This is a genomic window from Nitrospira sp. (assembly GCA_029194675.1).
Classification (GTDB): domain Bacteria; phylum Nitrospirota; class Nitrospiria; order Nitrospirales; family Nitrospiraceae; genus Nitrospira_D.
In genome coordinates this window covers 115,343-230,685 of record JARFXP010000004.1, presented here as the reverse complement: position 1 = coordinate 230,685, position 115,343 = coordinate 115,343, and the positions used below count along the sequence as shown (strand labels likewise).

The following is a 115,343-nucleotide window of genomic DNA, read 5'->3' as shown; positions in this document are numbered from 1 at the left end:
CCACGCAAGGAGATAAGGAACCGGTTCTTGGAACACGCGAACCGCACCGGCATGAATGTGGAGAGGATGCGAACACGGAGACGTCACGGTATTCGCGTCGATCATGGGATGACAGGCTCAAAAGGACAGACCCATCCGTGAGAATTGTAGAACACCCGGCACTGGTCAGTTCCCATGTTTACGGTGCTGGAGGGAAGGATCCGCATGGCAAGAATATTGTTGCACAACTCACCATGCAGAGGAAAGTTGGATTGCGAAGGTACCAGGGCTACCCTCGCAACCCGTGAAACAAAAAGTTACTTGATGGCTGCGAAGAGCTCCTTGATCCCAGGAGTCTTCAGCTTCTTGAGCGCCTTTGCCTCGATCTGACGGATACGCTCGCGCGTGACGGACAAGCTTTGGCCGACTTGCTCCAAGGTGCTGGCTTCGTCGTAGCCGATCCCGAAGCGAAGTCTGATGACGGTTTGCTCGCGAGGCGTGAGGGTGCTTAAGATACGGTCCAGTTGTGCGGTCAGTTCGCTTCGATGGACGTGAGCGTCGGGTGGAACTGCTTGCTGGTCTGGAATCATGTCCCCGAACTGCGTATCTCCATCACCGATCGGAGTTTCCAAGGCCACCGGTTCCTGAAAGGCCAGTACAGTCTCGCGGAGCCGCTCCGGTCTCATGCGCAGCACATGAGCAATCTCTTCCAAGCGAGCGGGCCGCCCAAACTGTTGCCCAAGCCTCCGCATCACACGGAGAATTCGATGCGAGGCCTCGGTTTGGTGTACCGGGATGCGTATCGTTCGTGATTGATCCGCAAGCGCCCGCGTGATGCCCTGCCTGATCCACCACGTTGCGTAAGTGCTGAATTTAAATCCCTTTCGATACTGATATCGTTCGGCGGCTTTCATCAGGCCGATGTTGCCTTCTTGTGCGAGATCCAGCAAGCTCAATCCTCGCCCAGTGTAATGTTTGGCAACGTCCACCACCAAACGAAGATTACACCGCACGAGCTCATCTTTGCCTTGCTCCAAGATCACTCTCGCGACGTGGATCTCTTCAAGCACCGTTTTCAGTGTCTTTGCTGTGGCTACCGACGGTTTGAGGTCCGAGTCCGACGGATTAAGAGCGGTGCGTAAGGCCTTCTCAGCACTGTCCAATGCAGTAGCGGACAGCCCGCTCAATCGTCTGACCGTTTGGAGCACGGTCACACTGCCTGCAAGAGCTGATGCCCGGTCGGATTTGAGCAAAGCTTGTACAGCTTGACGCAGAGCAGTCCGAATGCGCCTGGTCCCATGATCCACCCGCTTGGCAATCGCTGTCTCTTCTTCTCGAGTCAATAGACCCCGTTCACCGAACGACCGGAAGTACAAAGCCTCCAAAAGAAATGGGCTGGCACCGCGGCTTGTACGCATGGCTGGCTGGGTCTTCTCATCCGAGCCGGACTCCTCTGCCTCACGGCTGATCATTCCCAGCATGCCGCTCGCCTTGGCGTCATCGGCATCGACATCCAGGACGAATGTTTTCTGTATCTCCATCTCGTCAGAGACGCGCAATTCTTCTTCTTTCATCGTGTCACCTTTGCTCTGATTATAAGGTTGGTGTACCCCTTAACCTGTTAGAGTCGTATTCAGCGGAAAAGATTCACCGAGTCGTGACCTGTATTGCTGATACGAAGCAAAAGGGATGCTGGATTGAAGATGAGAAAAGGCTGGTGTGATCAGCTGGAAAAAGTATAAAGATTAGACCGAGCTAATGAGAAAACGGAGGATGAACTGTCTCACTTATGCGGCATCTATGTAGAAACGGCATCATCCATCGGGCTGAAATGCCACACTACTTCGGTAGTAGTCCCTTGATGAAGGGTGCAATGGTATCGATTGGAATCGGAAAGATGGTCGTCGAGTTCTTCTCAGCCGCGATCTCGACGAGTGTTTGGAGATAGCGCAGTTGAAGGGCGGCTGGATTTCGGCTGATGACATCGGCGGCTTCAGCGAGTTTCTGCGCTGCTTGAAATTCACCCTCAGCATGAATGATTTTTGCACGCCGTTCCCGCTCGGCCTCAGCTTGTCGGGCGATCGCGCGTTGCATGTCTTGAGGGATATCCACGTTCTTCACTTCCACGGCAGCAACTTTAACTCCCCATGGCTCGGTCTGTTGATCGATAATCCGCTGCAGCTCGGCATTGATGTCATCGCGCTTCGATAACAGGTCATCGAGCTGACTCTGGCCAAGCACGCTGCGCAGGGTGGTTTGGGCGACTTGCGACGTGGAATACAGATAATCTTGGACTGCCAGCACGGCTCGTTGAGGGTCAACCACCCTGAGGAAGATGACGGCATTCACTTTCACGGAAATATTGTCCCGCGTGATGACATCCTGGGATGGGACTTCCATCGTCACAGTTTGGAGATTGACACGCACCATCTGTTGAAGGACCGGGACGACCAACCGAATGCCGGGTCCTTTCACCGTCTGAAACTTGCCCAGCACAAACACCACGAGCCGTTCGTATTCCATGACGCGCTTAAAACTGGCATAGAGCACGAGGACCAGTAAGACTAACGGCATGAGCAATGACATAACGGCTCCTTGTCTTCGGTCGGTTCATCTGTGAGCAGGGGCCACCTTCACGGTCAGTCCCTCGACCGACATCACCTCCGCAGCCTCCCCTTGGCGAATCGGAGTTTGGCTGACCGCCTCCCAGATCTCCCCCTGGACCGTAATCTGACCGCGTGGGTTGAGATCCGTCCTGGCGATTCCGATCGAACCTATCATCCCTTCAGCCCCAGTGACTGGTCTACCACGAGTGCTCTTCACGGCCATCCACGCAATGATCCCGATCAGGCCGCCGATCGTCATGACAGTCGGCAATAAAAAGGATAGGGAGACTTGCAGAAAAGGCGCGTCACTCTTGATGAGGAACAGACCGCCCAACATCATCGCAGCCAATCCACCGAGTGCAAGCAATCCGTAGCTGGTGACCGAAATTTCGAGCAGGAGAAAAACCGCACCGAGTATCACAAGAAATGCGCCTGCATAGTTCACAGGGAGCGACTGAAGCGAATAGAAAGCCAAGATCAGGCTGATGGCGCCGATGATCCCGGGCAGGATGGCGCCTGGGCTGTAGAGTTCGGCCATAATTCCGATGGTTCCGATGGACATCAGCAGGTAGGCGATATTGGGGTCGCTTAAGATTTTGAGCAATTCCAGCCGAGTTCCCATCGGGAATTCATGGAGAGTTGCGGTCTCGTTTGAGAACGTGATTGATCCATTTGGAAGGACAATTTTTCTCCCATGCAGGCGTTTCACCAATGTGGGGATGTCTTCAGCGATCATATCGATGACTTTGAGCTTCAAGGCTTCTTGCTCTGTCGCGGAAACGCTCTTTCGAACCGCATCCTCGGCCCATGATACATTCCGTCCATGCCGTTCCGCGATGCTCTTGATGTACGCAACCGCATCGTTTTCCACCTTCTCCTTCATCGTGTTGTCCATCTCACCGCCCATAGCGACTGGATGCGCTGCGCCGATATTGGTACCCGGTGCCATGGCGGCAACATGGGCCGCCATCGTAATGAAGACTCCCGCAGAGGCGGCTCGGCCTCCCGAAGGGGCGACGAACACGATCACCGGGATGGGCGAACCGGTAATGTCTTTGATCATCAGGCGCATAGAGGTGTCCAATCCTCCGGGCGTATCGAGTTTTAAGATGAGAGCCTGTGCGCTCGATGTCTGGGCATACGCGAGGGCATCGTGAAGATATTCAGCTGCAACAGGGTTGATGACCCCCTCGTAGTTTGCCACGACGATGTCCTCGGCGAGAGCGGGATCGGTCGGGAGAATCAAGCAGAGTACTAACCCCGGTCCTACAATCGCCGCTGTAAGGACTCGGCCGAGCATTGTTCTTGTCTCCCGACCATCACAAGGCATCATGAAAATTATCAATGATGAGAAGATCTTACGGTCCCCCTACTACCCTGTCAAGGAAGGGCGCTTGGTTGCAAACGACGAAAGGATCCTCCTAGAATGCCCGGCATGTCTCGCTTTTTCAATGGCGAACGTATCCACCTTGTCGATCAAAAACGACGACAGTATGCTCTCACGTTGAAAGCGGGGGAGACGTATCAGTTCAGTGGGCAGAAAATCGCACATGATGCGTTGATCGGCCGTCCGGACGGGTCCATCGTCACCCTGTCCGGCGGTAAGAAGATGGTGGCGCTCCGACCGACCTTCGGCGACTATGTGCTCAAGATGCCCCGAGGGGCTCAGGTTCTATATCCCAAGGATCTCGCCATCATACCCATGTGGGCCGATATCTACCCGGGTGCTCGAGTCTTCGAGGCCGGGACCGGTTCAGGAGCCCTCACCATGGCCCTATTGCGCGCAGTGGGGCCGGGGGGATTGGTGGTGACATATGAGATCCGGGAAGATTTTGCACAGACGGCAAAGAAGAACATTGCCCGTTCTCTGAATCCAATCAATCTGATCTGTTTCAGGAAAAATGCCTATGAGGGCATCGATTTACTGGACGACCAGGTGCCGTTCGATCGTGTCGTGCTTGACTTGCCGGAACCATGGCAAGTCGTACCACATGCCATGAAAACCCTTCGATCCGGTGGGATCTATCTGAGCTTTGTTCCCACCGTACCTCAAGTCATGCAAACGGTGGAGGCGCTCGAACGTACAGCCGTATTTGGAATGATCGAAACGTTTGAGACGTTGCTGAGAACCTGGTCCGTGCATGGCAGGAGCGTGCGGCCTGATCATCGCATGGTGGCTCATTCCGGGTTTATCACAGTGGCTCGTAAGGTCGAACCGGGACTCCTTGGTCCAATGCCTGACAGAGGAGCTCCTCTCGATAGAGACCAAGAAAGCACACAGGATGAAGCAGAAGAGGGACTAAACTTATGAATAGGGTAGAAGGCAAGGTAGCGGTGGTGACGGGAGGCAACGCCGGGATCGGTGCAGCGATTGCGAAACGTTTGGTCGAGGAGGGAGCATCGGTCGTCATCACGGGACGTCGGCAACAGGAATTGGATCGTGTGGCCAGTGTGATCCGACTCAACAAAGGAAAGGTACTCGGGGTCGCCGGTTCGGTGACGGATGAAACCCATGTGCAAGATGTCGTTCGTCGAGCCCTCGATAGTTTTGGGCGGATCGACGTTCTGGTCAACAATGCGGGAATCGGTGAATTCGGGAAGCGGCTTCACGAAACCGATGATGCGATCTGGGCGCAAATGTTCGACATCAACGTGACCGGGGTATTCCGCATCACACGAGCCGTCATCCCCCACATGCTGAGGCAAGGACGAGGCTCGATCATCAATATCTCGTCAATTGCCAGTTTAGTCGGTCTCTCCGGCTCAGCCGCGTATACGGCATCGAAAGGTGCGCTTGACGCCTTGACGCGTGTCCTGGCGGTCGAATATGCGAAGGAAGGAATTCGTTGCAATGTGGTGAATCCAGGTCTGATCGATACGCCTATGGCGGCTCCCCTGATGGCCAATCCCGACATGCTGCAGCCCATTCTTGCGCAATATGCGATTCATCGCCCTGGGACGCCGGAAGAAGTGGCGAATATGGTTCTATATCTGGCCTCCGATGAAGCCACCTGGGTTACCGGCGCGACCTTCACCATTGATGGGGGCATGACCGTTTGTAAAGGGTAATGGTAGCCGCCAACGAGTAGTGAAAACTTCCCCTCTAGGTGAAGAATGGACATCGATGCCCGGACACAGTTTTGCGGGGTGATCGGCAATCCGGTCGGTCATTCCCTCTCGCCCGCCATCCACAATGCTGCGTTCCGCAAATTAGGGCTCAACTTTGTCTATCTTGCCTGGCAAGTGGAAACGATCGGTGATGCCGTCACAGGGCTTCGCGCACTGGGAAACTTCCGCGGAGCGAGCGTGACGATTCCTCACAAGGTAGCCGCCATACCCTTTCTTGATCATGTGGAGCTGACGGCTCAACGGATCGGTGCGATCAACACCATCGTTGCCGAAAAGGGCAAGCTCACCGGGTACAACACGGATGCAACAGGCGCTCTGAGGGCGTTGAGGGAGGGCGGGGCTGAGCTCAAGGGCCGACGCATCGTCGTCCTTGGTTCCGGAGGTGCCGCTCGAGCGATCGCCTTCGCATTGGCGGTCGAATCCAATGCGGAAAAGTTGACGTTGCTGGGAGTTGACGACCCTGAACGGACCAGTTTAGCTCAGGATCTTCGTACCCAGGCAGCATTGACGGTTGAAGACTTTCATCTTGATGAAACCACTCTTCAGCGGGTTCTCCCTAACGCCCAGGTGCTGATTCATTGCACCCCGGTCGGCATGTCTCCGAACGCCGATACCACCTGCATTCCTGCTTCGCTCCTTCACGCCGACCTTTCCGTCATGGATATCGTCTACAACCCACTCGAAACCAGATTGCTCAAAGATGCGAAGCGTGCTGGGTGTAGGACGATTCCCGGGTTGGAGATGTTTCTCAACCAAGCCGTCACTCAATTTGAGTTCTGGACGAATCAGCCTGCGCCGGTTGATGTGATGCGTACGGTATTGGAGTCACATTTCCGATGAATGTGGTGCTTATCGGCTATCGTGGGACCGGAAAGAGCACCGTCGGCAACCTAGTGGCGGCTCGCCTTGGTCGCATGCTGGTGTCGACTGACGCGGAGATCGTGAAGTTGGCCGGTCAAAGCATTCCGGAAATCGTTGAAAAGCATGGATGGGAGTACTTCCGCGATCTCGAAGCCAAGGTCTGCCAAGAACTGGCCGGTCGGACTGGGCTAGTCGTCGATACGGGCGGGGGAGCAATCCTACGACCACGGAATGGCGAGGTGTTAAAAGAAACAGGAAGGTTGTTCTGGCTGACCGCCTCAGTGAGCACAATTACTGAGCGTATCGGTCAGGATTCACAACGTCCTTCCCTTACGGGAGTCAAATCTTTCCTGGATGAGATTCAAGATGTCCTTCGTGAGCGCACACCGAAGTATCAGGCGGCCGCCGATTATGTCATTGAGACCGATGGAAAGCCTGTCACGCAAGTTGCCGATGAGATTCTGGCGCGATTGTAGCTGTTCGATTGATTAAGGGCCTTGCCAAGTAGTCCAGGCGCCATTGGGTTGCAGACTCCTCGCACGAGCGGGCGGTAAAGCACATCAACAAGACGCTCAGCAGGTTTGTCCGAACAGCGGATCGGCGATTGCAGCAGAAGTGTTCATGAATAATGCGGGTCAATTCCGTTTCTGAGCTACGGATGGACCGTTTCCGCCATACACAGTAGCGTTAATTGATGCAATTACGGGACTGTGCTAGGCTGTCGCCATGCGAGTGACACGAGAGAATATGGGTTGGTCTCGCGTGGCAGTCCTTACGTGGACGGCCTTATGGATGCTTGCCGCGCCATTGGTGCATATCCATCCCGAGGCTGACCATCACCATGGAGAAGCCGGTCATGTCCATGGTGGCACGGTCCATACGGTTTTTTCACCGGACCTGAGCTGCGAGTTCACGATCTACGATCATGTCTCGGTGGCAGCCAAGGAATCCAGCTGCCCCCTTCATCTGATTGCCCAACCGTTCCATGGAGCGGAGCACCTTGAAATCGACCTGATTCTCGCCTCTTCCGTCGAGCCGCAAGTCGGCAAAGGCACCACCTTGGATGTGGCCGCGCGTTCTTGCTATGCGAATGAACCAACGAGACCCCATGTCGCATGGCGGCCGCAACCTAGCCCTTCATTGACAGACCGTTTCCTCACGACCAGTCTTACGTCCCGGGCACCTCCCTCCGTTTGATCGTCTCACATCTACTGACGTTTCGATTCATGTGATCGGCGCCTGATGCTCGTCTCGTTATGGAGGCGAGTCGCTTTGGCGCCGACAGAGGAGGACAGCATGAGACCTGCACTCGCTTGCAGCATCATCGCCGCCTTCGGATGCGCGATGATATCCGGGTCTTATCTAACGGGCCATGCCGCAGAACTGAGCCCAAGCGGATACACACTAGGTCAAGTCATACAACTTGCGCTTCAACATAACCCCAAGACGAAAGGCGCGGAGGCAGTCTTGGAACAGAGCCAGAGTCAACGGGTCACGGCCGACGCCTATCTCAATCCCACCATCATAGCGTCCGCCGGCCCAGGGTGGATTCGTGACCCTAGCACAGGCGTCTCCATCATCGAACGGACAATTACGGTGCAGCAGCCGCTGGAGTGGCTGGGTAAACGAGCAGCCAGGCAACGGGCCGCTGACGCGGGCGTAGGGGGGGCTCGTGCCGGCCTCGATCAAACAACAGTGTCTGTCATGGCCGACACAAAAGGAGCGTTCTTTCAATTGCTCCTTGCGCAACAAGATGCATGGCTTGCGAGAGAGAATCTGAAGACGGTGGAAGACCTCGTGAAATTGGTGAGCGCGCGCGTCAGTACCAAGGAGGCGCCGAAATTCGAGCTGATCAAGGCGACCGTCGAACTCCAGAAATCTCAAAAGGATCTGGCGAGGGCGGACAATGCGCTCCTCGTGGCCCGCGCCAAACTCAATACGGTGACGGGCAAGGCTCTGGGAGAATCATTTGCCGTCCGAGGAGAGTTCGAAACAGTGAGGGCCGGCTTGGAACTCAACACGCTGATGAATCAGGCAACCGAGCGACAGCCGGCGCTTCGCCGACAGCAGAAGGTGGTCGAGCAAGCCGAATACACGATCGAGCACGAACGCGCATCGCGCATTCCGAATGTTTCGGTGATTGGCCAGTATCACCGAGAAGCCGGCGATGAATCCATGACGGCGGGACTCAGCGTGGCTCTGCCCATTTGGTACCGTCGACAGGGAGAAATCGGGGCGGCAATGGGGGCCCATCGAGAAGCCCAAGCGGAGCGAGATCGAATGCAGCAGGAACTGGAACAGACCATCACCCAGTATTTTCAGGAGATGCAGACCGCCCAAGCGCAGATGAAGGTGTTCGAACAAGGGCTTCTGCATCAGGCCAAAGAAGTCCTCGACATCGCCCAGTTCAGTTTTCGCCATGGAGCGACCAGCCTGCTCGAAGTCATTGATGCGCAACGTGTCTATCGCCAGACCTTGCTCGAATATGCTCAGGCGCAAGCCGATCATTCCATCGCGCTGACCAGACTGGAGTGGGCAGTGGGAGGGTTGCCATGAGCATTCATCGTGTCATGCGCCTCTCGTTGGCTTCTCTTCGAATCGTTCCGTTCCTTGTGATCGCCACGGCCCATCTGTCATGTCAGTCAAAGCAAGAGGATGCTCCGAAGCCGCCGCCTCCGGCAGCCACGGCTTCTCATTTGGAACCAGGTATTCTCGAATTGCCGGAAGGAAGTCCGACCCTTGTGCATCTCCAGACTGAGCGGATAGCTCTCCGCCCGATCCGGATTGCTCTCAAAGCCCAAGCAGGAAAGATTTTGACGAATGAGAATCGACTCGCGCACCTCAGCGCAAGGGTTCCAGGACGTATCGTGGTCGTGTATGCCGACTTTGGAGACCGAGTGAGAGAAGGCGACCGGCTTCTGCTGCTCGATAGCCCTGCCTTTGGAGAGGCTCAGCTGGAATATCGCAAAGCGCGGAATGTTTTGCGTGTGACGGAACAAGCTCTCGAACGGGCCCAAGCGCTGCTGGAGCGCGGCGCAATCGGCGCGGGGGAACATCAACGACGAGAGGCCGACTATGAGAACGCGCGAGCGGATTTGCACGAAGCAGAGGAAAAGCTGCACTTGCTCGGCATGACGGAGAAGGAGATCCAGCGCTTGGCGGCCAAGACATTGCCTCATGCCGAAGTCGCGCAAGTTTTTCTTCGAGCCCCGTTTCGCGGTGAAGTGATCGATCGGAAGGCGACGATCGGTGAGGTCGTCGACCCCAATAAGATACTGTTTACAGTGGCGGATCTCTCGACCGTTTGGGTGCGCGCCGATTTTCCGGAACAACAGGCCGGTCGATTGAAACCCGGGCTGACCATGGAAGTTCGGGTGTCGGCCTATCCGAATACGACGTTTCGAGGGGTCATTACCTATGTCGGCGCCGTGATCGATCCGGCCACCAGGACGATCATGGCGCGCGCGGAGGTACCCAACCCTGATGGCCGATTGCGGCCGGAGATGTTCGCCGAGGCCCTCTTGGTTACGGACGAGCAATCCGTCCTGAGTGTCCCACGCGTGGCGGTGCAGCAGATGGGCAACCGACAGGTCGCCTTTGTCGTACAGGGGCCGCGTCGGTTCGAACCCCGCGAAGTGACCTTCGTCCAGACCGCGACCGAGTATGTCCAGGTCATCACAGGGTTGGCTGCCGGAGACGAGGTGGTGACGCAGGGGAGCTACGCGCTGAAATCTGAGGCGCTCCGGGAGCAGATGCCGACAGGAGGCCCGCTATGATCGAACGGCTGATCCGCAACGCCTTAGAGCAACGACTCCTTGTGTTGCTGGTTGTTCTCGGACTTATTGCGGGCGGCGTAGCGGCATTCCGCCATCTACCGATCGACGCGTTCCCCGACGTCACTCCCGTCCAAGTTCAAGTCATCACCCGAGCGCCCTCGTTAGCTCCTTCCGAAATCGAACGTCTTGTGACTTTTCCCCTGGAGATCGAGCTGACGAACTTGCCCGGCAAAGCAGAACTCCGGTCAGTGTCGCGATTCGGGATCTCGGTGATCACCGTGGTCTTTGAGGATACGATCGATATCTACTTCGCACGGCAACTCGTCCTGGAACGAATACTTCGAGCGCGATCCGCTCTTCCACCAAGCGCTGAACCTGTGCTGGGGCCGGTCAGTACGGGACTGAGCGAAGTTTTCATGTATCTCGTCGATGGACCGACGCAGACCCTCATGGACTTGCGGACCCTTCAAGATTGGGTGATCCGTCCGATGTTGCGGGCAGTCCCGGGCCTCGCGGATGTCGATACCTTGGGCGGCTTCTCGAAGCAGTATGAGGTGCTCGTCGATCCCGATCGATTGACAAGCTTTGAACTCACATTGCGCCAGGTGCAGGCTGCCGTGGCCGGGAACAACCAAAATGCCGGAGGAAGTTATATCGAGCAGGGCGGGGATAAGTTGGTCGTCTATGGTGTGGGATTGGCCCGCTCTGCGGGGGATCTGGAACAGATCGTGGTGGCAGCGCACAAGGGCACACCGATTTATCTAAAGGATGTCGCGCAGGTTCGCCAAGGGACCGCGATTCGGTTAGGGGGCGTCACGCGTGATGGGAAGGGCGAGGTGCTCGAAGGGATTGCCGTCATGTTGCGGGGTGGCAATAGTCGGGAGATTGTCTCCACGGTGAGAGACAAGGTCGAGTTGATCAACCGGGTGTTGCCGGCCGGCGTGAAGGTGGAGCCTTTCCATGACCGCATCGAATTGGTGGCGCGGGCACTCGATACCGTGGAACGTGCCCTGTTGGAAGGCGCTGCGGTCGTGATACTCGTCCTGTATCTCTTCTTGAGAAATCTTCGTGGCGCGTTCGTCGTTGCTCTGACCTTGCCGTTGGCCACCTTGGCTACATTTCTGATCATGCAACAGGTCGGCCTGTCGGCGAATCTGATGTCACTGGGTGGCTTGGCCATCTCGCTGGGAATGATTGTCGATGCGGCCATCGTGCAGATTGAGAATGTCGAGCGCCATCTGGGCGAGGAGACCACGGGCCGAGCCCTCTCGGTTACCGGCCGTTTACCGGTCGTCTTACGCGCCGTCCTGGAAGTGCGGAAGCCGAGTCTATTCGGGGAATTGATCATTGCGTTGACCTTTCTTCCGCTCCTAACACTCCAAGGAATGGAAGGCAAGATGTTTATTCCGCTGGCGCTGACGGTGGTGATCGCCCTCCTGAGCTCCTTGGTGCTGTCGATGACGGTGGTTCCGGTCCTGGCGGCGGTGATTATGAAACCTCGTGCTTCGCAGGAGGGCGAGCGTCTGTTGGAGCGTGGACGGCGGCTGTATCGCCGAATGTTGGGGGGAGCCATCCGCAGCACTCGCCTGGTCGTCTTCGTGGCGGCCGCGGTGCTCGTCGGCGGGGCAGCTCTGGTTCCGTTCATCGGTCGGGAATTCGTGCCGATCATGGACGAAGGTACGATCGTGGTGAATCTGGTGCGCCTCCCGAGCATCGGCCTCAGCGAATCGCTGAAGATCGCAGGGGAAGTCGAACGGTTGTTGCTGGAAATACCGGACGTGCGCTCCGTGATTTCGCGCACGGGAGCCAATGAGTTGGGGACTGATCCAATGGGGATGGAACTTAGCGATATGTTCGTCTTGCTCAAACCCAAGGCCGAGTGGCAAGCACAGTCCAAAACCGAGATCGAGGGGCAGGTCCGCCGACGGCTGGAGCAAGTGCCCGGCATCGCGTTCGGGCTGTCTCAGCCGATCGCCATGCGCGTCGATGAACTGGTCTCGGGAGTCCGATCTCAGGTCGCCGTCAAACTGTTCGGCGAGGACCTTGAAACCTTGCGGGTGAAGGCGGACGAAATTTCACGGGTGCTGCGGCAGGTGCGCGGTATTTCCGATCTACGAGTCGAGCAGGTGTCGGGGCTGTATTATCTGAAGATCGATATCGATCGTGCCAAGATCGCGCGTCACGGGATCAACGTCGCAGAGATCACGGAAGTGATTGAAGCCGTCGGTGGCGGCATTGCCGCCGGCGAGGTCTTCGAAGGACAGTGGCGCTTTCCAATCATGGTGCGATTTCCGGACGATCGGCGTGCCGATGTCGAGACGATTTCGGCCTTGTGGGTGACAGCCCCGGACGGCTCACGGATTCCTCTTCGCGAGCTGGCCGACATTCGAATTGTGGAAGGACCGGCGCAAATCAGCCGGGAACATGCGAGCCGCCGGATCGTGATCGAAGCGAATGTGGTTGGGCGCGATCTGGTCGGTGCGGTAGAAGAGGCTCAAACAGGAGTCGAACGTCTGGTGCGGCTCCCGCCAGGCTATTATGTCACGTGGGGTGGTCAATTCGAAAATCAACAGAAGGCCATGGCACGTCTAGCCCTGGTCGTGCCTCTGGTCATCGGCTTGATCTTTTTGTTGCTCTATTTCACGTTTGGAACGCTGCGGCACGCGGCGCTGATTCTCCTCGCGATTCCATTCGCCATGGTCGGCGGCCTGCTGGCGTTGTTGTTGGGCGGGCTGTATCTTTCAGTTCCGGCGTCCGTCGGCTTCATCGCCTTGTTCGGTGTGGCGGTGCTCAACGGGGTGGTGAAGATTGCCTACATCACCCAGCTGCGAGAGCAGGGGATGCCATTGGACGAGGCGGTGTTGACCGGCATGGTCCTGCGGTTGCGTCCTGTGCTGATGACTGCGGTGGTCGCAATGATGGCGCTCCTTCCGCTATTGCTGGCGACCGGTCCCGGTTCTGAGATACAACGACCGCTCGCCACAGTCGTGATCGGGGGATTGTTTTCGTCGACAGTTTTGACGTTGTTGGTTTTGCCGGTGTTGTATCGATGGATGGAACATCGGATTGTTCAGCGGCATGAAGCTGATTTCCGAAGGCTTACTCCGCGGCCTGCAACGGAAGCGACACCCATCTCCTCCGTTGAAGCTACCCGTTATCACTAGCCCGCATTCGTCATGAAGGTTTGTGACGAACTCGGGAAGCGGCACGTCGATTCGAGGGACGCGCGCCGGCCTCGTGCCGTGAGAAGGGCCGATAAATCCTGTGATCTTGCCGCGCCTAGCTGGGCCAAACGCCTGCTCGGGCTCCATTCTTCGGACTACCCTCCGAACGCCGCGGGATGTAGCATGTGCGGGCTTCACTCGACGAGCAACAGACACAACGAGAGGACCGTCACACAGGGTGACACCGGCTGGCTCTACTCTTTCTTCAATTTCTTCAATAACGGGCGTACGCGGGTTTGGTCGCAGCAGCGTGATGTGCTCATCGCCGTCCGTCGTCGAGTCCGGCATCCTCGGCAATCACATCACTGGCCTTCTCGCTGATCATGTAGATCGCCGACACGATAAAGAACCCTGGGATACGAGGAAAGACGGACGCATCCACCACCCGCAGGTTTTTCGTCCCGTGGACGCGAAACCGGCTGTCCACCACCGCCATGGGATCGGTCGCCGGCCCCATCTTGTTGCTGCACGAGGCATGATGGCTCCACGCTTCGTTCCGCACGAATGTGCGCAGATCGTCCCGGCTCGCGATGGCCGGTCCCGGGATCACTTCCCGCTTAATCACGCCCTGAGCCTTGCGTGAGATCCGACGCACAAACTCGATGCCCTCGACCACGGACTCCAGATCTTCTTGCGCCGTATCGTTCGATTCATCGAAATAATGGAAGTTGATCTCGGGGACGTCGCGCGGATCGTCGGACCGCAGCGTGACTTGCCCGGCGGTGTTCTGCGTGTGGGCCTTGAGAATCGCCCATGTAAAGTAGTTTTTGTGCTGACGCAAGATCGCCGAATACGTGGGGAAATAGCCCTTGAAGTAACTCGGCACGCCGAAGATGTAGAGATCAGGCAGCGGCCGCTCCGGGCTGGAGCGTTTGATGAGGCTGATGACCAGGCCGTTGGTCGTATAGACGCCCGTGCCGTTCTGCCAATCCGCAAAGCAGGGGTCCGGCTGTTGGCCGGACGTCGGCGGCTCGAACGTGCAGTCCCGCAGGACTTGAAAATCGCGATCCATCTCCGTGATGACACCGATCTCATACCGATCCTGCAAATTTTCGCCGACCCCCGGCAGATCGACCAGGGGCTCTATTCCGAAACGTGTCAGCTCGTCCCTTGGACCGATCCCGGATAATTTGAGCAGCTGTGGACTGTTGAAGGCACCGGCGGAGAGAATGACCTCACGTCGTGCCTGAATCGTTTTTCGGATTCCTTCAGGAGCGGCTTTTGCCTGTGGGTCTGCTCGATACAGCGACGGCCCTTGCAGATATTCCACGCCGGTCGCCCGCTTGTCGCGATCCAGCAGAATCCGAGCGGCGAGTGCATGGGTCACGACGGTCAGATTCGCGGGACAGGCCTTCGCCACCGCTTGGAGGTATTCCCTTGTGCCCGTCCGTCGTCCCTCGTTCGTCGCCAGCGGCGTGCCGAAGACGCCTTCCGGGCTATCGACGACGATGCGCCAGTCATTGGGATCGAAATGACTTTTCAGCAGGCTCAGCGGCCGGCCGACGTCTTCACGGAGGGCGCCTTCCACCATCGAGGCGATCATATCGAGCAACTGCTTATCCTTGATCACCAGGGTCGGGTCGGCCATGTTCGTCGTGAGCCACCCATCGAAGCCATGCCGGCTTCGGTTCTCCGCTTTTTCGATCAGCCCATGAACGTAGCGGCACTGTTCGAGTCGTTCGAAATAGCGGCGCATCGACTCACTGGCCCATGACGCATCGCCGGTCACCTGCGCAATGCCGTCCCAATCGCTATTGTGCGGGTACACCGTGATCATCGCATTGTGCGCGGTACAGCCGCCCAGCGTCCCGGCTCTCGGATACAAAACCCCGTCATGCTCCGCCACGTACTTGCTGTCGCGCCGACGTCGATCGGGATCTTCATAGTGTTTGACAAAGTAATCCCAGCGAAACGTCTCATCCTCGGTGGCAAACCCATGAAACATCGGCACCGAGTAGTTCGGATTCGTCTCATCGCCGCCGGCTTCGAGCAGCGCGACCCGAAACCCGGCCGTCGCGAGGTTGGCTGCGACCGGCCCACCACCGGCGCCGGATCCGATCACGATGTAATCAAACATCGCGCCATCGGCCAGCCCTGCCGGGGTGGCACACCGGATGGCCCCGCGCTCCCATTGCTTGAAGGCACGGAAGCAGCCGTCGAGCGGCAAGCTCAATCCGGCCACCGCGGCCAGCCTCAGAAAATCACGCCGGGTCTTGGGATCCATCATCGGGCGTCCTTTCCTTGCCTCATCCCATCGTGCGTCCCATGAGAAATGAACGCACCGGAGAGTACAGCGTTATGGAACGACAGGCGAGCACGTCGTTAGAACGTCTTGAGAAACTCGATCAACGCATACTTGTCGTCGTCCGACAGGCCCGGCTCCTCTTTGAAATGGCTCGTGCCGAAGTAATGGCCACGGTTCACGACGAAGTCCGGGCACTTGTTGAACTCCAAGAGCGGCTCGACGAGATTGCGCCACACCTGGCGGGCTTGCTCGTCCGTGACGTCCCTCGGCATCGCCTTCAAGTCCTTCTTGAGGCGCACCAACAAGGTGAGCAGCTTTTTCTGATGCGCGACGCGCTCCGGCAGCGTCATGCCTTCCGGCAGCAGGTCGACGTTCGACAACAAATTCACCGGAGTCCCGGCCGGGATCGGCCCGATCTCGATGCCGCCTTTTTCAAAAATCGAGGGGAAGAGTCCCTCCTCCAACAAGGACAGGTCTTGGAGCACCTCCGGCAAGTACCCCTTGGGGATCCGGAGATAGCTCGTCGTCGTCGTGCGGTCGATGACGCCGGGGACGCGATCGCCGAAGACACGATCCTTGTCTCGCTTCTCCGGCCAGAGCATTTGCTCAATCGAGGATTGGAAGGATTGCAGCCGAGCCTCGACACTCGGGCTCGGATTGAATCGGCCGACGCTGTTGTTCAACAGAAACGGCGCCGTCGACCAGAGGCTGACCAACGAGGCCGGCCGCGTGTACCCGCGTCCGCCGGCGGGCATCTCATACGGCTTCGGCTCGCCGGTGAAAGGATGATGGACCGTAATCGTCCCTACCGACGGGAGGTCCTTATAGGATTGGGATGAAAAATTATCCCAAATGTTCTCGCCGATGGCGTTCGTCGCGAGCGGACTACAGGCGTTGGTTTCCAGCAAGGTGACAGGCACACGTACTTCGGTGGATAGAAAGTTGTTTTCAAGGAAGTCGTCCCGCATGACAATCTTCTTCATCTCTCGCTGAAACTCTTCAGTCTTCGTCCATTCCCAGTATTTCTGCCAGCATCCCAAATAGCCGGGCCCCGCACAGCCGCTGGGATCGAGCCCGATCGCCGGGGTGGGCACCTTACTGGAGTGACATCGCGCGCACCGCTCGGCAAACACTTCCTTCCCGTGCGCCAGTTGGGTCATATCCCTGGTGAGATGCTGGGCGCCCCCGGGAGCGTCGCGCAATTTGTGCGGGTCGGTCGTCTTCAAAAAGAACAACGCCAGATTGGGAGTCTGCGCCTCGGTGGCTTGCCAATAGGCGGAATGGTCGTGAGCGACGACAATCCGCATGGGCGTGATCGGCTGCCCGCCGACCAAGGGCTTGAAGTGAAGGAGCCACTCTTCGCTGAACAGGCCGATGTTCAAGAAGACACGATTGAGTGCGCCCAGGGCACCAACGGAATCCGAGCCGTCCTTAAGCACACGAGGCGTCCACACGATGTTGGGCGGTTGAAAAAATTGAGTCAACGGGCCGGCAGCGACATAGTCGTTGAACTGCTTGTTGTCCAAGCCGCCGTCCGCCAACGTCTCCTTTCCCCAGCGCTGCGCTTGTTGCAATCGAGGCCCCAGCGCATAGACGGCGTTCATCGTGCGTGGATTGTTGATGTAGTCCGTGGAGACCAGTGAAGTGTCGAGCGCCCCTGGACGCGAGGTGTGAAAGAGCTGAAACGGGAAGCTCGATTCGTCGGCATCCCAGGTAAAGATCCGATCGATCCAAAAATACTGCGCTCCGACATTGGAGCTCAAGTTGTCCCATTGAGGATGCTCGGGATCGGCCGGCGGCTTGACCGGATTGGGACCGACATGACAGAACGCGCACGACATCCCGACGCGATAGGGTTTCACTAAATCTTTGGACAAATAGTAGCTGGGATCCTCGTAGTAACGCGTGGAGTTCCATTTCTTCGCAGCGGCTTCGTCGAAGTCGGGATTCGGAAAGAGCCGCAACCCGACGATGCCGGTCGGTTCCCCATAGTAGGAGCCGACCGGCAGATTCTTTCCGCGCGCCCCAATGGCCACGCCGGGATATTTGTTCTCGTTCGCGAAGGGATCGGACGGACAATCATGGCGACGCTGATCCAACCATAGGCCATAACGCGTGGGGTCGGGACCGGTTGCCTTCTCGAAACAGGGTTCGTTGACCAGGCCGAGATAGTGCCAGCGGTTGTCGCGGCTGAATTTGAGGCTCGGGTGCGACGAGAGCGTCTTCAAGAAATCCAGGTTGCCGAAGCTGGCGATGGCGAGCCTATCCCAGAACCGATCGTTGCCCGCGGTCCAGATCAGCCAGGTATTTCGGCCTTGGATTTCTTCACGAGAGAGGGCGACTCCGCCATCCATATCGTGAAAATAATCCTCATCGGCCGCGGGGAACGAAGATGGGGCACGAGCTACGCTGCGCGCTTCATCGATCACCTTCCCCGGCAGACCGGGCTGGAGGGTCGCGCAACTGATCAGGGCGATTATGCCCAGGATGCCCAAAATCGCCCTCTTCGCCTTACTCCTCTGAATGAGCATCATGACCTCCTGTCCGCGTTGAATAGTTACGTCCCCCGTGACGACGTGGCACTCTGACCTGCTAGCAATGGGAACGAGGCATCGATCTCGATGACCCCGCTCTTCCGCCCTCTCCATCTAAAACAAATTATCATCCGCGGCATTCAAGTTTGATTCAGCACCAAATACATGCTTATGCGCGCCATGGAAGTTGGCATGTTCAAAAAAGATCGCTGGTGGCATTTCTATCCTCCTTTTCCAATTGGATGTTCACGAACTCTTTGAGTGAGTCGATTGCCGGCTCCTAGCGAACGGCACCAGGCACTTAATGAACTTGAACCATAAACCTCACCCCCGTTCCGCATAAGAGTTAAGGGGGACGACCTGGGGCTCCTGCCGGTGCGCTCCATTAGCGACGTGAGCTTGACGATCGCCAAGGGGTTCATTGCACGATCCCCTCCAGTGTTTAGGTCAGATGCACCCACGTCGCCACGGAAGGAACGCCGTCCGTATCGACGATGAAGAGCATGTACCATCCAGGTGGTGCGAGATTCCGGTTGCCGGGCACCGCCACTCGCAAGGATGTTGACGTGCGAGCTGCAATCGGGAGATCGACAAGCCGCTGTTCGCAGTTGAACGAATGCGTAGTCACACCGCATTTCACCAAATGGGCCCAACGTATCTGAACTGCCTGCGGCGTCGGCACCGAGACCTGCTGCCCATAGTTCCATTCAGTGACTACAGTGCCAATCGTGGGTCGCGGGCCCTTGAAGAGGTACGGCGGACTGAAGACTTCGAGGCGCATCTCCTCTTCCGGATCCGGCGGCTCCCAGGTAACCGAGTGGCCGCCTTCTGGGTTCCCGCCGGCGGTGACAACTCGGCCGTCTGGCAAGAGCAGAGCTGTCGAGTGATAGAGACGTGGGATGGTAGCAGTCGCCATTAGCTGCCACTGCCCGGTCGCTGGATCATAGCTCTCAGCCTGGAGCCGAGCGAGCGGCTTGTCTTCCTGCTTGAGTGATCCACCAGTGACGAAGACAGTCCGGTCCGGTAGGATCACGGCATTCAAGTGTAACCGTGGCAGTAACATAGGCTCAGCTGCGACATAGTCGGGGTGTGGCTTCTTCAGGTCCACGATGCTCACCATTCCAGTCGCGTCGGTTTTATCCGGCTTGCCGACGGGGCCGCCACCCATGATGAGCACCTTCTGATCTTGCGCGGGCGGGAGGAGCACGCTGGCGGACTGGTTCCGGAGCACAGGATCGAGTAGATCTGGTAGGAAGGTCAGACCGATCGGGTTCTGTGTGAGATCCAGCACGCAGGGCTCTACCTGAAGAGGGTCGTCCATCCGTCCGCCCGAGAAAAAGACGCGACCGTCTTGCATCAAGAAGAGATGGGCGTACAGCGGCAGACCTGGAAAAGCGGCCGGGAGGTGCAGCGGCTGCCAGGAGTCGGTTGCAGCCGAGTACAATTCCACAGCCTGATTGTGGCCGTTCCCCGCTTCGTTGAGACCGGTTGTCGCCAGCACTCGGCCATCACCCATCGCGATGAGTGTCGGGTACCAGCGGCCATGCTGCATCTGTTTGACGAATGCCCAGGTCTCGTTGAAGGGGTCGAAGACAGCGACATCTGCGCGGCCTTTGAATGGATTATAGTCAAGGGTTCCACCAGCCGACAGCATGCGGCCGTCCGGCAGAAACGCATCGCCGCCGCAGAAGAAATCGAAGACTTTGCCGTCGGGAGTCCGTAGTGTGGCCGGGTGGGAGAAGTTCGGCGCTCCGGGACCAGGTGGTACTGCCGGGTCCCACACCACGCTCGTAAAGATGCCCTTCGCTTCGTTGCCGAAGTCCGGGCTCGCGAACCGCACGGCGCTGCTCCCCGAGCCGGCAAAAAACAGCACTTTTCCCATAGGCAGCAGAGCTGCGTGCACGGCGAGGACGCCAGACTTGAACGGCAGTACTTCCCACCTTCCTTCGCGTGCCGGATCGGAATCCAGATCGAAGACCTCGTACAGGCCGGCATTCTGCTGGGGCGGGTTGTCGATGTTCAGCGCGATAAGCTTTCGAAGTCCACCGAGATCGGCCACCGTAAGACCACCGCCCTGGTTCTCCCAAGAGAACCAACCGGGGACACCCATCCATGGTCCCCAGCTGTCGACGTCGCCGGTGATCTGCAGCCGCGCGCCGCGTTTGAAGAACGCCTGGTTCTGCCCAGGCGCGTTGTCAATCTGGAAAATGACGAGATCGTGATCGCCGGCCTGATTCCCATCGGCTATCGCGACACCGGCACCCTGGTTTTCCCAAGAGAACCAGTCCGGCACCGGTTGCCAACCAGTCCAGCCGGCGGTGACACGCCCGTCGGCATCGAGGCGTTTCCCAATGCGATAATAGGCCTGGTTCTGCTGTTGAGGGTTGTCGATCATGAGGACGATCAATTCCGGGTGGCCATCGCCGTCAAGATCAGTGACCGCGATAGCACCATGCTGATTCTCCCAAGGGAACCAGTCTGGGATGCCTATCCAATCGGTCCAGCCGCCGGTGACATTGCCGTTGTTGTCCAGTGATCGAGCGACCCGATAGAACGCCTGATTCTGTCCTTGGGGCGCATCGATCATAAATGCCACGAGATCGAGCTGACCGTTTCCATTCAAGTCCCACAAGGCGAGTCCTGCGCCCTGATTTTCAACTGAAAACCAGTCCGGAATATCAATCCACGGTCCCCAACCGTCGGTGGGGATGCCGGCAGCATCAAGACGCTTGCCCACGCGATACAGGCCGCGGTTCTTGTCGGGCGGGTTGTCCACCATAAGAACGACAAGATCCTGGCGACCGTCGCCGTCTAAGTCACCGATCGCAATATTGCCGCCGGCGTTTTCCCATGGAAACCAATCCGGCACATTCGCGAATCCGTTTGGCATCTCCTACTCCTTGGTTCATTCAGAACCTGTTACGATTCGTATGGCAAGACCCCGATGCTCATGAAACGGCCGCCTCAAAGCGTGGCCGACTCCACCACCTTTGGGGTCATGACATAGCATCAGTCTCTCGAAGTTCCGTCGGTATCGGGCGGTCGTCGCGTCGCCAAGCACCGAAATCGTATCGGGTGTTGGTCGCGTCCTTATTAGTCTTCCTCATCGCTCCAGCATTTGTCATGCCGCTGTCTCAACGAAATGGCCTTCTTAAATTTTCATATGGTTTAGCGAAGGAATGGGTAGGCTGTGCGGATTCAAGCGCATCTTGTTGGATACAATACGTATCTTTTCCGATACATGTTCTTCTTCATATCGTTTCGGGAATAGTGCGGCCTGTGCGGAGGTGAACAATATTAGTAGGCATAGCTACGTGTCCTAGAGATACGTGTGTGTCGTTATGACTTTCGTGAGCATGTGTGATTGGTGTGAGGCCGGGAGAGTCTGATCGGCTATGATTACGTGTCTTGTTGAGAAACCGGCGATGCTGCCATCATAAGGGAGCCCACAGCAGCGTAGTGTTTGAGCTGCCATCATGGATTGATGAACCGAGGCCCCAATGCCAAACGTCGTGCCACGGAGATAACGGTGTTGACGTTGGTCGTGCTTCCCGTGCTCTATCGGCGGATGGAGCTAAGGAGCGCTCAACGTCATGAGGCGGAGTCTTCCACACCTGCTCCAGGGCCTATGACAGAAGCAACAGGTGAAAGTGTGAGAAATGCGCAAGCTTCGTGACGAGCACGACCCAACCACAATCGAGATTATTTATTGTCCTTCTTTGGAAAGTTTGCCGTATGCTTCAACCACGTCTTGTAGCACTCGGTCTAGTCCTCCCAATAATCCGCCCTTTCCGTAACCATTTCCAGTATACTTACCCTTACACAGGGGATGGAGTCCCCCGTATAACCGCCTCGGCCAGGCTGATGACTCCTACGCTACTGCTGCCGTAGCCGTAGGATTGTTTCCGGGTTGGTGGCGACCGGCTCAAAGCAGCATGCGCCCTGGCCGGAACGGAGGACTCATCAATGGAATCGACCTTTCTCACCGCAACCCTGTGGCTTTCCCTCGCCGTTCTCTCTGCTCTTATCGCATCCTCCCTGCGTCTCTCGATCGCATTAGTTGAAATCTGTGTAGGAGTGATCACTGCTGTGGCAGCCGATGTTTTGAACCTTGGCGATGTGCTCGCCGCCGATTCGGAATGGGTAAAATTCCTCGCCGCCTCCGGCGCCGTCGTCCTCACGTTTCTGGCCGGTGCTGAACTTGATCCCGACATCGTTCGCATGAAGTTGACCGAAGTCACTGTAGTCGGGTTGGTGGGATTCATGGCGCCGTTCCTTGGCTGTGCCGCCGTCGCCTATTACCTCCTGGGGTGGGACGCGAATGCCAGTTGGCTCTGTGGTGTGGCCCTCTCCACAACGTCCATGGCGGTGATCTATGCCGTCATGCTGGAAACCGGCTTCAATAAGACAGAGTTCGGCAAAGGAATTCTCGCCTCATGCTTCGTCACGGACCTGGGAACGGTGATCGCCCTCGGGCTGCTCTTTGCGCCGTTTACCTATAGAACTCTCGTGTTTATCGCGGGGATCATCGTGGCGCTGATGACGCTGCCCTCCATCACCGCGTGGCTGACGCGGCACTATGCGCATCGTACGGCTGCGATCAGAACGAAATGGGTCATGTTGACGCTCTTTGGATTGGGTGCGTTGGCGCTGTGGTCGGGGAGCGAAGCGGTGTTGCCGGCGTATCTCGCCGGCATGGTCCTCGCGGGAACTGCCGCGAGAGACACGCACTGGATTCGTCGATTGCGAACACTGACCGTGGGATTCCTCACGCCCTTTTACTTTCTTCGCGCTGGAACATTGGTGTCCCTGCCCGCTCTCCTTGCCGCTCCATTCGTGTTTCTCCTGTTGCTCATCGGGAAAGTGGCGTCGAAGATTTTCGGCCTCTATCCCTTTATCAGCTTGTTCCGTCAGGACCGCAAGGAACGCTGGTACTACACACTTTTGATGTCGACCGGCCTGACGTTTGGAACGATTTCTTCTCTCTACGGCCTGACCCACGGATTGATTACTCACGAGCAGTATTCTTTTCTCGTAGCGGCGGTCATCGCGAGCGCGGTCGTGCCCACAGTCATTGCAGGCCTGTTTTATGTTCCGACCCATCTGCTGCCGAAGCCCGATCAACCGGGAAAAACTGTCAGGCGAATCAATGACCTGAGCGATGAGGGCTAGAAGTCGAAACCGACGATGCCAGATCATCTGTTTAATCGTCGGCATTACCGGGATTTAGGAATTTCATTTCCTTGCTCCAGGGCTTAAGCCTGGGGGATTGCCCATCGCTCTGGTCCCTCTGGTCATGGTTGCGATGAATGCGGTCTATGCATTATCGGCGTAGCTGTTCGGCAAGCTCTCCGATACGATGAGCCATACGAAGCTGCTCGTATCAGATTAGAGGTTTCCACAGCGGCAGCCAGTACCCTCGGAAAGGATGCAAGAATGTCTATCGTTAGTTCATTGGGACTGTTTGTACTCGCAGGATTGTGTGAAATTGGAGGTGGGTATCTTGTGTGGCTCTGGTTCCGCGAGGGACGGCCACTTGCGTACGGGATTGCGGGAGCGGTCGTTCTCATTCTCTACGGCATCATCCCAACATTTCAACCGGCACACTTTAGCCGAGTCTATGCCGCATACGGTGGCATGTTTATCTTCCTGTCTCTATTCTGGGGATGGGCTTTAGATGGCGCTCGCCCGGACCGATTCGACATCATTGGAGGAACTCTTTGCTTTGTGGGTATGGCGGTCATCATGTATGCACCTCGCACGACTGTATAACAGCGATCCACCCTTAGCCACGACCCATATGGGCTTGCTCAGCGTATGATCTGCAGTTTTAGATCATCGAAATAGGTCACGGCATCAGATTTGGTCCAGAGTCCGACCTGGCGATAATTAGGAGAAGTGTTGGAGCGCAAGTCACATGGCCTATCGCCAGGTGACTTCTTCCCAACAGAGATGGACAAACGTTTCAAATGGCGGGAAATTGTTCGTGTTTTGTTCCTTGGACCGCACCCAGAGATCTATCTCCATCCCAGCCGGGTCGGTTTCGCCACCGGGCAAGGTGCGTTTGATTGGATATCGGACCTCATGGGTTTTGGGATCGCGAGAGCGCTCCATCACCATGAAGTGCGCGTCATAATCCTTGTAGAGGACTTGATCATCCTTGTACATCGTCGCAGTCCCCCAGCCGCCCAAGTACAGCCAAGTTTTCGGATACAGAGGGTCGCCATTGTTGGAGTCCCCATGTTCATAGATTCTGGTGGCAATGCCTCCATCTTGGAACGGGGCTTTCGCGGCAAACCGATCGAAGACAATGCGATACCGGTCAGCCCCCTCGATGAACTCGGCCACCACTCGCCCCTTGTTGGTCAGTTCATTCACCTCGATCTCAATCGTCCCCTTCACGGAATTCAAGTGTTTGCCCGCATAGTCGAGGTGGTCCCAAGGCGAAGTATCGCCGACACTCCCAACGAGGGTCGCTCGATCGCCTTTCAGGCGGAACTCGCCGCTGTAATGGGGATGCTCCGCAGCCTTGAAAACCCTGGTGCCTTCATCTCCTTTGGGGGTTCCAAACTTACCTTCTTCGGCATGCCCAGGGGAGACAAGAATTCCTGATGCCGTCGTCAGCAGAATAGAGACAATGAAGTTCGCGAGACGTGTCATCGGGTACCTCTTGGATAACAGCCAATCCCAATGTAAAAAAGAGTCGAGGATTATCGTAACACAATGGTGCGCCTGCCTCTCGACTCACCATGGGCGGCATCGAACCGGCGATTGTGACCCTTGGAAACTTATGCATGAGGACGTGAATCTCGCAATACGCGGAGCCGCGTGATGGGGGGGAGCGCCTTCTTGCACAGTAAAAGAAAGGTGATGTCTTGACGCGAGGGCCGGCACCCAACAGATTGTGACGACGAATGGCCACGATTTGGAGAGCCAAGTCAAGGGTACAGCCAATAAGGTCATTCCGGCTGGACGTTAGCCTTTTGCCGGGAGGGAGGCGAACTTTCTGAACTCCAAATGAAAGGTTTCAGATCATTACAACAGAAGGTCTCCTCTTCCCAGGCTTAGCCTCGCACGCTGAAATGGGAGTTCAAGCTTCGTCGCAAACGGGCTGCAGTTTCTGGCTGGTTTCACATTTGCGCGTTGATTCACCGTGGTCCAGGAAGTCCCTCTGGCTTAAATCCGGTCCCTAGCTTTGTAGGTTGTTTTAGCTCTTGACCACAAGCCTTAAGCTGTGCGGCATTTTCCCAGTAAAGGCGTCCGAGTAAATCGGATTGCTGATACTGGATGAGCGTCGCATCGTAAGCGCAATTTTTGGGCCTACCTCCTTTTTGTTCTATACAGCAGCAACATACCCTGAACTTGGCGCTCACCTCGAACTGCTCAGCAGGATCTTCTGCGCTAACAATCGGGACATCGTAACCCATAACACGAAGTTCAATACCACCATTTGTAACACGCTTTAATGCCACGGACAGACGTGACTAGAAAATATTCCCTTTATGTTCTTCAATAACGGAGGAGCCGTTGCATCCTCTGGATCGACCCAGAGGGCAATCCTCGTAACCCCGCCCTCATGTCTCGCCGACTTCAGCCTCCAACGTCTCTCAATCAGCGGCCGTGCCGTCTGGGATTGGACACCCACATACTAAAATGGTCCATGTCCTACCAACACTGCCTCCAGACGCCGTTGATCCACTAGGTGTAACCGCACCGCCGCTCCCGAGGACATTGACCTCTAGCCCACCACCACTACCCTGCGCAACCATATTCCTATAGGTGATATCTATGCTTACCTCAAAACAACAACAGCAACGAAGGTTTCCAGATTGCATCGCTTTTTTCGGCGAGTCCCATTCTGTGATAAGTAAATCGCCTCCTATACTTATATTTTTCCTCTTAACACGGATGCCCTTCTCCACATTCAACTTACAGGGGTCGCACTCGATTTGGTAGTGAAGCTCTCCTTCATAATGTGACACATAGTAGTCGTTAAGCCATTCATCCCGAAAGTCCGATACGTAGAGGTCTAGGTAAATGATGGATCTATTTTGACAGAGTTTATAACGCCACAGCGACCCAATAAAAAGGACGCGCGAGTCGTCCCCAACGACTCCCCATCCCCAGTCCGTGTTTTCTTCAAAGTTGAGATCCTTAGCACTATAATCATGACCATCAATATCGGCAAGACCTGTTGGGTCTATATAATTCACCGGGCGTGAACCAACGTACTGATAAAGATTCAGGCATCCACTTGCATACCCAATCAGATCCCGACTCACGAACCTCCCTGTCCGCGCTTCATAATAGCGGTTCCGGTAGTAATACAACCCCGTCATCTCATCAAACCGCCGGGCCGTAAACAAATAGAAATTCCCAAACGCCCCTGAAAACCGTTGCTGACCAGACGCAAAGTTGTCAGATAGATCAAGTGAGGTGTCGTCGACTCCATCATTGTTGGTGTCAACGGCCGGCAACACGGTTACCTCGCCATATACGGTGTAGCGATAGTACTCCAAGATCCGATCAGCCCAGTCCGCGTCGAGCAGCGCCATGATGTTGCCGAGGCGGTTGTTAAGGAAATAATATTCCTGGTCGGCCTGCATCTCCGGCACGTTCTTGCGCGCAGGACCGCCGAGCATACCGTCCCTGTTTCCATCGATGGCCGCCAGCAGCGGCTCGTCGATCTCACGGCCAGTGACGTAGATGCGGTCCAGCGTGGATGGAGCAGATAGGAGCATCGCGCCCTCATCGAATATTCGTTCCTCGACGACCTCCCATCCACAATAGATATAACGCCGCGAGCCGGGCTGGATGCGGCTGCCCTCCAGATCAAGGGTGACGACTCTTCGCCGGAAGGCGTCGTACCGGTAATGCTGCCTGGGCGTGACACCTGTGTCGATGTCGAACAGCAGGTTGAAGGCGTCCCAGCGCGCAGCAGCCAAAACATCACGCTGGGGTCGTCCGGTCACTGGCTGCACCACAAGCCGCGTTAAATTGCCCGCGCGGTCGTGAACCTGATCGAATGAGCGACCATTACGCCTGACCTCGGTGTACTCGTTGGCGCGGTTCGCTGTGTAGCTGTCGAGCATATTGGCGCGAGACTCGAACGGGTCGCCGAAGGTAGCCTGGGTCCGATTGAATACATCGTCGTAGAAGAACAGGGTGCGCGGATTAACCGGTGGTGTCGCGCTGACGCTGCGGTACTCGACGCCGGTCACCTCGTAGCGGTCGTTGTAGAAGAAGTGATCGAACAAGCCGTTGTCGTGCGCGAAGCGCTCGAACAAGGCATTATCCATCCGGTCGTAGTCGTATTCGAAGCCTACGAGCAAACCGCCGGGACCGGTCCACTGGTGCGAACGTGTGCGGCGCTTGGCATCGTAAGTTCGGGTCAGCAATGCGCCGTTGCCCAACAGCTTCGTCTGTACGCGCCAGGGGCCCAGGTACGCGTAACTGGCGATGTCATGCGCAGGCGTGCCGAAGTATTGCGCGGCGATGCGGGCTTCGCGGTTGAGCGCGTCGAACGTCGTAGCAACAGACAGGTCCGCCCTCGCACCATCGAGCACCTGACATCCGGTGCGGTTTGACTGCCTGTCGTAGACGTGAGCGATCCGGATCGGTCCTTCCCACCCGTTGGCCAATCCAGACCCGTCGAGCCGGATCGATTGCGTCTCACGTGTGAGCCGAGACAAGGGATCGTAGACCTGCTCGATTCGGGTGTAGTCGTTGGTCGCGTTGACGATGCGGTTGAGGGCATCGTACGTGTAGGTCTGCCGCGTGACGCCGGGCACGGTGTCGGGCTGCGTGATGTCTTGCGCTGTCAGGCGGTTGCCAGGATCAAAGGTATTGTCAAAGAGAACCTTCCGCTGATCAATCATGCGAACGAGATTAGAGTTGGCGTCATAGCCCATCTCCGCGCGGTCAAAGATGCCATCCGGGCCATTACTTCCATCAACCGTGTCGTCGGAATCGGGGAAGATGGTCCGCACTCGCCTATCCAGGTCGTCGTAGGCGTGGCGAGTGATCTGTGCGCTACCGAGGTCGGTCACGTCCGACAGCGCGCGTTCCTCTGTCAGCCGGCTGTTGCGATCGTAGGTCCACTCGGAGTGCAGCAGTTCTGTTGACGTGCTCGTGAGTGGGTCGCCGTCGAAGCGCTGGGCCATAACTCGACGGTCGAAGTCGTCGAAGGTAGTGAGCGTAAAATTATTCTCGGCGTCCTGAACGAGTCGCTGATTGCTGCGCGAGTCGTAGGCGAACAGCGAAGTGTGATCGATGCTGTTGCCGTTGAGGCCGCGAATGTGCAGCTCTACGGTTCGGTTCAACTCGTCGAAGGCGAATGTCGTAACGTAAGTCTCCGGGCCTCCGCCGGCTCCGGGACCGGGCACCTCGGTCTCGGTCACGCTGACAACGTTCGAGTTGGCGTCATAGGCATTGGTGCGCAGGTTGCCCAATGCGTTGGTCATCGCGAGCATCCGGTTGGCGGCATCGTATGTGTTGGAAGTCGGGTTGCCGTTGGCGTCGATGGTGCGGGTCGTTCGGGAGCCGGGATCGAACAACGTCCGGTAGCTCGAGTTCTGTCCGTCATCCGGGTCCACGGCTGCTCGCTCGTTCGAATCCAGGTCAATGTCAAGGACCTGCTGGTAAGACCGCCCGGTCTCGTCGAAACGATTGTAGGTGCGCTCCAGGACCTGCGTGCTCCGCCCCGTATCCCCGGCGACGGCGCCGCGCTCGGTGGTGAGCACGTTCGAAGCGTCGTCGAATTCGCGCACCCACCCGTTGCCGTTCGGGTCGGATTCCGCAGTCTGCCGGTTGTAGAACTCGTAGAACCTAATCGTGAAGTTGCCGCGCCCATCGCGGTGGCGGATGTGATTGCGGCGGGCGTCGAACGTGTCTATGGTCAGGCCGATAAAGGCCATCCTGCCCAAATCCTCGGCGCGTTTGTCCGCCGGGTAGCCCTCTGCTATCCTTTCGCCGGGCGCTACACCGTAAAACATCTTGTAGCGTAAGCGGCGTTCGTCGTAGACCAGAAACTCGCGATTGCCTTCCGGCTTTCTGGTGATGACGCGGTCGTCGTTGCCATCGTAAGCATAGCGCGTGATCAGGTCGTTGGCGTCGTTGGTGTCCACTTCGACTCGCTCCGAAAGCATGTTGTTGACATCGTCGTAGCTCATCGACCGATCGATCCAGGCATTGGCGGGCACGCTGCCGTTGAAGTCGATGTTGCTGCGGCGCTCCATCACCTTGTTGCCTGCGCCGTCATAAATGCAGCGCGTCTCATAGCGGACCCGTGCGCCGTTGCGCAACGTAACCGATGGTTCGATCCATCGGGTTCTCTCCTGAAGATCGTTGTACTCGGTGTCGTAAACAAATCCCTTTGGGTCGATCTCCTGCGTCGTCATGCCGAGCGGATTGACCTTGTAGGTGGTCATCAGGCCAGGGGCGTCATCCTTCGACCCCGCTGCGCCAACGGTCCGGCTGGCCAGGTAGCCTCGAAACTCGCCCTTGGTGTTGATGTCGCCCCCGATGCTGGGACCATCATAATAAGCGTTGATTAGCACGTTGCCGTTGGCATCGACCTGTCGCGTTGCCTGGCCGAACTCGTTGTAGGCCCACGATTCTGAAATCAGCTGGGGGGCTTCGACACCTCGCGTGACGGTCGGTGCGTCGTGCCGGATGCGATTACCGCGCTCGTCGTACTGATAGTGATGATCGAAATTCTGCCCGGCATAAATGGGATTTGCGTCGAAAGCGCGTGGGTCTGTCCAGCGGACCATGCGCGAGTATTGCCCCCCTTTTCCGAAAGCTTCCTCCTGGTAGGCCGATTCCTTACGGATCGATTCCGTCCCATCTGTATAGAGATCGACGGTCACCTGTCGAAAGCGGTTGTAGGTGTAGATCGTTCGCGGCCAGTTGGCGGGGATGCCCTGCGCGTCGAACTCGATCTGTGCGGCATCGTTGCTGCTGAACGGTTGGACGACGACCTGCGGCGAGAGGCAGTCGCAGTCATGAAGCCACCGCTGCTGCCAGTAGCGGGGTTCCGTGTCGCGAAGCGGCGCGTTCCCCTTGCCGCGCTCGGTCCAGGTCACCTTTCGGCGCAAGCCAAATCGGCCAAGCCCAACGACGGGTCCGCCCTGGGCGGCGTGAATCTCATAATCGCTCACGTTGCCTTCACGGTCGACGACGCGTGTGACGAGGTTGGTTTCTTCGAGTCGGGGCAGGGGGAAACTGCCGTCGTAGCCATATTGCACCGGTTTGCCGTTGACGATCGCCGTCCTCACCCGGCCTTGTTCATCATAGATGCGGGCATCCGGGGTGGCACCGCGCTGATCGGTGATAGCGGTGATATGGCTCGGAAAGCGTTCATCCGTATACGCGAGACTCGTGGTGCGGGGCTGTCTGACCATCACCTCGACAAGATCCCGGTCGGTGATTTCCTGGTGCGAGGCGATGTCGGCGTATTCGGTGACCGGGCTCACGATGCGGGTGAGCCGGTTATGGCCGTCGTAGCCGAACCGCCAGGAACGATGGATGTGGTCGGTGTAAGTCCCCAGTCGGGAACCGGCGTCGTAGGCGAAGATCTGTTGCTGATCCAAATCGGTAATGATCTGTTGCAACAGGCCCGATGCGTCGTAATCGAGACGCATCAGGTTGTGGTTGGGATCGCAGATCGAAATCGGATAACCCGGCTTGTTGAGCGCCCCCTGGAAGAACTGAACTTCAAGCCCTGAGAAATGGGTCATCGCCCATCGGCAATGTTTGGGGTCGAGCCGCAGCTTTGAGAAGAATCCGCGCGGCAGTAACCACTGGAGTCCGTCCTCGGAGGTGATCTCGTAGCAACGTAGATCTGGCGTGATGACCTGCCCGGTCAGCGGACCCGTCTGCACGATCATCATGTTGAAGCTATGTGAGACCCCCTGGCCCCACGGGCCGTTGTAGTCGGTCAGGCTGACGTGGTGAAGGCCGAAGTTGAAACCAAGTAGGCGCGTGCCGAAGGAAGTGATGGGAAAGTGCTGCCGCAGCTTGCCGGTCGCAAGATCCACGCCTTGCACCGCGGGTGTGTAGCTATGGCTGTATCCTTCGAGCGACGACCCTAAGAGCGTGTCACCCGGCGGGCAGTCGGTGCAGGTGCAGATCTCGGGCTCCGGTTTGACGCCCTCTCCCGGTACGAGATTCCCAGGAATTTCGCATGCGGGCGTGGAAGGGCTCTCCTGGATGGCATGAAGGCGGCCGACTTCACCGTTCCTTTTCCCGTCCGCCGAGCGGACCACAAAGGACAATTGGCTTCTTGGCGCCAACTGCTCAGCGTGAATACTAAATGTGAGCAGCCCTGTTTCATCCACGCACACCTCTCGCTCGAATGCGCCGTCACCGTCGATGTCCAAACAGACGACAGCGCCGGGCACAAAGCCTTTTTGGATCACTACGATCTGGTTACCGCGATAGCGAATGGTCTCGGGCATCGGGTTGGGTAAGGTCTTGCTTTTCGACATAAGACCTCCTCGTTCCTTCAGAGTGATCTGTCGAGTTCAGCGGAGTGTTTTCACCGCCGCTTGGTCGTTCATGTTCGATGAAACAATGTGTTGCGCATTGTGAGCAGACCCGGAAGTGAGTGGCGAGCTCGGCGAACCAATGCACCCGATTGAGGTCCCTGAGCTGTTCGGTGCCTTCGGGGATGGGGTCGCACTGCTCGATCGTCAGCCCTTCGTTCGATATCTTCAGTCCGAGATTTCAAGTTCGGCCACTCCTTTGTAGTTGCACCTATGTGCTTATACGGTGACGATCCATATTTGGATGTACCGCCTTTTCTCATGGGTGAACTCTAGCCCACATTATTCATGAGCGCTTCTACTGTAACCGCCGATACGCCGCTGCGACCAGCTTGGCCGCGAGCTTTGCGCGGCCAGGCGGGCAGGCTCGCCCTTCGTGGCCTCAACATACTGTTTCAAGTATGCCTTGGCCCCTCAGGGCTCCGCGTGCCCGTCTCGCCTGGCGTCTTGGCGGTTTCGTCACGAAGCGTCATAAATAATGTGGGCTAGCCCAGCAGGAGTTTCCCGTTTGTGAAGACGGCGGTGAGAGCAGGGTCTTTCAAAGCAGGACAAGTGTAGAGCGTGAGTACGTGGGCTTCCATTTGTGTCGACACTCTGGCGATCATCTTTACAGACCCTGCAACGGCGGTTACCATCCTGGCAGTCAATGCATCTGATGGCAGGTGAGTTGCAAAATAGCAAGCCCGTGGGGGGGTATATCGAATTATGAGTGCGCATGCGTGTCCTGCATGGTAGGCTGGCCCACGATTTTTGATGATCTCGGAACAAATTGTTGAGAGGGAGTGGCATCGGTGAAACGCAGCAGACCCCTTCTGCAGATTGTCGTTTGCGGAGTCATGAGCAGTCTGTCCTTTACGGTCTCTGGACTGGCTGGCACTCAACAGATTCCGACGGCCAACGGCCACGATTTGCAGAGCCAAGTCAAAGGTACAGCCAATAGGGTCATTCCGGCGGTGGTCAGTATCGCATCCACCGTGATGGTGCGCGATCAGGCCTTCAGCGACGAAGCCTTGCCGTTCGGTCTGTTCAAAGAGCCGCCGACCCGCCGACAATATGGCCAGGGGTCGGGCGTGATTGTCACGCCGGACGGCTACATCATCACGAATAACCATGTGGTCGCAGATGCCGTCGATGTGGAAGTGATCCTGGCGGATCGCCGCCAATACAAGGGAAAGGTGGTCGCGACGGATCCAAAGACCGACGTGGCGGTGGTGAAGATTCAGGCCTCGAATCTGCCGTCGGCGATCTGGGGGGATTCGAGCCATCTGGCCGTCGGCGACTTCGTGCTCGCCATCGGCAACCCGCTGGGATTGAGCCGCAGCGTCACGTTCGGCATCGTGAGCGCGGTTGGGCGCGCGGATGTCGGCGTGGCGGACTTCGAGGACTTCATCCAGACCGATGCTCCGATCAATCCTGGGAATTCAGGCGGAGCGCTCGTCAATATTCATGGCGAGCTGATCGGGATCAATACGGCGATCGCGAGTCCGACCGGCGGCAGCGTGGGAGTCGGGTTTGCGATTCCCAGCAACATGGCCCGGGCCGCCATGCAAAGTCTTCTGAGGACGGGTCGTGTGGTGCGAGGTTTTTTGGGAGCCTCGACGCAGGACGTGACTCCCTCACTGGGGAAAATTTTCCGCTTGCCGGATGTCAAGGGCGCGATTGTCACCGATGTGCAATCCAGGGGGACGGCGGAACGAGCGGGTCTGAAACGAGGCGATGTGGTGGTGCGTTTCGACGGGCGGGACATCATGGACAGCGGTCAGTTGCGGAATCTGGTGGCACAATCGCCGATTGGAAGCAAACATCGCCTGGACCTCATCCGGGATGGGAAGCAGTATCAAGCCGATCTGGTCATTCAGGAAGCGCCGCGTGAACGTACGAAGAAAAGCCAGGTTGCATCGTCGGCTGTATCGACGGTCCATCCGCTCTCCGGAGTGGTCTTCGATGATGTAACTCCCCCTCTGGCACGGCAGATGGATTTGCCGGTGAATACCGGCGTTGTCGTGACAGATATCGAAGAAGGCAGCTTAGCCGAAACCTCCGGTTTGCAACCGGGTGACGTCGTGCTGGAAATGAACCGACAGCATGTGAACAGTTTTGCAGTACTCCAACGTCTCGCCGATCCCCTCAAACCCACCGACCTCGCCCTCCTGCTCGTGAACCGTCAGGGCAACGTCATATATATTCCGATTCAGGGAGAATAGGTCGTCTCCGCGCAGACCGACTGAGCCATCATGTCTCTCGGCAAAGTCTCGAGAGACATGCCTCTCCTGAGCGGTAGTGCTCGACTATACGTGAGACACCCTCATGGGAAGGAGATCGACTCCTTCTCTCTGTATCAAGACGATACGGCGCGTCAAAAGGTTACAGATCTCCGGCCTATCAGAGAGCGGAATGTCACCACCCGCTCCGATTATTTACGATCACATCGCGTGTAACCTTTCCGTCCCTTGCTCCGTCCTAGCAGGCTGCGGAAAAACTCGATTTGTCTGCTTCGACAGGCTCAGCACGAACGGAAAACCTCAGCAAATTCAATGACCGCTCCGTTCGTCCTGAGGCTCTCGAAGGATGAACGGAGGGTTTTTCCGCAGCCTGCTAGAAATCGTGGGCAAATCGGAGGCCTCGATATGGGCTGGCGACATGACCTCAATGGTCACAAGGCTCGTCACGAGACTCTGGGATCTGTTCCAAGATGCTTCGATAGTGGTTTCACACGGCGAGTACGAATGGCCTGCTTCTTGCTCGGACATCTTGCCAGGATGCCATTCGACGCAGGACAGCTATCTCGGGCAAGCCACCGATCATGCGACGCCGGTGGAACTCGAACAGATCCTGAGGCACTCCAGCCGTGGGTAAGTCCTCGATCCAGGACGCGACTCCGGCTCTATTGCCTCGACGGAATTCTGGTGATGGTCAGGGTCTGGGCTTCCGGCTTCTCAGCTCGGACCGAGTGCGGGGTGGAGGAAGCGCCCTCCCTGTGTCTCTACCCCGGCCTCACATCGAGGTCTCTGGAATCGCTTCAAATGGAAGGAGAACACGATGATGGGATACGGCAAGCGCCTGTTAGTGGTTGACGATGAAGAGCGGGTCGGCCGCCCTTTGGTGGGGCAACTGGAGTTGCACTACTTCGCGGTGGTGGCGGTCGCGGATGGCTTGCAGGCGTTGAGGGAACTCCACCAACGTCATTTCGATGCCGTGATCACCGACCTACATATGCCGTACCTCGATGGTCTCGACCTCCTCCGTCAGTGCCGCCTGGTGTGGCCGCAGCTGCCCGTCATCCTCATGTCCGATAATCTGCCCGGTATTGTCTGGCCGGCGATGGCCCAGGGAGCCTTTGCATGTCTGCCCAAACCGGTCGATACCGAGAAATTGATCCATGTCCTTTCCGAGGCCATCACGCACACGGATGATCCCCGATCCAGTCAGGTCGATATGCTCTCCCACATGCCGGAAGCCCAACGATGCTGAGCAGTGTGAGCGACAGGTACCGAGTGGACAGGTGGACTCATGGAAGATGAGGCGCGTTGATGAAAGGAGAGTCACCCATGCGTATGATCGGATTGGTCACGATGAGTGTGTGGTTGAGCGCTTGCTCAACCACCCCGATGTTCCCCCTGGCGATTACGAAGGACGTCGAAGCCAACACCTTTGACGTCAAGGCCTGGGAGGACCAAGCCTATCATCCCTCGAGCGCCGCCTTTGTCCCCCACAAAGTCGAGTTGGCCGGTGAGATCATACGAGTGATTCAGAAACCAAATGCTGTGGTCATTCTGGCTGAGGAGCAGCCTCTCGATGCGCCTCCAGCGTCTAGCCCGATCAAAGCCGAACAGGACGGCGCACCCTGGTTTGCGATCACGTTTAAGGGGGCTGTGGAGCCGAGTCTGTTGCAGGCCGGTAATCGGCTGATTGTGGTCGGCACGACGCAACGAGCCAGATCGGAAATGCTCGGTGGCGCTCCACGAATGCTGCCACACCTGATGGCGCAATGTCTTCACATCTGGGACACCGAAGGGGTCAAGAACATGCATGTCTATTCCGACGCAGGCTTCGCCAGAGACTACCCTGCGGAAGAGCGCACCTTCTGTTTTGGAGGTAGCAATGCGAGTTCCTCGCCCAGCGACAGCCAAGGCGACGAGGAGAGAGTCTCTGGAGGCTCGTGAAATAACGGCTAGAGCGTCGATTGAGAATGGGGCACGCCGCTGAGTGAGAGGGCATACGAGTTTACAAACAGCTCGCACGATCGACAGTCTTGATCGCTTCCGCCACATCAGTCACCACCATGTGACCCAAGCGTCGGAGAAGGGACTTGGATCAGGGGTCTTGATCGACGATCAGGGCTCGATCATCACCAATGCCCATGTCGTCGACGGCGCTGCAAATGCATAGGTGCCGCGACAGATATCAAGCGAGGCAGCGTAGCCCAAGCCTCCGGCCTGCAACAAGGCGACGCCCTGCGGAAATGAACTGACAGCATGTAAACAGTTTTGCCATTCTCCAACGCCTTGCCGATCCGCTGAAACTTACCGATCTCGTTCTCCTACTCGTGAACCGTCAGGGCAACGTCATGTATATCCCGATTCAGGGAGAATAGGGGTCGGTCGACCTGCCCTCACGTGCTCGCGTAGTATGTGGAGGACAGAGGGCGAGTGCCGGATGCGTTTGCTCGTCGGCTTGCTATTGTATGAGGCTCTCAGTGAGCCCTGCGGTCGGTGTCGCGGATTCTCACAACGCAGCCACGGGGAGCAGTCAAAGGTTCCCGTTCATCACACCAATGCGCTTGCGCGTTCACCTTGTCAAGAACGTCCATACCAAGATGCGTGCGCGTCAGTAGTTCACCGTCACTCGGCGGATAGGATGGCACGAGCCAGGTCAAGCGTTTCTTCGTGGATTCAAGATAGTCTCGAGATTTTGTCCAGCGCCGTTGTAACCGTGTATACATTGCCTCGAGCCGTGTCTGTTGCTCGGGGGACAATTTTGATTTGAGCGCCGCCATGCCGTTCATCAAGATGGCCTCGATCTCGGCCTGATGCGCAAATCGTAATTCCAGGATGGCCACATGGGCTCCCGTCACAATCGGTTCAATGTCCGTTCGCTGCTCAGTCGTCAGCGCCAACTCCTGCGTGAGACGTGTCATGATCCGGTCGTGCTGCGCGGCTGCCCCACGTTCTTCGCGTTGTTCGCGTTCGTACGTGTGATAGAAACTGATGCCCGCAACGCCGCACAGCACGCCGGCGACAAAGAGGACGACCAGCCCTCCGATGACTGCACCTCGTGACATCGTACCTGCCTCCTTTTCCTGCGCATCTACTCGAAAAACAATGAGCCCACCTCGACGTCTTCCGCCATGAGACCGCCTTCTTCACTCACGGTCATAGGAGATTGCATCAGGAACGACACCAGCAGAAGGATCGAAAGAACCGCCGCGAAGCAGGCCGCCCGCCATACCAGGTGCTCGACGCCACCGTTTCCGCAGACTCGTGGCGGCCGTCTCGCCACACGGCGGACTTCCTGCATCACGCCCTCGACCCATCCCGCTTGCCACGACGGCGTGTGTCGTGTCCGGTGGGCTTCAGTGAGCGCCTGTTCCAACCTTTGCAGCCGCTCATCGTCGATAGTGCTCATTGTTTGGCGACCTCCTCTCTGAGGATCGTGCGCAGGAGCTGCCGGGCTCGATGCGCGCGTACTTTGACGTTGATCACGCTCCACCCTAATAACGCGGCAGCCTCTCGGACGGAATAACCGTCGAGATGCACCAAGGTCACGACCAGACGGTTCTCGGGCGACAGGCGGGCCAGTGCCCACTGTAACACCTCACTAGCTTCTTGTCGGCGGGCCTGTTCGGCAAAGCCCTCATCCGACCGGGCCGCCATCACTTGGTCGATCCAGCGTTGATGCTCAGTTGTGAGCGTACTCACCGGCAAGTCTGCCGCCTGTTGTATCCGCCAAAAGTCGTAGCAAGTACGGACGGCGATCGTGGCCAGCCAATGGGGGAAGGGTTCTTCGAACCGATAGGTCCCGAGTCCGATGTAGGCCTTCACAAAGACCTCATGTGCGACTTCGGCCACCCGGTCGGGCGAGATGTGGCCTCCGACTATTCGCCTAACATGATCCCGATGGCGGAGCATCAAATCTTCAAAGCGCTCGGTCTCACCTGCGACTACCCGCTGCACCAGGTCACCATCCGCCCCCTCCGGCTGAGCCATCCTGTCCCCCGGCAACGTCTCAAGGGACATGCCTCCTGTAGGATAGCAGTGCTCGACCATACGCGGGGGTGTCCTCATGGGAAGAATGCCAGCTCGCTCTCTCTGTCTCAAGACGAAACGGCGGGACAAAAGGTTACAGGTCTTCGCCAAATCAGAGAGTAGAATGTCACTATTCGCTTTGGTCATTCATTCAGACCCACATCGCGTGTAACCTTTCCATCCTCCGCTCCGTCTTATTAGAAGTAGAGCAATCGGAGGTTTCGATGGGCCGACGACATGGCCGCCATGGTCACAAGACGCGTCACGAGACCTCAGGAACCTGTGCCAGGATGCTGCGATGGTGGTTTCGCATGGTAAGTACGAACGGTCTATCCCTCTTTACGTTCCTGACAGGGTGTCGCTCGGCGCAGGATAGTTACCTCGCACAGGCCACCGATCATGCGACGGTGGTGGAACTTTGAACAGGTCCTGGGGCACCTCAACCATGGGCAAGTCCTCGATACAGGACAACGGCTCTGGCTCTGCCGCCTCGACGGAGTTCCAGTGATGGTCAGGGTCTGCGTTTCCGGCTTCTCAGCTCGGACCGAGTGTGGGGTGGAGGCCGCGCCTTCCCTGCGCCTCTACCCCGGCCTCACATCAAGGTCCCTGGAATCGCTTGAAATGGAAGGAGAACACGATGATGGGATATGGCAAACGCGTGTTAGTCGTTGACGATGAGGAGCATATAGGCCACGTGCTCGTGGAGTATTTGGAGATGCACCACTTTGCGGCGGTGGCGGTCACGGATGGACTGCAGGCCTTGAGGGAACTTCACCGCCGTCACTTTGATGCCATGATTACCGATCTCCATATGCCGTACCTCGATGGGCTCGACCTCTTCCGCCAATGTCACCTGGTGTGGCCGCAGCTGCCCGTCATTCTCATGTCCGGTAATCTCCTCGATACGATCTGGCCGGCGATGGCCCAGGGACCCTATGCTTGTCTGCCCAAACCAGTCGATCCCAAGAAATTGATCTATGTCCTTTCAGAGGCTATCTCAGACTCGGATGATCTCCGATCCGGTCAGGGAGATAGGATCATCCACATGCTGGAGGCCCAACCAGTGCCGGAGGGAGCGAGAGACAGATGGGAGGCAGGTGGATTTACCGAAGATGAGGCGCGTTGATGAACCTGCGGCCCACAGTGATTATGAAAGACGTCGAAACTAACAGCTTTGACGCCACGGCCTGGGAGGACCAGACCCATCACCCATGGAGCGCCGCTTTTGTCCCTGACAAATCTGTCTTGAGGGTCGCAATGCTGGTTCCTCGCCCAGCGGTAGCCACAGTGATGTGAAGAAGGCCTCCGGAGGCTCATGAAATAGCGGCTCTAGAGTTGGTCGAGAATGGGGGTATGTCTCTGTGTGAAGGAGCTCGACATGGAGGGCTCCAGAACAACCGTGTTACTTGGCGAAGATGACGAGGCCTTACCTCGGGCGGAGTCTTTTGATAATCAGGTGATCACGCGATGTCGGGAGCTGCATCATGAGCGCCTCGCCGATCCACTCAAACCAACCGATCTTGCCCTTCTGATCGTGAATCGCCAGGGCAACGTCATGTACATCCCGATTCAGGGGGAAAAAAGAGACGGCTGCCTGGCAGGAAGACAGAGGCTGCGAGATTTGAATCCTCCACAGACCCAGGGACTATAGGTACCGATCTAAGGCGTGTCATCAATTAATTTTCTGGGTTCACAGAGCCATAATGTTGTGATTCACTCATCCACAGGCCGAGGGAGGGGCCTGCGGATGGTGAGACGATACGGGTTGCGTGATGACCAATGGGAGAAGATCGAGAAACTGCTGCCAGGGCGTGAAGGCGCAGTGGGTGTGACAGCGAAAGACAACCGACTGTTTGTGGAGGCTGTTTTGTACCGTTACCGTGCCGGGATCCCATGGCGGGATCTGCCGGAGCGGTTCGGGGATTTCCGGGTGATCCACACGCGTCATACGCGCTGGAGCAAGGGCGGTGTCTGGAAGCAGGTGTTCGAGCGTCTGGCCGATGATCCCGACAACGGATACGCCATGATCGATTCAACGATCGTCCGTGCTCACCAGCACAGTGCGGGCGCAAAAGGGGGCATCGCGAACAGGAAGCGATCGGACGCAGCAAAGGAGGATTGACCACGAAAATCCACGCCACCTGCGATGCGCTGGGCAATCCCACGAGTTTTCATCTCACACCAGGCCAGGCGCATGACCTTGATGGGGCCGATGCCCTTCTTCCCGGCATCGACGCCGACACGATCCTCGCCGACAAGGCGTTTGACGCCGATGAACGGATAATCCAGCCGTTGCAACAAGCGGGCAAGAATATCGTCATCCCGCCAAAATCCAACAGAACAACCACCCGAGCATACGATAAAGCCCTGTACAGGGCACGGCACCTGATCGAGAACTTTTTTGCCAGACTCAAACAATTCCGCGCGATTGCTACACGCTACGACAAACGCGCGGCCAACTTCCTTGGCGCAATCTATCTCGCTGCCTCCATCACATGGCTTAATTGATGACAGGCCCTAGTGCGGAGCAGCAGTCTCGTCAGGGATTCTCTGAGGTGAGGAGGCCGAGCATAGGAGTCAGAATACGTGAACCAGCTTGTCCTCATCGCTCTGCGCAGACCGTACACCTTCGTTGTAATGTCGATCTTGATGGTGCTGCTTGGCGGTCGCACAGTACTCAAACTGCCGACCGACGTCTTCCCTAATATCACCATTCCCGTCACCTCCGTTGTCTGGACCTACGCCGGGTTGCTGCCGCAGCAGGTGGAAGGGCGCATCACGTATATGTTCGAGCGTTCTTTGACTTCGACAGTGGAGGGCATCAAGTACATCCATAGCCATTCATACTTCGGCAGCAGCATCACCAACATCTTTCTCCAGGACGGAATCGACGTGGGCAGGGCTGAAGCGGATATCGTGGGCATTGCGCAAAATGTCGTCAAGGCTCTACCGCCCGATATTTCTCCGCCCAAGATCATGCGCCTGTCGCCATCCTCAATCCCCGTAGCCATGCTCGAAATCAGCTCCGACGATATGACGCCTGCGGAGCTCTATAATCTCACCTACAGGCGAATACGCCCCTTGATGGTCACGGTACCGGGGATCGTCCTCCCCACCCATACGGGGGGCAGGACATGCAGGTCATGGTCAACCTCGATCCGCAGAAAATGCTCGCTCGTCACCTCGCCCCGACGGACATTCACGATGTTCTCATGAAGCAATACCTCGTGCTGCCGTCCGGCGATATCAAAATCGGGCCGACCGACTGGATCGTCATGACAAACGCATCCCCGTTGAAAATTGAAGATTTCGCCGATATGCCGATCAAGCGGGAAGGCAATGCGTTCGTCTACTTGCGCGACGTCGCCACGGTGCAGCTCATGGGCCGGGTCCAACAGAACGTCGTGCTGAAGAAGGGCAAACAGATCGTCATCCTGGTCGCGATGAAGAGCACGGAGGCCTCGACACTCGACGTGGTCGATGGGATCAAGACAATGATTCCGCTCGCCGAGCAAGTCTCCCCGAAAGGCGTGAAGATCCGGCTTCTCGACGATGCTTCGACCTTCGTCAAGGATTCGATCTCCGACGTCGTGTATGAAATGGCGGTCGCCGGCGCGCTGGTCGGCCTCATCGTGCTGTTGCTGCTCGGCTCCTGGCGGGCCACGATCATCGTGTGGACCTCGATCCCACTGTCCATCCTGACCGCCATCATCGGCCTCCATTGGCTCGGAGAGACGATCAATGTCATGACCTTGGGCGGATTGGCGCTGGCGGTCGGCATTCTGGTCGATGACGCGACCGTGATGATCGAGAATATCGACCGCCATCTCGAAATGGGCAAAGAACTGGAGCAGGCCATCATCGACGCCGCCAATCAGATCGTCGTGCCGACGCTCGTCGCCACCCTCTGCATTGCGATCGTCTGGTTTCCGCTCTTCGTGCTCAGCGGCGTGTCGGGTTATCTGTTCGGGCCTATGGCGGAAGCGGTCATCATCGCGATGCTCGCCTCCTTCATCCTGTCGCGCACACTGGTGCCGACCATGGCGAAATATATAATGAAAAATCATCATGAGCATGATCACCAAACGCCGCGGAGGCCTCAGCATCCCAGGCAGGCTCGGCCCGAACGATTGCGTAACTTCTTCGTTCGCTTTCAACAGGGATTCCAGCAACGCTTCGATCGGCTTCTCGACCGATACGGTGCGCTTCTAGAACAGTCGATTGCCCATCGTCCGCACGTATTGCCACGCTGGTCTCCAACAGCATCGAGGAGTTACTGCCCGATCAAGTCGAAAACATCGTCAGTAATTGCGGCCTGCCGGTCGGAGCGCATAACCTCGCCTTCATTCCGACGCCGACGATCGGCCCTCAGGATTGCGACCTGACGGTCCTCTTGAAGAATGAAAAATCGCCGGTCTGGGACATCCGGAAAACTCTCCGCAAGGGGTTGAAAGAGCGGTATCCGGGGACCGAATTCACGTTTCAACCGTCCGATCTGACCGCCAAAACCCTCAACTTCGGGGCGCCCGCGCCGATCGACGTGCAGGTGAAGGGTCCCGACATGTACCCAAATTATGAATTCGCCCGCAAGTTGGCAGACAAGTTGAGCCAGGCCCCAGGCGCTACGGATGTGGTGATACAGCAGACGATGACCACGCCGACCATGATGGTCGAGGGCAACCGCACGTTCGGGTTCGGGGTCAACAGGACCCTGAAGGATATGGCGGACAATCTCCTCATGACGACTGCGGGCAGCCAACAGATCGACCAAATCTATTGGCTTGACCCCAGTACCGGCATGTCGTATTTGATCAACGTCTATACGCCGCAGCCACAGATCAACAGTGTCAACAGTCTCATGACCATCCCAGTAGATGACTCCTCAAACAATAGTTCGAAGAATGATGTGCAGCTCCTTGGTAACTTGGCCAGCCTATCAGTGAAGGGAACGCCGGGCGTCGTGACACATGGGAACATTATGCCGCTGTTCGACATCTATGTCTCCGTCGAAGATCGCGACTTCGGTGCGGTGCTGGCGGATGTGGAGAAGATTGTGCACGGCATGGAGCGCGAGAAACCGCACAGCGCCACTCTCGAAATTCATGGCCAAGCGTCACTGATGAACGATGCTTATGTCGAGCTGATCCTCGGACTTCTGACTTCAATCGTTCTTGTCTATCTGTTGATTGTCGTCAATTTCCAATCCTGGCTCGATCCCTTCATCATCATTACCGCCTTGCCCGGCGCGTTGGCGGGCATCGCGTGGTCTCTGTTCATGACCCATACGCACCTTTCGGAGCCCGCGCTGACGGGCGCTATCATGACCATGGGAACTGGGACTGCCAATTCGATCCTCGTTGTGTCCTATGCGCGTGAGCGGCTCCAAGAGCATGGCGATGCGCTGCGGGCCGCGATCGAAGCCGGAAAGACTCGCTTCCGTCCGGTCCTCATGACCGCCTCGGCCATGATCGTCGGGATGATCCCCATGGCGACGGGCTATTCGCAAAACGCGCCGCTGGGTCGCGCCGTCATCGGCGGCTTGCTCATGGCCACGCTCTTCACTCTGTTTTTCGTGCCTAGCGTGTATGCAGTCATCTATGAAAGACGAGCCATTCGCCAAAAGGAGAATGTATAAATGGGTAGAAGGGGCAAGGCTCGGCCGGGAAAGTCCGTGGCAATCTTGGCGTTTCTGTTGTGCGGTCTGTACCTCGGCTTTCGCTACTATGATGCGAAACAAGTAGCCGCATCGCTTCGCGTGGGGACGTTTGAGACATCCATCCCCACCGTGGCCGTCGTCGATAAGTTGCGGCTCTTTGTCAACGTACCAGAGGTGTTCGGGCCTTTTCTCAATCCGGGCTTGACGGCCGACGTCACCGTGCCGCAATTGCCGAATCGCCATTTCAACTTCCAGTTTCTGACCTTGGCCAAGGGATTCGATGTAGGTACACGCACCGCGACCACGGTGTTCACGATCGAGAACGAGGACCGAGCGCTCCGGCTCGGCTCGTACGCTCAGGTCCACTTAACGACGCCGATTGGTCGACAAGCCTTCACGATGCCATCCACTGCATTGGTGTTCCAGGAGCGAGGCACACAAGTGGCCGTGGTAACGGAGGACAACCGAGTGCACTTGAAATCCATTGTCGTGAGCAAACTCATGGACAACGCCGTCGAAGTGGCAAGCGGGCTTTCCGAGAACGATCGCATTATAAACAACCCCGGCGCCGCATTGCTTGAAGGCAAGAAGGTTCGTGTGGTAAAGCCGGAACCTGGTTATGACCTCCCCAACACACATGGGCCCTCGTCATCGTGAGGGTTGCATGTTCATGTTTTTGAGACGGAGTCCAGAGTTCTCCATTGGAGGGACCATTGACAAGGACAACCGGGATGCGACGGCGTCATGCGACCGGTACGGCGAGGAAAGACGTCGTCATTTCGGTTCATCACTTCGATATTCAGCACCTATCGAAGGTAGTGGCATAAAATAGTAGCATGAAGAATCCTGCCCTTACAGGCGTGGTCTCCTTACAATTCAAGCTACGCGTAACCCGTCTCCTGCTCGTCTCGGCCATTCGTCACCTCACTCATTCAGACAATCAGAATGAATCAGAACTAACCCATCGGTCAATAATTGATAGCTCAACGACATGGGACCTGGTATGCGTATCGACTTGCCCAGGTCCTGGGGGAATGATGAGCTGGGCTAGCTCATGAGTGAGAGGCGATATTGGAAGAGAGATTGAGGACAACAATGCCGGCGACGATGAGTGACATGCCTATGATAGCCGGGAGGTCGAGAGCTTGGCCGTACAAAACCCAGGCAATCAACGCAATCAGGGCGATGCCTGCGCCTGACCAGATGGCGTAGGCGACCCCAACCGGAATGGTTTTGAGCGTGAGCGAAAGAAAATAGAACGCTGACGCATAGCCCGCCACGACGATAGCGGAAGGCCATAGGCGTGTAAATCCTTCCGAAGCCTTCAGCGTGGATGTTCCGATCACCTCACTGACAATTGCCACGGCGAGAAATACCCACTGTGCCTGCATGATGCTCAGTATCGAGATACCCTACAATGTTTAGCTCGATCCGCACAAGCTCCGGATCTTCGACTCTCTACCCGATAACCGGCCACTTTTGTTCGTGAACAATACGACTTTAACCGCCGCCGTTTCAATGAGTTGAGACTGCAGGACTATTTACCACGGGTCCTTATGCGGATAGTAATCACCGTTTGCCGTCATACCCTCGCTCCTTCCACCTCTCCAGCAGTTGAATCCGCTTCCGAAGCTGCTCAGTCGTCGCCTGATCAACCCGGCTCCCGGTGCGCGCGATCAATTCCGCATTGAGCCTTCGATGATCGATTCCGCTGTTTCGTGCCAGGCCGGCGACCAGCAGTCGATGAAGATCCCGCAAATCTTGCTTCTGCTCATGGAGGGAGACCGCCGGTTCGGAAACGGCAACCGAATCGCCCTCGACCCGCGGCTCGTCTTCGCCGATCAGGCTATCCATCCTGGCCACGGCCATCAGCGGCATGTACTCATTAGTCGAAACCGTGGCGCGGCCGAAGAGGTCCCGTTGCTCCGCCGGCATGATGTCTTCCAACACATGATCGCGCTCCGCCTTGATCTGTTTGGCATAGTGCACCAGGACCGGATCTTTCGGCAGGTACAGCCATGCCCGTTGCGGTTTGGGCAACCCCTCCTGCATCCGGACGAACCGGCCGACCACCTGTCGAAAATACATTTCCGTGATCACGTTCGTCCCATAGACACCGACACGAAGTCGTGGAATATCCACGCCTTCGCTCACCATATTGACCGCCACCAGCCACTGCTGCCTTTTGTGATCGGCGAACTCTTCAATCGTGCGCGAAGCAGCGGGATCGTCCGACACGGCAACGGCTGCTTTGGTGCCGATAATACGCCCGACGAGGTCCGCAACCCACCGTGCGTGCTCCTGATCCATACACACGATTAACCCACCGGCATCCGGTTGTTCCTGCTTCCGAAGGCGAGTCAATTGAGCATGAGCGTCGGTAATCACCGGCCCAACCCAGGTTTCTTGAAGTAACGCCGTCTTCAGCCGTTCCCTCTGACGATTGAATGTCAGTCCATCCTCAAACGTTGCCTGATGTTCGCGACCATCCGATAACCAGCTGAGCTCGCCTTCGTAGCTCGGGAATACGATCGGCCGACAGACATTGTCACGAATCGCATCGGTATAGCTGTAGGCGAAATCCGCCCGGCTTTCTCCCTCCTCATATCGAATAAACGGGATCGGATTGTTGTCGGACCGGAACGGCGTGCCGGACAGAATCAGCCGAAACACCGACGTGTCAAACGCCGAGCGTAGCGCCTTCCCCCAGTTCTTGCCGTCGCCCGCGTGGTGCAACTCGTCGAAGATGAGCAGCGTCTTCTTGCTCTTGCAGGCCCGCTGAAAGATCGCCGGGGCCAGACAGACTTGCTGGTAGGTGACCACGGCGCCGTGATAGTCCGGCGCTTCCGCCGCCTGTTCGTTGGTCAAAGTCGGATCGAGTTGCAAACCGATCTTCCCCGCGGCATCCGCCCATTGCGTGCGGAGGTGATTCGTCGGGCAGACGACCAGCACCCGGGCCGCAGCCTGTTTCTCCATAAACTCGTGCACGACACGCAGCGCAAAACGCGTCTTTCCTGCGGCAGGAGTGGCCATCGCCAAAAAGTCTTTTGTCTGATGGGTACAGACTGCCGACAGAGCTCGCCTCTGCCAGTCACGAAGTGGCGCGGTCCAGGCTGGCAAACTCCTCATGGCCGGTGCGTCGTTGCCGGTTCGAGGAAAGGAGGCTAGTCGAGCCAATCCCGTTCCTGAAGCTTCTTCGGCAGGTATTTCTTGGTGAGATACTGAAAGTCTTTATTTGCCAGCGCGTCGAGTTCGTACTTCAATCCGCTCGCAAGCATACGTTTGATCTCCGCCTGCCAGGCAGGCTTTTGGAACCACTGGTAGTTCATCAATTCCTTCGCGCGGGCGATGTCTTTCTCGTTGAGCTTGATGCCGACGTTCCGCGGCAGCTCGTACCGCTCCGGGTCGGCACTCGAGAAGCCCATGAACTTGGCTTTGGGAATGGCCATGCGCTGGCTCTCGAACGCCAGATTGATCGAGCCCTGTTTGACGACGGAATAGATGTAGTACCCCCAGGGATCGTTATCGACCAAGACATAGACCGGCAGCCGATGCTCTTCATGGAGCCGTCTCGCCAAACGCCGCACACCTCGGGGCGGCTGACCATTTCCCGTAAGGAGGATGCAGTTATAACGCCGCCAGAACTTATCCTCAGACAGGCGATTCCACTGCGTGCCCTTTTCGACAAGCAGCACGAAATCCGCCGTGCAGCGTCGAATCTCCAGATATTCCGGCTCCACAATCGACGGCACCGAGTACCCGCCTTTCCCCAACTTCGAACAATCGACGCGATCGCCGTCATCACCGAAGATCACCGGCCCGACGATGCTGCCGCTGTTTTCCGCCCGCACATGCAGCTCCTCCCGGAGGGCGGCGAGGGAGACTTCCAGATCTTCGATCACCGGATCGGATTCATCCTGTGTGTCGAAGGTGTTCTCGTGCGAATCTTTGATCGTATGTTTCGTACGGTAGTAAATTTCTCGAAGCGACGTGGTCAGATCAGCCCGCTGCAATTCGGAGAGGGCATCGGCCACGAGCACCGTCTGCATGAATTTCTTCGCCATGCCGACGTTGAAGAACGACCGCTCCTGTTTCTTGCTCCCCATCTCGATCAGGCCCTTCCGTTCATTGAAGGACACATTCGAGAGGGCACGGATCGGGATCTGGAACGTCGGGTCTTTCGAGCGCTCGGCCGATTGAATTACAATATCCGCCAAACCGATCAGTTTCTTCTCGACGACAGTCGCTTGTTTCTGTTTGCTCGCCATGGTGCTATTTCTTTCCGCGTGGCTTCGAAACTCGAATGGGTTTATTAGGTCTGTCTGGTCTGTCTCGTCTATCTTGTCTGTCTGATGCCTCGAAGAGCGCTATCTGACTAGGTTTTGCTTTCGCTCCCTTCGGCGGCTTTTTCGTGCGACTCTCGTCGGCGGTGTTCTCTTTCGAAACTGGCTCATCAACTGCCGACGTGTCACCAAGCAAATCCGGCTCTGTCGTCGGCAACGCAGCCGCCTGATCGGCTTCGATCTGGGTGGCCAATGCGGTCTCACCCTCGACTCCGTCTGCCGTCACGATAATCGAATGAGGCAGTCCTTCAGGCCCTCCACCGGTCTTCCCCAGCGCTTCGTCGGTCTTCTGGCCGCCTGTGCGGGCGGAGGCAATCTTCTGGAGCTGCCCTTTCAGCTTTTCTTTCGGCAGTGTGCCCCCCTTCAGCCGATTACAGGCGTCGACGACTTCCTCGATATACAGCTCAAAGATATTTCGCCGCCGAAATTCGCTGGCAGCCCGTTCGCGCCGACGAACGAAGAGGCCCAGCCGCCTGCCGCATTCGCGAAGCGCCAGCGTAATCTCCTTTTGAATCTCGTCGTAGTCGGCGATCGCTTCCTTGGATTCACTCGTGAACGGCACCCAGACCGACGCCATATGGACGAAGATCACCATCGGTCCGCCGGGCAGAGCCCCGCGCGACTGGGTCAAACCGTAGTTTTTCCAGGTTGTGCTCAGGACAGCCTTGAACGTCGAACAGGCCGATTGCTGGTACAGTAGCGGTACTCGATTGGCGTAGCGGATCACGCGCGCGAGCTCCGAGTCATCTTCCTCGTGCTCACCTTCCGCTTTCGGCATGGCCGGCTGCTGCGGCTTAGTTTGATCCTGAGGTCTATTTCCGTAGGCGAGCCCGGCCTCGATGATGAACGGATTGCCGCGATAGACCGCAGGTGGTCGGCTGACCGCCGTGTAGAACTCCCCTTTGATTTGCTTATAGAGTCCCGCGAGGATCGCCTTCTCGCCGATCGGTGAAATGCAGTTGGTCGGCGGCGCCATGATCTTCGTCTCTTGCAACGTCTTATAGAGCGTCTCGGCCACCGTCCCTTTCAGATCGCGTGGTTTCGCCGTCGGTGACACCTTAGCCGCCTTGCAGATTTCATCGGCCATCTGAGGGGACACCCGACAAAAATCGCCCGCGAGAAAGCCGGAGAGCGTATGGCTCTTTGTGTCCTGCAACATCTTGAGCAACATGCCGAACTCGATGCCATAGGGATGGGGCTTGATCTCGCGCGGTTGCGGCGGAAGTTCATGATAGGTCCGGGGATACTCTTTCGTCTCGCCTTCGGGCGTCTGGTAGATCAGTTTGACGTGGGGATTGGCGATTGAGGTCTGCTCCAACCATTCATCGACGGAGGCTCGGCCCTTCTGATATTTGCCTTCGACTTCCAACGAGACTTGGGTCCCTCGCGGCTGCTGCCAGTCGATCTGTTTGTTCTCGTGGACCAGCGGCTCATTCTTTTTCGTGTCGATCTGGACTTCGAAGAAGTGCGCGGCGGCTTTAGGGCCGATACGGGAAATGATTTTCACCGGCTTCCCGGTGGTGAGCTGTCCGTACATCCCGGCAGCGGAGATGCCGATCCCCTGCTGGCCTCGGCTCATCCGCAAACGATGGAACTTTGACCCATAGAGCAGTTTCGCAAAAATCCTCGGAATCTGCTGGCGAACGATGCCTGGTCCGTTGTCGGTGACCGTGATGCGAAACCTGCTTGCTTGGCTGGGCGCGACCGGCTCCCCATTCGGCACAACCTCCAGCTTGACCGTCACATCCGGAAGAATCCCGGCCTCCTCGCAGGCATCGAGCGCGTTGTCCACCGCTTCTTTGACGCAGGTCAGCAGCGCCTTACGCGGATTATCGAATCCGAGCAGGTGCCGGTTCTTCGTGAAAAACTCCGAAACGGAGATTTCCCGCTGACGCGCCCCCATTTCTACCGCAGTGACCCGTTCCGTCGGCTTAGCGGCGGCTTTCTGCTTCACGGGTAATTCGGGGTTTGCTCGAGGAGCGGAAGATTTCGATTCAGTCTCTGACGCGGATTCTTTCTTCTTGGCCATTCACCCTCTCATGAAACAAATGTTCTCTGTTGGTACCATAAAACTTTCACGGAAACAATGGACTAGATGGTAAATGACAAGAATGAAAAAAGACCCCTGTGTAGAACGAATTGCCCTAGCGGGTGACGGCAGGATCTCGCAGATAGTGCGCCGGCTCCATGGTCTCGGCTGACCAGACGAGGACCTTTCGGTTGAGGGTGGCCACGATCAAATAGTTGCCGTCGCTCGTCCAATGAAGATGATACGGAGTTTTGACGTGGAACGTCTTTCGTTTTGTTTGTGCCGAAAGGTCCCAGACTGAAATATGTTCTCCGACTCTGGTGGCAGCCCATCGATGCGATGGGTCGACGGCCATTGTTGTCCCTAACGCCACGGCCGGTCCATGATCGATTTGTGTATCCCGGTGGGTGAAGGTATCCAAGCTCGCCAACACTCTATTATTCTTAGTGTCCCAGACGACGAGGGTGCCGGCTTTGGGATCACGGGAACGAGTCGTTGTCGAGACGAATGGACGTTTCCAACCAAGACCGGACCAGGCGTCCGGAAGCCCGGCCGGATTCTCTACTTCGCGCCAGGTTGTAATGTCCCAGACGAGAGGACCGGATGGCGAGGTCGTCAAGAGAAACGAGCTTCCATCTAAGAAACTCAAACTGTCTACGACCTCTCCCCGTACGGCTTGCTTTTTTGCACAGCTTTTCTCGCCGCAGACCGGATAGCGGCTGGTACGCACCAGCTCTTTCACGACCCTTCGGGTGACGAGATCCACGACCGGAACTTTCAGTCCTCCTCCAGCGACGACGAGCAATCGATTGCCGGGAAGAAATTGCAACGCGTTGATCCGACCTTGCCCGCTTGAATACGGCAAGAACTCACGCCAAGTCTGGGTTTCCCACAAACGTACGTCTCCTTTCGTGGTACCAGCCGCCAGGATTGCGCCGTCGGCGCTGAACGCAAGTGCATGTGCCGCAGCAGACAATGCCAGTTGACGCAAGAGGGTCCCCTGCCCCGGGTTCCATATTTTCAGCAATCCATCGTCGCCGCTCGTGACGAGCAGATTCGCACTGGGAGACGACGCCACCGCGCGTAAGGCCCCTGCATGGACAAACGTCGGCATACCGGTCGGGGTAGAAGGCGCCAACGTAACAGACGTGGGTAGGGTCGTTCGTTTAGCCAATACCTTGGCCTGAGGTTGGCCGGGGTCCAGCACCAATTCCGGTGAACGGGAGTGAACATCCCACACAGATATTTCCCCATCGCCATCAGGGTTGAGGCCTCCCTGTATCCCAACCACAATCTTCGAACCAGTCGGAGACCATTTGAGTAACGAAACGCGAGGGGCCATGTTGCGACAATCCTCTCCGCACAGGTCCGGCAACATTGCTCCAGTTTGTAGATCCCAGATCTGTAACGTGTGGAGATGCTCCGGTTGCCCGACCAGGAGATCTGCATCGGCCGCAATGTCGACGGCACGAAGCTGTGTCGGTGAGCGCATCCCGCGTCCTGGAGCTGCATAGGTAAACTCGGTCACAGACACCAGCTCGCCCGTATCAGTATTGAAAAGCGCATAGCTCCATTCTCCGTTGGTTGCCACCAAACGATGACCGTCCCGGGAGAAGACTTCGGGAGTGAGCGGGCCCTGTGCCCCTTCAGCACTCGTCAATGTTGCGCGCGTGGCTATGGACCCCTCCACCGGATTGATCAGGAGAATCATCTTGCCCACACTCGCCGCCAAACGAGAACTGTCGGGCGCAAAGATGAGATCACGCGGTTTACCATCTGCAATGGCCACCTCACGGATGGTTGTCCCACTGATGTCGTGCAGATGAATGGTGTGGTCCTGGGCAATCGCCACCAGCTTCGTATCGGGCGAGGCTGCCACGGAAGAGATGTCTGCTTTCGCCTCCAGCGCAATATGTTTGAGCGGCACGAGCTTTTTCCCCAGCTGCCAGACGGACACAGCCTCGTTCCCGTGACGGAGAATCATCCGATCGCTCTCATTCGAATAGGCCAGCAGGCTATAGGACTGCGGCGATTCCGGTGGAATGGTGGCTACCGAGACTCGGTTCTTCCAATCATAAATGGTGACGCTGTGTTCCACACACAGCACCCACCCCTCCTGTTTCAACAACGCGATCTGCTGACAGTGAAGGCCTGGAATCTTCGCCACAAGCATTTTCGTCTCAAGATCCCAGACAACCAGTTCATCCGTTTGGACCAGGAAGAGCCGCCCGTCCTCAGAGAATGCAGTAGGAGTTCTGGAGAAGTAACCAGCCGCATCCTGAATCGATGTGGTGGCAAGGAAGGAGACGGCCACAAGGAGGGTTCTCAAAATCCTCTTCTTACACAGTTTCCAACGATTCATGTCCTTCACTTCATTCAGCCGGTTGATGGCGCAAGCGAGACACACCGGTCGCGCGCTCCTTGACCCTACGTTTAGGATGTGAGACAGAAACGTCTTCCACCTTTGGCGCAGTTTCTGAGCTCACCAGAGTCGCCGGCAAAACATCGACGAAGTGCTCAACACCCCGCTCATCCTTCCACCGCTGAACGGGAGCCTTGGTATTCATCTGCATACCGTCGAAGACTTGCCACGAACTCGTCAGCGTTGCCTGGTTCGGACTCAAACCCTCCATGGGCTGTTGAATAAGGACCTCTTCGGTTGGGGGAGAAGGGCTTGAGGAACCAGGCACGGGATGGATTTGAGCTTGGGGTCGTTCAGGCAAGGTCGGCCGAACTGTGGCCTTCTTCGGTGATGCGGATCGAGGAACCGGCGCCACAGTGTTCGCCGACTTCCTTTGTGTCAAAGGGGGCGGCATATCGGTTATATGGAGATTTCCTTGATCATCGGTCCATTTATAGAGGTCTGCGAATCCGATAACCGGCCAGAACAGAAGACCGCTCATGAGGCCCAGTATGAAAACTTTCATATTGTGAGATGCCCTCAGTATCCAAATGATGTTGTAATTGCCAAAAGTATAGCAGGCGGTCCCATTTATGCCTGGGCGTACCAGGGCACCCGCGCATGGCCAGCACTCGGTCGAAACCAGAAAAGAAGTCCGGGATTGGAGTGGGAGTTGGATCGGACGTTAGGGTGGGAGGAGCACGCACCTAACCGAGGATGATCAGGTACGGCGGAGATCTTGGGAGGACTTTAGGCTTCCCAGTACAAGCTGGGCCTGCACACCATCCTCACGCTCGATCCCCTGTTGAACCATATTCCCTCGGGGCGTTAACTCCTCCCACCTGTGTACGATAGGCCTCAGCTGCGAATCAGTCAAGAAAACTAATGTGTTGATCCTCATCCGATTGAAGAAAATCCGGCGACACCCCTCTTGACGTTTGAAATCGTAACGTGCAGGGTGCTCTCCCTCTGCAATTTTTGAATGGTGGGCGATGGCTCAGGCACTCACGAGTCATGAGGTACAACGGACATGGTCGGCACTGGCGCAGGAGGTTCGCACAGCGGTGTTGCTCACGATGCGAAATGGACGGCCATTTGGATCACATGTGCCCTATGTGTTTGGATCGGACTGGACCAAAGCGTATCTGCACCTCAGCCGATTGGCGTTACATACGCAACATTTGCTGGTTGATCCCAGTGTGTCGCTCTTCATCGCCGAATCGGACGGGCCTGGCAAAAATCCATTGGCGTTGAGGCGGATGAATCTGCAAGGTGAGGCCGTGCTGTTGCCACCCGATGCGCCGTCGTATCGTGGTATCAAGGAACAATACTTGACGCGGTTTCCACAATCAGCGCCGGTGTTCGGCTTTGGCGATTTTGCTCTCTGGGAATTGCGACTTGAAGACGCGCACTTTGTGCTCGGCTTCGGCCAAGCCTTTATCTCCAGCGCCGCAACTCCCTCAACGTGGGTCCATCAAAAAGTGGAACGACCCACTACAGGAAAAGACTGATCGGATTGTCTTCTGCAACAACTCCCGCAAGGACGGAGTGGCAGCATTTGCTCACAACCAGGACACATCCGTTTTTCAAACGGGTCAGAGGTAAAAAGACGTAGGCTACAACCCTCTTGGGACAGCGCCTCCTCCCGACCTACTTTTTGTCTCCAGGCAGAGCGCTAGGTGAATTAGCACTATCTCTACTACATGTAGCCGCCTTGATTTTATTAGTATAGCGATCGGGCCTCTTTCAGGGAGAGAATACGATGATGTGTTTGCCGCCTTTGTCTCATCGAGCGAAACAACTTGTCACAGTCATGATGTGTGTGTCGGCTGTCTGCTTCTCCACATCCTGTGACGGAACGACCCAGAATGCGACAACAACGGATACCTTCGAACCCCCTATGAAATCCCCGGCACCACGATTCATCCCGTCTGAAGTGTTGGTCAAGTTCAAGGACGGGATTTCACAGGAAAGGATCGCGGCCATCCTGAAGGATAACAGGATCGACGTGATCGCTGAAATTCAACGTGGACGCCTCTATCACGTCAGAATCTTGGACGATCGGTCGGTTGAATCTGCGATCAACCAACTCTCTTCATATCAGGAGGTCGAGTATGCAGAACCCAATTATCAGTACAAATCGCAGAAGTAGTGTGATGAGAATTGCGCGCTATTGCGGCGGGGCCATCCTGGGAATAGCAACCGTCGGCGTCGCATTGTCGGGACTCATGCCGGGAGGTCGCTTGGTTCACGCGGAGCAGAAACGGGCATCCGACGGAATGGCCGCGTTATCAGGGGAAGCACGTCACCCGGCGCAATATGTACCAGGGGAGGTGCTCGTCAAATTCAGGGATGATGCGTCCTCGTCGGCCATCACGTCTCTGAATGCAAGTGTGAGCACCCAAGAACTCAGCGTATTATCTGTGACCGGCAAGACGATTCACCAGTACAAACTCAAAGGTGTTTTGTCGGTCGACGAGGCGGTCCAGAAGTACCGACGTCATCCCGCTGTTGAATATGCCGAACCCAATTATCTCTACTGGCCAAAAACGATTCCCAACGATGACCAGTTCGGCACGTTATGGGGCCTCCATAATACCGGTCAAGTTGTGGACGGAACAGCAGGACGGGCAGATGCCGATATCGATGCGCTGGAAGCCTGGGATATCAGCACGGGGAGCCCAAATGTGATTATCGCCGTGATCGATTCAGGTATTGCCTACGACCATCCGGACTTGGCCCCGAACCTCTGGACGAATCCAGGAGAAATCCCTGCGAATGGAGTCGATGACGATGGAAACGGGCTGGTAGACGATGTGCATGGATGGGATTTCCTCATGAACGACAGCGACCCGATGGACCCTGTTGCCCTTACCGCACGGCAGGAGCTCCAACCAGCTCCAAATCCCGGTCACGGTACTCACGTTGCCGGGACAATCGCTGCGAGAGGGAACAATGCCACTGGCTTGACGGGCGTCATGTGGACCGCCAGACTGATGGCCCTGAAAGCAGGGGGCGTGGGTGGTCTACCCTCGTCCGCCATTCTCAGCGCCGTCCACTATGCTGTCGCCAAAGGCGCGCGCGTGATCAATGCGAGTTTTGGAGGTTCCCGTTGTAGCCTTGCTCAGTTTGACGCGATTAGCGCTGCGCATGCAGCAGGGGTGCTTGTTGTTGCAGCGGCAGGAAATGGGCAATCGGATAACGACAACGTACCGAGCTTCCCCGCAAATTTCAGTGCTCCCTCGGTATGTGACGGGCTGCAGAAGGCTGCGCTTCCGAACGTGATTGCCGTCGCCGCGACGGATCAGAATGATGAACTGGCGGGCTTTTCTAATTTCGGGTCCACCACAGTTCAGGTGGCGGCGCCAGGAGTCCGCATCAACAGCACAAAGCCCACATCAAACGTCACGAACGTTCTGCTCCATACCTTTGATTCCAACCCGACCGGCCTCGGGTATGTCACTGGGGGGACCAATAATACCTGGGGGTTCACTAGTGCTGCCTCATTCAGCCCTCCGAATAGTATGACAGACAGCCCCGGAGCCGACTATCGAGACAACACCAATTCGTTCGCAATGGGACCTGTGTTCAGTACGGCAGGACAACGGGGCTGTCGGTTTGACGGTCGGGTCCACCTATCGACCGAGGCAGTAGTTGATGGAATGTTGGATGGAATGTTGGATGGAATGTTGACGGAGTCATCCGGCGATAGTGGAAACAATTGGGTTCTAGGAAGCTGGTTCAGTGGCTCGTCAGATGGACAATTCGTTCCAGTGACCTTTGGCGACATCCCGGATGGTAAGGCCGACAGGGCACGATTCCGATTTCGGTTCGTGACGGATGGGAGCATCGTCTCGGACGGGGTGTACTTGGACAATGTCCGTGTCGCCTGTGTCGCTGGTTCTCCTTCGGGCTCGACGGATTATCAATTTCTCCAAGGCACTTCGATGGCCGCTCCGCATGTGGCGGGACTCGCCGGCTTGTTGCTCTCGGTGAATCCCAACCTCACCGTAGCCCAACTCAGGAACGCAATCCTGAGCACAGTGGATCGGAAGCCGTCCTTGAGTGGAAAGGTGTCGACCGGTGGGCGAATCAATGCTCGGGCCGCGTTGGCCAGTGTTGTGGCAAACTTCACGGTCACGGTCAACAAGGCGGGCGCAGGAACCGGCACGGTGACATCCAGTCCATCCGGAATCGACTGTGGAGCGACCTGCAATGGACAGTTCACCCAGGCTAGCACTGTAAACCTTACTGCAACACCCGATGCTGGGTCTGTCTTTGCAGGGTGGAGTGGAGATTGTAGTGGACCGAATCCCTGCTCGCTCACCCAAAATGCGACTGTAACCGCAACCTTCAATACCGCGCCACCCCCGCCGGTTTCTGGTGAGAACGGCGGAGGCTGCACTCTCGCGCCCGGCACAACTGGAGATATGTTGCTACCTGCCATGCTGCTCATGTCTCTCGTTGTCTTGTTGTGGAGGACAAGACACCGATGAGACCGAGTTTCGGAACGAGTGGAGTGCGGTCACAGCTGATCGTCAGAAGCCATTTGCTCAAAAGGACTTGGAAACCTATGACTTAAGAATCACTCAGACATCGCGCTGCTTGTCGACGGGACGGTAAAGACTTCGTTGAGATCGCTGAAGGAACCGCCGGGAGTCGGTCCACCGCCGATCACATAAATCCGCCCTTGCACCACCGCCGATCCGAGACCGTGACGGGCTGTCGGCATCGGTGCCATACGCTGCCAGGTATCACGCGCAGGATCATATGCTTCATTCTCTTGGAATGTTCCCACCGCCCCTTCGCCGCCGAATACGTAGATCCTCCCTCCGGCGACAGCGGCAGTGATGCCGCTGCGCGCAGTCGGGAGATCCGAGACCCGCATCCAGCGGTCGGTAGCAGGATCGTACCTTTCCACAACGGCCAGATTCTGAGCATAGTCCCCATTCACACGTCCACCGATCGCATAAATCTTTCCAGCCACATCTGCGGAGGCGAGATGATCGCGAGGAGTCGGGAGAGAAGCCCGTGTTGTCCAGCTGTTGAGGAGGGGATCGTAGACTTCGACCTGCGCGTTATTGGCTTTCCGATCGTAGCCGCCGATGGCATAGAGCTTTCCCTCATGTTCGGTCACAGACAATGCACCGCGTGCCGTCGGCATCGAGGCACGCTCGGTCCAACGGTCCGTAGCTGGATCATAGGAATATACCGTCGCCACCGGATTCCAAACCGTGAAGGCGGACTTCGTGTATCCGCCGATGACGTATAATCGACTGTCTACGACGGCGATCCCGACATGGTGTAGACCGACCGGCATAGGCGCGTTAGAGGCCCATCGGTCGGTTGTGGGATCATAGACTTCGACCGACGGCGTGATCCCGAAATTCAACACATTGCCAAAGCTCGGCTTTTCAAATCCGCCGACGACGTAGATTTTTCCATCCAATGCCGCAGCAGCCACCTCCGTTCGCTTCGTTGGTATCGGTGCGGCGGTATGCCATGTTCCCCGATCTGATTCGGGCTGCGCTGATTCGCTGGATCTCGGTAGTGCGATCAGGAAGAACCCCGGGAGGATCAGCATCGCAGACCTTGCAACCAGCAGGGCGCACCAGACTGACAATCTCATGAGATGCGACATGCCCTCATTCTATACCTCTTTCACGTCCTGCGGCAGGATCAGCCGATACCGCTGCGTTGACTCGTCTCCTATCGTTTGTTACTCTCCGCCCGGGTTGAGGAGTCCTGAGGAAAACAGACCATATGAACATCGCGGAGTATCTCGAACAAAATCGGATCGAAGTTGATAGGTTTTTGGATCAGGTGGCGCCGCCGGCTGCTGTGCCGCCGACGACGCTGCATGACGGTCTGCGCTATAGCCTGATGGCGGGCGGGAAACGGATTCGTCCGATCCTCACGATCGCCGCGGCAGAAGCGATTGGAGCCACGGCCCCCGGACTCATGCCGGTGGCTTGCTCATTGGAACTCATCCATACCTATTCGCTGATCCACGACGATCTCCCCTCGATGGACAACGACGACTTTCGCCGCGGCAAACCGACAAACCACAAAGTGTACGGCGAAGCGATGGCGATTCTCGCAGGTGATGCGCTGTTGACGATGGCATTCGACCTGATCAGCAGGCCGGATCTCATGAAGGGCTGCGATCCGGTCCGGCAAGTCCGCATCATTCAAGAATTGGCCTCCGGTTCCGGCAGTATGGGCATGGTGGGTGGCCAGGTCTTCGACATCCAGGCCGAAAACCAGGATATCGACCTCTCCACCCTTCAGAACATTCACAAGCACAAGACCGGCATGCTGATTCGCGCGGCGGTCCGCATGGGCGCCATTGCTGCCGGGGCAACAGATCGCCAACTCGACGACCTGACCGGCTATGCCGAAGACATCGGTCTGGCCTTTCAGATCGCCGACGACGTGCTGAATGTGACCGGCACGAGGGAAGAGCTTGGTAAAAATCCGAACACCGACGCCGAACGAGGGAAGAAAACCTATCCGACGTTCTACGGCGTAGAGGGAGCCAAGAAACTGGCTGATGACTGTGTGGCGCGCGCCATCAACCGGCTTTCATCCTTTGGTCCTCCCGCCGATCCATTACGAGAGATCGCCCGGTATATCACGGCACGAAAAAACTAATCCTGAGTGCTGAGCTATGACTCCTGAGTTCCTGAATAAAGTCCCCTATCTCGCTCAGGACTCAGCACCCAGAACTCAGTACTTCCCCTCTAGATACTCAGCCCTCGGCACCCGGCACTTCCCATGAAGGCATTAGTCACAGGCGCGACCGGATTTGTTGGAGCGGCAGTGGCACGGGCCCTCGTGCGAACCGGCATCGAGGTTCGCGTGTTAGCGCGACCAGATTCTGACTCGCGGAACCTTGACGGTCTTCCGGTTGAACGAGTCGCAGGGGACCTCCGCGATCCCGCATCCCTGCGTAAAGCCATCACCGGCTGCCGCCACCTCTACCACGTTGCAGCGCATTATGCCCTGTGGGCCAAAGATTCCTCGATCTTCTATGACATCAACGTGGCCGGCACTAGAAATCTGCTGGAAGCCGCGCGTGACGTCGGTGTGGAACGCACGGTCTATTGCAGCACCATCGGCGCGATCGGCTTGCCGCCAGGCGGAGGGCTTGGAACGGAGAACACACCGGTGTCGCTCGAACAGATGGCCGGCCACTATAAACGTTCGAAATACCTGGCAGAGCAAGAAGTGCACAAGTTGGCCAAAGAGGGATTGCCGGTTGTCATCGTGAATCCCAGTGCGCCGGTGGGAGAAGGCGACGTGAAGCCGACGCCCACAGGACAAGTCATTGTCGATTTCATGAAGGGTCGGATGCCGGCCTACATTGAAACCGGCATGAACATCATCGATGTTGACGACGTGGCCACCGGCCATTTGCTCGCCATGGAGAAGGGCCGACAGGGCGAACGGTATATTCTTGGCTCGAAAAATTTATTGCTTCGTGAAGTGTTTGAGATGCTCAGCGAGTTGACCGGCCTCAAGGCCCCAGCCCTGAAATTACCGAGAGCCGCCGTGCTCCCGCTCGCCTACCTCAATCATTGGTCGGCCAACCTGACCGGCCGGCCGCCACGCATTCCGCTGGAAGGGGTGAAGATGGCCAAGTATAAGATGCACTACGATTGCAGCAAGGCGGTCCGAGAGCTCGGCTTGCCGCAAAATCCCCCCGAAGTGGCGCTGGAGAAAGCCGTGCAGTGGTTTCGCGACCATAAATACGCCTGAGGACCATTCAGGATCCGGTTGTGAACCATGAGCGCTCAGCTCTTCTGAAAGCTCACAACTCAACGCTTGATGGAAGCCTTCGATCTCTTTATTAAGACAATCATCCTCCGCCCCTATGTCTTTATTTTCCTTGCCGCATTTCTCTTTTCCTCCATCCAATTGATCGGCTGGCCGCGCACCTGGTGCTTCTGGCTGATCAGCTGGGCGACGGCATTTGTCTGTGAGTTTTCTTCAACCCGAACCGGCCTCCCATTCGGCTGGTACTTCTACAACGGCTCGACGGTGGGCCAGGAGCTCTATTTCTCAAACGTTCCGTTCATGGATTCCATCTCATTCAGTTTTCTCCTCTTCGCGTCCTACTGCGTGGCGATTGGACTCCTGCTGCCGTTTGATTCGTCTCCGAGAATCGAACGTGCCCTCGTCAAGCCATTGCAATTCGATGTGGAGACCCGCACGAGTTGGGCGGTTTATGCGCTGACCGCATTCTTGTTCGCCTTTATCGACATGGTGATCGACCCCGTCGCCCTGCGTGGTGATCGTTGGTTCTTGGGCAAGATCTACTACTATCCTGACCCGGGTTGGCATTTCGGCGTCCCGTTCGCAAACTACATAGGCTGGGCTGTGGTCGGACTGATTTCGTTGGCGATCTATTTCCCACTGGACCGACGACTCCCTCCCATTTCATCGCCTTCTCCGATTACACAACGGCTGTTACTGGGTGTCGGTCTGTATTATGGAGTCTTGGCCTTTAACCTCAGCCTGACGTTCTGGATCGGGGAATCCTTTATGGGAATGAGCGGTGTGCTGATGCATCTGCCTGTCTTGCTCATCTTGATCGTTCGGCTGACTCGGGCCAATTAATGGCCGCCGCTTGCTGAATGGGTGGTATTCACTTTGCGGAGTTGGTAGAGTGACAAGACAGGTTTTCTCATATGCTCAAGATTCTATTGTCACTACTGGCTATAGCGGGACTCTTGTCGCTCAGCGGAACGCTCTGGCTGGGATATGGACTGTATGCGAGCGGCTTCAGCGCCAGGGTTGAACCGCCTCCGCTTGAAGTAACCATGGTACGACAATTTCGCCGTTTTGCTATTCCAAAGGCGGTCGGCAACATGCCCAATCCTGTTCCCATGAGTCCAACCGTGTTGATTGAAGGGCTTGATCATTTTGCCGACCATTGCGCCGGTTGCCATGCCAATGACGGCAGCGGTGAGACACAGATCGGTAAAGACGTGTACCCAAGAGTACCGGACCTGCGCCGCCAAGAGATACAATCGATGTCCGACGGTGAACTGTTCTTTATCATTCGTAATGGCATCCGCTTCACAGCGATGCCGGCCTGGGCGGAAGGCGACTTGGATAAGGATAGAGGAAGCTGGAAGTTGGTGCATTTCATACGGCATTTGCCGCACCTGACCCACGAGGAACTGGAGCGCATGCAGTCGATGAACCCCAAGGCTCTTCACGAAGGCTCCGAGCACCATCACTAGTCGTTGAGATGTTAAAGAACTTTGACGATCTGATCAGAAGCTGCGTGATCCTGTTGGTGGCCTGTGCATTGCCTAGCACCGTCCTGGCTGCCGACACAGACCTTCATGTGTTAGGCATTGTGACGGCCATCGATGCGACGCACGTCGAGGTCAAAACAGCCAAGGGACCGATCGTCTCAGTCCTGCTCAGCAAGCAGGTGAAGTTCAGGAACAAGCTCGACCCTCAATCGAGCGACCCGCCCGGCGTGGACGACCGTGTCATCATTGAGGCCACCAAAGACGACAAGACCAAGAAGTTGTCCGCAACAGTGGTTCATTATTCACCCGTAAAGACTACCTCACCACCTCGGTAGGCGATGCCGACGATTCGCTTTGAGAGAGCCGTACACGAGTCGCCGTTCCACGGAGGAGCGCGCCATGCTCTCATGCGCGTCCTCATCACGGGAATTGCGGTATTCTTGGCGATTTCGATTGTCCCCGGCTTGGATGCAGACGGACTGATGGCCGGCATCGCAGCGGTCTTGGTCCTTACCTTCCTCAACGTCATCTTTCGGCCTATTCTTTTCCTGCTCACCTTACCGCTGATCGTGTTTACGCTCGGACTTTTCCTCGTGGTCTTGAACGCGCTGCTGTTGGAATTCACGGCGTTCCTGGTGAAAGGGTTCACCGTTTCAGGATTCTGGCCCGCCGTCGGAGGCGCGTTGATCATCAGCCTGGTCACGACCGTCCTCAACAGCTGGACCGTCGACCGGCGGACTCTCACGGAACTTCCGGACGAACCGCGTCGTCCTCCAAGAATCATCAACCCGGATTGAACCGCCCGACCATTCACGTCAAACCGTTGCGACAGTCCTGCGAGGCTGTAGCTATTCGCCGATGTTCCGGCTACAATGCACCCGCTCGCACGTGACCGTATGACCAGTTCGATTCCTCAAACAAAGTCGTCCCCTGAAACGCACCTTCAACGGACGTTGAATACCGCGTTGAACGACATCGGCACGGATGCCGCCTTGGCGGCCGTCTTTCATCAAGAGAACGGGCCACTCGTTGAACATGCGTCGCGGGGGTTCACGCCGAGAGATGTCCAAGCCATTCTCCGTACCCTCTCGACGCAACGCGCCGCGGCCTTGACCCCGCCTGTCCAAGATCAGGATGGTGGGCGTGCCATCCGCCTGCGGTTGATTACTCCCGGGGCAAAATCCCTGCTGGCCGTCCCGCTTCGCCACTTCAATAGCGTCTACGGTTGCCTGGTCATCGGACGGAAAGAGGCTGCGGCATTCTCCAAGAAAGACAAATTCCACCTGGAGCAGATGTGCGATGACATGACCAAGGCGCTGGACCGCGAAGGACTCTTCAATAGCAACGTGGTGTTGAGTCGTTCGTACATCACTCAGGAACCGGCTTCTCCGCAGCAAACCGGAGCGGACCTGTTTCCTCCCATGACCAAGCATTTTTCACCTGAGCTTCAAGAAAGGATCGAGGCGGTCTTGGGCGAGGCTGACCAATACGTGACATATGACCGCGCCTGGGCTTGCTACTATGATCCACTGGCCGGAAATGTCGAGGTATTGGGAATCACCGGCGACGTGAAAGCAGACCCAAAGGACGCCAAGAAAGATTTAAAACCCGGGCAGCGCCTGACGCTCGACGGTTCGGCGGCGGGATGGGCCGTCCGCCATCGCAAGCCTCGTGTGGATCACGATCTGGCTTCTACCCAGGGACGTTTTCTCGATCATAAACATCTCTTCAAGGACCTGTTTCAGTCGTCGCTCGTCGTTCCCTTCTTCGTCAAAGGCCAGGTCGGCGGGACGCTTACGTTGGGGTCGAAAGACCCACAACGGTATCAGACCACCGATGCCCGGACGCTGGAGCCCATTATCCTCAAACTCTCGGAGGTCTTACAGTCACCTGCGCCGCAGGCTGCCGCTCCTTCCCCGGCGACCGACGTCGGAACACCGAGCCTCCAACTGCCTGTGGCCGTCCCGTCCGAACCCATTATTCGAAAACAAGAACGTCAGGCCGCGATCGGCGAGTTCAGCGCCTTCTTGGCGACTGAAATCCGTGAGCCCCTCGCGTCCATTCGATCGCAACTCGAGGAAGTAACCGGTGAAGGAATCCTCGACTTCGACCCTCAGACACGCGTCGAAAATGCGATGCGGGACTTGATCCGCATCGAAGCGATCCTGAACGAGATCCTCGACTACGCGAAGCCGATGGAACTCAGTCGTCATTTATGCCGTATTCCGGAGGTGCTCGAGAGCGCGCTCGTGGTGGTCGGAACCGATCTGGAAGCGACCCGTATCCAAGTCACCAAAGACTACGCCAATGTCATCGCGCCCGTGCGCGGCGATGAGGCCAAGCTCCAACAGGCGTTCTTGAGCATCTTCCGGAACGCCTGCGAAGCCATGTCTCCCGGCGGCCATCTCCATATTCAGGTCACCCAACATCGAGCCGGACGAGGGCTCGAGGTTCAGATTCTCATCCAGAATGACGGAGTCCCCATCCCGGCTGAAATCGTCGACAAAGTCTTCGAGCCCTTTTTCACCACCAAGCGCTCGGGAACCGGACTGGGTCTCTCCAGCGTCAAGAAAATCGTCGAGGAACACGGGGGAGCCATTGCAATCGGCAGCGCCCCCGGTGAAGGCACGACCGTCACCATTCGTCTGCATGGTGTGAGTCGCGGTCCGACGTTTCGGCATCGTGGCCGTGGCCGGCGTCATCCTCGGCGACCGAATTGATAGGTCCGGCTTTATCTCGTCCTCGCCCCTCGAATGATCTGCGCCTCGTCATGACAAGACGGGAATCAAGAGACAACGTCTGTCCTAGCCCACATTATTCATGACGGTTCGTGACGAAACCGCCAAGACGCCAAGCGAGACGGGCGCGTGGAGCCCCGAGAGACCAAGGCGTACTTGAAACAGTACATCGAGGTCGCGAGGGGTGAGCCCGCCCGCCGACCGCGCGAAGCTCGCGGCCAGGCTTGTCGCAGCGGCGTATCGGCGGTTGCAGTAGAAGCGTTCATGAATAATGTGGGCGATCTTGCCCGTTTGACAGAAGGGTCCTCCCTCGCTATGATTCAGCTCCAGATTGGCTATCCGGATTGAATTTTCTGAACGTACGACTTTTATCCATCGCCATAGCTCAAAAGGGAGAATGGGTATGAAACCTCTTACCGGTGCAGTCGCGACAATCTCCTCGATCCTCCTTGTATGCTCGGTGGCGTCGGCCAATCCGGCACTGCTGCCCAAACATGACGGCTACCCTATGAAGAACGATGGCAGTCCCGTGAACGGCCAGCCGACGGCGAACGACCCCGGCCAAAAGGACGCGCACGGAGCATCCACGCTGTTGAAATCAGCGGAGTCCGTCCAGAACGCCGAACAGAAACTGGTAAAGACCGACAATGCGAGAATCACGAAAGAGCAGGGTGCCGGAAGCCTTCCAAACGTAGACGGGCCTCAGATCCAAATTGCTCCGCCGGTGACCTCAGGGACCAAGATTACCGGTGATCGCCAGATCGACTAGCTTCTTCCATAATGCATAATGAAGCGGGGGAAATCTTTCCAGGGTTTCCCCCGATCCGCCGGCCTGTTCCTTTGCCTATCCAACAAAGGGCATCTTTTAGCCACCCCCACACAATCGAAACCGCCAGGGTTTTTTCGCCCACGTTCCCGCATAGTTGACCCCGATTCTCGGGAATGTGCCGACCCGTTTACGAGGAATCCGTGCGCCTCGATCTTCGAACCAAAGGGATCGTCCATATGTCATGTCGAGTCGATTCAAAGACCGATCGATGTCCAACTCTCTGCAGAGCTTCCCCGGACCATCAATCAACTCTCCCTCGACTTCAATCGCTCGAATGAGTACCGCTGCTGGAAACTCGGCCCGCTCTGTCACCACATTCAACATGTGGTACATCCCATAAATGAGGTAGACATATGACATTCCCGGAGGACCGAACAGCGCCTCCGTCCTTGCAGTCCTACCTTTCGAGGCGTGGCAAGCTTTGTCCTCGGGACCGATATAGGCTTCCACCTCGATGATTTTTCCTGCGACCGTCCCCTTCCCGTTCTCACGCACCAGGTACTTGCCGACCAGCGACCGAGCCACCGTCAGGGTGGGACGATTGAAAAAGGTACGAGTGAGAGTCTTTGACATCACCATGCCCAGTGAGTGATGGCTGTTACATGCTGGGATTGCAAACGTACAATTCAGCTAATGCCCATTGAGCATAAACCATTCGGCAGGTCAAAAGTACCATGCCAGCCCTCCCATCACCGTTCGCGGATTCCCCGGCACGAAATGAATGTCCATCACCCCGGCCGGCTCGTTCTTCAGTCTTGATTCAAACGCAAAGATCGCCTGTTCCCAGTGGGTATCGAACAGATTCTGTACAAAGTAAAATGCTTCTAGGCGGCCATGAGGCAACCGGATCGGCAACCGATAGCGTTGTGTCCAATCGAAGACGAGCCACGAGGGCGATTTGATGCTCTGATCTTCGATGAGCGGCCTGACTCCGAGATACGTGGCCTGGAACTGTGACGTCAGCCCTGGCGGCCATGTCAGGATTGCGGCCCCATAGGCGGTGTATTCCGGAGCCAGAGGAATCGCGTCCCCGTTGCGGAACTTGGCGTCTGTCCAGGTGAAGCTGCCGTTGACATAGAGCGGACCCCACACTTGACCACGCGCGGCGACTTCAAAGCCCTGTCGTCGACTCGGCCCGCGAATTTCGGTTGTTCCCTCATCCCCGACAAACACGAGTTCGGACTGGAGGTCGATTCGCCAAGCCGTGGCGGTCAATTCGAGTCCCTCTGGCCCCCAAGGCTTGGATCGGACACCAACCTCATAGTTCACTGAACGAGCAAGCGGTGAACTCCCCACTTGTACGGCGGATCGCGCATCGTTGCTGTGAAACCCTTCTCCATAGTTGACAAAGAATTCCGTCTTCACCCATGGCCCGAGAATCATGTTCATTTTCGGAAGGAGTATGCTCGAGCTTGTGTGTCCGCCCGGCTGCTCCGCACAAGTGGCACAGAGGTTCTCCACATCAAAGGTAAATGTTGTCCAGCGCAATCCGCCCGCCAGCCGCATCCAGGAGAGCGGCTGGGCCTCGGCCTTGACGAACGGCTCATAGGACACCTCGAAGACGTCACTGTTTGCCGTCGTGCCGGTCGGGGTCCTCTTCGTTTGCGTGCCCAACTTGGTGTGGATGTCATCCACTCTCGTTTGAAATCCGACCGTCCCAATGACCGGGATTCCTAGAATCTCTCCTCGTTGTTTGTAGCCGAGGTCGCCGCCATAGATGCCACGGCGATCGTATTGCGCAATACCGTCACCGTTAACGGGATCGTTGAGAAAGAACGTAAAATTCGTAAAGAGATCCAGCCGGTAATACTGTCCGTAGGCATTGGCAAAGAATTGCCCTCCCGTCGTCGTGTCGTAATGGTAGTTCAATCGGACCGTACTCCGGAGCGTGTTGCCGCCCTCGGAAGGATCGATGGAGCCGAACCGATCGATCAGTCCTGCATAGACTGCACGTTGAGGAATCTCCCCGGAGGCATTCCACTTCGAATACTGAAACGTCCCCGTCAGGCTGATTTCGTCGCGCCCGGTGAAGTTCGTGGTGATTTTCCCCAGCACATTGGTGCGAAAGTAGTTGTTGTCGTTGATGAACGGGCCGTTCGTGTCGTAGATTTCCCCGGCGAACAACGTGCGGATTCTGTCTTTCGTCGGCGAGAACATCAACAGATACCGCTGCGTGTCGAACTCCCCGCCCATCGCTTGCGCGATGCCTTCTCGAACGACTTGTCTGGTCTTGAAATTGATCGCCCCTGCCACATCAAAATCGCCGATCTCCGGGAGATAGGCGCCTTTGGAGACATCGACGCCTTCAATGGTTTCAGGAATGATGAAATTCAGGTCGGCATACCCCTGCCCATGCGCGTGTGTCCGGAGGTTGATCGGCATGCCGTCCGTGAAGAAGGCGACATCCGTTCCATGGTCGGCATCGAATCCGCGGAGAAAATACTGGTCCGCCTTTCCTGCCCCGCCGGAATGCTCAACCGCGATCATACCGGGGATCAAGCGAAGAATTTGGGCCGGTCTCCCTTGAGGCTGCAGCACGATCTCTTTGTCGGGAATGAACTGTTGAGAGGAAGCCGCCACCGGTTTTTCACCGATGACCGCAACTTCCGGCACTTCCAATTCGGGCTCCTCAGGGTCGTGAGCTTGGGCCGTTTCCCAAACGCTCAGGACCACTGCAAACGCAAGCACGAAGGTCATGGCGCGTGTCAGGTCCACAATTCCTCATCACGGATTCTGTGGACGGATGAGACGTCCACGATGGCCTTACGACAGCCGACTCATCGACCGGCGCAGACCCTCGTGGTCCGGCAATGACTCTGATGGAGAAAGGTCTCGGCTGGACTATCGAGACAGGCTGACGAAACGACGGACCCGCGAGAGGGACCGTGTGATCAGCACCTCGAGTGAATGATCCTCGGTTCCCACGATTTCCATGTGGGCGCGATTTACCGGCAGCAAGACCTTCTTGGCCTTGGACGACAACACGGCAGCCACGAGCTCCGGCGTGATCTCTCCCAGCATCGCCCCCGGCAGAACCAGGTTGAGGGTTCCGAGAATCACCTCGGCCGACGGAACGACTGCGACGATCGCTTCGATGCCCACTTCGACCCTCGTGGCTCCTGCTGCTTTCATGACTTCGGCTGCGACGGTATTCGTTCCTAAGCCGATGATGTCGCAGACCTTCCCTAGTTGGAGATTGAGTCCAGTCACGAGACGACCGCCCAATCCCCCACCCCGACCATCTATGACGCAAATTTGCGGCTTCATGAGGATGCCGGCGCATTCATCGCCATACTGTTGGGATGCTGTTCTACTCATACGAACCATACCTTCCTTCACCGGGCGAGCGAGTAGACAAGCGGGACCGTGATGGCAATTTGAGCTCGCCCCAATTCATGCCGCAAATGCAGGGGACTTGCTTCGCGTATGGTTTCCATGGCGGCCATATCCAATTCCTCATAACCTGAGCTCTTCTGTACCGTCACTTCGGCCAACTGCCCATCTGCGCGAATCACCGCGCGCAGGAGCACCTTGCCTTCCAGGCCGTTACTGCGGGCCGATGTCGGATAGCGTTTTAATTCCGCCAGCCGCTTGCTGACCGATTCAATCAACCAACCATAGTCGGCGCGGCCTGCAGGCGCTTGTTGAACCGTTCCGGGCACAGGCTGAGGCGGCTCAGGAGAAGCTTGAGACATCGCTGATTCTTTGGGGACAGCAGCCATTTGTACCGATTCTGTCCGCTCAACCATCGGCGGCTTGTCGCCGTCCGGGGATACATGCCGAACCGGTGTGCTGGTATCGACGCGGCTGGGTGGCTCGTCATGAGCTATAGGATTGGACACCGGCTCGACGTGCTGCGCCTCCTCAAACTTGGTGACCTCCTTGACCGGGGTCGCATCCATCTGGGCGACAGCTTCTTGATGCTGCTGGACCGCAGCAGGCGGCGTCTGAGCCGGCGACCGCTCCATTATTGACGTCGTTTCAACGAGTCGCTGCTGTCTTTCGGTGAGACCAGGATTCGGTTTCCTGGTCGGCACGACCTGAGAAGTCGTGGTCACGGGCTGCTTTGGCCGGACCACGGCTTGCGGCGCTGGTTCAGGCAGCCCTGCAGCCTGAGCTCCCGGTTCGACTGACTGCACTTGGACCATCTCAACTAACGATACGTTCCATTGAAAGATGTCCTGCACCGGCAGCGATTTCATCTGGAATACCAACAGCATCGCGAGGATCACCACAATTCCGTGCAGAGTGACCGATATCGCCCAAGCCTGAGCGAACAGCCGATGTTCGAGCGTCCCAATCACCTCATCACCGCCTTAGCCGCAGTGTCGGCGACAAGTCCTTTCGAGAGGAACAACGACCGATGGTCCAACCATCCTTTCTTTCCGGTAGAAGATGTTTTTGATCTCCACATGGAAAGCTGCTGTCCGTAACGACCACTAAACCCGAATGGTTTTCCACAAGCAGGGGTCATCAGCTGAGCCCTTTGCCCGTCGTCGTCGTCGTGAGCTTGCCGTGCTTGACGCCCTTCACACTGACCAACGCGTCGGCCACCTTGCGAATTTCAGAACCCTTACCCTTTACCACCAACACTTCAAGACAATGGTCATGATCGAGATGCACATGCATACCGGACAATATTTGTGCATGGTAGTCATGCTGAATGTCCGTCAACTTGCTTGTCAGGTCCCGCACGTGATGGTCATACACGAACGTGATGGTGCCGACCGTTTCCTTATTCTCATCCCATTCTTGACCGACTAAATTGTTGCGGATCAGATCGCGTAAGGCTTCCGATCGGTTGGTGTATTTCCGCCGTTCGATATGGCGATCGAAGGCGTCCAGCAAATGATGATCGAGCGAAACGCCGAAACGCACCAATTTTTTCATGGTTTGCTTCCTCTCTATGGTGGCACGAGTTTTACTTTAGTAACACCATAGTGCCATGGAAATCAACCGGCGATTCTCGATTCTGAACGTCTTACGGAAGTTCGGCTGCGGTTGGATTCACGAGCGGGTGAAAAACCTGTACCCGATGGCTACTATTGCAACAGCTCGTTCTGGGGAGAGGAAATCACGAGCAGCAGACATCCGTCATCGGTCGAGGTGTCATAGTGTACCGTGCCGGCTTCGGCGCGATGATAGTCCCCTACCGTCATCTCACGACCGGCGATCCTGCATCCGCCGTCGAGGACATAGAGCTCTTCCACTGCGGTGTGACGATGCGGGGCATAGCTGGTGCCGGGTGCAAAACGGAGGAGGGTGGTGGCCCTTCGGGAAGTCGGATCGAAGGAGAGCAACTTGGCCATCACTCCCGGAGCGATTCCCCGCCAGGCTCCCTCCGACGCCCTGATGAAGGTGAGCCCCTTCGTCGGCTGTTGAAACGCGATCTTGGCTTTCCAATACCTAACCCGCTCAGAGGTCACGAGGCGAATGACAAGAGTCCGCATGAAGTTTGAACCGGCTGTCCAACAAGATCGTAGCCAAGAGAACAGGAGACCGGAGTCTTGAGGAGGACGCATCCTACTCTCATCCAATCTCCCATCGCCTGTTGAAACAGATGTTTCCTTCTGGACATGCATCGACTCTTCGAGTACAAGCCGGACATCCGAATGTCTTTCGATGCGGGACATGAGCCGGTCGCGTAGGGAATCCGACGGCCTTACAGGAGCGGAACCGAGGGCCAGTGTATTGGCGGTTCGCTCAAACTGTTCGAGTTCCTGAGCAGCTTCCATCGCAATCCGGACGACAAGCCGTTCGCGAAGGGTCGCGGAAGGCGAAACCGGAGCCACAGCATCGGCCAAAGCGCCAGTGGTCGCGTGATAGGCCTTCACCGCTTGTCTCAAGAGATCCGACTCTCCCTGGAGTCTGACCATAAAGGCCTGACGATCCTCAGGATCCAAAACCCCGAGGGCATGGAGCATCGCCTGCTCTTCCAATTCTTCCGGCAACTTTTCAGTCACAACGCCAAACCATCCTCATAGGGCGCGAGCGCTTCGCGCAATTTAATCATACCCAATCTGATTCTCGTCTTCACCGTACCGAGAGGCAGCTGCAGCTTTTCCGCGATTTCACTTTGACTTAAGCCATAGAAATAGGCCAGTGCGATCGCTTGCCGCTGCTCTGCCGTCAGTGCCGCCAATGCCTCTTGTACATACCGTCGACGCTCTTGGCCTTCGACATCCTGTTCCGGCGTGTCGTCGTCGCTGGCAAATAGTTCGACGGTTTCCAACGATTCGATACGTCCATGTTCGGCCGCCCCGGCGCGAAACCGGTCGATCGCCCTTGTACGTGCCAAGGTCATCAGCCAAGCCCCCGGCGCCCCTCTTGTCTGGTCATAGGTATGGGCCTGGCGCCACACTTGGGTGTAGACGTCTAATGTAACTTCTTCGGCTGCTTCACGATTGTTGAGAATCTTGTAGATAAAGCCGAATACCTGGGGACTGGTCCGATCGTAGAATGAGGCGAGCGCGGCCTGATCGCCCTGCGCGATCAATGCAATCAGTTGCGCCCATTCTTGGTCTTGGGCCGGTTTGGTGGCTTCCCCTGACATGACCAACATACCAATCCCCCCCATTAGATGATACGAGAACATGGGGGGATTGGATTTGCTGAATTGAGCCGTTTTGTGCCCTGTCTCTCGAAGGGACTCGACTATAACAGCAGCCGATAGACCCCGCAAGCAGACCTTCCTCGCGAAGAAATCCAAACGACATCGTGTCTCGTAGTGAAGAACAGACCGCCGGCAGGTCCTGATTCAAGAGATGACTTTCTACCACCATCAGTAACCGTGAGAGGAGAGCAGAGTCATGAAACCACCCATGTTTTGGCTTCTCGGCGTCCTCTGCGCCGTCGGACTCTTGTCCGGCTGCAGTGGGAACGACAACGTGCCGATCATCACGCCAAGCGGACCGACTGCCGCCGTGGACGATCAGCGCAGTCCGCAATCGGATGCGCTCACATCGGATGAGGCAGTGTTGGTAAGCCTAGCTAACTCGGAACCCATTCCGGCTCCACTGCCGGACCTGTAATCCAACCCGCTCATCGGGCGGAACTGTTCAGTTCATAGGGAGGACACCATGTTTGCTCGAATTCGATCACTTATCCTGACCGTGCTGACACTGGGTATGGCGGCGCCGGTCTTTGCAGCCAGCCATCGCGAAGCCCCGATGATCGCGAATGATCCGACAGCCGATATTACCGACTTTTATTTCTTCCGCAGCTGGGAAGATTCCGATAAAGCGATCCTGATCATGAATGTGATTCCGAGTCAGGAGCCAGGGTCAGGCCCCAACTATTTCAACTTCGCGGACGACGTGCTGTACGAAATTCATATCGACAACAATAGAAATAACATCGCAGGAGACATTGTTTATCAAATCCGGTTCAAGACTGAGATCAGACCTCCAGGGAACGTGTTCCCATTAGCCTATGTCGCATTGCCCCCGATCACGGCCCTGACTGGTGGCGGATCGGAAGGCCTGCTTGTGCGGCAAAGCTATACCGTCACGGAACGGCGCTACGGTCAATCACCGCGTGATCTCGGCACCGGTCCCATGTTCGCCGTACCGTCGAATGTCGGCCCACGTACGATACCAAAGTACGAAGATCTGGCAGCCAAGGGGATCTACCCATTGAAGAACGGAGGGAGAGTCCTCGCGGGTCAGCGGGATGAGACCTTCTACATCGACTTGGGGGGAACGTTCGACACGTTGAATCTACATATCTCCCCGATCCTTTCGGATGCAGACGATGCCAACGATGCCGTCATCGTCGGAGCGCCGGGCTCCGGGAACGCCGATACGTTCAGCGGTTTCAACGTCAACACCATTGCGTTGGAAATTCCCATCAGCGAGCTCATCGGCCCGAACGGCAATAAGGTGCTCGGCGCCTATGCCACCACGAGCCGACCGAAAGTCAGCGTCATTAAGAAAAACGGCGACCGTGACAACAGCACTCGCTTCGTACAGGTGGCGCGTATGGGGAACCCGCTCGTGAATGAGTTAATCATCGCGACGAATATGAAGGACAGGTGGAACGCCACCGATGCGGAAGACGAGAACGATTTTGTCTCGTTCTACTGTAACTCCGCGCTTGCAACAGCGCTCAATACGGTGTTCGGCACCGGATTCCCGACGACCAATCGTGAGGATCTCGTGAATGCCTTGCTTCGGTACGCTCCGGGACCACCGGCCTGCGGCTCCGGTAAAACCAACGAAACGCTGGCCGAGCTCCTGCGAGTCGACTTGGACGTCCCACCGACCCAGGCTGCCGGTCAGAAGCGACTGGGTCCGCTCGCCCATAACGCGAGCGGCAACGCCACACCGGATCGAGCAGGCTGGCCGAATGGTCGGAGGCCGAACGACGATGTCACAGATGTGGCGTTGCGCGTCGTGGCAGGAATCCTGACGAACCCCGCCGTGCCGAACCTTGGGGACGGCGTGAACTTCAACATCGGTGCAGTCGGCAGCAACAAGACAGTCAACGGGATTGCCACGGTGTTTCCGTTCCTTCCGACGCCGTTCGACGGACGGGACCGTCGGCATATCGATCCAAGAGAGCCACTTCCATAGCGATCGCCAAGCGGGTGCCGCACAGAAATGCGGCACCCGCGCCATCACGAGAGTAGCCCTATGATTCGAGCTCAATCTCTCACCGTGATCACCGTGCTCGGATGGTTCACGCTGAGCCAAATCGGCATTGCTTCCCCCGAGCCCTATCAACCAACGGATGATGCACAGGTCCTGGAACGACTTACCTTCAAAGCGTCCGATCCCGTCGTGCGCGAACTCGAAGCCTTGCGCATCGACTTGCGACGAAATCCTCGCCATCTTGAATCCGCTGTAAAACTCGCCACTCGCTACATCGACCAAGGTCGATCGGAAGGCGACTCTCGTTTTCTTGGGCAAGCACAGGCGGTCCTTACCCCTTGGTTGAACGAGCCGACGCCTCCACCGGCCGCACTCCTACTTCGTGCAACAATCAGGCAGAACGCACACGAGTTCAATGAGGCCTTAGCCGATCTTGACCGGGTATTGGACACCCAACCGACCAATGCCCAAGCTTGGCTCACCAAAGCATCCATTCTCCAGGTACAAGCCCGCTACGAGGAGGCGCGACGAGCCTGCCAGCGACTTGCACGGTTGGCGGCATCCCATGTGCTGCTGGGCTGCTTGAGCGATCTCGCCGGCGTGACTGGTCAATCGGCGAAAAGTCTGGAGCTACTCCGGCAGGTGCTTGCGGATTCTGCCCTCTCCGGTCGCGAGCGAATCTGGATTGCGACCATCCTGGCTGAAATAGCGACCCGCACCGGGGCCATTCGAGAGGCTGAGCAGTCTTTCTCTGAAGCCGTCAAGGTCGGCTTGAAAGATCAGTACTTGTTGAGCGCCTACGCAGATTTTCTGCTGGATCAAGGCCGCCATCGAGACGTCGTCTCCCTCCTCCAATCTGAGACGAGAGCCGATGGATTGCTCCTACGTTTGGCGCTTGCGGAACAAGCGTTGAAGCTGCCCACATTCCAGAAGTATACAGCCGAACTGGCGGCCCGCTTTGCCGCAGCTCGGGAGCGAGGAACGACTGTCCATGTGAGAGAAGAAGCACGGTTCACGTTGGCCTTGTTGCACGATGCCGGACGGGCGCTGCCGTTAGCCCAGGCCAATTGGAACGTCCAGCGGGAACCGGCGGACGCCAGGATTCTCCTAGAATGTGCGCTCGCCCACAAGAACCGATCGGCGGCACAGCCGGTGCTTGATTGGCTAAACGCCAACCACGTGGAAGACTTTCGGCTGCGACAACTCGCGACACAGATTCAGGAGACCACATTCTAATGCATACCTTGTTCGTCGTCATTGCCTGGCTTCTACTCAGTCCTCCCGCTTGGGCCCATAAGCCCAGCGACAGCTATCTTTCCCTGGCTGTTCAGAACGATCACGTTGAGGGGCAATGGGACATCGCCTTGCGTGATCTCGACAACGCGATCGGATTGGATAGCGATGGAAACGGCGAAATCACCTGGGGAGAAGTCCGGAGCAGGCATGACGAGATCGTTTCCTACGCGCTTTCTCGTCTCGTCTTATCGGCTGATAAGCAAACGTGTAAGACTCAGGTGCTGGAGCAACTCATCGATCACCACACAGACGGAGCTTACTCAGTCCTGCGTTTCCGTTCCGATTGTGGCGGGCATATTGAACGACTCCGCGTGGACTACCGACTCTTGTTCGATATCGACGCACAACATAAGGGGCTCTTGCGTCTAACCCAAGGAGGACAAACCAGCGCCGCCATTTTCAGCCGGGAATCCCCGACCCAGGAATTCTCGATCGCCGAACGGTCACACTGGAACGAAAACATCCAATTCATTCGCGAGGGCACCTGGCACATCTGGCTGGGGTTTGACCATGTCCTGTTCCTACTTGCTCTCTTGCTTCCTGCTGTCTTGATCCGGGCGGAAGGTCGTTGGCAAGCGGCGGGGGAATTTTCATCGGTGTGCTGGAACGTCGTCAGCATCGTCACGGCCTTTACTGCGGCCCATTCTCTGACGCTGAGTTTAGCCGCCCTGGATATCGTCAGGCTACCGTCTCGATTGGTGGAATCGACCATCGCCGCTTCAGTTGTGCTTGCAGGACTCGGCAATTTGTATCCAATGATGATAAGTCGGCGTTGGCTGGTGGCTTTTGGCTTCGGCCTGATTCATGGATTTGGATTTGCCGCGGTCCTAACGGACCTCGGCCTGCCTCATGACTCATTGTTGCTGAGCTTGGTCAGCTTCAACGTCGGAGTGGAAATCGGCCAACTCGTCATCGTCGCCACATTCCTACCACTGGCCTATCTGATCCGCCGAACCTGGTCTTACCCCAGATTGGTGCTCACCGGCGGGTCTCTGGCGGTGATCGCCATCGCACTCATCTGGTTCACCGAACGGGCCTTCGATCTTCAGTTGTTTCCTCTATAACCGAATGCTCATGCTAGAGGCTCAGTGTATATGACTGAGCGAGGGCTGCCATCATATGAATGGCAGCGGCTGCGACTCTGCAATCCGCAGTCTCCCTAATGCCGTCCTCCCCAACCGCAGTAGCCATGTGATGTGAAGCCATCTGAGGTCGAAGACGTTTGGCAACCAAGACAAATTTTCGGCAGAGAGTGTGCAAAAACTTCCAGCTTCCTTTCCAATTGACCGACTTTTGTAGAATTGCCGAGACATTATAATCTGATTAGTTACATTGCATGAAATTTGCTTCCCCAAGAGTCGTGGTCGATTCTGCAAGCTCCTGATGCGACCTAGAAGGGAAGATTTACAAACATGAACACATTACAGAACTGCTTCAATTCATTTAGAGCAGTGATGACACTACTGCTCGCTCTTCTTATTGTCGGATGCGATAACAGCGGTGGTAGCGGTACCGGTACTGGTACCTTGGGTGTTTCACTAACCGACGCACCGGCCTGCGGGTTTGATGCGGTGAATGTTACCGTAAGCAAGGTCCGGGTGCACCAAAGCGGCTCTGCAACCGACCATACTCCAGGGTGGACTGACATCACGCTTAACTCTCCTCGGAAGATCAATCTGCTCGACCTCAACGACCCGACGCAGCCTAATCTCGCGCTCGACAGCCTTGGCGACACGCCGCTGGAGGCAGGCCATTACACGCAACTGCGCCTGGTGTTGGTACCGAACAGTAATAATCCCCATTCGCCCCTCTCCAATTCTGTTGTCCTTTCAGGCACAACCACTGAGATCGCACTTGATACGCCCAGCGGAATACAAACGGGAATTAAGTTAAACCACCAGTTCGACGTGGGTTCCGGGCAACGTGTTGATCTAGTACTGGACTTTGATGCCTGCAAATCCGTTGTGACGCGCAGCAATGGCACGTACGCACTCAAGCCGGTTATCAAGGTCATTCCCATTGTGCTGAATGGCATCCAAGGTTTTGTCGATACATCGCTGCTTGCCAGCAATGTCGTCGTGTCAGCCCAGGCGAATGCTGAAATCGTTCGTGCGACGATGCCGAACACGGCGACCGGCGAATTCTTTCTCGCCCGTCTTGGTGCGTCGGCATACCCGGCAAAATACGACGTTGTGATCACCGCAGACGGTCATGCGATAGCGGTCATAGCTGCAATACCGGTTGCGAGCAGTACTAGTATCACAACAATCAGCACCAGTGTTGTGCCCTTTACGTTGCAAACCTCCACATCGCAGAGCCTTAACGGCACGGTGACATTGAACCCAGTGGACGATGGCGGGACCGTCCTTGTGGCAGCGAAGCAAACGTTGAATCCCGGTCCAGCCGTGACGGTGAAATCGCTGGTCGCCACTCTTATAACCGGCAACCCAATCGGCAACTACTCGTATGCTCTGACCCTGCCCGTTGTCGCACCATCACTCGGCCAATACAGCACCACTCTCCCCATTACCCTTACCGCCGCTGCGCAATCCGCGGTTGCAGGTGTTTATACTGCCGAGGGCTCCGCGCAGACCGATACAACGCCTTACACAATCCAGACCCCATCGCCTTCAACCGTGAGTATTCCCGCCACACAGAACTTTACCTTGACACCATAAACCCACCCGTAATGCGGGGAACGCACCACGCGGATCTGAGGTCCGGGCAGGTCATGCCCAAACCTCAGATTCCCGCACCCTGACTCTTCTGAATAGTTGAAATCCTCTAACCAATGACGATGCCGAGAACAAGTGGCAAGCTGGTGTCTTGGTCTATCATTCCAGTGGTGATTCGGGACCTATGCTAGAACTCACTCTCCTGTGGCTAAACTGTGGCAGAACTATCTTGTCCGACGGGGTTTTATCGGTTCCTCGTCAGGCTTTTGATCCTTTGTAAGTGATTGAGATAGAAACGATGAGGTGCTATCAGGCACTATAGTCGCTGGGTTTGTGGAGGATTCAAATCTCGCCCCCTCCGCCATTAATTCCCAGGCAATTTTCGCTTTTTCAGCTGAAACTGTGGCTAACCTCGGCGACCTCGATGCCCCGGCGGGGACGCATAACGGAGGGGTCTATCTCCTTCACCGCTTCTTCACATGGACTGGACTGAAACACGCCTGTTATCGAAACTTTCCCCGCACTCTCTGATCGTATTTTTGAGCTACGCGTAACGAGAGCCTGTGCTTCTATCGTCCTCTTGGAGTTCCGGAGCGCTCTCGCAATTCATCGAGAATATCGGCAAAACCGATTGGTGCCTCTATTATCGAACTCGACTTGCAGTTTCTTGTAGCGTTTGATCAGCTGTGGTAGTTTCTGAGTCATTCCTTTTGATGACTCGCCATCGGATGAAAACGCATGACAACTGATTACAACGTGATTGCAGAGCAGTATAAGCAATGTAAAGAGCATCCGTGGCGTTCGCGGATCGAGACGTATTCCATAATGAAGCGCCTCGGGAATCTTGAAGGGAAGAAAGTCCTTGATGTCGCCTGTGGTGAAGGTTTCTACACACGCAAACTCCAGCAATGCGGTGCGGGCGACGTCGTAGGCATTGATCTCTCCGAGGTCATGATCCGTCTAGCCCTCGATCAGGAGTCGCGTCATCCGTTGAGTATTACATACCGCGTCGAAGACGCTTGTACAGAAAGCGCTCGGCAGGAGTTCGATCTAGCGGTGTCGGCCTGGCTCTTGGTCTACGCACGTAACCGAGCCGAGCTCTTGTCCATGTGTCGGGGGCTAGCGAGCCGTTTGAAGCCCGGGGGACGGTTCGTCACCTTCACAGGGAATCCCAATCTCTACTCCTTCAGAAATGCCGACTACCGGAAGTATGGTTTCAGTATTACGCTCACAGACCGCGCATACGAAGGAGCTCCAATCATCTGGACGGTCTATCTCGGCGACTCCTCATTCGAGATCGAGAATTACTACTTACCCATGAAGGCGTACGAGACCGCGTTTATTGAGGCAGGATTCCACGATTTTGAGGTTCATTTGCCGGAGGTCTCTCCACATCCGCAGGGTGTGGATGATGGGGCATTCTGGTCGGATTACCTCGCTCACCCTCCTGCCGTGCTGATCGAATGTGTGAAAAAGTAGCCAGAGGAACGTTGTGAACCTTTTAATGACCGACACCTGTGGCGAAGCGTCTCCTTTTCTCATGGCGCGGCAAAGCCGAAATGGCATCCAGAACTATAGGGGGCAGGGTGTGTCGATTGGGGGGTGGGTTAACGGCTTGTGTGAGAGGTTTATTGGTAACAGGTTACTAAAAGGATGTTGGCCTATGGCTGACACTCTGAACGGAAGGTTTCATACGGGTTGCGTAAGCTTACACATGCCCATCTAGCATTCAGAACCCGTACTTTCCTCTTCACTTCTCAGCCGCACTTCAGCCATAGACAACTAACTTCCAAAACCAAAACAGAAGGTTAGAACGAGGTTGCGAATATGCAATTCCCCCTTTTGAATTCGGAGTCTTCCTTGCAGGAGAACTCTGGTATATGCTTCCACTCCTCAAATGATTGCAGCCATATTCATACGACTGCTACTCCCAATACTGATACTAGGATTAAGCCATCCTGAAATTCTGGCCGAACAGCCTAAGCCCTCCAAGTTGCAATTTTCGGTGTCGAACCGGATCAAGCAGCCGTTTCTTGCGGATGAGAAGAGCATAAGGAAACTTAGAGAAATAATTGAAAAGAGAGGTTCGGAACCATGCCAGAATACAAAAATTTTGTATCAGGCAAAATTTTTAGATAATACCTCTTATGAAACCGAGAATCTCGAACCAATTCTGAGCGAAACGAACAGGAATCCTCAGACCATTGTCTATATCTCGATGAAATTGGATTCTTCCGATGTTTCCTTTGAATGCGTGATACGTCACGGTGGTCCAAAAATTGAGGTTGAGTTTTCAACGAGGTCTTTTGATGAGGGCCTTGCATATGCCATATCAGGTAATAGCCGTGACTGGGTCTATCTCACTCAGGCAGACATTACAAAACATATAGAAAGCATGCTCATCAGCTACGGATTACCTCGTTGGGGATGGAGAGCACTTGTTTCAGTTCTTCTAGCTTGTATTGCCATTTTCGGTACTGGACTTCTGCTTTATTTGGGCTATCGCAATGCTTGGAGCAAAAAGAACCCTACGAACCAACCACACACTTTTGGCCGCTTCCTTGTCCACGACGACTACCTTTTGATCACACTTCTTGTTATCGGCTCCGCCACCCTTATGGCGTCGTTCCTATTTTCTGATAGCCTCATAAATCATTTATGGCCATCTGGCGTTTTCTTAATAGGAGACGAAATTAGGCGGTATGAAGAAATAACTAATACTCGCACTATGGTCTTATCCATTCTCGTTACTTCAATGCTCATACCGTATTGCTACAGCATCCTTCGCCGATACCTAAGGCGGCATGGCATGCGTCTCCCCTGAGTGGAGTGTGGCTAAACTGTGGCAGAACTATCGTGTCCGATGTGGTTTCATCGGTTCTTGGCCTACCTCTTGATCCTCTGTAAGTAATTGAGTAGAAAACGATTGGACTAGGGCCTGTCATCAATTAAGCCATGTGATGGAGGCAGCGAGATAGATTGCGCCAAGGAAGTTGGCCGCGCGTTTGTCGTAGCGTGTAGCAATCGCGCGGAATTGTTTGAGTCTGGCAAAAAAGTTCTCGATCAGGTGCCGTGCCCTGTACAGGGCTTTATCGTATGCTCGGGTGGTTGTTCTGTTGGATTTTGGCGGGATGACGATATTCTTGCCCGCTTGTTGCAACGGCTGGATTATCCGTTCATCGGCGTCAAACGCCTTGTCGGCGAGGATCGTGTCGGCGTCGATGCCGGGAAGAAGGGCATCGGCCCCATCAAGGTCATGCGCCTGGCCTGGTGTGAGATGAAAACTCGTGGGATTGCCCAGCGCATCGCAGGTGGCGTGGATTTTCGTGGTCAATCCTCCTTTGCTGCGTCCGATCGCTTCCTGTTCGCGATGCCCCCTTTTGCGCCCGCACTGTGCTGGTGAGCACGGACGATCGTTGAATCGATCATGGCGTATCCGTTGTCGGGATCATCGGCCAGACGCTCGAACACCTGCTTCCAGACACCGCCCTTGCTCCAGCGCGTATGACGCGTGTGGATCACCCGGAAATCCCCGAACCGCTCCGGCAGATCCCGCCATGGGATCCCGGCACGGTAACGGTACAAAACAGCCTCCACAAACAGTCGGTTGTCTTTCGCTGTCACACCCACTGCGCCTTCACGCCCTGGCAGCAGTTTCTCGATCTTCTCCCATTGGTCATCACGCAACCCGTATCGTCTCACCATCCGCAGGCCCCTCCCTCGGCCTGTGGATGAGTGAATCACAACATTATGGCTCTGTGAACCCAGAAAATTAATTGATGACACGCCTTAGTCAACGGCCGCTAAAGTTCTTCCTTCATGAGCATACCGTCGTTTTGAGATGGGATGTCTTTCGCTTTTATCGATCTCGCAAAGAAGATCGATAACTGCTGGGTGATCGTTAGCTCGACGTTATCTCCCTATGGGTCCAACAATCCTTTGATTCGAGGTCCTGGCGATATCTCGATATTGTGGCAAAACTCAAACAATGTCTCGCGTAAGCCTTTTACTCTTAAGTACCTCTCTCATGGTACCACAGGGAAACGTTATCTATTCTTATGGGGGAGATCACACGGGTGGAAAACTGTACGGAGACCATTGCGTCATTGACGATTCTCTGTCAAGCGGCCCGTAGCGAAATCTAAGGGGATTGCCTATCTCCAAAGCTCCGGTCAAGAAGATACAGCACGTCCCTGTTTTCCGGTTAAGCACGAGACCGGAATACGCTCAAGTGGGCTCAGACTGATGAGGAGCAGGAACCCGTATGGCATCAGCATTGCTTGATAGTTCACCCAGCGGATGAACGTGACACCAAGGAGGAGGCTGATGCCGGAGCTGATCCCCTGAGAGTGGTCGGCTGCCGTTCGAGATTGGTGACCGGATCGATCTCGCCCTCGTCACCTCGTATGTCGGGGTGCCGCTGGTGATTGAACTGTTTCGCCGCATGGGGGCAGCGCAGGTCATCAATGACCAGGTTCGCCTAAAACAGCAACAGCGAGGCTTGCCGCCCGCGCAGTTGGTGGAGAGGCTGCTCGGGCTGTGGAGGGCGGGTGGGGATCGTTGCCAGGACCTGAAAACGCTCGGTACGGATGCAGCGCTGGCCATCTTGGTGGGCGAGGAGCTGTCGGCGGCCACCACGATACGGGACTTCTTGGAGGCGTTTCATGTGGAGCATCTTCCGTTGTGGCGCGCCGGCGAGAAGACGGCCGTCCCTGCGGAGTCGGCGCCACTGGCGGGACTGGGCCTGACGAACCAGGGCCTGCTCGCGGCCATGCAGGTCGAGGCACGAGGATTTTTCGATTCCACGGTTGGCATCAACGAAACCACGATTCGGCAGTATGTGCGGCACCAGGGCGAGCGGGAGACGAGTCACGCGCAGCTTGAATTGTAAGGAGACCACGTTGTTTCCCCTGTTTGGGCGCATCATGCGCGATGGCCGGACGGCTCTTGACAGAATACTGATCGCGTTGGGCGATCTTCCGGCTCGCCGGTTCCTTGGTTGTGATCGTTGGCATAGTGGGCCCCCGTCAGGGTGGCATGGGACTCGAGTCTGTTCGGGGGGGGCAATTCTCAATAAGAGATCTCAAATCCATCAGAAGGCATAAAATGGGCCGGTTCCGAGGGTTGAGAGCTGTCCTTCGATCCCGACAAAAACGACACGTCCAAGAAAGAAAGGCAATCCCCAGTCGAAGGTAGAAGATGAAGATGGTCCGCCTAAATTATTGAAGACCGTGTTGCCCGTTTGCAGGAGGTTAGCCGCATTAGCAACCTGAAAGGGGACGGTCGCTTGACGAGCGTTGACGCCGAAAAGCGTGGCCGACAAGCTGGCAGTAGCCAAGGGACAGTAAAAATCTTGCACCGGCATGAGGCAAAGCGGAAGAGTCGAATCAGGGAAAAAGTAGCCGTTAGAGCCGGTGTCAATAATGCTCTGCGGGAAGGTTGTCCCATTGTAGACGGTAGTGAGGGATCCGCTTGGATCAGTTGAAAAGGTCGAGATGCCGGGCGGCGGGGAATTATTCGACGCTGTACCGATCCCGAGAATGACGGAACCGGAGAGCGCTGGAGCGCCCGTTGCAGGTACGTTCGGAAGCGTCAGGATCACGCCGTTCTTATCGGATGGAAGCAGCCACACCGGATTCTGCACTTGAGTGGACAGGGGTGCCGCGACACTTCCGCATGTAGAAGCGACACAGGAAAAATACCGATTATTGTTGTCGTTGATCTCGCAGGTAATGCCGCAATCGTGCGTGAACAACCCGATACCGAGAATGCCGTTAAAACCCGCTATGACTGGATCGGAGTCGGCCACAGCGTTACATGGATTTTGGGAGGAGGACTGCCCGGCAAAGGTGGGGGCAATAACATGAATGGGCACGGTTACGGCCGGCTCGCCTGCCAGCACCACGTCCGCGAGTTGAACGGGGCCCCAAAGAGCGCTGCCATCGACAAACGATACGCACTCACCGATCGGATGTCCTTGCGACTCGAGTTCCGGCTGTAGCGAGGATGAGAGTACGGAGCCAAAGATACGAACCCCGATGGACCCTGTATCGACCAAGATGTCGGAGATCGTTTGACAAGCGGAAGTGCCTGGCTGACAAATGGTTATTTGAGTACAGGCTCGATTGACATTCGCGTTCGCGCAGACGCCTGAACCACCAACTGTCATCGTCAGCACATTGGGTGACGGTGAACCGGCGCCTCCGTTTCCACCACCAGAGCCGCATGCGCTCACAAGCCACAGGCAGGCGATGACGACCGCACGATACGTCATTATTGAATGTCCTTCGGCGAAACCGTAACCGGTACTCGAGATGGAATGAAGGCCCGTCCCCACGTATTTCGCGCGTGTCCGCTTCGCTCAACGACCAAATTGGCGGTTTTCAACTTCAGGGGCCTTCGGATTCGAGGTTTCTTATTCTGCAGCTCCGTGAGTGCGTCCAAATACTCGTCGAAATATGCGCCGAGGAGGAGGCGGAGATTCGGAACCCCGGTCCCTCTCCAGGCGACCGCAAAGACGGTACCGTCCGACGCGACATACTCCTTGACAGTCATCCCGGCAACCGTGATGGTTTCAATTGAATACCCCTGAGCAAGTGTGCTTTGCACTTGTCCGCCCATGGCAGCGCGGTCCAGTTCAACGGATACCTTGGCTTGACCTAGGACCGCCCAGGCCGGCGTGGTAGCAGTCAGGTGAATCAGAATGGCCGCGAACGTGGTATGAACCCATATCCCCATTGTCTCGCTATGAGCTCCCGAAGAACCCTCTCTATCAATAGCGAAAAATCACCGTCGTCACTTCTGATCGCTCTGCCGACCAGGGTGAACTCGACTAGGGGGCCATGCTACTCTCCATATCCCTAGTTTTTTCTCCCTTGTATCCAGCTCGTCGGCTTTGGACTGGCTTTGATTGTCTCATTCCAGGTACACTCTATAGGTTCACGGAGGGAGATTACGTGAGGCGCCCCTTCCTTCACGGCATGGTGTGTTTGTATCTTGGGTTCGGACTGGTGTCGGCCGCGTCAGCCAGCGATGGCCTGCCCATTGGCAAGATTTTAAAGCGTCCCGCCGACTATCAGGCCAAGGTCGTGACGGTCGAAGGACGTGTAACGCGCGTGACCACCTTGCCGGTTCATCGTGGTACTCGAGACTGTGGAAGCGCCAACGTCTACGACAAACAAATGTTTGCGCTTCAGGATAAGTCGGGCACTATCGGAATCAGCACGACCGGCGCATGTCTGCCGAACATGACAAAGCTGGTTGTGCAAAACGAACATCTCCGCGTCCGTGGGGTGGTGATTGTCGATGGGAGCAATCCAGAGGGAACAGCCGTGATCAACGCCCGATCGATCGACCGTGTGTCGCGATAGCACTTCCCCTTCACTAGCCCATGTTCACGAAGACATAGCGTCCGGTTTTGATGTTTGGACTCTCATAGTCTCTCCCGCTATGCTGCCTGTATGCTGCCTGCGCATGGCGCGCGGTTCACGTGTGTCAGCTGTGCATGCGCCCTATCCGGTCATTATCCGAGGAACCATCGACAGGTGACATTTCGGACAGCATCCGATTACCGACTGTATATGGAAGATACCGTGCTCTGCGTTTATCCGGAAATGAGAGGTCATGACCTACTCGTTGCTGCGTTATGCCCACTTGGTTGGCTTGATGCTGATCGGGTCTGGGTTGATCGGTGTCTGGATCTCGGATATGCGTTCACGGAACGTGCGCGACCTTATTCGCTTCGCGGAAGCCGTTCGGAGCATCGTGGTCTTCTATGATGGCGTCGTGGTGCCTGGTGCCATCATTCTGTTTATATCAGGCGCGTGGATGACGGCGGAAGTCTGGGGCGGGTGGGGATTCATGCAGCATCCGTGGCTGGCGGGGATGATCGTGCTGTTCGTGCTGGAATTCGTCGAAGGGAACACCGTGACGCGGCTCTACTTCATGCGACTCCGTCGCCTGACGGGTGAGGCGTTGAATCACGGAGGCGTGACGCCGGACCTCACTAGTGCTCGACAAGAGCAGGTGCCGACGTTCACCCATTTCTTGGACATTCCCATGCTCTTGCTCATTGTGTCTCTTGGGGCCATCCGGCCCAACACCTGGACTCAATTTATTGTCGGTGCGATCTGTGCGCTGGCCGTTGCGACGGCACTGACAATCTGGATTCCTCGCCTCTATCCGTGGGTCCCACCGACATACGACAAGCCGAACTAGCTGCGGTCTCGCTCGCAGGGAAATAGGGCCTGGGGGAGTGGCGTCTGCTGGGGGATGTCGAACGGCAAAGTGGAATCTGTATTCCTGCGTTCTGCACGACTCAATGTCTGACCCCAAGTGCATGGAACGTTCACTCAATCACGCCTCCAACGGATGCGGCGAGGACAGGCCGGGTTTCGCCGGATTGTGGCCGTTCAGCCCGGATTCCGCAGTAGCCAGTGCATCCCAAGAACCAGGTCAAGAAACATCTTGATAATCAGTGCCCTGAGTTGTCAATTCTGAACTGCGCCGCAGTTGAATGTGGTGAAAGTCGGTTTTGTTAGTTGTGCAGGAATTCATTTGACTGGATCTTAGTATTTCGACGTAGCTTGTACTGCTACTGCTGAACCCTGGTTCAGACTGCCCGCCTGCTCGCCATAGCGACAGAACACAGTGGAATCCGGATCCAGGGTAGGGCCCAGCAGGATCAGCCGCATGGTACTCAGAGGGACGCGTATCAGGGCTTCGGACACCTCGGTGGTGCGTCTGTACGTGAGCCCACACAAAACCGTCGGAGCCTATCGGGCGAGGGAAAACGGGGAAGCCTTCAGCAGCCGCGACAACAACAGATCCCGACGATAGCGGGTGAAGTGCTCAAAGCGTTCGGCGTCGAGGGCCAGCCCGTACCCCCACAGTTCGAAGTAGAGGCGGAGCAGAATCGCGCCCGGCCACACGGTGATCGGATGGTCGGTACACGTGAAGCCGATCTTCGGGTAGAGCGGTGATGTAGGTGCCTGATGAGCGCGCAGGCAAAACCTCCTGTATCGCCAAGAGGATTTGGTCACTCAGCCTTCAGCAAATCAGAACAACTGCGGAATCCGGGATCATCAGAACTTATTTTGGACAAGAGTGAACCTGTCTCATTTTCACTTTTGTCATTGAAATTATGACAGCTAATCCAAAGGAAAATACGACCTCGAAACCATCACTATCAAGATATCTTGGCCTAGTTTCATCTGCTAAGAATAAGAATATATTTGGATGCTAATACATAGGAATTATTACATAAAGGATTGATGATCGAATCATGATTAATTTACAGATAAGGATTAGCGAGCTTACTGGTCACTTGATACTTGGACTCCGTTTCAATGGCAGAGGGTCTAGGGAGGAGCTACAAAAGGAGGTGCTTATAAGTCAAAGCGCTTTTCGTACCAGAACCGTTATCGAGAGCCTATAACCCTACTAATCAAACAGGAGGATTACCATGTCCATTCCGCGCAAGAAGATTCCCATTTCATTGAAGCCGGCTACCCCGACCCCGCTTACGGTTGCTGCACTCAAGAAACAGCTCACCGATATCGGGCTGACTTGCTCCGCCGCCGAAGAATCCAAGCTCGGTCAATATATCAGCAGCGTGAAAGCGCAACTCCCCGCCGGGGTGGTGCAAACCTACGGCATATTCAAGCCCGCCGCGCAACCTGCGGCCAGGGCCTTCGGTTTAGTAACGAACGTGGCGGCTTCGTCAACTGGTAATTGGGAACCCGACAGTACAGGTTTGGGATATGGTACCACCCTGGAATATATTCAGTATCAAGCCCATTTCGATTGGCTCAAGACAAACCGGCAGTCCTTTACCGGCATCGAAGACAATCCGCCCCAATATCATGACAAATACGACACGGTGGATGCCATTAAAAAGCTATTTGTCAGTGTGGGAACCGATGCGTCGGCAACTTTGATCAAGGGACTCGATAAACTGGCTATCGAATCCGTACTGAGCAATGCAATCGCTCCGCTTAACGATGCCAACGCGTCCGACTATCACCCAGGACCCGATAGCAGGGTTATTTTTCTGGTGGAAAACTACAACTCTGAAACCCAGGAGGCCGATGCCATAGGTGTTCTCACCATCGAATGGGACCTGAAGATCAATGATTACAAGGAAAAGAAAAAGAACCCGCAGCACGAAACCTGGCTGACGATCAAAAGCCGTTCGGTACTCTACAGTTCGCTTGACGACATGAACGCGGACTATTTGGCCGCCGCTACGCACTTCAAGCAAAATGCCTTTACCGCGCTGGCTCCCCAGGGGATCCCGAAGAGATCGAAAGTCACGATCTTCAACTTGCTGCCGCCGGCGACCGAAGACACCTTTATCAAGAGTCTTCTGAAAAAGTCCGACACGAACTCTCTAGATGCCATCGTGCTGTATGCGCCGAACCTGCAGAATATCGGCAGCATAGATAATACCAATTCCGCTACGACCACGACTTATTCATCGAGTGTGACCAGCGGTTTTACCTTCAGCACATCGCAGACCATCAGCGCCGAGGCATACTTCGAGGCCTCGGCCGAAGTGGTCAAGGCGGGATTCAAGGTCGGTTTGAGTATCTCATTCACGGAACAGTGGTCTACCAGCCAGACTACCGAGTTCAGCTTCTCGGTGCCCGGAGGCAAAAAGGCATTTACCTACCAAGGATACTTGATGTCCAGGATTCTCCGGTATGACGCAGGGAAGAACAACTATACCTATCTGCCAGAAGTAGCCAGGTTCGTCACCAACATCCTCAGCACCAGTGAGGTCCCGCTGGTCGATTCGCAATAATGCGTCGAGCCGCATAGAATGCGCTGAGTGAGGAAGCACATCTTGCCCGTAAATCCTTGTCTAACCGTGCGCCCCACTCGACACGCGACTGCGAGCTGCGTGGGTGCTTGCGGGCTTCGAACGCAAGCATAAAGGGGGCACCCATCTCGAAGGCTCGGGTCAAGGGGAAAGACAACCCTTCTCGCAGGCCGCGATGCTCAAGACGCGGCCTGCGCCGAGTGGGTATTAGGGAGTTCCTCGCCGGAGGTGGCTCTGAGACGCCTCCCCGTTCCCATTGCGGGGGGTGTCGATTCTGGACACTGAGTCGCACCCGACACCCATCGGGATCAAGGCAGGCAGGACGGTCAATCAAAAAGTCCTCCAGCACCAGGCACGGTATGCGCCAGAGAACTGTCCCTACTCGGCCCCGTTTCTGGCGCTCGCCCACAATACAGAATATGGGGTTGCCTGATGGCTCCAACCTTCACATGGCTCGTGGCCGAGGCGGCTCAGTTTCCTCACTGGCACGATGCGAGCGTCTGGGTGGGCAGGCGCCAGGCCCATCAGAAACGGTAGGCTCACAGCCAAACCACTTTGCGGGCTCCGCACGCCTCCCCACGAATCGCTTAAAAATCGGAGAAGGGTCAGATCCCGAATCGTGCAGGGGCAACGGAATGTGAGTTGAGCACCTACCTCAAAATCGTTGACAAGTGAACACACGTTCGCATACGTCCTCTCAGGCTGTGGGTTGCGCGACGATCCATGGAACGTTTTCAGATTGGGGACAGTGCTCGACTTTAATAAATCGATATTCATGCCTGATACCAGTTGCCCATGACGCGCGCTTTACCACACGATTGCGCAAAGAGCTTGCGACCCAACGGCGTCTGGATGGCTTGGCAAGACCATTAAGACATAAAAGCCCGACTTTGGGGCCTATGGTCCCCCGAGTCGAGGTGGAGAGGTGAGTGACTCAAGCAAGGGAGTTTCAGCGGCGATGGTTTTCCACCAGCGTGGCTATTTGCACGAAGTTGACGCTCGGGCGTACTCCGTAGAGACCGGTTACTCTCTCGATGAGTTCATCGGTGAAGAATGCCTTAGCTGTTTCCTCGGAGTCCCAGACATAGAAGTTAGTCGCTTCATGCGCTTTGGGATTGAACGTGAAGGCTTTCGACCGCAGCCCTGGCATCCCCTCAAATAGTGCCCCCGCCGACTCGGCGATCTTCTGGATCTTCTGCACCGTTCTCTCATCAAAGTTCTCTCCGTAGCGAATGGTGACGAAGACCCCCGATCATGTCCGCTCCTTTCCCAGTCTCACGAGATTATCGGAACGCCACGCACGAACACATGCTGCCCCCGAGAATGCCTCCGCGCTATAGGTGTGACTGACACTGCTCCATGGGATAAAGGCTTTAATCAACGGGCAGCGGCTAGACGGCGCGAAAACACAAAGAGATCAGCCCCCCTTGTATTCTCCGAATCGGCGGCTCCCCATCGGTCTGACCACTAGTTTTGCCTTCGGCCTCTCAAAGCGGGGGCCTGAATAGCCTCAAACATGCGCGCATCAAGGGTGAGAGCAAGCGGTAGCGAGACCGATCTCGCCTCGCGCGTGCGCACGGAGCCTGCGACCCAACGGTACCTGGATCGGCTTGGCTAGCTCATTCAGATATAAGAGCCTGATCCCTAGGGTTTGGTTGTGGTTGAAAATAAAGTCTGTCTGCATTAGAGTCCGGTCATCTATCCCATGTACGGCAAACCGATCGCCGGCTTCAAGAATGATTGCGGCTGGCATCGGGCGTGCGGTGAAACGGCAAAGAAGGTGCCGAAGCCATGACCGGATGGCGGTCCCGTCTGGCAGAATGGTGTATCGTCACAATGCTGGCGGCGGGCTGCTCCTCCGCGCCGTCGATGTCGGATAGCCCGCCCGATTCCCTGCCTCAGACCGACACGTTCAAGGTTCTCACCTACAATACGCTGCACGGGCTGCTCGTCGGACGGTTCTGGGTGCGGCCCGGTGAAATGCTCGAGCAACAATTGGCGCGGTTCAATCTCCGTGTAGATCTGTTGGCGGAGACCCAACCGGACGTAGCGTTGCTGCAGGAGGTCAATCCGCTCCCGCACATGGCCGAACGGTATGTGGAAGCGCTGAAGGCCCGCGGCTTCCAATACTCACAGGTTCATCAAGTGGACGCATGTGGACTGCGAGTACCGGGCGTCGCGCTGCTGAAGGAGCTGAACAACGGATTGGTCATCCTTGCCAAAGCACCGCTTCAATTGCGGAAGCTCGACGGGCTTAAACTGAGTGGGACCGGCGGCTGCCATGATCAGGTGGGGTGGCAGTTGGGCGAGCTACGCTATGCGCTCATCGCCGAAGTGGCGTCGCCTGCCACGCGGTTGAAGTACATGGTCAGCACGGCCCATTTGCATTCAGGAATCGAACGCGACATGTACGTACTTCATGCCTTGAAAGAGTCCCACGAACAGGGGCGGCTCCATCATTACGACCATTTGATGGCCGCCTTGAAGGAGGACCAGCAGATTCGACTCCGCGAGCTGCATACCTGGATCAAGGCGCTGCACCGATACCAGGAAGATGGCCCTTACACGGGCCTCATTATCGGCGGCGATTTCAACTTCGAACCTGGATCTCCGGAATATCGCGAGCTCGAACGACTGGGATTGCAGGACACGTCGGCGCTGGCGCCCGGAATGCCGACGTTGAACACGTATGATCCAGCGGCAAATCCTTTGGCCGGCCATGAAGAGACCGGATTGCCGCCGGAGTTCGATGTCGCGATCGCGACTGAATCGCCCGCCGATCGACAGGAGATCATCGCCGACTACCGCCAGGCCATCCGCCAGGCCCGGCGGATCGATTTTCTCTTCAGCATGGCGTTCATGTCCACGGCCTGCGTCAAGCAGGCCGTGTTTGGCCGACCTCTGCAGGGTGATCGCCTCGCCGGTTCCGACCACTACGGTGTGATCAACACGTATTCGTATCAAGGTACGCCATGCTAATGACCGACTCTGTGCCCATTCTGTCGTGTCTGCTCATTGAGCTGACCATCACGCGCGCCACGCTTTGTCGCTATGGGGATTAGCCTCTCAAAATGGGGTTAGGTGGGGCCAGACTCCAGTATTATTTCCTGCGACGGTGGATCTCCATTGATCTGACCATTAGGCTTGTCCTCGGCTTCACATAGAGGTGGCCCGAATAGCCTTAAACGTGTGCGCATTTGACGAGCACAAGGGCTGACGGGCTGCCTATGAGTTCGTCGAGCTACTTCTGCTTGGCGATGATCTTGTATTTGATCTGCTCGTAGGTCGCGCGGGGCATGATCTTCTTCTGGACCAACTCGTCCTTCTTCGCGTACGGACGCCCCGTGATGATTTTTTCCGCGGTGACGTCACCGACCCCTTTTAACGTCTTGAGTTGATCGGCGGTGGCGCTGTTAAGGTCGATCAGCTCCTCTTTATCGGCGGCATAAGCCACGGAGGATGGCGACAGTATCGGGAACAGAGGAGTCATCACGATCAATAGCATGAAGGCGAGCACAAGAACGCCTACCCATTGTTCTCTCTGCGTGCGCATGGCAACCTCCTTGGTGGATTTGACGGCTATCTAAGCCTGCAATGAGACATCTTGCTCTTTCCAGAGTAAAACATCGCGGCAAGGGTGAGAGCAAGCGGTAGCGAGACTAATCTCGCCTCGTCCGGCTTTCCGCTTTCATGATGCAAGCAGCGCCCCGGCGTAAGATTAGGGGCAGTGTTTGACTATCTACTTGTCGAACAAGATTTCCTGCTGAAACGAGCAGGTGGGTTTCAAATTGATCGGCGAATGTGCGAGGCATGCCTGCAAGCTACTCGATCGTCGAACGACGGATCTCGGCAATCTACCGTCGCGCGCCGGCACCTTTCCCTCGCACGGGAGTGAGGTGGCAGGCGTTCGCCGTCAGTTCCATTTTTCCACCAAGTACGCCCAACAACTTCTGTAGCGTGCTGAAGGAAGGGAAATAGGCCTCACTTTCCAAGCGGGCAATCTGCGGCTGTTTCATCCCGGTGAGTTTTGCCGGTTAGAGAAATCGAAGTGTGTTCGCCATTTCTTCAGCGGTGGTGGTCTCATGGAGAGCGATCAGGCGTGTGAGCAGTGGGCCGATGGGTCGCACCGGCGTCACGACAATCCCTGCATGGTGCTGGCCCTCAGCCAGATAGGACCGGTGCAGCGTTACAAAGTGACTGATGTTGTGAGTGACAAGCACACGTCTTTGGGCCGCGGCTTCTTGCAGGACTACCGTGTCTGTGGAGCCTTGCTGCTGGAGGTCATAGACGCTGCAGGCATCAATACCTCGCTGCCGTAGCTGCGGTGCAAGCGCGGCATGGACGTTTTCATCCAGGTAGAAGATCAGCGGGATGGCAGCGTCTTTCCTTGCTGGTACGCCTTGGCCTCTCGCTGAATCTCCTGTTCGATTTCCGCAAGATGATCATAGGCATAGCTGAGCGCATCGTGGACCTGCGCAGGGGTGAGGTTCGGATAGGCTTGCCGGATGGTCTCCACATTATCTCCATTCTGCGTCCGCTGATAAATAAGACGGACTGGAATGCGGGTGCCTGCAATGACAGGTTCGCCCCCACAAACTCCGAGATCTTTGTGGACATAACAATGTTCAGTCTTCACTGCGTGGGACATTGCTCGCGTTCCTTCACCGATATGCAGACATGTCTAACTTCCTCTAGAACCGTGTTCATTATGCTCGCGCCGGGTTCTGAGCGCAAGCGCTTGCCGGGTTAAGGCAGCCATTCGGCTCGGGTGGACGGAAACGCTGACCAGATGTACGAGTACAACACGCGATCTCACACGTGCAACTTTGGGGTTCGTGGGATTCGATAAGTTTGTGGCGACTTCTTTCTCGCGAAGATGTTTGTCGAACGTGAATGGTCCAACAGGAGAATAGATGCAAGAAAGGCATAGAATGAAAATCTGTTGTCTCATTGATGTTTGGTCCGTAGCTTGGCCAACCGGCCAATATAGGACAGAAACAAGGCTCCGTCACGACCCTCGTCATTCCCATTAAGTACTTCATCGGCATCGCCACGAATAGCAACACAAGAAATGAACTGCTCTCGGCTAAGGCGGTCATCCTAAACGCTCGGATCTGGCTTATCTGTATCGATCTTCCTTCAAGCCTGTTGCAAAACACTACCGTACGATACCTCTGGACGTGGATTCTTCGGCGTCCGGACCGCGGGCGGTGTCATGAAACTTCTGAACCAGTGTCAATGGCTTGTCTGGGGGGACTCTCAGACCAGAGGATGCTGATGAGCGGATGGAAATATGAACCGAGGCATTCGTTAGTTAAACCTGTTCGTCCAGTTCTTTGAGGACTTTGCCATCTTCAGTCCTCCACTCAATTAGTCCGTTAGCGCTGCCGCCCTCAATCACTGCTGCGGCCGCGCTGGGACTGGAAAACTCTGTATCTTTAGTAAACTCATAAAAACCATCCTTAGGAACAAGTGTGCCGCTTCCGATCAACTGATTACGGAGTGTAAGCAGATACGGATACTTTTTCGCGGAGTTGCGTTGCTCCATGACAGCAGTAGAACCTCGAAGTACGACAAAGCCATCCGGCGTGCGGCGACCGCGCCCCTCTGCACCCTTCATGCGGCAGAAAAGGATTCCTCCAGGTTGCTGCTTGGCAGACGGCTGCGCAATAGGGATCAGAAGATCGGAGCCTAGAACTGGCAAAAGTTGACGAATGTGCGAAAGGAAGACGTCCATATCTACGCGGTCGGATTCTGGAAGCTTCGCTCCGCCGGCTTGGTTCTGCTCGAGTGTGCATCTTCCGACTCGTGTGGCTTCTGTGAGCAGCCTGCCTTCAATGTACCGCACATGAGCCTTGGTGAGATTGTCGTCTTTGCTCACAAACACTATGGCAGAAACCCAGAACTCCTTGGTTTTATGCTGTTTGAGTCGCTCCCGTATAACCTCGGCCTCGCCGATATATGCTCGAGGTAAGCCAGACAAGGGGTCATTGCCTGAAAGGATATAGACACCAGTTCTATCGAGCTCTTCACGCTGAAGCAGGTCGTCAAGTTCTGTACGCGGTGCGGCTATCGCCTTCCCGGTCCAATTGGAAATTTCTGCCGTTCGTAGACTCTTAGCGTCTCCTCTGGGTAAGAAAAGTTTAATCGTGGCTGATGGCATCGCTCGGCCCAACCGTCTCAAGTCAATGGGACGCTAGAGTCAGCTATGCGCGGGAATAATGTCAAGTTGCCCGACTGATCGTTGAAAGAATATTTGTTTGCGGTAAGTGTCCGTTCAGCATGAAATTAGTTCACTTCCCGACGCTTTCGCTCTCGTTCGTCGAACGACGAATCTCAGCGCCGTGCTGTATCGCCCATTCGTGCATAGCCGCCAACACCGGCTCCAGTGACCGCCCGAGCGGCGTCAGCCGATACTCGACGTGGGGAGGTATCTCACGGAAGTCTTCTCGCTCCACCAAACCGTCGGCTTCCATCTCCTTGAGTTGCTTGGCAAGCGTCCGATGCGTGATTCCGGACAAGTCACGTTGGAGTCGATTGAACCGCCGTTTTTCTTGGAGCAGCCAGAAAATGACCATCACTTTCCAACGGCCCGCGATGATGTCGAGCGTGATTTCCGTCGGGCAACCGACCTGTTTGGTCATAACCCGCCTCCGCGTACTCCGAAACCTTGGCTAGGAGGATACCTTCGGCGAGGTGTCGCCGAAGAACCACCAGGGACCACGGCTGTCAAGCTGTGGGGCTCCACAGTATCCTCGAGGACCGTACTTGAGAAGTGTGTGTACCGTGCTTAGTATTTTACACAGGCGCGTCGGAGAATGCTCTCGCGGCGCGCGTTTACATTTCGACATATAAAAATTGGAGGTATCAAAATGAAGAAGATCGCACAGGTCATGCGTGCCAATGGCCGCCACTGGGTCGGCGACGGTTTCCCTGTCCGCTCGCTCTTCTTCTACGGCAGCGATGCGCAGGCTATCAGCCCGTTTCTACTCTTTGATTATGCCGGACCCCACACCTTTGACCCGGCAAACAGCCCGCGCGGTGTCGGGGAGCACCCCCATCGCGGCTTTGAGACCGTCACCATTGTGTACGACGGCGAGGTGTCACATCGTGACTCGACAGGTGCAGGTGGCACGATCGGCCCTGGCGACGTGCAGTGGATGACGGCTGCAGGCGGCATCATTCATGAGGAGTTTCATTCCCAGGCCTTCACCAAGACCGGTGGTCCATTCCGGATGGTCCAGTTGTGGGTGAACTTGCCGGCAAAGGACAAAATGACGTCACCCGGGTATCAGTCGATTACCGACGCCGACATTCCGGTTGTCGATCTCGACCAGGGCGTTGGTCGAGTGCGTGTCATCGCGGGCAAGTTCGCAGATACAGGCGGCCCGGCGCGTACATTCAGCCCAGTGAATGTCTGGGATGTGCGGCTCAACCGAGAGGCCGACATCACCCTCGACATGCCTGAGGGCCATACTGCGATGATTGCAGCGCTGTCCGGCCATGTGACGGTCAATGGCAGCGAACAGGCCGGGGAGGCGGAGGTCATCCGCTTCGAGCGTGAGGGTTCCCAGGTCAAGATTCATGCCGATGGCGACAGCACATTGCTGGTGTTGACGGGAGAACCGATCCAAGAGCCAGTTGTCGGCCAGGGTCCCTTCGTCATGAACAGCGAGGCGGAAATCCGCCAAGCGATCGACGACTTTAACCGCGGCCGTTTCGGACAGGTCGCTCACTGAATTGCGCCGCGTCCGATAGCTGCCTCGACTGACGAATATGAGCCGTTGATGGCCGGGAGGAAATATTAGCGTCGGATCTTGAGCTGTGCACGGTCATCGTATCGAACAACGGGTCCGATGCACAGAACAAGATGTGACACCACCGTCCCTGTGCGCTTGCGCCAAAACTGGGTTGTGCGAATCGATTGGGCGTCGCATCTCTCATGTGACACGAGCCGTACGGTCTTTGCTGTCTCACGCTGATCTAGAGTAAGCTGCGAAGCGTGGTGGCCGGAAGAACTTCGTTCGCGAGTCGCAGGCATTCCGAAGGGCCCGAGAGGTGACAGATGAGGGAGGGTAAGCCCGAATTGGAGTCAATAGCAAGGCTTTTGACCGAGGATCACCGGCGTCTGGAGCAACTGCTCGATCGGGCCGACCTGCAAGGAGGAAAGATCGACTCGGTCCCATACGAGGCATTCCGTGCAGGACTGTTGCGCCATATCGGGATGGAAGAAAAAATTCTCTTTCCTGCGATCCAACGGGCACAGCAGGGACAAGCCGGTTCCGTGCTCGTGCCGCCCCTCGACTCCTTGCTCGCGCGATTGCGGTTGGAGCACGGCGCCCTGGCGACGCTGCTGATGCCCTCGCCGACGCCGGCGATCCTAGCCACGATCCGCGGTATTCTCCAGCGCCATGACGAAATCGAAGAATCACCCGATGGACCCTACGCGGGTGGGGACAACCTATTGGGCAAGGAAGCTGCCCAAATTCTTGCCGCCCTCCGTGCCGCCCCGACTGTCAACGTGATGCCCCATTCCGATACTCCCGCTGTGACGACGACTCTGCATCGTGTTCTGGCTAGAGCCGGGTATAAGCTCAGTGAGGTGAGGTGGGAAACGGATCGCGAGGAGGCGCGATCGCCCGAACCGTAAAGCCGGAAAGCCGGGCGCACACAGGCCTGTGCAATGGAAGGGTGACCCATGGAAGCTGAACAGTCCTTGCTCAAGCGAATCCTCTTCGCGACCGACTTTTCCTCGTGCGCACATCATGCCGAAGGATATGTGACGTTTCTCGCCAAGGCCTATGAGGCCACAGTGACGATCCTGCACGTGCTGGAAATCTACGAGGGCGCGTATGTCACGACCGTCCAGGATCCGAGCGAGACACACGAGCGATTGGACGATATCGTTCGACGACTGGCGCAACCAGCGGGTCGCGTGAAGTGTCAGCAGCGGGCCGGTATTCCGGATACAATCATTTCCGAAACGGCTCAGGAGGTCAGTGCCGACCTGATTGTGCTGGGTACTCATGGAAGAACCGGACTTCGACATGTTCTCCTGGGCAGTACGGCGGAACGAGTCCTGACCATGGCTCCCTGTCCCGTGTTGACGATCAGAAAACCTGAGAAGGTGGAGGGGCAGGGCGCAACGAAACCGATTCACTTCAAGCAGATCGCCGTCCCGATTGATTTCTCCGACTGTTCGCTGGATGCCGTGGAATACGGCGTTCAGATTGCCAAGAATTTTGACGCGTCCCTGACGCTCTTGCATAGCTTGGAACCGCTCTCCTACGGGATCGATTTGACGTTCGGTCACACAGCGGAACAGAATCGGCAACAGATTGCCACCCGGCTCAAGCTCGTGGCGGACGAGGTTCAGTCGCAGGGGGTCTCGGCGCGCACGGTGATTCGTGGGGGCCTACCGTCCGATTCCATTCTCGACTTCATCGACAGCTCAGACTGCGACCTCGTTGTCATGGGAACGCACGGCCGTCGCGGGATCTCTCATCTCATGAAGGGCAGCGTGGTGGAAGCCGTGTTGCGCCGGGCCTCCTGTCCGGTTCTTGCAGCAAAGTATTTCACGCTGCCTCGCACCGGCCGGCTTTCGGTGGCGGCGTCATAGAGCGTGAGGTGTTTGGTGTTAGAGGTGCTAGAAGAGCTACGCCACTTCGAGGGGCTCTCCGGTGTCATTAGTTACAAGAAATGGTAGGGTCGGATCATGAGCTGTGTACGGCCATCCTATCGAACGACAGGTCCGATACACAGAACAAGAGGTGACCCCATCATCTTTGTGTGTCGGAAACAGCGGGTTGGAGGTGATTCGACGCAGCTGACTGAAAGATGAAGTGTCTGGAGGTTGTCACCGTGTCGCAGGTGCCCTAGCACGTCTAGTTACCCGTGCTACCACGCAAGTCGCCGACTTACGTCCCACCAAAACTGACGACTTACTTCATTTTCCCAGTCGGCATGCCCCGTGCCTTCGTTCCTTTCGGCGGCTGGGTCATGGCGCCGGTGGGCATTTGCCCGCTGGCCTTGGTACTGCCTTTGTGGGTCGCCTGGGCTCGGGTTGTCGAGCCACGCGTCTTCATGCCCGCTTGGTTGGTCATGGCCGTATTCCTTTCGCGCCGGACTTTTTGCACAGTCATTGCGCGCACAGCCGCCTCCATACGCTTGCTGGCTCGCTTTGCCTTCGTCGCCATCCTAGGATCGGACAACCGTGTTGCCGCCAGGGCCGCGAGCTTGACAACGCCGACGTCCCTATCGTCCAAAAGCTTGCTCACCACGCGCGCGGTCTGAGGGCTGTCAGGTAGCATGGTTGCGGCATGCGCTGCGGCAACACGAATCAGCACCGCGCGTGATTTCGAGGCATTACCAATGATACCGATGCTGTCGGCCTCGCCCATCATGCCAGCGAGTGATACCGCCTTGGATGCCAGCGACACATCCGGGGACTCAGCAAGTTTGCGTAGATGCTGCATGGCACCTGCAGCCTTCTCGACGAGTGCCATATAGTCCGGCTCGTCAACATCCAGCATTGTCTTCAGTTCTGCATAGCTGATCGCCATCGTTGGTCTCCTTATGGGAACGGCCCGGTTACCCGAGGTTCTGGGTGAACGGACTGTTGTCCATCGTCTGCACTTCGCTCGCGATCAGATCAGGCGGCGGATTGGTAATGTTGTTGGTACCGCCCCCCATCATCAGTCGGTCGGTGGGTGCCACGTGGTTGAGGTCCAGTACATGGCCGACTTCATGGGCGAGTGTCCATTCGCTCGCAATCGAGGCAACCACCGCCGCCGGGCGGTTGGAGGGATGTGCAGCACAGCCGTTAAAGCTCGGATTGGTCGAGCGCACAAAATACACCACGACATCGTTAGCACCCGCGCCTACGCGGTTGGCCATCAGCGCGGTTTGCTCGGCGGTGACACTGCCCATGGTGCACGCACCAACATCCAGATCGTTCAGCAGCGGCAGGTTCAGGTTTTGATCGCTCACGCGGTGCACGCGGATGCCATGCGTTGCGTAGACGTCGATCATGTTGTCGACCATGCGATCAATGGAAAAACGGGTTGGCTGGCTCAGAGCTTTCACATGCAGGCGTACCGTGGGCAAACGCTGCGTCCACCACTTGTGCCACATCGCGTTGTCCATGCCACGCGCGAAAATATCGATGCGCCCGAGGCTCCACGACACCACGGCCGGCGTGTTATCGATGACCCCTCCCAGCGATTCCCAGCCGCTCCAGCTGCCGTCGAACCACTTGTGCCACAGCGCATTGTCGGATCCCTTGACGAAGATGTCGAGCCGTCCAGGTCCCCACGAACTTGCAGCAGGTCCGGCAGTAATCACACCGCCGAGCGACTCCCAGCCGCTCCAACTGCCGTCGAACCACTTGTGCCATAAGGCGTTGTCCATACCGCGCGCGAATACGTCGATGCGGCCGCGTTGCCAGGATACGGCGCCAGGTTCGTTGTCGATCACGCCACCGAGCGATTCCCAGCCGCTCCAGCCGCCGTCGAACCACTTGTGCCACAACGCATTGTCAGAACCTTTGGCGAAGACATCGAGCCGGCCGGGTGCCCATGAACACACCGCTGGCCCTGCTGTGATTGTGCCGCCGAGCGACTCCCAGCCGCTCCAGCCGCCGTCGAACCACTTGTGCCATAGCGCATTGTCCATACCGCGCGCAAATATATCGATGCGTCCCGACGCCCACGATACCGCGCAAGGTGAGCCATCTATGACGCCACTGAGTGATTCCCACCCGCTCCAGCCGCCGTCGAACCACTTGTGCCACAGAGCATTGTCGGACCCCTTGACGAAGGTGTCGAGTCTCTCGCCCGCCCACGAACTAACTGCTGGCCCGGCGGTGATAATGCCACCGAGGGATTCCCAGTTGCTCCACGACATGGCAAATCTCCTTGTCCAGTCGATCTCCGTATTGGTCGATGTCACAACACTGAGGAAGAAAAGAAAATGGTCGAGGCAGGAATGTAACCTCGGCTTGAGCTGTGTACTCCAAATGGAACGATTTGTCAAACAGCGAAAACGAGGCGTTTGGCTGCATCGATCGTGGATGCGGCAAATCTTTAGCAACCAGCTCCGAGGTCGGGCATGGGGTCGGAGTTTCAGTCGTGCAGGGGCAAGAGGATGGGAGCGTAGCCCTTATCTCAAACTCGTTGGTGGGGTGGATACACGTTCGTGGGCAATCGGTAGACGAGGGCTGACGGGAGTATCTACTTATATGCTCTGAAGCGAGTGCAGTCCGGTTGAATCAGTCTTTGTAGATTCCTCGCCGGTGCCCAACTCGCAAGACGACAATCTCTTGGTCTTTGAGATCAAAGACCGCACGGTAATCTCCAAACCGAAACCGATAGGAGCCCAATTCCGATTGTTTGAGCGATTCGGCGTGGGCGAGAGGATTCTGTTCGAACCGTCGCAGCGTTTTTCCGATGCGCTGTTTCACCGCCGCATCAAGCGCATCGATATCCTTGATGGCTCGGTGGGTATAAATAAGCCGGTATGTCACCGGCCAAACACATGGGCATGAGACTTCACACGGCCTGCTTTATAGTCCCGGCGAGCTTCGCGGATACTCTGAAGATATTCGGGGGACGTTGCCGCGATCAAATCCTCAAGGAAGGCTCGACGCGCGGTGGTTTTCATGCTCTTCACGGCCCGGATGATGGTTTCAGGGCTGACTTCCATTTTGAGCGCTGTTCCCATAGGGTACCTTTCTTCATGATGTCGAGATGGCATCGTTATCGGTGAGGCCTCGGGATGGGTCAAGGGATAGAGGCTATCTTTCCCGATAGCAGAGACCAGGTATTGGTATCATGCTTTGGGTCAGTCGCCTTTACGGAAGATGAAATCGGCTCCCAACCGGCCTGTATGAATCTCGCCCATTTGTTGGTCGAGATTCAGGATGGGGAACTCATCGCGGGGGATACCTTGAAAGTCGTGTTCCGTTGAGGCATGTGGTAGGAATGTACTCGGATTCACATTGATCTATACCCACGTCGTGAATCGAGGTGCAAAGGGGTACGAAGTCCCGCAGATGCGACGGGATCAGGGTTGAGCCCTTCGCAGCTATAACGAGACGATGCCGGTCTGTATAGCAAACCGATCAGGCGCATAGGGAATGTTGACAACTGATTGAGCATACGGAATAATCACGATCCTGCGCGCAGACTGCAGGTAGGTACTATGCCGGTCAGTATACTCAGTAGTTAGACGCCACCTCCCATGCCATTCGGAGACCGCATGCCTACAAGCGTTCCAATCGTTATTGCAGTACTGGGAGCATTACTCGTTTTGCTTGGACTGGCCACCTCGACGATAAAAATATTTGGCGCAGAGATTGGACCATTGCGAAACAAAGCAATGCATCGATGGGTTATTAGTGGGGGAGTATTAGCCTTATTCACCGCTCTCCTAATATCCGCAGAAAAACAGGAGCGGTCATCTCCTCCTCCAGGCCCCGTCGTAGTTAATAACAACCCAGTAATTATCAACAACCAGCAACCACAGCTACCCCAAACACACGCTGGAGACACCGCGACGGCTAACTATCTGAGTATATGGCAATGCATAGCGCCAGTATATCGCCCTGAAGACCAAGATTTAGCAGTTGTCAAACCAGATCAATCTCAATTGCTCAATGGTCTTCTGGACATGACCTTTGGTGGAGAGACTGGTTGTGTACAAGTGCTTCTTAACGCGGGAGCAGATATCAATGGGTATCGATTTCCAAGAAAAGGAAACTTTTTAGATGGGCCCGCATTACATTTGTTCTTGAGGCAGAGGCAATGGAGCATCGCATTAATGCTTCTCGAGAGCGGAGCCAACCCAAACTTGCTTACGAGTTCTGCTGGAACAAGCGCACACGATGAAGCTTGCGGATCCTTAGGTGTGCCTGAGTATGTCATGCAAGCGTTAAGAGATAAAGGCGCGAAACCAGTTCAATATGGGAAATGCAAAGGTATCTAACCTGTCAGTCAAGCGGACCGTCAGCCAGCTTCGCTGGCCGTCGGCCGCTTACTTAGCACGTTAGGCCGCGCTGATGTCGACACCCGTGAACTTCAACAATCCCCTGAGCGAAGCAGACCTCCTTGCTGCAATTGAACCCCAAGCCTTCCACATCGCGATAACGGGGCATCTCGCAGTGGAGCGCATTATCGAGGTGTGCATCACCGAGTCCGTACCGAATCCTGCGGCCCTCGACCTCGAACGGAGTGCGTTTGCACAGAAGCTGTCACTCGCCGTCGCGCTCGGCATTCTTGAGGAGTCATCAACGTCTGCATACAAAGCGCTTAACACCCTCCGCAACATGGTCGCCCACGACCTCGTACTCACTCTCGATAAGCAGATAGTCGTCGATCTCCGCAACTGCCTTTCCCCTGCCCAGAGAAGGTGTCTCTCGGCTTCGCCACCTGTCGATTCGGTCCAAGCATTGCGTGAAGTCATCGTTGGTTTGTACTCGGAGCTTCGCGCGGCACTTGAGCGACGCCGCGAGCGGCAGTTGCGTGCGCAGGCATACAACGACATGACGCGAGAGATGCTTGGTACGGCCAACTACGGGCAGGCTTGGGCGGAGAGTCGTCGTTCCCTTGAGGCCGAACTGCGTAAGCGAGTCGATGGCAAGAAGGTCGAGCGCGGTTGGACTTACGTATCGCCAGAGCAGGAGCATGGCCCATGGGACCTCGACGAGTTCGAATTCATCGCACCACAGTAGCAGCTCATTGAGAAAAGCGCAGCCTATGCTGTCGGCTGCCGTCAGCGCCCGCAGCTTATCGACAAGCCATTAGCCGGGCTAAAACGCTGAAACATTTGAGGCATCCCAATTGATCACATCCGGAACGTTGATCGATGGCGCTCGGATGTATGCCGCCGCAGCTGACGCCATCAACGATCGTTACCCGAATGCTCTTCATGTGTTGAGCCACACATTGGGTATGGCCATTGAACTCGCGCTAAAGTCATTCCTCGTTCATCACGGGCTGACCGAGAAGAACCTTCGAAGATTAGGTCACGACCTCGCTGGGTTACTCAAGGAAGCAGAGGCTCGTGGCTTAACAAAGACTGGCAGTCGACATTTCCGTTTAAGCGTTCTTGGGGCAAGTTACGAAGAAAGAATCTTTGCTTATCCAGCTGAAGGCTTGCTCCAAGTTATTACACCAGGAAGTCTCCGTGAGATTGCTCACGAGATCATTCGTGAAGTATTCGAGGCGATAAAGGGCTCCGCACAACTTGCGGCCCTTGACGGTGCTCCTGGCTTAGCCGTCCAGTCGCGCTACCTCAATGACCTGAATGCAAGCGCCTGGGGCGATTCCATGCCTGAGGGAGAGCAGAAGAGACAGTCACCTCTAAATTCACCAATCGAAGCTGAAGAATGAATAGATCAGAGTCAGCTTGTTATATCTCATTCGTCGAACGCCGTACCTCAGCGCCGTGCTGTATCGCCCATTCGTGCATAGCCGCCAACACCGGCTCCAGTGACCGCCCGAGCGGCGTCAGCCGATACTCGACGTGGGGAGGTATCTCACGGAAGTCTTCTCGCTCCACCAAACCGTCGGCTTCCATCTCCTTGAGTTGCTTGGCAAGCGTCCGATGCGTGATTCCGGACAAGTCACGTTGGAGTCGATTGAACCGCCGTTTTTCTTGGAGCAGCCAGAAAATGACCATCACTTTCCAACGGCCCGCGATGATGTCGAGCGTGATTTCCGTCGGGCAACCGACCTGTTTGGTCATAACCCGCCTCCGCGTACTCCGAAACCTTGGCTAGGAGGATACCTTCGGCGAGGTGTCGCCGAAGAACCACCAGGGACCACGGCTGTCAAGCTGTGGGGCTCCAGTGTGCCGGGCATGTTGAACAGCTTGAGGGTGAAAGTCCCTTCCTCAACCTGATGGAGGTGTGTGCTAGGCTCGAAAAAGTGGACGCCTTCAACCTATGATCTGAGGTCTGGAGGTGTGAGATGGAACGAGTTCCGCGACAGCAGTATACGAAGGAGTTCCGTGAGCAAGCGGTGCAGCTGGTCCTGGAACAGAAGTTGACGATTCCAGAGGTAGCAAGACGCCTGGCCATGTCGGGCAAGACGCTCGAGAACTGGGTGTGTCGAGCCCGGCGCGGTCAGCTCGCGACGCTGGGGGAGAGCCGACGGCCCGTGACAGAGCTGGAGGCCGAGGTCTCTCGGCTGAAGCGCGACCTGGCCGAGGCGCGGATGGAGCGCGACATCTTAAAAAAAGCCACCGCGTACTTTGCCAAGGCGCAGCTGCCCGGTACGCGCTCATGAGGACGCTGCGGCCCCAGTATCCCCTGAGTGTGTTGTGTCGGGTGCTGGAGGTGTCCCGAAGTGGGTACTATGCCTGGCGCACGCGCCGTCCCTCGAAGCGCGCTCAGGAGAACGCGCGCCTAGAAGTGGCGATCCAGGCCGCGCATGTGCGCACCCGGCAGACCTATGGGCCGGAACGTCTCCAAGCGGAATTGCGTGAGGATGGGTTCCCCGCTGGGGTCGGACGCATCAAACGGCTACGCAAGAAACTGAGACTACGTTGCAAACAGGTGCGCTGGTTCACGACCACGACGGATTCAAAGCACTCGCTGCCGGTGGCGGAGAATGTCTTGGCCCAAACGTTTGTCGCCACGCGCCCGAACGAGACCTGGGTCACCGACATCACGTATATCCCCACCGCAGAAGGGTGGTTGTATCTGGCGGGGATCAAAGATCTGTATACATGTGAGGTGGTTGGGCATGCGAGGGGGCGCGGATGACGACGGACTTGGTGCAGGGGGCGCTCAGGAACGCTCTCGACACCAAGCGCCCGGCCCCGGGGCTCATTCATCATTCTGATCGCGGCTCTCAATATTGTGCCCAGGACTATCAAGCGCAATTGCGGCAGTTCGGCCTGACCCCGTCTATGAGTCGGAAGGGCAACTGCTGCTATGATAACGCGCCGATGGAGAGTTTCTGGGGAACGCTCAAGAATGAGCTGGTGCACCACCGGCGGTATGAAACACGGGAGCAGGCTCGGCGAGAGATCACGGAGTACATCGAGCTCTTCTATAACCGTCAGCGTCGGCATTCCAGGCTGGGAAATTGCTCGCCCGCGGTGTTTGCCCAGCAGTGGGCTCGTCAACAGCTGGCGGCGTGAGGCGGCAACTCATGGCGTCCACTATTGACAACCGGGGTCAGTGAAGGGGTAGCGAAGCGCAAGGGCACAGGTCGTGAGGGCGTGTCTGAAGGAAGCGTGGAGCAAACCTGCGCGCCGACGAACAGGAACCGGATACGAGGCGCGAGCGCCGGACGAGCACGCTGGATTGCGAAGTCCAGTTCCATCAAGGGCGTAAGACGTAGATCCGGCGGCGGTGCAGGGAAGGCGGTTCAACTGACCCCGGGAGATCTGTGCCGTGTCTCGGCAGCGAGACTGAAGGAGTCGAGAGACTCTTGAGCGCGACACAGAAGTCAGCAGACGGCATAGTAGGGGCGAAGGCCTCGAAGGCCGGAACGGCTCCCTCAACCGAGGGTGTAAGGGAGAGACCAGTAGGGCGTGCGACCTATTCGGTGAAGCATGGCAGAACACCAACTTCAGTTGGCCTTCATGGTTGGGACAACGGGTGAAGCCCCACGGCCCGGCCAGTCAAGGGCTGAATCACCGAACGCGGGACACGGAACCGAACGTCCGTTGTGTACTGAGCGTGTGATGGAGGAGATGGTCCATGAGGAGAATGTGACGCGGGCCTTAAGGCAGGTCCGACGAAACCACGGCAGTCCGGGAGTTGACGGGATGACCGTGGCCGCCCTGGGAGATTATCTTTCCAGGCACTGGGGGACGATCAAGCAGGCCCTTCTGGAGGGCCGCTACCGACCGAAACCGGTGAAACGGGTCGAGATTCCCAAACCGGATGGAGGGGTGAGAACGCTGGGCATCCCCACGGTCGTGGATCGCTTTGTCCAGCAATTGGTCTTGCAGGTCCTGCAACGGAAGTGGGATCCAACGTTTTCCGAGCACAGCTACGGGTTCAGGCCGGGACGGTCGGCGCAGCAGGCGGTCGCTCAAGCGCAGCAGTATATTGCGGAGGGATACGGCACGGTCGTGGACATCGACCTGGAGAAATTCTTTGACCGGGTCCACCACGATCGATTGATGAGCCGAATCGCCACGCGGGTGGCCGACAAGCGGGTGTTGATACTGATCCGGGCCTATCTCAACGCGGGTGTCATGGAACACGGGCTCGTCAGTCCCACGGAGGAGGGGACCCCGCAAGGGGGGCCGCTCTCTCCGTTGCTGAGCAATATTGTGCTGGATGCTCTGGATCGGGAGCTGGAGCAGCGTGGCCATCGCTTTGTCAGATACGCCGATGACGCGAATATCTACGTCAAAAGCAAGCGAGCGGGGCCGCGTGTGATGGAGAGTCTCACCACCTTCATCGAACAGCGACTCAAGCTCACCGTGAACCGGGTGAAGAGCGCGGTTGCTCAGCCCAAGGAGCGGCCATTTCTGGGATTCAGCTTCACGAGTGGACCGGAGATCAAGCGGAGGATCGCGCCTCACGCGCTGGTTCGCTTCAAGAAGCGGGTTCGGACATTGACGAATCGGAACCGAGGGCGGAGTTTGGAGCAGGTGGTGGAGCACCTCGCGTCCTATCTGAACGGATGGGGCGGGTACTTTGGGTTCTGCCAGACACGCTCCGTCCTTCAAAACCTCGACTCATGGATCAGACGGCGGTTGCGGTGTGTGCTCTGGAAACAGTGGAAAACCCCACGTCGCCGGATCGCAGAATTGAACCGTCGAGGAGCCCACGGCAACGAAGCCGTGTCGACGGCGATGAGCAGTCATGGCCCTTGGCGACTCAGCCACAGCAGAGCCGCCCAAGTCGCGTTGCCCACGACGTACTTCAACGCACTTGGTCTGCCTCGATTGGACGCAATGGTATGCAGATAACCAGCCGAACCGCCGTGTACGGACCCGTACGCACGGTGGTGTGACAGGGACAGCCCGCGAGGGCTTACCTATGTCGATCAGTATCCTCGAGGACCGTACTTGAGAAGTGTGTGTACCGTGCTTAGTATTTTACACAGGCGCGTCGGAGAATGCTCTCGCGGCGCGCGTTTACATTTCGACATATAAAAATTGGAGGTATCAAAATGAAGAAGATCGCACAGGTCATGCGTGCCAATGGCCGCCACTGGGTCGGCGACGGTTTCCCTGTCCGCTCGCTCTTCTTCTACGGCAGCGATGCGCAGGCTATCAGCCCGTTTCTACTCTTTGATTATGCCGGACCCCACACCTTTGACCCGGCAAACAGCCCGCGCGGTGTCGGGGAGCACCCCCATCGCGGCTTTGAGACCGTCACCATTGTGTACGACGGCGAGGTGTCACATCGTGACTCGACAGGTGCAGGTGGCACGATCGGCCCTGGCGACGTGCAGTGGATGACGGCTGCAGGCGGCATCATTCATGAGGAGTTTCATTCCCAGGCCTTCACCAAGACCGGTGGTCCATTCCGGATGGTCCAGTTGTGGGTGAACTTGCCGGCAAAGGACAAAATGACGTCACCCGGGTATCAGTCGATTACCGACGCCGACATTCCGGTTGTCGATCTCGACCAGGGCGTTGGTCGAGTGCGTGTCATCGCGGGCAAGTTCGCAGATACAGGCGGCCCGGCGCGTACATTCAGCCCAGTGAATGTCTGGGATGTGCGGCTCAACCGAGAGGCCGACATCACCCTCGACATGCCTGAGGGCCATACTGCGATGATTGCAGCGCTGTCCGGCCATGTGACGGTCAATGGCAGCGAACAGGCCGGGGAGGCGGAGGTCATCCGCTTCGAGCGTGAGGGTTCCCAGGTCAAGATTCATGCCGATGGCGACAGCACATTGCTGGTGTTGACGGGAGAACCGATCCAAGAGCCAGTTGTCGGCCAGGGTCCCTTCGTCATGAACAGCGAGGCGGAAATCCGCCAAGCGATCGACGACTTTAACCGCGGCCGTTTCGGACAGGTCGCTCACTGAATTGCGCCGCGTCGCCAAACTAAGGCGGCGCGGCGGTTTGGCCAAATCGGTCACCATGAGCCAGCTTCTATGGCCACTCAGAGCGAAAAAGACAAAGTGCTGGCAGGGGAACTCTATCGCTCGGCAGACGAGGAGCTGGTGGCGAACCGCCGCCGTGTGAAAACAATACTTGCCCGCTACAATGCGATCTGCGACGGTGATCCCATCCTTCACAACGCTCTGTTGCGCGAGTTCTTGGGGGCGGTCGCGAGGCAAATAGTAGGGTCGGAGCTTGATCTATGCACGGCCATCGTATCGAACAACGGGTCCGATGCGCTGAACAAAATGAAACCTCATCAGCTCTTGCTTCGATACAGAGGAAATCAAGGTGGTGCTCGGTATCTTTTGGCGAAGTCGTGTGACCAATGCGCCGGTGCAGAAAGATCTACGAGAATTTGTCGCGGCTGAGCAGTACTATCTCAGGGATGTTCAAGGGAAGAAGCGAAAGGTGAACGGAAGCGGGTGGCGTATCGCTACCGGCCGCCATGGACGAGGATTTGGCGGTGGCTGTAGAGCAACAGCGCACGCTGCTCGGCCTCATCCGCTTGAGCAGGTTCTCCCGTCTTCCGGTAGAGGTGGCACAGCAGTGACAACGCCGCCGCTTCCACAGCGGCATCACGCAGAGTTTGAGAGAGAATGATCGCGCGCTTCGCTGTCTCGACAGCGTCGGTTAGCCGGTCATTTTCCGCATAGAGATAAGCCAGCCGGAGTCGAAGCACGGCTCCGACCTGAGTGTCCCGCTCCTGTTCGGCAAGCTGCAGTCCCTCTTCGTAATACCGGCGCGCTTCGGTGGCTCGGTCCAACAGCCACGAGGCCGTTCCCAGCGCCAGGACAGCGGCCAGTTCCTGCCGGCGATCCCGGCGCGCGGCTGCCTGCTGCCGGACCTGCTGCAGCGCCGACAGGCCTGGCTCGCTCGATCCGTCACCCACTTGCAGCAGCCCCAATTGAATCAGTGCCTCATTCCGCCCAGCCTGGTCTTTGGCGCGATCAAACAATGTGACGGCTCGACTGAGCGACGTCCGCGCCTCCTCCAGATATCCCAATCGAGCTGAGACGCGCCCCGTCACCAAAAGAGCCCGTGCATGGGTGAGTCGATCGGAGGACTGAGCCAGAATGGGAACGGCTTCTTGCAACGCAACGTCGGCATCTCGGAATTTTCCTTGGAGTTCGTAGACTCGAGCGATCTTCACCAATGCGACGGCAATGCCTCGCGTCTGTTTCTTTTCACGGAAGCTCGACAAGGCAAGCTGGTAGTACGTGAGCGTTTCAGGAAGGTGCTGCTGAAACTCGTGCGTCTCGCCGATTCGGAGCAGTTCCTCGCCGCTGAGTGTGTGGTCCGTGGATACGCGCTGAGACAAATTGAGCTGTAGCAGAGACCAGTCGGCACTTGGCAAGAATGGAAGAAGAAATGCCAGCAAGGCGGCCGGTCCCGCGCCCGATGCGTGCATAGCTGAAAGATGCGCCTGTTCGAGGGAGAGATCAAGCGCGCGCCGCCGCCTGTCTCAAAGGCAGAGCATGTACACGAGAAGCAGATTGAGGGTCGGATCTTGAACCGTGCAATGGCAAGAAGGTGTGGGTTTGGAACCCTTTTCAACGAGTGCCGGTGTTGGGTAGCCGACTTATCCTTGGAGAATCAGCAGATGCCAAGTCGATCTCTGCCAACACGCCGCGATGGTCGGATGGCCAGAGTGCGTCGCCGTTCGGGAGACGACCGGGCTGGTCAAATGCCAGACGGCTTGAGCGCACGACCGGATGTTTATCGTTGTTTCCATCAAACAGGAAAATGAAATCAACGCGGCGATCGGCGGTGGGCCATTCGACGTAGATGTCCTGCCAGACAGTCCCTCCGGATATTCCCGGATTCGCGACCCGGAAGACATCGATGAAACCAGCGTCTTTCTGCCATCCGGTGAGGACAGGAGATTGTTCTCCCGCATTCAAGTCGCCCATGAGGATGGCTTGGCCCTTTCCTCGATGTTCACGGAACAACTCTCCGACTCGCTGGAGCTGGCATTCGTCTCCCTTCGACGTATGGGCGGAAAAGACCTGGACCGGTCCGTTCGGTGTATTGATCTCAGCCTGCAGTAGAATGCGAGGGTCCAGGCGATGTTGGCAGCGGGGTAGGTCGTAGACCTCTGAGGCGACGATCGGATATCGGCTCAAAATGGCCGGTCCCTCCCTGAAGCCGATGGCTGCTGTGATCAGCCGATCCAATGGGCCGATTCCGAAGATATGCTCGGTCGCAGGAGCGAACACCATCTGATACCCAAGCGCATCGGCGATCCGTTGAGGCACGTTGCCATGCTTCCGACTGTCTGACGCTTCTTGAAGGGCGATCACGTCAGGTTGCAACCGCTGCAGTTCCTGGATTGTCATGTCGAGTCGTTCGGCGAGATGAGTGCCGCTCTCGAAAAATCCAGACCATGGTCCATCGTGCAGCAGGTTGTAGGTCAATACACGCAGTGCGGGTGAATCACCTCGGCCTTCCTCAGCGTGAGCTGCCGGATTACAGAGCAGCAGCATGGCGGCCAGCCACGGGAGTGTATACGAGATGCGATTTGTCATGGTTGACGTCCATACCATACGCCTCCCTTCCAAACCTTTCCACCTTGAATCATATATTGACGCAACTCGGCGATTGGAGCTGCGTCCTTGCGCAGGCTTTTTACCCGGTGCTAAGATCCGAACATCACAAACATTAGGACACTGTTTCGGGGAGCACCATGCCGAACATCACGTTACTCGTGTCGCCCAGTTGTGGAGCCTGTCCCTCTGCCAAGAGCCTGTGGAAGCAGCTGAGGGTTAAATACAGCTTCTCCTATCGGGAAGTTGATATTACGACGAAAGACGGTCAGGAACTGGCCGACCGCCATTCCGTCAGAGCAGTCCCTGCAACGATTATCGATGGACGATTGACCTTCGTCGGGGTGCCGAGCCGCGAGAGCGCTGAGAAGGCCATTCAATTGAAGATTAAACAGCGGGAAGGCTGACAAGTCATGGACGAAGACGATATCGAGCTACCTGATCTTCCACTTCTTGACAAGGGTCCTCCACCCGACTGTCCAATCTGCGGCGATCCCATGTCTTTTATCGATGGCGATTGGGCCTGTGTGGACTGCAACGGAGAGCTCTTGGGACCGGAGACGGGGTAGCGTACAATGACTCGCCATGTTGCGGGTCGTGACCGGTCGGTTTCATCCTGATCTAGAATCCGCTCTGGTCGAGCGTCTCACGCGTATCAAAGCAAGCGATCCCCTTGCGCCCATCGCGATTTTCGTTCCATCCAAGCCATTAGTCGATCGAATTCGCACCCTTCTCGCTGTCGAGCACCGGCTGTCGCTCCTGAACCTTCAGGTCTTGACCTTCCATCAATTGGCTCTGCGACTGGCTGGAGAGGTACCTCCTGCCCACCCGCTGCCGCGGATCGTGGACGAGCTGTTCTTCGAACAATTGGTCCGCCACATTGTTCGCAGCAAGCTCTCCAGCCAGGGTCCTTTACAACGGCTCAGACAATCCTCAGGGACATGGGGCGCACTCTGGGCGACGATACGCGATTTGAAGGATGCCGATGTCGATCCAGCCCAAGCGCTGCAAGGCCTCCGTGAAGGGTACTTCGAAGAAGAGGACCGAGAGTGGCTCGGCGCGCTCATTTCACTCTACGCGGCGGTGAGGGAAGCGGGCAAGACGCTCGGGGTCGGAACGCAGGAGGATCTGGCTGACTCGCTCATCCCCGTTGTCTCGACGGCTACGTTCCTCCAACCATTGAAGGAAGTGTTCTATTACGGGTTCTACGATCTGACTCAGGTGCAGCTGTCTCTCTTTGAAACTATCAGCCGAGCGAAGGACACGACATTGTTCTTTCCGCTGGAGGATGTTCCGGTCTGTGGATTCGCCCGACGGTTTTTCGATCGTTACATCCAGCCGTTGGTGAGGTCGGACGAGGCGATGATCCGATTGGAACAGGAATCCTCTACGGTGGCCGAACATCCCGTCCAGCTCACCATTCGGAGCGTAATCGGGGCAGAAGAGGAATTGGCCGCAGCCTGCCGCATGATTCTCGATCTTGTCGAAACAAACGGCTATCGATTCGACGAAATCGGCGTCACCGCCAGGACGCTCGATCTCTATAGCCTGCATCTCCAATCGATCTTCGATCGCCATCGCATCCCCTTTCGGACGACTGCGTCGCAGCCGTTGATTCAAGAACCGATCTGCAAGGTCGTGTTGCAGCTGGCTTCCCTGCCGTTGAACGATTTGTATCGCGCGTCGGTCCTCGATGTTGTGACGTCTCCGCTCTACGTCACGGATTTGCATGACGAGCTGTCGGAGTCATACCGGCCCGAGCAGTGGAAGCTGCTCGTTCAAGCCCTACACATCACTCACGGAGTCGAGGAGTGGAAACGGTTGGAGCAGGCGAGTCAAGCTTCACTGATGCTGGAAGGCGAGGAGAGTCTCGTTGATTCTACGGCTATTGCGCCGGAGGTGATCAGTTTACTGTGGCAGGTGGTCTCACAGCTCGCACAGGACTGCTCGGCCCTTCCATCACGAGGCCCGATCGGCCGGATGGTCACGGCTTGTCGGGCTCTCGTTGATCGGCGTCTGCGTCGGCCTGAGTCAGTGGAATCGACCACCGAAGCTGTGCAGCTTGCTCGCCAGGCCGTGACGTGGGAGGCCATCGATCGTATTTGGGGCAGCCTTATGGAATTGGAGTCGCTCAATGAGGAGCTCACTTGGGCCGAATTTGTCGAATTGCTGACGCATACCTTCGAGCGGACGACGAGGTCTTTGCAGGATGGCTCACCACAGGGGGTGATGGTGTGTGACGTCATGGCGGCTCGCGGGGTGCCGTTCCAAGCCCTATTCGTCCTCGGCCTGAACGAAAAAGTCTTTCCGCGTTTTATCCGAGAGGACGCATTTCTGCGTGATTGCCATCGGCTGGTGCTCGACGCCACGCTCGGATTTAAGATCGACGAAAAATTGATCGCGTATGGAGAAGAGGCCTTGCTCTTCCACCTGTGTTGTCAGGCTGCCTCCCAGCGTCTGTACCTATCCTATCAACGGGCCGATGAATCGGGGCGCATGCTGGCCGTCTCTCCCTATCTCGGAGAAGCTCGCCGTCGGTTCGGCCAGGATGAGCAACCGATAGATGTAGTGCCTCGTCGCCTGACGGATCGGGTGTTGCAGCGGCCGACGATCAAACTGTTCCTGCCGCCGGCTGAGCTGAGTCAGTGGTTGGTGATCAATGGGCAAGACCCGACCGATCTGGTACAGGCGCTCGGGCGTGACGCGGACACCTTCCGCCATGCGGCATCGGCGCTCGATCGAATCGAAGAGGAGGGCGCAATGCTGAATCTCTTCGATGGAATAACAGGGATGGTCGAGTCCCATTGGACGCGAGTTGTCGAACGGGGCCTCTCCCCGACGCCGCTCGAACGGTATGCGCGCTGTCCCTTTCAATATTTCGCTGCCGATGTGCTGCGACTCGAGCCGAGTCGCGTTGCGCTCGAACAGGAACCGGAGGTGGCGTTGGTCGGTACGCTTTGCCACGCTGCATTACGCCGTGTCTATGAACAGCTGGTGCAGGTCGGGTGGCCGACCGCACCGGTGGCGGACAGCCTGGTGCAACAGACGATCCTTGCGGCGGTGGAACAGGCGACGGCAGACGTGGGGGCACGACATCGGACTGGCCATTATCTGCTGTGGGAATTGGCGAAAGAACTGATTAGGACGCTGGTGATTGCGGCGGTGGAGGCGGATGAAACGGAACAGCTCGAACACCCGTACTCACCTGTCGCATTTGAAGCGGACGGAGAAGGAACGGTTCCCGGCATCATCGATGAGGGATTATTGAAGATCCGTGGTCGCGTCGATCGGCTCGATCGGAATCGGACCACCGGCGCATTACGCGTGGTCGATTACAAGTTCAAGGTCGGCTCATCCATGAAACCGGAGGACCGCAATCTGGCTCAGTCCGCGGTCCGTGGGTATCGGCTGCAACCACCACTCTATAGTTGGCTCACCGTTCCCGGACAGCCCACACCGAGCCAGGTGCAGTTTCTGTTTCTCGCTCCTCGGTGGTCAACAACGATCAGTCGCTCGACGTTTGAGGCGGTGTCATGGTCATCCGATACCGGCACAGTCATCCAGAACACGATCAGAACGTTGGTGGACGGCATCCATGCCGGACGATTTTTTATTCTTCCGGACGGCTATTGCGACGGATGTGACTTTCGTGTGGTCTGTCGGCGAGAACATGCTCCGACTTGGTGGAGAGCCCATCGCGCGGCCGAACCAAAAACGCTGAAGATGCTGCGCCTACAGAAGCATGCCGATGAATAACGATCTGTTGATATCGGACCGCATGGCTCGAGAGTCGGCCGAGACGACGTTCGATCGCAACGTGGTCGTCGTAGCCGGGGCTGGGACAGGCAAGACGACCTTACTCGTAAATCGTCTCGTGTATTTGCTCATGAAAGAGCCCAATCCGGTCCTGATTACGCAGG

The 115,343-nt window shown here is 56.7% G+C and carries 103 protein-coding genes, 2 pseudogenes and 1 riboswitch (2 of these 106 running past the window's edge); of the genes and pseudogenes, 62 read left to right on the top strand and 43 right to left on the bottom strand.

The window, feature by feature from the left end; translation table 11 throughout:
- From lipB to P0120_19545, 4 genes are all read right to left on the bottom strand, one after another.
- On the bottom strand, positions 1-105 hold the 5' end (the start) of the coding sequence (lipB, locus tag P0120_19560; protein ID MDF0676507.1) for a lipoyl(octanoyl) transferase LipB. The gene continues 606 nt to the left of window position 1, outside the view; only the first 105 of its 711 coding nucleotides appear in the window; the start codon lies at positions 103-105; the stop codon falls past the left edge of the window.
- A 191-nt stretch (positions 106-296) separates the two neighbouring features.
- The gene (locus P0120_19555; GenBank protein MDF0676506.1) at positions 297-1,553 is read right to left on the bottom strand and encodes a sigma-70 family RNA polymerase sigma factor; all 1,257 of its coding nucleotides are present in this window, start codon (positions 1,551-1,553) and stop codon (positions 297-299) included.
- Between the two features lie 265 nt (positions 1,554-1,818).
- Positions 1,819-2,565: a slipin family protein gene (locus P0120_19550; GenBank protein ID MDF0676505.1), complete on the bottom strand. Its 747-nt coding sequence runs from the start codon at positions 2,563-2,565 to the stop codon at positions 1,819-1,821.
- A 24-nt stretch (positions 2,566-2,589) separates the two neighbouring features.
- Positions 2,590-3,885: a nodulation protein NfeD gene (locus tag P0120_19545; protein ID MDF0676504.1), complete on the bottom strand. Its 1,296-nt coding sequence runs from the start codon at positions 3,883-3,885 to the stop codon at positions 2,590-2,592.
- 135 nt (positions 3,886-4,020) lie between these two features.
- Between P0120_19545 and P0120_19540 the strand changes: the two genes are divergently transcribed.
- From P0120_19540 to P0120_19505, 8 genes are all read left to right on the top strand, one after another.
- A complete protein-coding gene (locus P0120_19540) occupies positions 4,021-4,896 on the top strand; it encodes a tRNA (adenine-N1)-methyltransferase (protein MDF0676503.1) in 876 nt (291 codons plus the stop codon).
- On the top strand, positions 4,893-5,654 hold the full coding sequence (locus tag P0120_19535) for an SDR family oxidoreductase (protein MDF0676502.1): 762 nt from the start codon (positions 4,893-4,895) through the stop codon (positions 5,652-5,654). Before P0120_19540 ends, P0120_19535 begins: the two co-directional genes overlap by 4 nt.
- A gap of 45 nt (positions 5,655-5,699) precedes the next feature.
- Complete coding sequence (locus tag P0120_19530; protein MDF0676501.1) at positions 5,700-6,554, top strand: shikimate dehydrogenase; 855 nt, start codon at positions 5,700-5,702, stop codon at positions 6,552-6,554.
- A complete protein-coding gene (locus tag P0120_19525; protein ID MDF0676500.1) occupies positions 6,551-7,051 on the top strand; it encodes a shikimate kinase in 501 nt (166 codons plus the stop codon). The genes P0120_19530 and P0120_19525 overlap by 4 nt, the downstream gene beginning before the upstream one ends.
- Before the next feature lie 250 nt (positions 7,052-7,301).
- Positions 7,302-7,772: a hypothetical protein gene (locus P0120_19520; protein MDF0676499.1), complete on the top strand. Its 471-nt coding sequence runs from the start codon at positions 7,302-7,304 to the stop codon at positions 7,770-7,772.
- Positions 7,773-7,871: 99 nt separating this feature from the next.
- Complete coding sequence (locus P0120_19515) at positions 7,872-9,131, top strand: TolC family protein (protein MDF0676498.1); 1,260 nt, start codon at positions 7,872-7,874, stop codon at positions 9,129-9,131.
- Positions 9,128-10,351 (top strand): efflux RND transporter periplasmic adaptor subunit, encoded by a 1,224-nt coding sequence (locus P0120_19510; protein MDF0676497.1) that lies wholly within the window; start codon positions 9,128-9,130, stop codon positions 10,349-10,351. Before P0120_19515 ends, P0120_19510 begins: the two co-directional genes overlap by 4 nt.
- Positions 10,348-13,515, top strand: coding sequence for a CusA/CzcA family heavy metal efflux RND transporter (locus P0120_19505; GenBank protein MDF0676496.1), 3,168 nt, complete (start codon positions 10,348-10,350; stop codon positions 13,513-13,515). The genes P0120_19510 and P0120_19505 overlap by 4 nt, the downstream gene beginning before the upstream one ends.
- 319 nt (positions 13,516-13,834) lie before the next feature.
- Here the strand turns inward: P0120_19505 and P0120_19500 are convergent, their stop codons facing one another.
- The 3 genes from P0120_19500 to P0120_19490 all read right to left on the bottom strand — a co-directional run bounded on the left by P0120_19500 (position 13,835) and on the right by P0120_19490 (position 21,244).
- Entirely contained in the window at positions 13,835-15,802 is a 1,968-nt protein-coding gene (locus P0120_19500) for a GMC family oxidoreductase (GenBank protein ID MDF0676495.1), read from the bottom strand.
- Between the two features lie 95 nt (positions 15,803-15,897).
- On the bottom strand, positions 15,898-18,354 hold the full coding sequence (locus tag P0120_19495) for a hypothetical protein (protein ID MDF0676494.1): 2,457 nt from the start codon (positions 18,352-18,354) through the stop codon (positions 15,898-15,900).
- A gap of 442 nt (positions 18,355-18,796) precedes the next feature.
- Entirely contained in the window at positions 18,797-21,244 is a 2,448-nt protein-coding gene (locus P0120_19490) for a DUF1929 domain-containing protein (protein ID MDF0676493.1), read from the bottom strand.
- A gap of 926 nt (positions 21,245-22,170) precedes the next feature.
- A riboswitch (Fluoride riboswitch) is annotated at positions 22,171-22,235 on the top strand.
- Between the two features lie 85 nt (positions 22,236-22,320).
- Between P0120_19490 and P0120_19485 the strand changes: the two genes are divergently transcribed.
- A complete protein-coding gene (locus P0120_19485; GenBank protein MDF0676492.1) occupies positions 22,321-23,526 on the top strand; it encodes a cation:proton antiporter in 1,206 nt (401 codons plus the stop codon).
- Between the two features lie 264 nt (positions 23,527-23,790).
- Positions 23,791-24,126, top strand: a complete 336-nt coding sequence (locus tag P0120_19480; protein ID MDF0676491.1) for a YnfA family protein — start codon at positions 23,791-23,793, stop codon at positions 24,124-24,126.
- 150 nt (positions 24,127-24,276) lie between these two features.
- On the opposite strand, the gene P0120_19475 is transcribed toward P0120_19480, so the two are convergent.
- Both P0120_19475 and P0120_19470 read right to left on the bottom strand, forming a co-directional pair.
- A complete protein-coding gene (locus tag P0120_19475) occupies positions 24,277-25,014 on the bottom strand; it encodes a hypothetical protein (GenBank protein MDF0676490.1) in 738 nt (245 codons plus the stop codon).
- Positions 25,015-25,961: 947 nt separating this feature from the next.
- A complete protein-coding gene (locus P0120_19470; protein ID MDF0676489.1) occupies positions 25,962-31,844 on the bottom strand; it encodes a hypothetical protein in 5,883 nt (1,960 codons plus the stop codon).
- Between the two features lie 848 nt (positions 31,845-32,692).
- On the opposite strand from P0120_19470, the gene P0120_19465 reads away from it, so the two are divergent.
- The 5 genes from P0120_19465 to P0120_19445 all read left to right on the top strand — a co-directional run bounded on the left by P0120_19465 (position 32,693) and on the right by P0120_19445 (position 36,290).
- Entirely contained in the window at positions 32,693-34,105 is a 1,413-nt protein-coding gene (locus P0120_19465; GenBank protein ID MDF0676488.1) for a Do family serine endopeptidase, read from the top strand.
- Positions 34,106-34,469: 364 nt separating this feature from the next.
- Positions 34,470-34,757, top strand: a complete 288-nt coding sequence (locus P0120_19460) for a hypothetical protein (GenBank protein ID MDF0676487.1) — start codon at positions 34,470-34,472, stop codon at positions 34,755-34,757.
- Between the two features lie 183 nt (positions 34,758-34,940).
- The gene (locus tag P0120_19455; GenBank protein MDF0676486.1) at positions 34,941-35,372 is read left to right on the top strand and encodes a response regulator; all 432 of its coding nucleotides are present in this window, start codon (positions 34,941-34,943) and stop codon (positions 35,370-35,372) included.
- Positions 35,373-35,431: 59 nt separating this feature from the next.
- Positions 35,432-36,064 carry a Slp family lipoprotein gene (locus P0120_19450; protein MDF0676485.1) on the top strand — a complete coding sequence of 211 codons (633 nt, stop codon included), beginning with the start codon at positions 35,432-35,434 and terminating at the stop codon, positions 36,062-36,064.
- A 43-nt stretch (positions 36,065-36,107) separates the two neighbouring features.
- Positions 36,108-36,290 (top strand): hypothetical protein, encoded by a 183-nt coding sequence (locus tag P0120_19445; protein MDF0676484.1) that lies wholly within the window; start codon positions 36,108-36,110, stop codon positions 36,288-36,290.
- Positions 36,291-36,594: 304 nt separating this feature from the next.
- Here P0120_19445 and P0120_19440 read toward each other — a convergent pair whose 3' ends face one another.
- Genes P0120_19440 through P0120_19430 form a run of 3 tightly spaced genes read right to left on the bottom strand, consistent with a single transcriptional unit; the run spans position 36,595 to position 38,137 of the window.
- Positions 36,595-37,182, bottom strand: coding sequence for a hypothetical protein (locus P0120_19440; protein ID MDF0676483.1), 588 nt, complete (start codon positions 37,180-37,182; stop codon positions 36,595-36,597).
- Between the two features lie 26 nt (positions 37,183-37,208).
- Positions 37,209-37,526 (bottom strand): hypothetical protein, encoded by a 318-nt coding sequence (locus P0120_19435; GenBank protein ID MDF0676482.1) that lies wholly within the window; start codon positions 37,524-37,526, stop codon positions 37,209-37,211.
- Positions 37,523-38,137: an RNA polymerase sigma factor gene (locus P0120_19430; protein ID MDF0676481.1), complete on the bottom strand. Its 615-nt coding sequence runs from the start codon at positions 38,135-38,137 to the stop codon at positions 37,523-37,525. The genes P0120_19435 and P0120_19430 overlap by 4 nt, the downstream gene beginning before the upstream one ends.
- A gap of 233 nt (positions 38,138-38,370) precedes the next feature.
- Between P0120_19430 and P0120_19425 the strand changes: the two genes are divergently transcribed.
- From P0120_19425 to P0120_19390, 8 genes are all read left to right on the top strand, one after another.
- Positions 38,371-38,568 (top strand): hypothetical protein, encoded by a 198-nt coding sequence (locus P0120_19425; protein MDF0676480.1) that lies wholly within the window; start codon positions 38,371-38,373, stop codon positions 38,566-38,568.
- A gap of 215 nt (positions 38,569-38,783) precedes the next feature.
- Positions 38,784-39,272, top strand: a complete 489-nt coding sequence (locus tag P0120_19420; GenBank protein ID MDF0676479.1) for a response regulator — start codon at positions 38,784-38,786, stop codon at positions 39,270-39,272.
- A 252-nt stretch (positions 39,273-39,524) separates the two neighbouring features.
- Positions 39,525-39,797 carry a hypothetical protein gene (locus tag P0120_19415; GenBank protein MDF0676478.1) on the top strand — a complete coding sequence of 91 codons (273 nt, stop codon included), beginning with the start codon at positions 39,525-39,527 and terminating at the stop codon, positions 39,795-39,797.
- 99 nt (positions 39,798-39,896) lie between these two features.
- Positions 39,897-40,654, top strand: a protein-coding gene (locus tag P0120_19410) for an IS5 family transposase (protein ID MDF0676477.1) whose coding sequence is annotated in 2 segments (ribosomal slippage) — positions 39,897-40,226 and positions 40,229-40,654 — 756 coding nt in all. Because the reading frame shifts where the segments join, the coding sequence is not laid out codon by codon here.
- Positions 40,655-40,732: 78 nt separating this feature from the next.
- Complete coding sequence (locus tag P0120_19405; protein MDF0676476.1) at positions 40,733-41,362, top strand: efflux RND transporter permease subunit; 630 nt, start codon at positions 40,733-40,735, stop codon at positions 41,360-41,362.
- On the top strand, positions 41,290-42,531 hold the full coding sequence (locus P0120_19400; protein ID MDF0676475.1) for an efflux RND transporter permease subunit: 1,242 nt from the start codon (positions 41,290-41,292) through the stop codon (positions 42,529-42,531). The genes P0120_19405 and P0120_19400 overlap by 73 nt, the downstream gene beginning before the upstream one ends.
- Positions 42,532-42,539: 8 nt before the next feature.
- On the top strand, positions 42,540-43,781 hold the full coding sequence (locus tag P0120_19395) for an efflux RND transporter permease subunit (protein ID MDF0676474.1): 1,242 nt from the start codon (positions 42,540-42,542) through the stop codon (positions 43,779-43,781).
- Positions 43,782-44,459 carry a hypothetical protein gene (locus tag P0120_19390; protein ID MDF0676473.1) on the top strand — a complete coding sequence of 226 codons (678 nt, stop codon included), beginning with the start codon at positions 43,782-43,784 and terminating at the stop codon, positions 44,457-44,459. It abuts the gene before it with no gap.
- A gap of 395 nt (positions 44,460-44,854) precedes the next feature.
- On the opposite strand, the gene P0120_19385 is transcribed toward P0120_19390, so the two are convergent.
- The 6 genes from P0120_19385 to P0120_19360 all read right to left on the bottom strand — a co-directional run bounded on the left by P0120_19385 (position 44,855) and on the right by P0120_19360 (position 53,101).
- Positions 44,855-45,193, bottom strand: a complete 339-nt coding sequence (locus tag P0120_19385) for an SMR family transporter (GenBank protein MDF0676472.1) — start codon at positions 45,191-45,193, stop codon at positions 44,855-44,857.
- 178 nt (positions 45,194-45,371) lie between these two features.
- Complete coding sequence (locus P0120_19380) at positions 45,372-46,931, bottom strand: DEAD/DEAH box helicase family protein (GenBank protein MDF0676471.1); 1,560 nt, start codon at positions 46,929-46,931, stop codon at positions 45,372-45,374.
- A 35-nt stretch (positions 46,932-46,966) separates the two neighbouring features.
- Positions 46,967-48,070: a DNA topoisomerase IV subunit A gene (locus tag P0120_19375; protein ID MDF0676470.1), complete on the bottom strand. Its 1,104-nt coding sequence runs from the start codon at positions 48,068-48,070 to the stop codon at positions 46,967-46,969.
- Positions 48,071-48,074: 4 nt separating this feature from the next.
- Positions 48,075-50,174, bottom strand: coding sequence for a DNA topoisomerase VI subunit B (locus P0120_19370; GenBank protein MDF0676469.1), 2,100 nt, complete (start codon positions 50,172-50,174; stop codon positions 48,075-48,077).
- 115 nt (positions 50,175-50,289) lie between these two features.
- Positions 50,290-52,536, bottom strand: a complete 2,247-nt coding sequence (locus tag P0120_19365; protein MDF0676468.1) for a WD40 repeat domain-containing protein — start codon at positions 52,534-52,536, stop codon at positions 50,290-50,292.
- Positions 52,537-52,546: 10 nt separating this feature from the next.
- Positions 52,547-53,101, bottom strand: a complete 555-nt coding sequence (locus P0120_19360) for a DUF4124 domain-containing protein (GenBank protein ID MDF0676467.1) — start codon at positions 53,099-53,101, stop codon at positions 52,547-52,549.
- Positions 53,102-53,567: 466 nt separating this feature from the next.
- Here P0120_19360 and P0120_19355 point away from each other — a divergent pair, with 466 nt between their 5' ends.
- The 3 genes from P0120_19355 (at position 53,568) to P0120_19345 (ending at position 57,071) form a co-directional block, all read left to right on the top strand.
- Positions 53,568-54,086 (top strand): pyridoxamine 5'-phosphate oxidase family protein, encoded by a 519-nt coding sequence (locus P0120_19355; protein MDF0676466.1) that lies wholly within the window; start codon positions 53,568-53,570, stop codon positions 54,084-54,086.
- A gap of 389 nt (positions 54,087-54,475) precedes the next feature.
- Positions 54,476-54,727 carry a hypothetical protein gene (locus tag P0120_19350; GenBank protein ID MDF0676465.1) on the top strand — a complete coding sequence of 84 codons (252 nt, stop codon included), beginning with the start codon at positions 54,476-54,478 and terminating at the stop codon, positions 54,725-54,727.
- Positions 54,690-57,071 (top strand): S8 family serine peptidase, encoded by a 2,382-nt coding sequence (locus tag P0120_19345; GenBank protein MDF0676464.1) that lies wholly within the window; start codon positions 54,690-54,692, stop codon positions 57,069-57,071. Before P0120_19350 ends, P0120_19345 begins: the two co-directional genes overlap by 38 nt.
- Before the next feature lie 89 nt (positions 57,072-57,160).
- On the opposite strand, the gene P0120_19340 is transcribed toward P0120_19345, so the two are convergent.
- Positions 57,161-58,204, bottom strand: a complete 1,044-nt coding sequence (locus P0120_19340; GenBank protein MDF0676463.1) for a kelch repeat-containing protein — start codon at positions 58,202-58,204, stop codon at positions 57,161-57,163.
- A 134-nt stretch (positions 58,205-58,338) separates the two neighbouring features.
- Between P0120_19340 and P0120_19335 the strand changes: the two genes are divergently transcribed.
- The 9 genes from P0120_19335 (at position 58,339) to P0120_19295 (ending at position 65,351) form a co-directional block, all read left to right on the top strand.
- Positions 58,339-59,229, top strand: a complete 891-nt coding sequence (locus P0120_19335) for a polyprenyl synthetase family protein (GenBank protein MDF0676462.1) — start codon at positions 58,339-58,341, stop codon at positions 59,227-59,229.
- A gap of 123 nt (positions 59,230-59,352) precedes the next feature.
- Entirely contained in the window at positions 59,353-60,336 is a 984-nt protein-coding gene (locus P0120_19330; GenBank protein MDF0676461.1) for an NAD-dependent epimerase/dehydratase family protein, read from the top strand.
- A 69-nt stretch (positions 60,337-60,405) separates the two neighbouring features.
- Entirely contained in the window at positions 60,406-61,197 is a 792-nt protein-coding gene (locus P0120_19325; GenBank protein MDF0676460.1) for a carotenoid biosynthesis protein, read from the top strand.
- Positions 61,198-61,268: 71 nt separating this feature from the next.
- Positions 61,269-61,826: a c-type cytochrome gene (locus tag P0120_19320; protein ID MDF0676459.1), complete on the top strand. Its 558-nt coding sequence runs from the start codon at positions 61,269-61,271 to the stop codon at positions 61,824-61,826.
- An 8-nt stretch (positions 61,827-61,834) separates the two neighbouring features.
- Entirely contained in the window at positions 61,835-62,179 is a 345-nt protein-coding gene (locus P0120_19315) for a hypothetical protein (protein MDF0676458.1), read from the top strand.
- 72 nt (positions 62,180-62,251) lie between these two features.
- A complete protein-coding gene (locus P0120_19310; protein ID MDF0676457.1) occupies positions 62,252-62,641 on the top strand; it encodes a phage holin family protein in 390 nt (129 codons plus the stop codon).
- Between the two features lie 99 nt (positions 62,642-62,740).
- Complete coding sequence (locus P0120_19305; protein ID MDF0676456.1) at positions 62,741-64,564, top strand: ATP-binding protein; 1,824 nt, start codon at positions 62,741-62,743, stop codon at positions 64,562-64,564.
- Between the two features lie 147 nt (positions 64,565-64,711).
- Positions 64,712-64,930, top strand: a complete 219-nt coding sequence (locus P0120_19300) for a hypothetical protein (protein ID MDF0676455.1) — start codon at positions 64,712-64,714, stop codon at positions 64,928-64,930.
- Between the two features lie 55 nt (positions 64,931-64,985).
- On the top strand, positions 64,986-65,351 hold the full coding sequence (locus P0120_19295; protein MDF0676454.1) for a hypothetical protein: 366 nt from the start codon (positions 64,986-64,988) through the stop codon (positions 65,349-65,351).
- 96 nt (positions 65,352-65,447) lie between these two features.
- On the opposite strand, the gene P0120_19290 is transcribed toward P0120_19295, so the two are convergent.
- The 7 genes from P0120_19290 to P0120_19260 form a co-directional block, all read right to left on the bottom strand.
- Entirely contained in the window at positions 65,448-65,984 is a 537-nt protein-coding gene (locus tag P0120_19290) for a DNA-3-methyladenine glycosylase (protein MDF0676453.1), read from the bottom strand.
- Between the two features lie 90 nt (positions 65,985-66,074).
- Positions 66,075-68,126, bottom strand: a complete 2,052-nt coding sequence (locus P0120_19285; protein MDF0676452.1) for a TonB-dependent receptor plug domain-containing protein — start codon at positions 68,124-68,126, stop codon at positions 66,075-66,077.
- Between the two features lie 126 nt (positions 68,127-68,252).
- On the bottom strand, positions 68,253-68,729 hold the full coding sequence (locus P0120_19280) for a DUF3842 family protein (protein MDF0676451.1): 477 nt from the start codon (positions 68,727-68,729) through the stop codon (positions 68,253-68,255).
- A 17-nt stretch (positions 68,730-68,746) separates the two neighbouring features.
- Positions 68,747-69,715 (bottom strand): energy transducer TonB, encoded by a 969-nt coding sequence (locus P0120_19275; protein ID MDF0676450.1) that lies wholly within the window; start codon positions 69,713-69,715, stop codon positions 68,747-68,749.
- Between the two features lie 169 nt (positions 69,716-69,884).
- On the bottom strand, positions 69,885-70,301 hold the full coding sequence (nikR, locus tag P0120_19270; GenBank protein MDF0676449.1) for a nickel-responsive transcriptional regulator NikR: 417 nt from the start codon (positions 70,299-70,301) through the stop codon (positions 69,885-69,887).
- A gap of 152 nt (positions 70,302-70,453) precedes the next feature.
- A complete protein-coding gene (locus P0120_19265; GenBank protein ID MDF0676448.1) occupies positions 70,454-71,374 on the bottom strand; it encodes a cupin domain-containing protein in 921 nt (306 codons plus the stop codon).
- Positions 71,371-71,973 (bottom strand): sigma-70 family RNA polymerase sigma factor, encoded by a 603-nt coding sequence (locus tag P0120_19260; GenBank protein MDF0676447.1) that lies wholly within the window; start codon positions 71,971-71,973, stop codon positions 71,371-71,373. The genes P0120_19265 and P0120_19260 overlap by 4 nt, the downstream gene beginning before the upstream one ends.
- 247 nt (positions 71,974-72,220) lie before the next feature.
- Here P0120_19260 and P0120_19255 point away from each other — a divergent pair, with 247 nt between their 5' ends.
- From P0120_19255 to P0120_19225, 7 genes are all read left to right on the top strand, one after another.
- Complete coding sequence (locus tag P0120_19255; GenBank protein MDF0676446.1) at positions 72,221-72,442, top strand: hypothetical protein; 222 nt, start codon at positions 72,221-72,223, stop codon at positions 72,440-72,442.
- Positions 72,443-72,490: 48 nt separating this feature from the next.
- Complete coding sequence (locus P0120_19250) at positions 72,491-73,984, top strand: DUF4331 domain-containing protein (GenBank protein ID MDF0676445.1); 1,494 nt, start codon at positions 72,491-72,493, stop codon at positions 73,982-73,984.
- Between the two features lie 60 nt (positions 73,985-74,044).
- On the top strand, positions 74,045-75,238 hold the full coding sequence (locus tag P0120_19245; GenBank protein MDF0676444.1) for a hypothetical protein: 1,194 nt from the start codon (positions 74,045-74,047) through the stop codon (positions 75,236-75,238).
- Positions 75,238-76,362 carry a HupE/UreJ family protein gene (locus P0120_19240; protein MDF0676443.1) on the top strand — a complete coding sequence of 375 codons (1,125 nt, stop codon included), beginning with the start codon at positions 75,238-75,240 and terminating at the stop codon, positions 76,360-76,362. Before P0120_19245 ends, P0120_19240 begins: the two co-directional genes overlap by 1 nt.
- A 348-nt stretch (positions 76,363-76,710) precedes the next feature.
- Entirely contained in the window at positions 76,711-77,976 is a 1,266-nt protein-coding gene (locus P0120_19235; protein ID MDF0676442.1) for a DUF4382 domain-containing protein, read from the top strand.
- Positions 77,977-78,711: 735 nt separating this feature from the next.
- A complete protein-coding gene (locus tag P0120_19230; GenBank protein MDF0676441.1) occupies positions 78,712-79,452 on the top strand; it encodes a class I SAM-dependent methyltransferase in 741 nt (246 codons plus the stop codon).
- Between the two features lie 526 nt (positions 79,453-79,978).
- Entirely contained in the window at positions 79,979-80,797 is an 819-nt protein-coding gene (locus P0120_19225) for a hypothetical protein (protein MDF0676440.1), read from the top strand.
- 120 nt (positions 80,798-80,917) lie between these two features.
- On the opposite strand, the pseudogene P0120_19220 reads toward P0120_19225, so the two are convergent.
- A pseudogene (locus tag P0120_19220) lies at positions 80,918-81,678 on the bottom strand (IS5 family transposase).
- Positions 81,679-82,396: 718 nt separating this feature from the next.
- Between P0120_19220 and P0120_19215 the strand changes: the two are divergent.
- Positions 82,397-82,864, top strand: a complete 468-nt coding sequence (locus tag P0120_19215) for a hypothetical protein (GenBank protein ID MDF0676439.1) — start codon at positions 82,397-82,399, stop codon at positions 82,862-82,864.
- A gap of 201 nt (positions 82,865-83,065) precedes the next feature.
- On the opposite strand, the gene P0120_19210 is transcribed toward P0120_19215, so the two are convergent.
- Together P0120_19210 and P0120_19205 are read right to left on the bottom strand one after the other, a co-directional pair.
- Complete coding sequence (locus tag P0120_19210) at positions 83,066-84,247, bottom strand: DUF3443 domain-containing protein (protein MDF0676438.1); 1,182 nt, start codon at positions 84,245-84,247, stop codon at positions 83,066-83,068.
- Positions 84,247-84,711: a DUF2844 domain-containing protein gene (locus P0120_19205; protein MDF0676437.1), complete on the bottom strand. Its 465-nt coding sequence runs from the start codon at positions 84,709-84,711 to the stop codon at positions 84,247-84,249. The genes P0120_19210 and P0120_19205 overlap by 1 nt, the downstream gene beginning before the upstream one ends.
- A gap of 218 nt (positions 84,712-84,929) precedes the next feature.
- On the opposite strand from P0120_19205, the gene P0120_19200 reads away from it, so the two are divergent.
- Together P0120_19200 and P0120_19195 are read left to right on the top strand one after the other, a co-directional pair.
- Positions 84,930-85,343, top strand: a complete 414-nt coding sequence (locus P0120_19200; protein MDF0676436.1) for a hypothetical protein — start codon at positions 84,930-84,932, stop codon at positions 85,341-85,343.
- Between the two features lie 253 nt (positions 85,344-85,596).
- Positions 85,597-86,190 carry a DUF2269 family protein gene (locus P0120_19195; GenBank protein ID MDF0676435.1) on the top strand — a complete coding sequence of 198 codons (594 nt, stop codon included), beginning with the start codon at positions 85,597-85,599 and terminating at the stop codon, positions 86,188-86,190.
- Positions 86,191-86,747: 557 nt separating this feature from the next.
- Here P0120_19195 and P0120_19190 read toward each other — a convergent pair.
- A complete protein-coding gene (locus P0120_19190; GenBank protein MDF0676434.1) occupies positions 86,748-87,014 on the bottom strand; it encodes a hypothetical protein in 267 nt (88 codons plus the stop codon).
- A 422-nt stretch (positions 87,015-87,436) separates the two neighbouring features.
- Between P0120_19190 and P0120_19185 the strand changes: the two genes are divergently transcribed.
- Positions 87,437-88,777: a hypothetical protein gene (locus P0120_19185; GenBank protein MDF0676433.1), complete on the top strand. Its 1,341-nt coding sequence runs from the start codon at positions 87,437-87,439 to the stop codon at positions 88,775-88,777.
- Between the two features lie 967 nt (positions 88,778-89,744).
- Here P0120_19185 and P0120_19180 read toward each other — a convergent pair.
- Positions 89,745-90,029, bottom strand: a complete 285-nt coding sequence (locus P0120_19180) for a YdhR family protein (protein MDF0676432.1) — start codon at positions 90,027-90,029, stop codon at positions 89,745-89,747.
- A gap of 557 nt (positions 90,030-90,586) precedes the next feature.
- Between P0120_19180 and P0120_19175 the strand changes: the two genes are divergently transcribed.
- The gene (locus P0120_19175; protein MDF0676431.1) at positions 90,587-91,774 is read left to right on the top strand and encodes a hypothetical protein; all 1,188 of its coding nucleotides are present in this window, start codon (positions 90,587-90,589) and stop codon (positions 91,772-91,774) included.
- Between the two features lie 262 nt (positions 91,775-92,036).
- On the opposite strand, the gene P0120_19170 is transcribed toward P0120_19175, so the two are convergent.
- Together P0120_19170 and P0120_19165 are read right to left on the bottom strand one after the other, a co-directional pair.
- Positions 92,037-92,348 carry a helix-hairpin-helix domain-containing protein gene (locus P0120_19170; GenBank protein MDF0676430.1) on the bottom strand — a complete coding sequence of 104 codons (312 nt, stop codon included), beginning with the start codon at positions 92,346-92,348 and terminating at the stop codon, positions 92,037-92,039.
- Between the two features lie 301 nt (positions 92,349-92,649).
- On the bottom strand, positions 92,650-92,811 hold the full coding sequence (locus P0120_19165; GenBank protein ID MDF0676429.1) for a hypothetical protein: 162 nt from the start codon (positions 92,809-92,811) through the stop codon (positions 92,650-92,652).
- A gap of 66 nt (positions 92,812-92,877) precedes the next feature.
- Here P0120_19165 and P0120_19160 point away from each other — a divergent pair, with 66 nt between their 5' ends.
- On the top strand, positions 92,878-93,114 hold the full coding sequence (locus P0120_19160) for a hypothetical protein (protein MDF0676428.1): 237 nt from the start codon (positions 92,878-92,880) through the stop codon (positions 93,112-93,114).
- A gap of 44 nt (positions 93,115-93,158) precedes the next feature.
- Here P0120_19160 and P0120_19155 read toward each other — a convergent pair whose 3' ends face one another.
- From P0120_19155 to P0120_19145, 3 genes are all read right to left on the bottom strand, one after another.
- A complete protein-coding gene (locus tag P0120_19155; protein ID MDF0676427.1) occupies positions 93,159-93,443 on the bottom strand; it encodes a DUF433 domain-containing protein in 285 nt (94 codons plus the stop codon).
- Positions 93,444-94,109: 666 nt separating this feature from the next.
- Positions 94,110-94,958, bottom strand: coding sequence for a GIY-YIG nuclease family protein (locus P0120_19150; protein MDF0676426.1), 849 nt, complete (start codon positions 94,956-94,958; stop codon positions 94,110-94,112).
- Positions 94,959-95,088: 130 nt separating this feature from the next.
- Positions 95,089-95,439 carry a helix-turn-helix domain-containing protein gene (locus P0120_19145; protein MDF0676425.1) on the bottom strand — a complete coding sequence of 117 codons (351 nt, stop codon included), beginning with the start codon at positions 95,437-95,439 and terminating at the stop codon, positions 95,089-95,091.
- 228 nt (positions 95,440-95,667) lie between these two features.
- Here P0120_19145 and P0120_19140 point away from each other — a divergent pair, with 228 nt between their 5' ends.
- The 3 genes from P0120_19140 to P0120_19130 all read left to right on the top strand — a co-directional run bounded on the left by P0120_19140 (position 95,668) and on the right by P0120_19130 (position 98,414).
- Positions 95,668-96,534: a pirin family protein gene (locus tag P0120_19140; GenBank protein ID MDF0676424.1), complete on the top strand. Its 867-nt coding sequence runs from the start codon at positions 95,668-95,670 to the stop codon at positions 96,532-96,534.
- 326 nt (positions 96,535-96,860) lie between these two features.
- Positions 96,861-97,445, top strand: coding sequence for a hemerythrin domain-containing protein (locus P0120_19135; GenBank protein MDF0676423.1), 585 nt, complete (start codon positions 96,861-96,863; stop codon positions 97,443-97,445).
- Positions 97,446-97,493: 48 nt separating this feature from the next.
- Complete coding sequence (locus P0120_19130; GenBank protein MDF0676422.1) at positions 97,494-98,414, top strand: universal stress protein; 921 nt, start codon at positions 97,494-97,496, stop codon at positions 98,412-98,414.
- 322 nt (positions 98,415-98,736) lie between these two features.
- Here the strand turns inward: P0120_19130 and P0120_19125 are convergent, their stop codons facing one another.
- The 4 genes from P0120_19125 to P0120_19110 all read right to left on the bottom strand — a co-directional run bounded on the left by P0120_19125 (position 98,737) and on the right by P0120_19110 (position 101,515).
- Positions 98,737-99,357 (bottom strand): HEAT repeat domain-containing protein, encoded by a 621-nt coding sequence (locus tag P0120_19125; protein ID MDF0676421.1) that lies wholly within the window; start codon positions 99,355-99,357, stop codon positions 98,737-98,739.
- Between the two features lie 28 nt (positions 99,358-99,385).
- Positions 99,386-100,699 (bottom strand): hypothetical protein, encoded by a 1,314-nt coding sequence (locus P0120_19120; protein ID MDF0676420.1) that lies wholly within the window; start codon positions 100,697-100,699, stop codon positions 99,386-99,388.
- Between the two features lie 364 nt (positions 100,700-101,063).
- A complete protein-coding gene (locus P0120_19115) occupies positions 101,064-101,318 on the bottom strand; it encodes a type II toxin-antitoxin system RelE/ParE family toxin (protein ID MDF0676419.1) in 255 nt (84 codons plus the stop codon).
- Positions 101,315-101,515 (bottom strand): hypothetical protein, encoded by a 201-nt coding sequence (locus P0120_19110; GenBank protein MDF0676418.1) that lies wholly within the window; start codon positions 101,513-101,515, stop codon positions 101,315-101,317. Before P0120_19110 ends, P0120_19115 begins: the two co-directional genes overlap by 4 nt.
- Positions 101,516-101,569: 54 nt before the next feature.
- Here P0120_19110 and P0120_19105 point away from each other — a divergent pair, with 54 nt between their 5' ends.
- The 4 genes from P0120_19105 to P0120_19090 all read left to right on the top strand — a co-directional run bounded on the left by P0120_19105 (position 101,570) and on the right by P0120_19090 (position 104,184).
- The gene (locus tag P0120_19105; protein ID MDF0676417.1) at positions 101,570-101,761 is read left to right on the top strand and encodes a hypothetical protein; all 192 of its coding nucleotides are present in this window, start codon (positions 101,570-101,572) and stop codon (positions 101,759-101,761) included.
- Positions 101,762-102,052: 291 nt separating this feature from the next.
- Positions 102,053-102,778, top strand: coding sequence for a hypothetical protein (locus P0120_19100; protein ID MDF0676416.1), 726 nt, complete (start codon positions 102,053-102,055; stop codon positions 102,776-102,778).
- Positions 102,779-102,851: 73 nt separating this feature from the next.
- The gene (locus P0120_19095; GenBank protein MDF0676415.1) at positions 102,852-103,523 is read left to right on the top strand and encodes a hypothetical protein; all 672 of its coding nucleotides are present in this window, start codon (positions 102,852-102,854) and stop codon (positions 103,521-103,523) included.
- A gap of 109 nt (positions 103,524-103,632) precedes the next feature.
- Positions 103,633-104,184, top strand: coding sequence for a hypothetical protein (locus P0120_19090; protein MDF0676414.1), 552 nt, complete (start codon positions 103,633-103,635; stop codon positions 104,182-104,184).
- 19 nt (positions 104,185-104,203) lie between these two features.
- Here P0120_19090 and P0120_19085 read toward each other — a convergent pair whose 3' ends face one another.
- On the bottom strand, positions 104,204-104,539 hold the full coding sequence (locus P0120_19085) for a helix-turn-helix domain-containing protein (GenBank protein ID MDF0676413.1): 336 nt from the start codon (positions 104,537-104,539) through the stop codon (positions 104,204-104,206).
- Between the two features lie 224 nt (positions 104,540-104,763).
- On the opposite strand from P0120_19085, the pseudogene P0120_19080 reads away from it, so the two are divergent.
- The 4 genes and pseudogenes from P0120_19080 to P0120_19065 all read left to right on the top strand — a co-directional run bounded on the left by P0120_19080 (position 104,764) and on the right by P0120_19065 (position 109,248).
- Positions 104,764-105,940: pseudogene (locus P0120_19080) on the top strand (IS3 family transposase).
- Between the two features lie 417 nt (positions 105,941-106,357).
- Positions 106,358-107,731, top strand: coding sequence for a group II intron reverse transcriptase/maturase (ltrA, locus tag P0120_19075; GenBank protein ID MDF0676412.1), 1,374 nt, complete (start codon positions 106,358-106,360; stop codon positions 107,729-107,731).
- Positions 107,732-107,934: 203 nt separating this feature from the next.
- A complete protein-coding gene (locus P0120_19070) occupies positions 107,935-108,801 on the top strand; it encodes a pirin family protein (protein MDF0676411.1) in 867 nt (288 codons plus the stop codon).
- 69 nt (positions 108,802-108,870) lie between these two features.
- Positions 108,871-109,248: a maltose acetyltransferase domain-containing protein gene (locus tag P0120_19065; GenBank protein MDF0676410.1), complete on the top strand. Its 378-nt coding sequence runs from the start codon at positions 108,871-108,873 to the stop codon at positions 109,246-109,248.
- 65 nt (positions 109,249-109,313) lie between these two features.
- Here the strand turns inward: P0120_19065 and P0120_19060 are convergent, their stop codons facing one another.
- Positions 109,314-110,288: a hypothetical protein gene (locus P0120_19060; GenBank protein ID MDF0676409.1), complete on the bottom strand. Its 975-nt coding sequence runs from the start codon at positions 110,286-110,288 to the stop codon at positions 109,314-109,316.
- 142 nt (positions 110,289-110,430) lie between these two features.
- Positions 110,431-111,405 carry an endonuclease/exonuclease/phosphatase family protein gene (locus P0120_19055; protein ID MDF0676408.1) on the bottom strand — a complete coding sequence of 325 codons (975 nt, stop codon included), beginning with the start codon at positions 111,403-111,405 and terminating at the stop codon, positions 110,431-110,433.
- A gap of 158 nt (positions 111,406-111,563) precedes the next feature.
- On the opposite strand from P0120_19055, the gene P0120_19050 reads away from it, so the two are divergent.
- The 3 genes from P0120_19050 to P0120_19040 all read left to right on the top strand — a co-directional run.
- Positions 111,564-111,830, top strand: a complete 267-nt coding sequence (locus P0120_19050) for a thioredoxin family protein (GenBank protein ID MDF0676407.1) — start codon at positions 111,564-111,566, stop codon at positions 111,828-111,830.
- Positions 111,831-112,008: 178 nt separating this feature from the next.
- Positions 112,009-115,179: an exodeoxyribonuclease V subunit gamma gene (locus tag P0120_19045; GenBank protein ID MDF0676406.1), complete on the top strand. Its 3,171-nt coding sequence runs from the start codon at positions 112,009-112,011 to the stop codon at positions 115,177-115,179.
- Positions 115,172-115,343 carry the beginning of a UvrD-helicase domain-containing protein gene (locus P0120_19040; GenBank protein MDF0676405.1) on the top strand. Its footprint extends 3,179 nt past the window's final position, so the window shows 172 of its 3,351 coding nt (coding positions 1-172); it begins with the start codon at positions 115,172-115,174; the stop codon falls past the right edge of the window. Before P0120_19045 ends, P0120_19040 begins: the two co-directional genes overlap by 8 nt.

Bases quoted from the DNA above. Each gene is read 5' to 3' on its own strand.
- P0120_19555 (MDF0676506.1), bottom strand. From the start codon at position 1,553: ATGAAAGAAGAAGAATTGCGCGTCTCTGACGAGATGGAGATACAGAAA.
- P0120_19550 (MDF0676505.1), bottom strand. From the start codon at position 2,565: ATGTCATTGCTCATGCCGTTAGTCTTACTGGTCCTCGTGCTCTATGCC.
- P0120_19545 (MDF0676504.1), bottom strand. From the start codon at position 3,885: ATGCTCGGCCGAGTCCTTACAGCGGCGATTGTAGGACCGGGGTTAGTA.
- P0120_19540 (MDF0676503.1), top strand. From the start codon at position 4,021: ATGTCTCGCTTTTTCAATGGCGAACGTATCCACCTTGTCGATCAAAAA.
- P0120_19535 (MDF0676502.1), top strand. From the start codon at position 4,893: ATGAATAGGGTAGAAGGCAAGGTAGCGGTGGTGACGGGAGGCAACGCC.
- P0120_19530 (MDF0676501.1), top strand. From the start codon at position 5,700: ATGGACATCGATGCCCGGACACAGTTTTGCGGGGTGATCGGCAATCCG.
- P0120_19525 (MDF0676500.1), top strand. From the start codon at position 6,551: ATGAATGTGGTGCTTATCGGCTATCGTGGGACCGGAAAGAGCACCGTC.
- P0120_19520 (MDF0676499.1), top strand. From the start codon at position 7,302: ATGCGAGTGACACGAGAGAATATGGGTTGGTCTCGCGTGGCAGTCCTT.
- P0120_19515 (MDF0676498.1), top strand. From the start codon at position 7,872: ATGAGACCTGCACTCGCTTGCAGCATCATCGCCGCCTTCGGATGCGCG.
- P0120_19510 (MDF0676497.1), top strand. From the start codon at position 9,128: ATGAGCATTCATCGTGTCATGCGCCTCTCGTTGGCTTCTCTTCGAATC.
- P0120_19505 (MDF0676496.1), top strand. From the start codon at position 10,348: ATGATCGAACGGCTGATCCGCAACGCCTTAGAGCAACGACTCCTTGTG.
- P0120_19500 (MDF0676495.1), bottom strand. From the start codon at position 15,802: ATGATGGATCCCAAGACCCGGCGTGATTTTCTGAGGCTGGCCGCGGTG.
- P0120_19495 (MDF0676494.1), bottom strand. From the start codon at position 18,354: ATGATGCTCATTCAGAGGAGTAAGGCGAAGAGGGCGATTTTGGGCATC.
- P0120_19490 (MDF0676493.1), bottom strand. From the start codon at position 21,244: ATGCCAAACGGATTCGCGAATGTGCCGGATTGGTTTCCATGGGAAAAC.
- P0120_19485 (MDF0676492.1), top strand. From the start codon at position 22,321: ATGGAATCGACCTTTCTCACCGCAACCCTGTGGCTTTCCCTCGCCGTT.
- P0120_19480 (MDF0676491.1), top strand. From the start codon at position 23,791: ATGTCTATCGTTAGTTCATTGGGACTGTTTGTACTCGCAGGATTGTGT.
- P0120_19475 (MDF0676490.1), bottom strand. From the start codon at position 25,014: ATGACACGTCTCGCGAACTTCATTGTCTCTATTCTGCTGACGACGGCA.
- P0120_19470 (MDF0676489.1), bottom strand. From the start codon at position 31,844: ATGTCGAAAAGCAAGACCTTACCCAACCCGATGCCCGAGACCATTCGC.
- P0120_19460 (MDF0676487.1), top strand. From the start codon at position 34,470: ATGAACGGAGGGTTTTTCCGCAGCCTGCTAGAAATCGTGGGCAAATCG.
- P0120_19455 (MDF0676486.1), top strand. From the start codon at position 34,941: ATGATGGGATACGGCAAGCGCCTGTTAGTGGTTGACGATGAAGAGCGG.
- P0120_19450 (MDF0676485.1), top strand. From the start codon at position 35,432: ATGAAAGGAGAGTCACCCATGCGTATGATCGGATTGGTCACGATGAGT.
- P0120_19440 (MDF0676483.1), bottom strand. From the start codon at position 37,182: ATGTCACGAGGTGCAGTCATCGGAGGGCTGGTCGTCCTCTTTGTCGCC.
- P0120_19435 (MDF0676482.1), bottom strand. From the start codon at position 37,526: ATGAGCACTATCGACGATGAGCGGCTGCAAAGGTTGGAACAGGCGCTC.
- P0120_19430 (MDF0676481.1), bottom strand. From the start codon at position 38,137: ATGTCCCTTGAGACGTTGCCGGGGGACAGGATGGCTCAGCCGGAGGGG.
- P0120_19425 (MDF0676480.1), top strand. From the start codon at position 38,371: ATGGGCCGACGACATGGCCGCCATGGTCACAAGACGCGTCACGAGACC.
- P0120_19420 (MDF0676479.1), top strand. From the start codon at position 38,784: ATGATGGGATATGGCAAACGCGTGTTAGTCGTTGACGATGAGGAGCAT.
- P0120_19415 (MDF0676478.1), top strand. From the start codon at position 39,525: ATGGAGGGCTCCAGAACAACCGTGTTACTTGGCGAAGATGACGAGGCC.
- P0120_19400 (MDF0676475.1), top strand. From the start codon at position 41,290: ATGGTCAACCTCGATCCGCAGAAAATGCTCGCTCGTCACCTCGCCCCG.
- P0120_19390 (MDF0676473.1), top strand. From the start codon at position 43,782: ATGGGTAGAAGGGGCAAGGCTCGGCCGGGAAAGTCCGTGGCAATCTTG.
- P0120_19385 (MDF0676472.1), bottom strand. From the start codon at position 45,193: ATGCAGGCACAGTGGGTATTTCTCGCCGTGGCAATTGTCAGTGAGGTG.
- P0120_19380 (MDF0676471.1), bottom strand. From the start codon at position 46,931: ATGAGGAGTTTGCCAGCCTGGACCGCGCCACTTCGTGACTGGCAGAGG.
- P0120_19375 (MDF0676470.1), bottom strand. From the start codon at position 48,070: ATGGCGAGCAAACAGAAACAAGCGACTGTCGTCGAGAAGAAACTGATC.
- P0120_19370 (MDF0676469.1), bottom strand. From the start codon at position 50,174: ATGGCCAAGAAGAAAGAATCCGCGTCAGAGACTGAATCGAAATCTTCC.
- P0120_19365 (MDF0676468.1), bottom strand. From the start codon at position 52,536: ATGAATCGTTGGAAACTGTGTAAGAAGAGGATTTTGAGAACCCTCCTT.
- P0120_19360 (MDF0676467.1), bottom strand. From the start codon at position 53,101: ATGAAAGTTTTCATACTGGGCCTCATGAGCGGTCTTCTGTTCTGGCCG.
- P0120_19355 (MDF0676466.1), top strand. From the start codon at position 53,568: ATGGCTCAGGCACTCACGAGTCATGAGGTACAACGGACATGGTCGGCA.
- P0120_19350 (MDF0676465.1), top strand. From the start codon at position 54,476: ATGAAATCCCCGGCACCACGATTCATCCCGTCTGAAGTGTTGGTCAAG.
- P0120_19345 (MDF0676464.1), top strand. From the start codon at position 54,690: ATGCAGAACCCAATTATCAGTACAAATCGCAGAAGTAGTGTGATGAGA.
- P0120_19340 (MDF0676463.1), bottom strand. From the start codon at position 58,204: ATGAGATTGTCAGTCTGGTGCGCCCTGCTGGTTGCAAGGTCTGCGATG.
- P0120_19335 (MDF0676462.1), top strand. From the start codon at position 58,339: ATGAACATCGCGGAGTATCTCGAACAAAATCGGATCGAAGTTGATAGG.
- P0120_19330 (MDF0676461.1), top strand. From the start codon at position 59,353: ATGAAGGCATTAGTCACAGGCGCGACCGGATTTGTTGGAGCGGCAGTG.
- P0120_19325 (MDF0676460.1), top strand. From the start codon at position 60,406: ATGGAAGCCTTCGATCTCTTTATTAAGACAATCATCCTCCGCCCCTAT.
- P0120_19320 (MDF0676459.1), top strand. From the start codon at position 61,269: ATGCTCAAGATTCTATTGTCACTACTGGCTATAGCGGGACTCTTGTCG.
- P0120_19315 (MDF0676458.1), top strand. From the start codon at position 61,835: ATGTTAAAGAACTTTGACGATCTGATCAGAAGCTGCGTGATCCTGTTG.
- P0120_19310 (MDF0676457.1), top strand. From the start codon at position 62,252: ATGCGCGTCCTCATCACGGGAATTGCGGTATTCTTGGCGATTTCGATT.
- P0120_19305 (MDF0676456.1), top strand. From the start codon at position 62,741: ATGACCAGTTCGATTCCTCAAACAAAGTCGTCCCCTGAAACGCACCTT.
- P0120_19295 (MDF0676454.1), top strand. From the start codon at position 64,986: ATGAAACCTCTTACCGGTGCAGTCGCGACAATCTCCTCGATCCTCCTT.
- P0120_19290 (MDF0676453.1), bottom strand. From the start codon at position 65,984: ATGTCAAAGACTCTCACTCGTACCTTTTTCAATCGTCCCACCCTGACG.
- P0120_19280 (MDF0676451.1), bottom strand. From the start codon at position 68,729: ATGAGTAGAACAGCATCCCAACAGTATGGCGATGAATGCGCCGGCATC.
- nikR (MDF0676449.1), bottom strand. From the start codon at position 70,301: ATGAAAAAATTGGTGCGTTTCGGCGTTTCGCTCGATCATCATTTGCTG.
- P0120_19260 (MDF0676447.1), bottom strand. From the start codon at position 71,973: ATGTTGGTCATGTCAGGGGAAGCCACCAAACCGGCCCAAGACCAAGAA.
- P0120_19255 (MDF0676446.1), top strand. From the start codon at position 72,221: ATGAAACCACCCATGTTTTGGCTTCTCGGCGTCCTCTGCGCCGTCGGA.
- P0120_19250 (MDF0676445.1), top strand. From the start codon at position 72,491: ATGTTTGCTCGAATTCGATCACTTATCCTGACCGTGCTGACACTGGGT.
- P0120_19245 (MDF0676444.1), top strand. From the start codon at position 74,045: ATGATTCGAGCTCAATCTCTCACCGTGATCACCGTGCTCGGATGGTTC.
- P0120_19240 (MDF0676443.1), top strand. From the start codon at position 75,238: ATGCATACCTTGTTCGTCGTCATTGCCTGGCTTCTACTCAGTCCTCCC.
- P0120_19235 (MDF0676442.1), top strand. From the start codon at position 76,711: ATGAACACATTACAGAACTGCTTCAATTCATTTAGAGCAGTGATGACA.
- P0120_19230 (MDF0676441.1), top strand. From the start codon at position 78,712: ATGACAACTGATTACAACGTGATTGCAGAGCAGTATAAGCAATGTAAA.
- P0120_19210 (MDF0676438.1), bottom strand. From the start codon at position 84,247: ATGACGTATCGTGCGGTCGTCATCGCCTGCCTGTGGCTTGTGAGCGCA.
- P0120_19205 (MDF0676437.1), bottom strand. From the start codon at position 84,711: ATGGGGATATGGGTTCATACCACGTTCGCGGCCATTCTGATTCACCTG.
- P0120_19195 (MDF0676435.1), top strand. From the start codon at position 85,597: ATGACCTACTCGTTGCTGCGTTATGCCCACTTGGTTGGCTTGATGCTG.
- P0120_19185 (MDF0676433.1), top strand. From the start codon at position 87,437: ATGTCCATTCCGCGCAAGAAGATTCCCATTTCATTGAAGCCGGCTACC.
- P0120_19175 (MDF0676431.1), top strand. From the start codon at position 90,587: ATGACCGGATGGCGGTCCCGTCTGGCAGAATGGTGTATCGTCACAATG.
- P0120_19170 (MDF0676430.1), bottom strand. From the start codon at position 92,348: ATGCGCACGCAGAGAGAACAATGGGTAGGCGTTCTTGTGCTCGCCTTC.
- P0120_19165 (MDF0676429.1), bottom strand. From the start codon at position 92,811: ATGAAACAGCCGCAGATTGCCCGCTTGGAAAGTGAGGCCTATTTCCCT.
- P0120_19160 (MDF0676428.1), top strand. From the start codon at position 92,878: ATGGAGAGCGATCAGGCGTGTGAGCAGTGGGCCGATGGGTCGCACCGG.
- P0120_19155 (MDF0676427.1), bottom strand. From the start codon at position 93,443: ATGTCCCACGCAGTGAAGACTGAACATTGTTATGTCCACAAAGATCTC.
- P0120_19150 (MDF0676426.1), bottom strand. From the start codon at position 94,958: ATGCCATCAGCCACGATTAAACTTTTCTTACCCAGAGGAGACGCTAAG.
- P0120_19145 (MDF0676425.1), bottom strand. From the start codon at position 95,439: ATGACCAAACAGGTCGGTTGCCCGACGGAAATCACGCTCGACATCATC.
- P0120_19140 (MDF0676424.1), top strand. From the start codon at position 95,668: ATGAAGAAGATCGCACAGGTCATGCGTGCCAATGGCCGCCACTGGGTC.
- P0120_19135 (MDF0676423.1), top strand. From the start codon at position 96,861: ATGAGGGAGGGTAAGCCCGAATTGGAGTCAATAGCAAGGCTTTTGACC.
- P0120_19130 (MDF0676422.1), top strand. From the start codon at position 97,494: ATGGAAGCTGAACAGTCCTTGCTCAAGCGAATCCTCTTCGCGACCGAC.
- P0120_19125 (MDF0676421.1), bottom strand. From the start codon at position 99,357: ATGGCGATCAGCTATGCAGAACTGAAGACAATGCTGGATGTTGACGAG.
- P0120_19120 (MDF0676420.1), bottom strand. From the start codon at position 100,699: ATGTCGTGGAGCAACTGGGAATCCCTCGGTGGCATTATCACCGCCGGG.
- P0120_19110 (MDF0676418.1), bottom strand. From the start codon at position 101,515: ATGGGAACAGCGCTCAAAATGGAAGTCAGCCCTGAAACCATCATCCGG.
- P0120_19105 (MDF0676417.1), top strand. From the start codon at position 101,570: ATGGGTCAAGGGATAGAGGCTATCTTTCCCGATAGCAGAGACCAGGTA.
- P0120_19100 (MDF0676416.1), top strand. From the start codon at position 102,053: ATGCCTACAAGCGTTCCAATCGTTATTGCAGTACTGGGAGCATTACTC.
- P0120_19095 (MDF0676415.1), top strand. From the start codon at position 102,852: ATGTCGACACCCGTGAACTTCAACAATCCCCTGAGCGAAGCAGACCTC.
- P0120_19085 (MDF0676413.1), bottom strand. From the start codon at position 104,539: ATGACCAAACAGGTCGGTTGCCCGACGGAAATCACGCTCGACATCATC.
- ltrA (MDF0676412.1), top strand. From the start codon at position 106,358: ATGGCAGAACACCAACTTCAGTTGGCCTTCATGGTTGGGACAACGGGT.
- P0120_19070 (MDF0676411.1), top strand. From the start codon at position 107,935: ATGAAGAAGATCGCACAGGTCATGCGTGCCAATGGCCGCCACTGGGTC.
- P0120_19065 (MDF0676410.1), top strand. From the start codon at position 108,871: ATGGCCACTCAGAGCGAAAAAGACAAAGTGCTGGCAGGGGAACTCTAT.
- P0120_19060 (MDF0676409.1), bottom strand. From the start codon at position 110,288: ATGCACGCATCGGGCGCGGGACCGGCCGCCTTGCTGGCATTTCTTCTT.
- P0120_19055 (MDF0676408.1), bottom strand. From the start codon at position 111,405: ATGACAAATCGCATCTCGTATACACTCCCGTGGCTGGCCGCCATGCTG.
- P0120_19050 (MDF0676407.1), top strand. From the start codon at position 111,564: ATGCCGAACATCACGTTACTCGTGTCGCCCAGTTGTGGAGCCTGTCCC.
- P0120_19045 (MDF0676406.1), top strand. From the start codon at position 112,009: ATGTTGCGGGTCGTGACCGGTCGGTTTCATCCTGATCTAGAATCCGCT.